The organism is Amycolatopsis sp. TRM77291, assembly GCF_054166285.1.
Window position 1 is genome coordinate 2593082 of sequence record NZ_JBSZHF010000001.1, and the last position, 105478, is coordinate 2698559.

Genomic DNA, 105478 nt, shown 5'->3' on the forward strand with positions numbered 1-105478 from the left:
GTTCGCCCGGGTGCACGAGGCTGGTCGGGACATGGTGCACCGCGCGGTCACCGGCGCCCGCGCGGCGTTGCACAACGGCTGGGCGGACACCCCGGTGCGAGAGCGGACCGCGTTGCTGCGCCGGGCGGCAGACCGGATCGAGGCCCGGTTCGAGGAGTTCGTCGCGGCCGAGGTCGCGGACACAGGGAAGCCCGTCACTCAGGCCCGCGAACTGGACGTGGCCCGCGCGGTGGCGAACTTCCGCACGTTCGCCGACGTGATCGCGGCCGCCGGCCAGGAATCGTTCGTCACCGATCTGCCCGGCGGGGCGCAGGCGCTGAACTACGCGGTGCGCAAACCGCTCGGCGTGGTCGCGGTGATCGTGCCGTGGAACCTGCCGCTGCTGTTGCTGACCTGGAAGGTCGCGCCCGCGCTCGGCTGCGGCAACGCGGTCGTGGTCAAGCCGAGCGACCAGACTCCGTCCACCGCGACCCTGTTGGCCGAAGTGCTGGCCGAAGTCGGCCTGCCCGCAGGCGCCTACAACGTGGTGCACGGGTTCGGCGGCGACTCGGCGGGGCAGTACCTCACGGAACATCCCGGTATCGACGGCGTGACGTTCACCGGCTCGTCGGCCACCGGAACCCAGGTGATGCGCACGGTCGCGCCCCGGGTCCGGCCGGTGTCGTTCGAACTCGGCGGGAAGAACGCCGCCATCGTGTTCGAGGACGCTGATCTCGACGAGACACTCGCCGGCCTGACCCGGTCCGTGTTCGCGAACACCGGGCAGGTGTGTCTGTGCACCGAACGGGTGTACGTGCAGCGTTCGGTGTTCGACGAGGTGGCTGCCGGTCTGGTGGAGCAAGCGCGCGGGCTGCGGCTCGGCGACCCGTCGGCGGAGCGGACGACCACGGGCCCGCTGATCTCGCCGGAGCACCGGCGCAAGGTGCTGGACTACCTCGCGCTGGCCGAGGAGACCGGCGCCGAAACCCTGACCGGCGGCGGGATTCCCGAGCTCGGTCCGGAACTCGACGGCGGCTCGTGGCTGGAGCCGACCCTGTGGACCGGCCTGACCAACAAGGACCGGCCGGTGCGCGAGGAGATCTTCGGCCCGGTGGCCGCGCTGATCCCGTTCGACACCGAGGACGAGGCGATCGCGTTGGCCAACGACACCGAATACGGGCTGGCTTCCTCGGTGTGGACCCAGGACCTGCGCCGGGGGCACCGCGTCGCGCAGGCCATGCACGTCGGCATGTCCTGGGTGAACACCTGGTTCCTGCGCGACCTGCGCTCGCCGTTCGGCGGGATGGGGCTTTCCGGGATCGGCCGGGAAGGCGGCGCGTCTTCGCTGCACTTCTACACCGAGCCGACGAATGTGTGCGTGCGGCTGTGACCGCGGCGATCGAGGCGGCCGCCGCCCGGCTGGCGACGGCGGCGAGCACCGCGAGCCCCTGTCCGCCGGTGCGGGAATTCCTCGGCGCGGAAGACGTCGACGCGGCCTACGCGGTACAGCGAAGGCTGCGTGACCAGCGGGTCGAGGCAGGCGCCAGGGTGGCCGGGGCGAAGATCGGGCTGACCGCGCCGTCGGTGCAGCGTCAGTTCGGCGTGTACCAGCCGGACTTCGGTGTGCTCTTCGACGACATGCTGTACGCGCACACCGAACCCGTTCCGTACCGGCGGTTCCTGCAACCCCGTGCGGAGGGCGAGATCGCGTTCGTGCTCGGCCGCGATCTGGACGTGCCGGGCGCATCGGTCGCGGACGTGCTGCGGGCGACGGAGTTCGTGCTCCCCGCGATCGAGATCGTCGACTCGCGCATCGGCGCCTGGGATCTCTCCATTGTGGACACTGTGGCGGACAACGCGTCCAGCGGCGCGGTGGTACTGGGCTGCACCCCGTTCTCGCTGACCGGCCGGGATCTCGCCGCGACCGGGATGACGTTGGAGCTGGACGGTGAGCCGGTGTCGTTCGGCGCGGGGCACGCCTGCCTCGGCTCGCCGGTGGCCGCGGTCGCCTGGCTGGCCCGGGAGCTGGCCGCTCGCGAGCAGCCGTTGCGCGCGGGCGACGTGGTGATGTCCGGGGCGCTCGGCCCCATGGTGCCGGTCACGGGAGCGGGCCGGTTCCGGCTGCGGCTGGACGGACTCGGCGAGGTCGACGCGGTGATCGAGGAGGAGATTCAGTGACAGCAACGGTTCCGGTCGCCGTCATCGGCTCCGGCAACATCGGCACCGATCTGATGATCAAGGTGCTGCGGTTGTCGAAGACGCTGCGGATGGCCGCGATGGCGGGTATCGACCCGGCGTCGGACGGGCTGGACAGGGCGGCCAGGCTCAAGGTGGCCACCACCCACGGCGGTATCGACGGCCTCGCCGCGCTGCCGGAGTTCGCCGATGTGCGGGTGATCTTCGACGCGACGTCGGCAGGTGCGCACCGCCGGCACGCCGAGGTAGCGGAGGCGCACGGCAAGCTGATGATCGACCTGACCCCGGCCGCGCTCGGCCCGTTCGTGGTGCCGCCGGTGAACCTGGACGAGCACCTCGCCGCACCGAACGTGAACATGGTGACCTGCGGCGGACAGGCCACCATCCCGGTCGTGGCCGCGGTGTCCTCGGTCGCCCCGGTCGCGTACGCGGAGATCGTCGCGTCGATCTCGTCCCGCTCGGCGGGGCCGGGCACCAGGGCGAACATCGACGAGTTCACCGAGACCACCGCGGCCGCGATCCGCGAGGTCGGCGGCGCGGCGATGGGCAAGGCGATCATCGTGCTGAACCCGGCCGACCCGCCGATCGTCATGCGGGACACGGTGTACTGCCTGGTCGAGGGTGAGCCGGACCGGGAGAAGATCGCGGCGTCGGTCGGGCAAATGGCCGAGCGGGTGAGCGAGTACGTGCCGGGCTACAAGCTGAAACAGGAAGTGCAGTTCGACGCGGTGTCCCGGCAGTGGGTGCCCGAGCTCGGCCGGGAGATCTCCGGGCTCAAGGTCTCGGTGTTCCTCGAAGTGCTCGGCGCGGCCCACTATCTGCCGGATTACGCGGGAAATCTCGACATCATGACCTCCGCGGCGCTGCGCACGGCCGAGCGGATCGCCGAATTGAGGGGGTGGCTCGGATGAAGGTCTACCTCCAGGACGTGACCTTGCGCGACGGCATGCACGCGATGGGGCACGCGTACACAGTGGACCAGGTCCGGCGGATCGTGTCCGCTGTGGACAAAGCCGGGGTGGCGGCGATCGAGGTCGCCCATGGCGACGGGATCGGCGGCTCCAGCGCGACCTACGGATTCGGCGCGCACACCGACGAAGAGTGGATCTCCGCGGCCGCGGAGGTGATCGAGAACGCCACGCTGACCACGTTGCTGCTGCCCGGTATCGGCACGATCGGACAGCTGCGCCGCGTCCGCGACCTCGGGGTGCGCAGCGTGCGGATCGCCACCCACTGCACCGAGGCCGACGTGGCCGCGCAGCACATCGCCTGGGCTCGCGAGCACGGCATGGACGTCTCCGGATTCCTGATGATGAGCCACCTCTCCACGCCTGCCGCGCTCGCCGAACAGGCCAGACTGATGGAGTCCTACGGCGCGCATTGCGTGTACGTCACCGATTCCGGTGGCCGGTTGACGATGAACGGGGTCGCCGAGCGGATCGACGCGTACCGGCAGGTGCTCGACGAGCGGACCGAGATCGGCATCCACGCGCACGAAAACCTGTCTCTCTCGGTGGCGAACAGCGTGACCGCGGTCGAGCACGGCGCCTATCGGGTGGACGTCGCGCTGGCCGGGCAGGGCGCGGGAGCGGGCAACTGCCCGGCCGAACCGTTCGTCGCGGTCGCCGACCTCCTCGGCTGGGAGCACGGGGCGGACCTGTTCGCGCTACAGGACGCGGCGGACGACCTGGTCCGCCCGCTGCGGGAGCGGCCGGTCCAGGTGGACCGGGAGACGCTGACCCTCGGTTACGCCGGGGTCTACTCGAGCTTCCTGCTGCACGCCGAGCGCGCGGCCGCCCGCTACGGACTGGACACCCGGCGGATTCTCACCGAGGTCGGCAGGCGGAAGCTGGTCGGCGGGCAGGAGGACATGATCGTGGACATCGCACTCGACCTGGTACGGAGCGGCACATGATGGCCATCGCGGAGATCTCGGCGCTCGCCGATCGGCTGGACACCGCGCAGACGTCGCGCGTGGACACGCCGAGCCTCGCCGACGATCACCAGTTCGACATCGCCGACGCGTACGCGATCCAGGCCGAGCTGGTGGCCCGCCGGGAGGCGCGTGGTGAGCGGGTGCTCGGGGTGAAGCTGGGGCTGACCAGCAAGGCGAAAATGGCGCAGATGGGCGTGTCCGAGGTGATCGCCGGCAGGCTCACCGACGCGATGCGGGTCGCCGACGGCGGCGAGGTCTCGCTGGCGGGCTTCATCCATCCCAAGGTGGAGCCGGAGGTCGCGTACCGGCTGGCCCGCGACATCGATCTCGCCGACCCGGCGTTCGACGTGGAGTCCACGGTGGAAGCGATGGCCCCGGCGATCGAGATCATCGACTCCCGGTACCGGGATTTCCGGTTCACCCACACCGATGTGGTCGCGGACAACACTTCGGCCGCTGGGTTCGTGCTCGGCCCGTGGTGCGCGTTCGGCGAGGCGGCGAACCGGGCGGTGCGGCTGCGCTCCGGGGACCGCGAGGTGATCGGCTCGACGTCGGCGATCCTCGGCGATCCGGTCCGCGCGCTGCACGCGCTGGTCGAGCTGTGCCGGAAACGGGACATCCCGTTGCGGGCCGGGCAGGTGGTGCTGGCCGGGGCGGCGACCGAAGCGGTGCCGTTCGCGCCCGGCGTCGCCGAGGCGGACATCGCCGGGCTCGGCCGGGTCTCGGTGCGGGGGCTGGCATGAGCGGGCGGGTCATCTCCGGGCTGGCCAAGCCGAGGGGCCGGTTCCCGCATGTGAAGGTCGCGGGAGACCTGGTCTTCGTGTCCGGCACCAGCTCCCGACGTCCGGACAACACGTTCGCCGGGGTCGAGGTGGACGAGCTCGGCACCACGAACCTGGACATCCGGGCGCAGACCCGCGCGGTGATCGAGAACATCCGCGGGATCCTGCACGAGGTCGGCGCCGACCTCTCCGACATCACACAGATCACCACGTTCCTGGTTTCGATGAACGATTTCGGCGGCTACAACGAGATCTACGGCGAGTACTTCGACGAAACGGGCCCCGCCCGCACCACGGTCGCCGTGCATCAGCTGCCGCATCCGCATCTGCTGATCGAAATCCAGGCGATCGCCCAGCTACCGAAAGACACGGAGGTTCCGCGATGACCGGCATTCCCGAGGTCGTCAATTTCCAGGCCTGGATCGCCGAGCACGAGCATCTGCTCAAGCCGCCGGTGAACAACCGGACCATGGCGCTGGGCAAGGATTTCATCGTGCAGATCGTCGGTGGGCCGAACCAGCGCACCGACTTCCACGTCGACCCCTACGAGGAATGGTTCTACCAGCTCAAGGGCAACATGCACGTGAACGTCATGACCGACGAAGGCCAGAAGACCGTCCGGATCTCCGAGGGCGACACCTGGCTGCTGCCGGGCGACATCCCGCACTCGCCGCAGCGTCCCGAAGCCGACTCGATCGGCCTGGTCATCGAGCGGGTCCGCGAGGAGGGCACGCTGGAGAAGTTCCAGTGGTACTGCCTCGAATGCAACGCGCTGGTGCACGAGGTGGAACTCCAGGTGCGTGACATCGTCGAGGACCTGCCGCCGGTCTTCACCGCGTTCTACGGCGACGAACAGGCCCGCACCTGCGGTGGCTGCGGCGCCCTCCACCCCGGGAAGGGCTGAGATGACCGGCCTGATCGACATCCACACGCATTACGTGCCGAACGGCTGGCCGGATCTGCGCGCGGACGCCGGGCCGGACGCGCCGTGGCTGCGTGCGGAGACCGAGTCCGAGGCGATGATCATGATGGGGGAGAAGGAGTTCCGCCGGATCGGCGCGGACTGCTGGAACGCGGGGACCCGGCTGCTGGACATGGACGCCGACGGCGTGCGCACCCAGGTGGTCTCCCCGACGCCCGCCTTCTTCAACTACGGCCGGACCGCCGAGCAGGCGGGCCGGATCGCCCGGATCTTCAACGATCTGGCGCTGGAGATCGTCGCGCCGGCACCGGACCGGCTGATCCCGTTCTGCCAGGTCCCGTTGCAGGACACCGACGCGGCGTGCCGCGAACTGGAACGCTGCCTGGCCGCGGGGCATCGCGGGGTGGAGATCGGTAACCACGTCGGCGACCAGGACCTGGACAGCGCCGGGGTGGAGACCTTCCTGCAGCACTGCGCGTCGCTCGGGGTTCCGGTGTTCGTGCACCCGTGGGACATGGCCGATTCGCCCCGGCTGGACCGGTGGATGGCGCGGTGGCTGACCGCGATGCCCGCCGAAACACATCTGTCGATCCTGGCGCTGGTGCTCGGCGGCGTCTTCGACCGGATAGACCCGGGTCTCAAGATCTGCTTCGCCCACGGCGGCGGGTCGTTCGCGTTCTGGCTCGGCCGGATGGAGAACGCCTGGCATCGGCGGAACGACGTGATCGGCACCTCGGAGTTCCCGCCGTCGCACTACCTCGACCGGTTCCACGTCGACTCGGTGGTCTTCGACGAGCGGGCGCTGCGGCTGCTCGTGGACACGCTCGGCGCCGAGCGGGTGATGGTCGGCAGCGACTACCCGTACCCGCTCGGCGAGCGGCCGGTCGGCGAGGTGGTGCGCAAGAGCGCCTTCCTGAGCGAGACCGAGCGGCAGCTGATCACCAGTGGGAACGCCGAACGCTTCCTGTCCCTTTCGTGACCGTCCTAATGCGACATCCCGGTGGCGACGTCGGTCAGGCTGCGGATCAGCGCGTCCACCGACGGGCTGAGCGTGCGCTGGGCGGGCAGGGTGAGCCCGACGCTGTGCCCGATGGGCTCCAGCGCCAGCGAGACCCTGGTGATCCTCGGATCGTCCTTGGTGATCAGGCTGGGCAGCGCGGCGATCACGTCGGTCTCCAGCAGCAACTGCCGCACGGTCAGGAACGAAGTGGTCTCCACCCGGTTCGCGGGCAGCGGGAAGCCGTTGCGGGTGAACAACTGCTCCAGCTCGCGGCGCAACGCGGTCTCCGCGCCGGGCAGGATCCACGGATACTCCGCGAGATCGGCCAGTTCGACGCCGGTCGCGCCCGCCAGCGGATGCGCGTTGCGCACCACCAGATCCACCGACTCGTCGTACAGCTTGCGCCGCTCGATCCGCTCGTCCGAAGGTGCTGTCAGCCTGCCGATGATCAGGTCGACCCGGCCCGCCTCCAGCTCGACCAGCAGGGCTTCGGGAGAACCCTCCCGGACCACGATGGTCAGGTACGGGCGTTCGGTCTTGATCGCCGCGATCGCGCGCGGCAGCAGCATGTTCGACCCCGCGAGGTGGGTGCCGACCACCACCGTGCCGCGTTCGGCGTCGGCCAGCTCGGCGACGTGCCGCCCGGCCTGTTCGAGCTGGGCGAGCACCGCGCGGGCATGCCCGGTGAACGCCTCGCCGAACACGGTCGGGGTGATGCCGCGCGGGCCACGTTCGAACAACCGCACGTCGAGGATCTCTTCGAGTTCGTGCAGACTTCGGGTCGCCACCGGCTGCGTCACGTGCAACTCGGCGGCGGCCCCGACCACGGTGCCCTGCCTTGCCAGCGCGTCGAGCAGGACGAGGTGGCGGAACTTCAGTCGGCCGTCCAGCAGGCGAGGCAAGATCACCAGCCGATCCTACCCGCGAGGTGTGTATGACCACGATTGTCCGAACCGGACCGATCCGCTATGCCACAGCGGCACGGTTCGCCCTGCCGGCCGCCGTTTCGGAGCGGACGTCGTCGAGCGGTGAGATCAGCCCGCAACCACCGTCCCGGCTGGACCGCGTGATGGGGCCGCCGCGCGATCGGCTCCCGCAGGGCGAGGACTGTCTCAACCTGACGGTCGCCACTCCGGGCCTGGACGACGGACGCAGGCCGGTGTTGGTGTGGCTGCACGGAGGCGGTTTCTCCAGCGGTGGCGGGTTGCTCGACTGGTACGACGGCGGCGCGCTGGCGGCCGAAGGCGACGTGGTGGTGGTCGGCGTCAACTACCGGCTCGGCGCGCTGGGCTACCTGTACCTGGACGGCGTCAGCCCCGGCAACCTAGGGCTGGCCGACCAGCTCGAAGCGCTGCGCTGGGTGCGGGCCAACATCGCGGCCTACGGCGGTGACCCGGACAACGTGACGGTCGCCGGGCAGTCGGCGGGCGGCATCTCCATCCGGCTCCTGATGGACCTGCCCGAGGCTCACGGCCTGTTCCGGCGGGCGATCCTGCAGAGCGCGCCGCTCGGCCTCGCCACCCGGCAGCCCGAGCACGCGGCGAAACTCGGCCAGGTGTTCGCCGACGCGCTCGGCACCGACCCGCGCACCGCCGGGATCCCGGAGATCCTGGCCGCGCAGAAGGAAACCGCGCTGACCAACCTGCGGCTCACCGGCGACCCGATGGAACCCGCGTTCGTTCCCGTGGACACGCTGGACAAGGCGTCCTTCGCGGACAACGTGCGCGACCTCGACGTGCTGTACGGCTGGAACGCCGACGACATGACCGCGTTCCCCGGCGCCGCGGGCACCGACGAGATCTACGTCGAACCGCTGGCCGCTTTCGGCGACCGCCTGCGCTCGGCCGGCGCCGACGTCTGGTCGTACCGGCTCGACTGGCGGCCCGAAGGGGCGGAGTTCGGCGCCACCCACTGCCTGGAACTGCCGCTGCTGCTCGGCACCGAGCAGGCCTGGCAGGACAGTCCGATGCTCGGCAAGGTCCCGTGGCCCGACGTCGACGCCTTCGGCGCCGCCCTCCGCGCCGTCTGGGCGACCTTCGCCCGTACCGGCACCCTCGACCCCACTCCGGTCGCGGACCGTCCCATCAGCTTCAACCCCGAACACGCGTGATTAAGCGCGTAACTCGCGTGATTGGAGGCGTAACTCGGGCTCCAGGGGTCATACGGCCCGAAACACGCGAGTTACGCCTCCAATCACGCGAGTTACGGCGCCACGCACACGCACGGGCCTGGTGAAAAGGCCCTGACAGTAGAGGTGGGAGCGCGCCCGGTCAAGACGTTGTGCTGACCGGGCGCGCGGTCCTATCGTGTCCATCGAAGCGCTTCGACAGTTCGGGTCACCGCGGATTCCGAAGGAGGCCACGATGGCCGGCGGGTATCACCGACTTCTCTGGAGGGACCTCTGATGTCGAAGCGAGTACTGGCCGCCGCGATGGTCGCGATCCTGGCCGTCGCGGGCTGCGGGTCCGGATCCGGCAGCGGTGACCCGAAAACCCTGAAGTTGTGGCACTACGAGGCGCCGGACAGCGCGATGGGCGTGGCCTGGGCCGAGGCGATCAAACAGTTCGAAGCGAGCCATCCCGGCGTCAAGGTCGCCTTCGAGGAGAAGGGGTTCGAGCAGATCCAGAAGACGGCGCCGATGGTGCTCAATTCGGGCGACGCGCCGGACATCCTGGAGTACAACAAGGGGAACGCCACCGCGGGGCTGCTGTCCAAGCAGGGACTGCTGACCGACATCAGCGAAGAGGTCACCGAACGCGGCTGGGACAAGCAGCTCACCCCGGCGCTCCAGACCACCGCCCGTTACGACGAGAACGGCGTGATGGGAACCGGCAACTGGTACGGCGTCCCGAACTACGCCGAGTACTTGAAGGTCTTCTACAACAAGGACATGTTCGCGCAGCATGGGCTCGACGAGCCGAGGACCATCGAGCAGCTGACCGCGGCTATGGACAAGTTCACCGCCGCCGGGATCACCCCGCTGGCCGTCGGTGGGTCGGAGTACCCGGCACACCAGATCCTGTACCAGCTCGCCCTCACCAAGGCCGACCGCGGCTGGGTGGACCGCTACCAGCGCTACACCGGCAAGGTGGATTTCCACGACACCGCGTGGACCTACGGCGCGACGACCTTCGCCGACTGGGTGAAGAAGGGGTACATCAGCAAGGATTCGGCCGGGGCGGACACCGAGGGCATGGGCACGTCGTTCATGCAGGGCAAGTACCCGATCATGATCAGCGGCAGCTGGTGGTACGGCAGGCTGGTGCAGAGCATCAAGAACTTCCAGTGGGGTTCGGTCCCGTGGCCGGGGATGACCGCGGGTTCCGCGGGCAACATGTGGGTCATCCCCAAGGGAGCGAAGAACCGGGACCTCGCGCTCGACTTCATCGCGATCACGATGTCCCAGCCGATTCAGGACAAGCTGCGGGAGGCCGGTGGGGTCCCGGTGGTGAACAGTCCCACGCCGCCCGCCGATCCGCGGCTGAAGGATCTGGTCGAGGACTTCACCGCTCTGTCCGCACAGGACAAGCTCGCGTTCTATCCCGATTGGCCGGCTCCCGGGTACTACGACGTCCATGTTTCGGCGACGCAGAAGCTCATCACCTCGAGCGCCTCGCCGTCACAGGTGCTCGACGAGCTCGCCAAGCCCTACGAGGAGAATCTGGCGAACGTCGGCAAATGACCAGGGGACGGGGCAACTACCTGCTCTTCCTGATCCCTGGCGCGCTGCTGCTGATCGCGGTGATCCTGGTGCCGTTCGCGATGAACATCGGTATCAGCTTCACCCAGTGGTCCGGCGCCGGCGATCCGAAGTGGACAGGACTGGACAATTACCGGCGGTTGTTCGCGGACGACGTCTTCTGGGCGTCGTTCCGCCACAACCTCGGGCTGGTGGTGGCGATGGCCATCGTGCCGACCGTGGCGGGACTGGTGATCGCGGCCACGTTGTTCGATTTCGTGGCCAAGCGCTTCGGGACGCGGGCGGCGAGTGTGCTGCGAGCCTGCGTCTACCTGCCGCAGGTGCTGCCGATCGCGGTCGCCGGCATCGTGTGGAGCTGGATCCTTGCCCCCGAGGGCGCGGTCAACGAGCTCCTCTCCGCCGTCGGGCTCGGCTCGCTCGCCCAGAACTGGCTGGGCGACCCGGATCTCGCGCTGTGGAGCGTGATGGGCGTGATGGTGTGGATCCAGGTCGGCTATCCGGTGGTCATCTTCATGGCCGGGATGCAGCGGGCTGACCCCTCACTGCACGAGGCGGCGGAACTGGACGGCGCGTCGTGGTGGGGCCGGTTCTGGCATGTGACCGTGCCACAGCTGCGCCCCGAGGTCTTCGTGGTCCTGCTGACCTGCACGATCGCCGCGCTGAAGGTGTTCGGGCCGATCTACGTGCTGACCAGGGGAGGCCCGGGAGGGTCCACCAACGTGCCGTCGTACTACTCGTTCCAGAACTTCTTCGAGAAGACGCAGGTCGGCTACGGCGCGGCGATCGCGACCGTGCTCACGGTGCTGATCCTCGTGCTCACCACGGTGTTCCTCCGTGTCCAGAAGCGGGGTGAGCACGCGTGAAACGGCACATGACGCTCTGGTCGTTGATCGTTCTCGCGGTCGTGATGCTGGCGCCGTTCCTGGTCGTGGCGTTGAACGCGCTGAAATCCCCGGCCGAATACGCGGCGGACGGCCCGTTGTCCTTTCCGGACGGGGTGTACCTGCAGGGACTGATCGACTTCTGGGTCCGGGTCGGGTTCGGGCAGAAACTGCTCAACAGCGTGGTGATCAGCGGGTCGGTCGCGGTGCTCGCGGTGGTGATCTCGGTGCTGAACGCCTACGCGCTGGGCATCGGCCGGGTGCGCGGCCGGACGTGGATCCTGGTCGCCTTCCTCGTCGCGAACACGCTGCCGCAGGAAGCGCTCGCGTACCCGCTGTACTTCCTCGCCAACGAGACCGGTCTCTACGACACACAGCTCGGCGTGATCATCATCTTCACGATCATCCAGGCCGCGTTCGGCACCTATCTGCTGTCTTCGACATTCGTCGGATTCCCGCACGAGCTGCTCGAGGCCGCCTATCTCGACGGCGCGAACAAATGGCAGACCCTGGTGCGCGTCGTGGTGCCGATCAGCAGGCCGACCCTCGGCGTGCTGTTCGTGTTCTTCTTCATCTGGACGTGGAACGAGTTCTTCCTGCCGCTGATCCTGCTCATCTCCAACGACACCCAGACCGTCCCGGTCACGCTGGGTGTGCTGCAGGGCCAGCGGATGATGGACGCGACCATGACCAGTGCCTCGGCGTTGCTCGGGGTCATCCCGGCGATCGCCTTCTTCCTGATCTTCCAGCGGACGTTGACACGTGGCATCACGGCAGGGGCGGTCAAATGAAGTTCAGCAACGGCTATTGGCTGCTGCGCGACGGGGTACAGGCGGCGCATCCGGTGGAGGTGTACGACCTCACCGCGGAGGACGGCCGGATCGTGGTGCACGCGCCGACCCATCCCGTCCGCCACCGTGGAGACCTGTTGAAGGGGCCGGTGGTGACGGTCGGGTTCTCCTCGCCGATGCCGGACGTGATCGGGGTGAGCGTCACGCATTTCGAGGGCGGCCTGCCGCGAGAACCCCGCTTCGAGCTGTCGACCGTCGACGAGGAGGCGAAGATCTCCGAGGACGGGCACACGCTCACGGCGGGCGCGTTGTCGGCGCGGCTCCACCGCGGTGAGGGGTGGAAGGTCGACTTCGTCGCGGACGGCAAGGTGCTCACCACCAGCGGCGCCAAGGGCATGGGCTTCATGAGCCTCGACGGCGAGCATCATGTCCGCGACCAGCTGGACCTCGGGGTGGGGACCCAGGTCTACGGGCTCGGCGAGCGGTTCGGGCCCTTGGTGCGCAACGGGCAGGTCGTCGACATCTGGAACGCCGACGCCGGCACGAGCAGCGAACAAGCCTACAAGAACGTCCCGTTCTACCTGACCAACGCCGGTTACGGCGTGTTCGTCGACCATCCGGGGCACGTGTCCTTCGAGGTCGCCTCGGAAGCGGTGTCGCGGGTGCAGTTCAGCGTCGTGGGCCAGTCCCTGGAGTACTACGTGATCTACGGGCCGAGCCCGAAGGAGATCCTGCGCAAGTACACGGCGCTGACCGGCAGACCGGCGCTTCCGCCCGCGTGGTCCTTCGGGCTGTGGCTGTCGACGTCGTTCACCACCTCCTACGACGAGGAGACCGTCTCGAGGTTCGTCGACGGCATGATCGAACGCGACCTGCCGCTGAGCGTGTTCCATTTCGACTGCTTCTGGATGCGCGAATTCAACTGGTGCGACTTCGAATGGGATCCGAGGACCTTCCCGGACCCCGTCGGCATGCTGGAGCGGCTGAAGGCGCGGGACCTGCGGATCTCGGTGTGGATCAACCCGTACGTGGCGCAACGGTCGCCGCTGTTCGCCGAGGGCGTCGCGGGCGGGTATCTGCTGCGGAAACCGAACGGTGACGTGTGGCAGTGGGATCTCTGGCAGCCGGGAATGGCGCTGGTCGATTTCACCAATCCCGCGGCGCGTGCGTGGTACGCGTCCAAATTGGACGCTCTGCTCGAACAAGGCGTGGACTGTTTCAAGACCGACTTCGGCGAGCGGGTGCCGACGGACGTCGTCTACTTCGACGGATCAGACCCCGAACGCATGCACAACTACTACACCTATCTCTACAACAAGACGGTGTTCGACGTGCTCCGCGAACGGCGCGGGGAGGGCGAAGTCGTCGTGTTCGCGCGCTCGGCGACCGCCGGGTCGCAGCAGTTCCCGGTGCATTGGGGCGGCGATTGCGAGTCGACGTACGAGTCGATGGCCGAGAGCCTGCGTGGCGGCCTTTCCCTGGGCCTGTCCGGTTTCGGGTACTGGAGCCACGACATCGGCGGCTTCGAGGGCACTCCGGATCCGGCGCTGTTCAAACGCTGGATCGCGTTCGGGATGCTGTCCTCGCACAGCAGGTTGCACGGCAGTTCGTCCTACCGCGTGCCCTGGCTGTTCGACGAAGAGGCCGTCGACGTCCTGCGGGTGTTCTCCAAGCTCAAGGCACGGCTGATGCCGTACCTGTGGCAAGCGGCGGAACAGGCGGCGGCCGAGGGCACTCCGATGATGCGGGCGATGGCGCTGGAGTTCCCCGCCGATCCGGCGTGCGCCCACCTGGAGCGGCAGTACATGCTCGGCGACTCGCTCCTGGTGGCACCGGTGTTCTCGGACGAGGGCGAAGTGACCTACTACGTCCCGGACGGGGTGTGGACCGACTTCTTCACCGGCGACGAGATCCAGGGGCCGCGGTGGGTGACCACGGTCTGCGACATGCTCACCGTCCCGTTGCTCGTGCGTCCCAACACCGTTCTGCCGCTGGGTGCCGTCGACGACCGGCCGGATTACGACTACGCCGACGGCGTCACGTTGCGGATCTACCGGCTCGAAGACGGCGCCAGGATCACCACCACCGTCGGCGGCTCGACGTTCCGCACGCGCCGGGAGGGCGACAGCGTCCACATCGACGTCGACTCCGCGCCCGAGGGATGGCAGGTGGCCTTTCCATCGGGTGACGAGACGATCGTCGCGCCAGGGAGCGCGTTGACGATTCGCGGTGCGGTCTCCCCGGCGGAAGGCCGCGCTGGGTCATCTGGGGCGCCCGCCTGAGTGTCGCGAAAGCCACTTTCGGGACACCAGACGTCCCGAAAGTGGCTTTCGCGACACNCGCGAAAGCCACTTTCGCAACCTTCAACGTTGCGAAAGTGGCTTTCGCAACGTCCGCAACCTCAGCTCCGCGCCGCCACAGGGCCCGGATGTCGCGAAAGCCACTTTCGGGACACCAGACGTCCCGAAAGTGGCTTTCGCGACCCACACCGTCTCCGGCAGGGCGCGAAGGGGCCCATCGCCGCATGAGACGTAGCGAAAGCCCCTTCGAGCCAGCTGACTAGCACGCCACCTGGGTTACCCCTCAATGAGAAGGTGCCGGGCCCGTGCTGCCCCGTTCGGTCAGGCGCGGTGACAGCAGCCGGACCTCGGCCTGGCCTCCGTCGTCGAGGCGGCGCATCGCCATCTCGACGGCGAGGCTGCCGAGTTCCGCGGCGGGGATGGCGATCGACGTGAGCTGAATCGACTGTGCCTCGGCCATGTCCTCCGGGCAGACGGCAAGTACCGAAATGTCCCGCGGAACCTGCTTGCCGCGGCGGTTCAGCTCGGAGAGCAACGGGCCGAGGATGGCCTCGTTGTGCACGACCAGCCCGGTGACGCCGGGATGTTGGGCGAACACGTCGTCGAGGCAGGCGCGCAGCGCGTCGTAGGAAGGCGCGCACGGGAACGAACCGGCGCGCACCTTGCGTTTCGTGGCCGTCTGGCGGAAGCCGCGCAGGAAGCGTCCCGCGTAGCTCGTGCCGCGTTTGTAGACCGCCGGGGAGGGACCGATCAGCGCGATCTCGCGATGGCCGAGGTCGGCCAGATGCGTGACGCTCGCGGAGCCGGCGGCGGTGAAGTCGAGATCGACGCAGGTCAGGTCACCGGGGTCGGAGGGGACACCGATCAGCACCACCGGCCGGTGCAAGGATCTCAGCACCGGCAAGCGGGGCTCGGAGGTTTCGACGTCCATCACGATCAGCGCGTCCGCGATGGCGGACGCGGCGATCCGGCGCAGGCCGTCCGGGCCTTCGTTCTTGGTCAGCAGGAGTACGTCGTGGTCGTACGTGCGTGCCTCGGTGACGGTGGCCGCGACGAACTGCATGACCACCGGGACGTTCAGGTCCGTCCGCAGCGGGACGACGAGCGCCAGCACGTTGGTGCGGCTGCTGGCCAGCGCGCGGGCGCCCGCGTTCGGGTGGTAGCCGAGCTCGGTGATGCTGTGCTGGACCCGGCGGCGGGTGTCCTCCGAGATCGATCGCCGCCCGGACAGCACGTAGGACACGGTGCTGGGGGAGACCCCGGCCGCCCGGGCGACGTCTGCGATGGTGACCATCAGCCGATGATAGTGCGAGTCGAATCGATTCGACGGGGTCAGCCCTTGCTCAGTTCGATCAACTGCGGCAAGGCGTCGGTGGGCAGCTCGACACCTCGATAGGCCATGAGTTTGGTGAACTGGCGCATCGGCATCGAGGCGACCATACGCATCCAGTCCGCGCTGTCGCGGGCCTGTTTGCTCTGACCGTCGGTCAGATTCGCGGCGAGCAGTTGACCGAGCTCCGGACCCACGATCGGGTGACCGAACCACTCCTCGACCGTCGAGTCGATCGACAGGACCGGGATGATGACGTCGCCTGCCAGCGTGATGGGCGCTTCGGCGACGATCCGCGCGGCGCTCTGGCCGATTTGGACGGTGTAGTCGCCGGGTGAGACCACCCAACGGCTCAGCCCGATGTCGTACCAGGCGAAAGCGCGGCGATCGAGGGTGAGTTCGACCCGCCGGGTCTCACCCGGTTCGAGGGAGATCTTGGTGAACGCGCGGAGCTCTCGTGCGGGGCTGCGAACGGGAGCGGCGTCGGTGGCGACGTAGACCTGGACGACGTGTTTGCCGACGCGGGTTCCGGTGTTGGTGACGCTCACCGCGACCGTGGCGGAATCGTCGCCCGTCGGCGTGACCGTCAGGCCGGCGGTCTCGAAGGTCGTGTAGGACAGGCCGTGGCCGAACGGGTAGCGGACCGCGACTTCGGCGGTTTCGTAGTAGCGATAGCCGACCATGACCCCTTCGCCGTACCGGACGTGGCCCGACTCGCCGGGGAAGTTGAGATAGCTGGGGTTGTCCTGCAAACGCAACGGAACGCTCTCGGCGAGATGCCCCGACGGGCTGGTGACCCCGAAGAGGAGATCGGCGAGCGCGCTGCCGCCTGCCTGTCCCAGGAGCCAGCCGTCGAGAATGGCGTCGACGTCGTCGTGCCAGCCCTCCAGTGACACCACGCCGCCGTGGGAGAGGACGACCACGGTGCGCCTGCTCGCCGCCGCGACCGCCTTGATGAGCTCGACCTGCGCCGCGGGGAGATCGATGGTGTCCCGGTCGAAGCCCTCGGATTCGTCCTTTTCGCCCAGGCCCGCGAAGACCACCGCGACGTCGGCCTCACGGGCGATCTCGACGGCGTTGCCGTCCAGGCCGCTCGCGTAGGTCACGGATCCCCCGAGTGCCCGGATCGCGTCGAGCGCGGTGTCGACCCGGGTCGGATTGACGTGGGAGCTGCCGCCGCCCTGGAAGCGGGGATTCGCGGCGAACTCGCCGATGACCGCCACCGCCGACCGCGTGGTCAGGGGCAACGTGTCGCGGTCGTTCTTCAGCAGGACGGCACAGTCGGCGGCGACCTCTTTCGCCAGCCGGTGTTGCTCGCCGGGATCGACGTCGCCACCCGCGGGCACCACCCGGTCGATGAGGGCGAGAAGGCGGCGGACACTCCGGTCTACGAGGCCTTCGTCCAGTTCCCCGCGCCGGACGGCCGCCACGATCTCGGCGTCGCCGCTGCCGCCGGTGCCCGGCATCTCCAGGTCCAGCCCGGCCGCGAGCGCGGCGACCCGGTCGTTCACCGCTCCCCAGTCCGACACGACGGCACCGTCGAAACCCCATTCGTCGCGCAGGACGTCGGTGAGCAACCGTCGGTTCTGGGCGGCGTAGACGCCGTTGACCCGGTTGTACGAACACATCACCGTCGCCGGGTGTGCTTCGGTCACGACCCGCTCGAACGCCGGGAAGTAGATCTCGCGCAGGGTCCGTTCGTCGACCTCCGCGCTGACCCGCATCCGGTCGGTCTCCTGGTTGTTGGCCGCGAAGTGCTTCAGCGACGCGCCCACGCCTTCGGCCTGCATCGCCCGCACGTAGGCGCTGGCGAGCACCCCGCTCAGCAACGGGTCTTCGGAGTAGTACTCGAAGTTGCGGCCGCACAACGGCGACCGCTTGATGTTCACGCCGGGGCCGAGCACCACCGACACCCCGGCCGCGCGGGCTTCCCGGCCGATCGCCGCACCGATCCGCGCGGCGACGTCGGGATCCCAGCTGCAACCCACCGCGACCGACGGCGGAAAGCAGGTGGCGGACACGCTGTCGTGCACGCCGAGATTGTCGGCCTCGCTGTCCTGCCGCCGCAGGCCGTGCGGGCCGTCGGAGAGCATGATCGACGGGACCCCCGCGGCCTCGATCGCCTCGGTGTGCCAGAAGTCGCGGCCGGACAGCAGCGACGCCTTCTGTTCGAGGGTGAGGCCGGTGGGTTCGTTCTGCGAGGTCAACGGGATTCCTTCCGCTGGGAACTGTCCACTGTGTTCGAGACTGCCAGACGGACGAGGACATTGTCTCGCCGTGTCCTGTCCGCTAACATCGCCGTAACCCGACTGTCGAATCGTTTCGACAATCGAATCTCTCGCTCGATCACCACCGCTCGAAAACTCGCCGAATATCGCCGCCCGTTTCGTCGAAGCGCTTCGATTACTCGCGATGGGAGTCTTCATGAGCAGAGCCGCTCGCCTCGTCCGCCCACGCCGGCTGGGCATGTTCACCATGACGGTCGCCCTGGTGCTGGGCCTCGCCTCACCCGCGGTCGCGGTCGCGGACGAGCTGAACGCCCTTCCGTTCCGAGATCCCGGCCTTCCACTGAACACGCGGGTGGACGACCTGGTGCGGAGGCTGACCCTCCCGGAGAAGCTGTCGTTGCTGCACCAGTTCCAGCCGGCGATCCCGCGGCTGGGCATCCCCGAATTCAAGACGGGAACCGAGGCGCTCCACGGCCTCGGCTGGACGACGGAGCGCACGAACGGCGCCGTGGTGACCGCGAACGCGACGGTCTTCCCCCAGGCGATCGGGCTCGCTTCGACCTGGAACCCGACGCTGATCGAACAGGTCGGCTCGGTCGTCGGTGACGAGGCACGGGGCTACCACTCGCAGGAACCCGGATTCTGGGGGCTCCAGCTGTGGGCGCCGGTGGTGAACCTGCTGCGTGATCCGCGATGGGGGCGCAACGAGGAGGGCTACTCCGAAGATCCCCTGCTGACCGGGGCCATTTCGACGGCGTACGGCAAGGGGATGAGCGGCGATCATCCTCAGTACCTCAAGACCGCTCCGGTGCTGAAGCACTACCTGGCCAACAACAACGAGATCCGCCGCGACACCACGTCTTCCAACCTGCGTCCGCGAGTGCTGCGCGAATACGACGAGCAGGCGTTCCAATCGGCCATCGCGGCCGACGCGGCGACCGGCGTGATGGGGTCGTACAACCTCGTCAACGGGCGGCCCGCGACGGTGAACCCCGACCTGAACGACGTCGTGCGGAGCTGGACCGGCAAGACGCTCTACAACGTCAGCGACGCCTCCGCACCGTACAACCTGACAGGCTCGGAGAAGTACTACGCGACCAACGAGGAAGGCTTCGCGGCCACCCTCAAAGCCGGTCTCGACGGCTTCACCGTCGACAACCAGAACCCCGGCCCGACCATCAAGATCATCACGTCCGCACTGGCGAAGGGGTTGCTCGCCGAGGCCGACATCGACAGGGCGGTGAAGCACGTCCTGAGCGTCCGCTTCCGGCTCGGCGACTTCGACCCGGACGGCGGGCCGTACGCCAAGATCGGCAAGGACGTGGTCAACAGCCCGGCGCATCGGCAGCTCGCCCGCAAGACGGCCGGCGAAGCCATGGTGCTGCTGAAGAACGACCGCGGCACCCTGCCGCTGGACCCGAAGCGCGGAGTGGCGGTCATCGGACCGCTGGGCAAGACCCTGTACACCGACTGGTACTCCGGCGGACTGCCGTACAAGGTCACGCCGGCGGACGGGATCCGCGCGCGGCTCGGCGGCGGGGCACAGGTCACCGACACCGAGGCCGTGGACCGGATCGCCTTGCGCGATGCCGCCACCGGCAAGTACCTCAGCGGCGGCGCGGGCGATGCGGGCGCGGTGCTCAAGACGGGCGTCACCAGTGCCGGGGCCACGGAGCAGTTCGACGCCTTCGAGTGGGGTGACGGAGTGCTGACCTTGCGCAGCTTCGCCAACGGGAAGTACGTCGAGCGGCAGAACCTCGCCGACGCCACCAGCCCCTTCCTCAACCAGGCACCGCAGCCGCGGGACTGGTTCGTCCATCAGCAGTTCAAGCTGGAGGACGCCGGCGACGGCACGGTCGTGATCAGGTACGCAGGCTACGAACTCCCGAACGACTGGGACGGGCCGAACAGCTACCTCACCGTCGCCGCCGACGGCACGCTGACCCTGGGTTCGCCGAACGCGGCGGGGGCGACGAAGTTCCACAAGGAGCGGATCACGTCGGGGATCGACAGCGCGGTGAAGGCGGCACGATCGGCCGAAACAGCGGTCGTGGTCGTGGGCAGCATGCCGTTCATCAACGGCAGGGAAGACCACGATCGCACCTCGACGGCGCTGGCGGGGAGCCAGAGCGAGCTGATCAAAGCCGTGCGCGCGGCGAATCCGAACACCGTCGTGGTGGTCGAGAACAGCTATCCCACGACCTTGAACTGGGAACAGGAGAACATCCCGGCGATCGTGTGGACCTCACACGCCGGTCAGGAGACCGGCAACGCGCTGGCCGACGTGCTGTACGGCGACGTGAACCCGGCGGGCCGTCTCACCCAGACGTGGTACCGCTCGGACGCCGAGCTCCCGGACATCCTCGACTACGACATCATGAAACGCGGCAGCACCTACCAGTACTTCACCGGGGATCCGCTCTACGCCTTCGGTCACGGCCTGTCGTACACGAACTTCCGCTACAGCGATCTGCGGCTCGGCAAGCCGGGTCCACAAGGGACGTTCGAAGCGACGGTGAAGGTGACCAACACCGGGAAACGTGCCGGGGACGAGGTGGTGCAGCTCTACACCCATCAGCTCGTCTCCCGCGACAAGCAGCCGAATCAGCGGCTCCGCGACTTCGAACGGGTGCGCCTGGAGCCCGGGCAGACCAAGACGGTGCGCCTGTCGGTGCCCGACCTCCGGCATTGGGACGTCACCCGGGGCAAATGGGTGCTGGAATCGTCCGTCCACGAGGTGATGGTCGGCGCGTCCGCCGGCGACATCCGGCTGCGCTCGGCGCTGCCCGTGCGTGGCGAGCAGATCCCGCCGCGCGATCTGTCCCGGGAGACCAGGGCGATCGACTTCGACGACTACTCGGGTGTCGAACTGGTCGACGAGAGCAAGGTCCGCGGGGATGCGGTCGGTGCCGGCGCGGGAGACTGGCTGCGCTTCGGCGATGTGGACTTCCGGTCCGGAGCGAGGACGTTCACCGCCAGAACGGCTCGTGCCGAACCCGGAACGTCCACGGTGGAGATCCGGCTCGGCGGTCCGCGAGGCAGGCTCGTCGGAACCGCGCGGATCGCCAGTACCGGCGACAAGTACACGTACTCGACCACCAGCGCGACGGTGTCCGGACCGAGCGGGCGGCACGACGTCTACCTCGTCTTCACCTCCGATTCGAGAATCAGCACGTTTTCTCTGCGGTAGCGGTCCATTGGTGAAAAGACACGGAAGGAACCCGGCTATGCGTAGGCAAGCACGATCCTTGATGGGCGGTGTCGTCATGGCGTTGGTCGCCGTCCTGGCGGTGGGAGGGACGGCGCAGGCCGCCACCTGGAGCTCTTCGGACAAGTGGGGGAGCTGGTCGAACGGCGGCTACACCGTCCGCAACAACGTCTGGGGCGGCGGCGCGGGCCCGCAGTCGATCTGGGCGAACTCCTACAGCAACTTCGGTGTCTGGGCGGACCACCCGAACACCGGTGGGGTGAAGTCGTATCCGCATTCGGCGAGGAACGTCGGCCGCCAGTTGAGCGGGCTGCGGAGCCTGTCCAGCAGCTTCAACGTCTCCCGGCCGGGTGGCGGTGCCTACGCGACGGCATACGACATCTGGGCGAACAACAACGCCTACGAGATCATGCTGTGGATGAACAAGCAGGGTGCCGTGGGCGCGATCGGTTCGAAGGAGACCACGGTGTCGGTCGGCGGCCACACCTGGGACGTCTATCGGGGGAGCAACGGTGCCAACGCGGTGTTCTCGTTCCTGCGTACCTCCAACACGAACGCGGGTACGGTCGACGTGCTCGCCGTGCTGAACTGGATCAAGAATCGCGGGTGGTACGGCGATGTGACGGTCGGTGAGGTGCAGTTCGGTTTCGAGATCACGTCGTCGAGCGGGGGGATGAACTTCTCGGCGAACAGTTATTCGGTTTCGGCTTCCTGACCGGTTGCCCGGTGACGGCGTGTTCGTCCGGCCCGGTGGCCTTCGGGACATACCCGGCAGCGCGGCGAGCGCGATGGACCGGACGATCATGCCCGCAGCCTGGCGAGACGATCACGGTACCCCTGCCGCCATGTCCTGAAGGTGCCCTTGAAGACGTTCATCGTCTTCAAGGGCACCTTCAGGACATGCGGTTCCAGGGTCCGCCCATCACTTCGGGAGCCATTGAGCCTCGTTCACCTCTCCCACACCGGGTTCGAGAGCAGGCCCAGGGCACGGGGGCCNCCCTTGAAGACGTTCATCGTCTTCAAGGGCACCTTCAGGACATGCGGTTCCAGGGTCCGCCCATCACTTCGGGAGCCATTGAGCCTCGTTCACCTCTCCCACACCGGGTTCGAGAGCAGGCCCAGGGCACGGGGGCCCGGCCGGCCGGCTCGCGGCGTACCGGTCGGGGCCGATTCCGGCGGCCACGATCGCCCGGTTGAGTGCGGCGTAGCGCGCCGCGTCGGCCAGCTGTCCTTTGTGACGACGTACAGCAGCCGGTCGGTCATTGCGTTGTGGTGGCGGCGGTAGCCGTGCTCAGCGAGGGCGTCTTCGTGCCGTTCGACGGCGCCGAGGTCTTCGGCCGCGGCCATCAGGTCGATCACCGGTTTGGCGGCCAGACCGGGAACCGATGTGCTCGATGGCCGCGAAGACACCGGGCAGCGCGCTCGCCGGCTCCGCGATCCCCCGATCTTACTGCTCCGACTTGCGGGTGCGGTGCCGTCGTGTCACCAATGGACACGTTCGGAAAGCCGCGGACGCGAGAGGACACGTGCCGGTGAACCTGACTCTCGTCGCCGTGCTCGGCGTCGTCATCATCGTGGTGGTGGCCGCGTTCTCCGAACGGCTGAACCTGGCCGCTCCGCTGAGCCTCGTGGTGGCCGGGATCGGGCTGAGCTTCCTGCCGGGTGTCCCGCATCCGGAGGTCGAACCCGAGCTGATCCTCGCCGGGGTGCTCCCGCCGCTGCTGTATTCGGCGGCGGTGAACATGCCGATGGTCGACTTCCGGCGGAACATCCGGCCGATCACCGGCCTCGCGGTCCTGCTCGTGGTGGGGACGACGCTGGGGGCGGGCTGGCTGTTCCACTGGCTGGTGCCGGGGATCGGGTGGCCTGCCGCGTTCGCGCTCGGCGCGGTCATCAGCCCCACCGACGCCGTCGCGGCGACGTCCGTGGGACGGAGGCTCGGTCTGCCACCGCGGCTGCTGACCGTGCTCGAAGGTGAAGGGCTGGTCAACGACGCCTCGGCGCTCGTGCTGCTGCGGTCGGCCGTAGCCGCGGTCGCCGGGTCGGTGTCGGTCTGGGGTGTCGTGGGCGAGTTCGCCTTCTCGGTCGTCGTGGCGGTCGGGATCGGGATCCTGGTCGGGATCGTCAACGTCCGGGCGCGCGCCTTGCTGGGCAACGCCGTGCTCAACACCGCCATCTCGTTCGTGGTCCCGTTCATCGCCTTCCTGCCCGCGGAGGAGGCCGGTGCCTCGGGCGTGCTCGCCGTCGTCGTCGCCGGGTTGGTGACCGGTCATCTCGCCCCGCGGCATCTGCGCGCGACGGACCGCCTCGCCGAGACCGTCAACTGGCGAACCGCGGCTTTCCTGCTGGAGAGCGGGATGTTCCTGCTCATGGGGCTCAGCGTGAAAACCCTCATCGACGAAGCGCACGAGGATGGTTCGAGCGTCTGGCGCGCGCTCGTCATCGGCCTGGCCGCGTCGGCGCTCGTCATCGTCGCGCGCGTCGTCTTCGTCGGGCCGCTGGTCGCCGGCCTGTACCGCGAGCAGCGGAAAGCCGCACGCTTCAAGCCACGGCTGGAAACGACACAGGCGGTGCTGCGGGGCGACGAGTCGAATCCCGCCGTCACCGAGCGACTGGACAAGGCGTCACCGAGACGGGTGGCGCATTTCCGGAAACGGCTCGATCGCGCCGCCGCCGACGTCGAGTTCCGGCTCACCGAGACACTGGGCTGGCGCGGCGGCGTGGTGCTCGGCTGGGCGGGGATGCGCGGCGCCATCACCCTCGCGGCGGCGCAGACCCTTCCGCAGGACACCCCGGATCGTGCCCTGCTGGTCTTGATCGCCTACGTGGTGGCGACCACGACGCTGCTGGTGCAGGGAATGACGCTCCCGGCGGTCATCCGTGCGGCGCGGGTGCCCGCGGAGGATCCGGACCGGGCGCGTCAGGAGTACGTCCGGCTCATGACCGAGCTCGCCGACGCGGCGAAGTCCGTTTTGGACGATCCGGCCGAGGGGCCGTTCAGTGAGACTGTCCTGGACCGGGTGCGTTCGGACCTGCGTGTTCCGGGCAAGGCGCCGGCCGGCCGCTCGGCTTCGGACGTCCAGCAATACCTGCGGCTGCGCCTGCGCGTCCTCACCGAGCAGTCCGAACGGCTTCAGCGGGCCCGGTCGAGTGGCGGGTACAGCTCGGAGACGTTGAGCCGGGCGCAAACCGCCCTCGACGTGGAGATGGCCCGCCTCGAGCAGTTGGCGGACAAACCGGCTTCCTGAGCCTGCCTCCTGTCGGACGCCCTGCGCGGTCATCTTCGCGAGCTGTCGCCGATGGCCGTGCCGGTCCCGCCGGTCAGCAGGCCCGGCGACACAGATGTCGTGCCGGCAGATGCTCTGGACCCGGACCTCCCGGCCGCCGCTGTTGCAGGTGCCGTAGCTGAGCAGCGCTTCCCGGGCGTTTCATCGAAATTTAATGACCCGCCGATAGCGTCCGTCGAAGATCGAAGTCTCTTTTTGCGGGGATCATGCGTGGCCCCAACGGGAATTCGTCCGAACGCACTAGTTCGTTTCGACCGTTCGATCGTACTTCTTTCGTCCACGCTTCACCGCTCGATCCCCTGCGAGACAGGGATTGCCGGGTCCAAGTAACCGAATTCGCTGATCCAGAGGGGGTCGGGGGCATGTCTGCCTTCGTGTGGGCTCGTCCGGTTCGTCATCGCCACAAGGCCGTGGTGGTGCTGTTGTTCCTGGCTTTGGTGGCGATGATGGTCCCGAGTGCGGGCCCGCCCGCCTCGATGCGTGTGGCGGGGCAGGCGTCAGGTGCGGATGGGGCGGTGGCCGCGCCGGAGCATCCCGAGGGGACGGCGTTCGATCCGAATCAGATCAAGGACATCAAAGCCGCCGATCCGGGGGCCGGGGTAAACCTGATCGCGCCACCGTCGGCGAACAGCTCCGGCGATGCGCGGATGTCCTACCCGATCGAGGTGCCCAAGGGACGGGCGGGCCTGGAGCCGAAGCTGGCGGTGGCGTACAGCTCCGCAGGCGCGAACGGCTGGCTGGGTGTCGGGTGGGATGTCGCCATGCCGGCGATCACGGTCGACACCCGCTGGGGAGTACCGCGGTTCGACGCGGCTCTGGAGACCGAGACCTATCTCCTGAACGGTGAGCAGCTCACGCCGGTCGCCCATCGGGGCGAGTTGCAGAAGAGGTCGGCGGAGAAGGTGTTCCACGCCCGCGTGGAGAGCCGGTTCGACCGGATCGTGCGCCACGGGGACAATCCAGCCGGTTACTGGTGGGAGGTCACCGACAAGGCGGGCACGCGCACGGTGTTCGGCGGGGCCGAGAACACCACGCTGACCGATGCCGCGGGACACGTGGCGACGTGGGCGGCACGCGAGGTCCGCGACACCAACGACAACGTGATGCGCTACCACTACGCCCGGGTGGAAGACGGCGGCACCGAGAAGTCGACGGTGCCGGGCAGTGCCCTGTATCCGCGGCGGATCACCTACACCGGACATGGCGACGCCGAGGGCCGGTATTCGGTGACGTTCCTGCGCGACCGGGACCGGGGTGAGCCACGCCGCGGCGACGTGCAGATCGACGCTCGTGGCGGGTTCAAGAAGGTGACCGCCGATCTGCTGCGGCGGGTGGAGGTCAAGCTGGATGACCAGCTGATCCGTGCGTACGAACTGAACTACCGAACCGGTGCCTACGCGAAATCCCTCCTCGCCTCGGTGTCGCAATTCGGTGAGGACAACAAGCTGTTCAACACGCACTCGTTCGACTATTTCGACGAGGTGCGTGACCAGGCGGGCAACTACACCGGGTTCGCCGGCGCCGCCGGTTGGTCTGTCCCGGACGACGACCTCGGCGTGAACATCCGTGAAGGTGAGGCGAGTGCGATCTCGGCGAACACCTCCGTCGGATTCGGCGCGCACTTGTTCGCCGGCTACAACGTGCAGGGGCTACCGGTCAAGCAGGGTGGCGTCGGGTTGAAGGTCGGGTTCAACGCCGGCCAGTCCGATGGCCTGTCGGCGCTGGTGGACGTGAACGGCGACAACCTGCCGGACAAGGTTTTCCGCAAGAACAACGAAGTGCACTTCCGCCCCAATCTGAGCACCCCGGGGGGTGAGCCGAAGTTCGGTGACACGCCGATCAGGTTGCGCGACCTCCCGGGGATCTCCTCCGAGCGGACGTTGTCGGGCACGATCGGTGTCGAGGCGTTCGTCCTCACTGTCGCCGCGCAGCTGGACTTCATCGGGACCACGACCACGTCGGACCGGTTCTTCAGCGACGTCAACGGTGACGGCCTCACTGACCTGGTCAACAACGGCGGTGTGCTGTTCGGCTATCTGGACGCCAACGGGCAGCCCGCCTACACCGCCGATTCCACCCGCACCCCGGTGCCGGTCGGCGGTGGGGCGGTGACCGGCGAGATCGTCGGTGACCAGACAGCGCAGTTCAACCAGCAGGTCGACAACTCGCCGCTGCTGGACTCGGTACGCCGCTGGGTCGCGCCGTTCGACGGCACCGTCCGCGTCGACGGCCGGGTGCAGCTGACCGTGGACCCGTCGCCCGCGCGCGCCGCGTACACCAAGGCCGACGGTGTGCGGGTCACCATCCAGGCCAAGGACACCGAACTCTGGGCGCAGCGAATCGGCCCGGACGACCACACGGAGTTCACCCCGGCCAATGTGTCGGCGGTCGCGGTGAAGAAAGGCGACGCGCTGTACTTCCGCACACAGTCCATTCTGGACGGAAAGTACGACACGGTGGCCTGGGATCCGACGATCACCTACACCGACCTGGCGGCCGGTACGGACGTGAACGGGATGGCGAATACCGTGTTCCGTGCGTCCGCGGACTTCACGCTCGGCGGCCGCTCGTCGCAGGTGATGGTGCCGGTGACCGGCAAGCTCCGGCTGACCGGCGACGTGGTCAAGAGCAAGGTGACCTCGGACGACGTGGCCGTGGTGATCACGAAGGGCAACGGGGTACACGCTCCGGCGGAGGTGTTTCGGAAGGTCCTGCCTGCCGGGTCGACCGGGACCACCACGATCGACATGAGCCTACCGGTGAGCCAGTTCGAGAAGATGTCATGGCATATCAAGACCGACTCCCCGATCGACGTTTCCGCGGTGTCCTGGGTACCGAAGGCGCACTACACGGAGGCGCCGGGGGTGGAGTCGCTGGTCGACGACAAGGGTCAGCCGAGCCTGGTGATCAGCCCGCCGTACGACGTGGACATGTATCCCGCCGATACCCTCAAGGCGCCGCAGCAGACCTACAAGGTGACCAAGACCGGCAAGCTGCGGGTCCGGCCGGGTGTGAAGCTCAACTTCGGCTTTCCCGGAGCGACCAAGATCGCGTTCACCGTCAAGAAGCGCGGCGGGCAGCTGCTGGGGAAGCGGGTCGTCGACATCGTCAACGGGCAGTACGGCTCGCCCGGCCAGGATCTGGACGTGGTCGTCCCGGTCACCGAGGGCGACGAGCTGTATTTCGACCACGCCACGACGGATCCCTACCTGTTCGGCTTGATCGCCGAACAGTCCGCGAAGGTCACCTACGACCTCTCGTCCCCATGGCCGACGTTCAGCCCGGCGCCGAGCGCGGCACACGGCTCCGCTCAGCAGGGTGCGTTCCCGCAGCCTTACCGCGGCTGGGGTGTGATCGGCTACCAGGCCAACCGCGACCGCGCCACCCAGCCCATCAAGCAGGCCGAACTCGCGATCGACCAGAGCTTCAAGGACGCCCTTCCCCGGGAACCCAAGGAAGCCGACGTCGCGGGTTTCGCCGCGAACCCCCGGATCACCATGCCCCGGCTGGCGATCTTCGCTCCGAACCCGGCCAAAGGCGGTTGGGCCGCCCAGGACGAGTCGTCCTGGTTCACCTCCACCATGGCGACCAGTTCCCGGCTCGGCGCGGACACCATCGACGTGGTCACCGATGCCGATGTCGCCGGTGACCGCACCGTGATGCGTCGCGGCGTGACCGGTCAGGTGTCCGGCACGCTGTCCGCCGGCCCGTTCGGGGGTACGGTCGTCGGTGGGATCACCGCGGGTTCCGTCGACTACGTCGACCTCAACGGTGACCGCTTTCCCGATGTCGTCGGCGCCAAGGAGATCCAGTTCACCGACATGAACGGCGGGCTCGGCGCTCGACGTGGCACGCTCGGTGGCAACGTCCGCGAGTCCGACACCTTGTCCGGCAACGTGTCCTACTCCGCAGGCAGTGAGGCAGCGACACTGGCCAGTGCGCAGGGCCTGGCCGCTCCGGAGGCAGGCAGCAGCAACAACACCGCCACCTCCGGCCCGGTCCAACCGGCGCTCGGGATCGGAGGCAGCCTCGGCGGCGGCGAGTCCGACACCCGCGTCGACCTCGTCGACATCAACGGCGACGGTCTGCCGGACAAGGTCTTCGCCAACGGCGACGCCCAGCTCAACCTCGGCTACAGCTTCGCCGCCAGGGAACCCTGGTCAGCGGGACCGATCAACGACGCCTCCACCCGCAACCTCGGCGTCAACCTCGGTTTCAACGTCGACAACTACGGCTTCGCCGGGGGACTGTCCGCCGAACTGGGCACTTCTTTCACCAACGCGAGCATGCTCGACGTCAACGGCGACGGTCTCACCGACCGCGTCTTCACCGATGGCGCCAATCCGATCAAGGTGGCCGTCAACACCGGCACCGGCTTCACCGCGCCCACTCCGTTCCGCGGCGGCTTCACCGACATCGCCGTCGACAAGAACGCCACCCTCGGTGCGGGTGTCTACTTCACGTTCCCAGTCCCCACCCCGGTCGGCACCTTCGTGTTCAACCCCGGCGTCAACGCCTCCACGAGCATCAGCCGTGCCGAGATCGGCCTGCGTGACATCAACGGCGACGGCCTGGCCGACCATGTCAAATCCACCCGGGACAACGAGCTGCTGGTCGCGGTGAACAAAACCGGCCGCACGAACCTGCTCCGCACGGTGACGCGGCCGTTGGGCGGGAAGATCGATCTGGACTACACCCGTACCGGTAACACGCAGGCGACGCCAGAGTCCCGCTGGGTGCTGTCCCGCACCAGCGTGTCCGACGGTCATCGCGGTGACGGAGCCGATACCCAGCTCACCACCTATCGCTACGAACAAGGGAAGTACGACCGGCTCGAACGCGAGTTCCACGGCTTCGGCAGGGTCGTCACCGAACAGCGTGACCCTGGCGCTGCCGAAGCGCTCTATCGCTCGACCACTGACGAGTACCGCACTGACGGTCCGTATACCCGCGGATTGCTCGCTCGCACCCTCGGCACCGACGGTGCGGGACGGCCGTTCACCGAAACCGTCAACACCTATCAGCTACGCGACACCGCACCGGGCAGCGTGTTCGCAGCTCTGTCCCGGGTGGACAAACGCTTTTACGAAGGTGCCGAGAACCCTGGCAAGTCCACCTACACCGAAATGTCGTACGACGACTTCGGCAACTTGATCCGCTCGTTCGACGCCGCCGACGAAGGCGTCGCCGACGACGTGGAGACCACCTACGGCTACACCGCGTCCGACCCGGCCTGCCGGGCGCGCAACCTGGTCGGTACCGCGAATCTGCTCGAACAGCGCGGCGGCGCCGACCTGTCGCGACACAGGGAATCCACAGTGGATTGCGTGACCGGTGCGGTACGGCAGGTCCGCGCGTACCTCACCTGCACCACATCGGCCGACACCGACCTGGAGTATTACCCGGACGGGAACCTCAAAGCGGTCACCAAACCGGCAGGCAAGTCCGGTCAGCGGTACCGCCTGGAGTACGGCTACGACACGCTCGTCGGCGTCCACATCGAGTCTATTGTGGACAGCTTCGGGCTGCGGTCGGGCGCGACGCACAACCTCAAGTACGGGCAACCGGACCGCACCACCGACCAGAACGGCCAACAGGTGCTGCGCGCCTACGACAGCGTGGGCCGGTTGGACACCGTCACCGGTCCGTACGAGATCGGGTCGGGCAAGGTCACGATCGACTTCGACTATCACCCCGAAGCCATCGTTCCGTATGCCACCACGCGTCACCTCGACCGTGATGCCACGGGTGTCCGTGAGGACACCATCGACACCGTCACCTTCACCGACGGTCTCAAACGCGTTCTCCAGACCAAGAAGGACGCGTCGGTCGCGAACAATCCCGGTGACACCCCCGACCAGGTCATGACCGTCTCCGGCCGAACCAAGGTCGATTTCGCCGGCCGCGTGGTGGAGCAGTATCACCCCGTGACCGAGCCCAAGGGTGACGGCAACACCACGTTCAATGCCGCCTTCGACACCGTGGCGCCTACCCGCACCTCGTTCGACGTGCTGGACCGGCCGGTCAAGACGGTCGCGCCGGACGCGGTCACGACCGACATGGCCTATGGATTCGGACCCGACCGCGCCGGTGTCACCCGGTTCGAAACCATCGCGACGGACGGCAACGGCAAACAGAAGCGCAACTACGCCGACCTGCGCGAGAAGACCACCGCGGTCAAGGAGTTCAACCCGGCCGGTGGACAACCGGTGATCTGGACCAGCTACGGCTACGACGCGCTCGGGCAGATCACCACCGTGGTGGACGACAAGAACAACACCACCCGCTCCGAGTACGACACCCTCGGCCGCCGGACGGTGCTCGACAGCCCCGATGCGGGCCGCACCGAGACGCGCTTCGACCTGGCGGGCAACCCGACGGCGAAGATCACCGCCGGCGGCAAGCAGATCGAGTACGACTACGACCACAGCCGCATCACCGCGGTTCGTTACCCGACCTTCCCGGCCAACAACGTCACCTACACCTATGGCGCATCTGGCGCGCCGGACAACGGCGCCGGGCGGATCACCGAGATCCGCGATGCGGCCGGGACCCTCACTCGTGGTTATGGCCCGTTGGGCGAGACCACCCGGGAGACCCGCACCATCAAGATCGCCGGGCAGGCGGACCGCGGCTACACCACCGGGTGGCGCTTCGACGCCTTCAACCGTGTGCTGCAGATGACCTATCCGGACGGCGAGCTGCTCCGCTACGACTACGACACCGGCGGCCAGGTCACCCGCGCCACCGGAACCAAGAACGGAACCGACTACGTCTATCTTGGTCGCCTCGACTACGACAAGTTCGGCCAGAAGGTGCTGCAGCAAGCCGGTAACGGAGTACGTACCACCTACACCTACGACCAGGCCGACCGCAGGCTCGCCACTCTGAAGTCGAAGACGCCGGGTGCCACCGAGTTCCAGAACCTCGGCTACACCTACGACAACGTCGGCAACATCACGCAGCTGACCAACAGCACGCCACAGAACCCGACGATCGGTGGTCCGAGCAGCCAGACCTTCGGCTACGACGACCTGTACCAGCTCACCTCCGCCAGCGGCCAGTACACGACCAAGAGCAACCAGCAGGACAAGTACACCCTGGCGTTGAGCTACGACTCCATCCACAACACCACCGGCAAGACCCAGCACCACGAGATCACCGGCACGACCACTCAGGCGGCGGCGCTGAACCGCGGGTCCAGTCCTGTGTCGCCGGTCGGTGGCGGCGGAGGGAGCCCGGCGTCGCTAGGCCCGCTGTCCACCGGGCCGATCGAGGCTGCTGGGAGCTACGACTACAAATACGACTACGGGAGCGGAAAACCCCACGCACCGAGCAAGGTCGGCCCGATCACTCATGCCTACGACACGAGCGGAAACCTCACCGACACGGTGAACACCGCCTCGGACGGCAAACGACGCCAGTACGTTTGGGACGAGGAGAACCGGCTCGCCTGCAACCAGGACACCACCACGGCGACAGTCCCTCAAACTCCGGGAGGCTGCCAGGACGCCACCGTCGCCTACACCTACGACGCGGCCGGCGAACGCGTCATCAAACAGGGCGACAGCCTGTCGCTCTATCCCAACCGTGGCTACAGCGAACGTAACGGGACCGGCTTCAAACACATCTTCATCGGCGACAGCCGCCTCACCACCAAGACCGTCGCGGCCGGCGACCCCGAAGACACCCAGTCCTACTTCCACGCCGACCACCTCGGCTCCTCCGGGTACGTCACCGACAGGCAAGGCAACGTCACCGAACATCTCGAGTACATGCCGTTCGGGGAAACCTGGGTGGAGGAGCAGGCAGGCCAGAGCGATACGCCGTACAAGTTCACCGGCAAGGAACTCGACGAAGAGACCGGCCTCTATTACCACGGTGCTCGCTACTACAACCCGAGAACGCAACTCTGGGCGAGCGCGGATCCGGCGCTGCCTGAGTACCTGGACTCCGACGTCGCGGGTGGCATCACCAACCCCCGCAACCTCGCCACCCACACCTACGTGCACAACAACCCGGTCATCCTGACAGACCCCACCGGGAAGAGTCCTTCCGAGCGCACCCCGGGAGTCGGGCAACTGGACGACACTGAGATGGCGCGAATCAATCACCAGTTCAGGGAAGAATTTCCGCTACTTAACGGGCCGCCGAAGACGACATACTACAAAATCCCGGTTACCGTTGCGGAAAAGGCCTTGCTTGAAGGGCTGTCCAACGAAAAGAAGGGCAGATATGTTGAGATCTACTTTGAGGCCATAAACACTACGAAGGCACTTTTCGGAGAATCGTATGACTATGGCAATGGTGAAGATGCGACGCAGGACGGGGCCATCGGCAACGCGTTTCAGCATGCGTACTGGAGCGCCCTGCTGACGGTATACTTCGGTGAGGCGGATGCGAAGAAGTTCACCGACGCTCACGAGATGGAGGAGGGCAACGCCGATAATCGGGGACTGATGGACTTGCACAACAACTGGATAGGCCGGACCATCGGCAAGGGATTCAGTCACGAGCAGTTCGTCAAAATAGTCCCCGGTGGTAGAGGTGTCTATACGGATTACTCGGCTCTCAGCGGTGCGGTCAAGGCTGCGGTCGAAATGGGACGAACGATCATGATGATCGATCCAGAAAATGGAAACAGTCCACTCGTATGGACGGGGCCAAAGGCTTAGTCATCGACTTCGGCCAGGGTGGTGCGCCCATCAACGGGGTGCACCAGCCTGGCCCTTTGGCCTACTCGGGCATCGGCAGGCGACGCCCCCGGCGATACGTTCGCGGCCACCAGCGGTCGGTTGTCCGATCCCCGTCAGGTCATCCGCGCCACCATTCCTGTCAAGGCGATCCCGTGGTCGATCGTGGCACCTGATGGTGGCTGCACGCCCATGACACGGCTGGAAATCACCGACTGGTCCACACCCGGCGCCATAGGTAGCTCTGCGGGCGGGACCGAAGCATCGGGGTGACGGATTCAGTTGAACGTTGACGAGGACACCCACGAACCCGACGGCGGCGCGGACCTGCTCGTCGAGGTCACCTACCTGCTCTGGGCGTTGGTGTACCGGTCTCACACGACGCGACTCGCCGTAGCCGGGTCTCGGTCCGGGGAGGAGCCCGCTCAGGTGGACCACGCTGGTCCCCTTGAGCAACTGAACCTCCACGTCGAGCGTGAATATGCCACTTCGGCTATATTACTGTCATGGCATCTACCTTCGCCGTGCTGGCGGATCCGAGTCGCCGCGAGATCCTCGACCTGCTGCGTGAACGCGAGCAGCCGGTCGGCGACCTCGTCGACCGGCTGACGCTGACCCAGCCGACCGTGTCGAAGCACCTCAAGGTGCTGCGCGAGGCCGGCCTGGTCGAGGTGCGCACGGACGCCCAACGCCGCTGGTACCGCGTCAACCCGCGCCCGCTGGCGGAGGTCGAGGCCTGGCTCGCGCCCTATCGCGCGATGTGGGAGAAGAGCCTGGACGCGCTCGAACGCCGACTCGACGAGATCGAAGGGGACTGACCCGTGGACGCGGAACTGCAGATGATCGAGGGCAAGCCCGTGCTGCGCTTCGAGCGCCGGTTGCGGCACTCGCCGGAGAAGGTCTGGCGGGTGGTCACCGAACCGGCCGAGATGAAGCACTGGTTCCCGGCCGAGGTCACGATCGACGGCCGCACCCTGCGGTTCACCTTCCCGGACGCCGCCCTGGTCGACGCCGACGGCGGCGAGGGCGAACTGCTCGAGTCCGACCCGCCGAAGGTCTTCGCCTTCCGCTGGGCGAACGACGTGTTGCGCTTCGAGATTCTCCCGCAGGCCGACGGCTGCCTGCTGGTGTTCACCGCCGTGGTGTCGTCGAAGCTCTCCGCCGGCCGCGACGTCCCCGGCTGGATCACCTGCCTGGACGCCCTGGTCGCCCACGCCGACGGCACCGAGTTCAAGCCACCCACCGAATGGCTCTCGCGCATCGAGCACTACATCGCGAAGTTCGGCCTCGACGAGGGCACCGACAACCCGGATGGCATCCACTTCGCCCGCGACCTCGTCTGGACCCCGCTCGACGACGTCTGGACCCTCCTCACCGAAGGCGCCACCGACACCGTTCCCACCCGCGCCGCCCACCCCGGCATCACCCCGGGCAGGCTCACCCGCTCCGAAGCACCCCACCTGCTGGAGTACGAGTGGCTCCAGGACGGCGTTCCACAAGGCGTCGTGCGCTGGGAGTTCAAACACGAACACCTGCAGGGCACCACCGTGACCCTCTTCCAAGAGAACGCACACGGCCCCGAAGCCCTCGCCGCCTGGCACGTGCACATGGAACTCTTCTTCGCCGCCACCCAAGGCGACATCCGCTGCCCCTGGCCCACCGCCCGAGAGGAGGAGCTCGCCAAGCGCTACGCCGAGCAGTGACCACGCCGACACCGCTGATCAGCATCCGCTCCTTCCGGCTGCCGACCGTTTCCGGACGATGTGGTGACGGCACCCGCCGCATGTCTGTCCAATATGGACATTTTGCACGGGCCGTGCGCTCCGTGGGCCTCGGCTGAAACCATTCGGCGGTGGTCAGTCGCCCTTGGCCAGCCGGTCGTTGATCCGGCGGGCGAGATCACCGGTGAAGCCCGCGGCCGGCATGGTGTGGCCGAGAGCGGTGACGATCGTGTCGAGATGGGTGTCCACGGTGCCTTCGATCAACGTGGTGAGTGTCGCGGTGGTGGATCGGGCCCGGCTCCACCCCACCGCGATGGTGCCGATTCCGGCCAGCGCCGCGGGAAACCAATGGATCCCTAGGCCGAGGTACAGCACGCCCCAGCCGACGAGCCTGGTGGCCGACCTGAACTGGGATTCGGCCGCCTGCACCGGAGTGCGGACCGTTTCCGGGACCAGTAACCACAAGCGCGGCCACACCAAACCCAGATCGAGTCCGTGGTACTGCCCGGCGATCCGGGCGTTCAGCAGCCGGAACCGCTCGCCGATCCAGGCCGGATGCCGTGGACGGTAGGCGGCTACCGGGTCCACCCCCGCCCTGGCCGCCGCTCGATCGAAGAGCCTGCCGCGTACGGCCACCAACCCCCGTGCGAGCCAGGCAGCAGGCCCGCGCCACGGTCTGGTCCAGACCGCCTCGGCCAGGCTGCCGACCGCCTGCGCGGCCATGGCCGTCGCCGTGGCACCGGCCAGCACGAAGACCGCCGTCGCCGCGACCGGCACGCGCGGCGCCTCCCGCACGATCCAGCCGGTCACCGAGACAAGGTCGAACGCGGAACGGTGGCCCAGCCGGACCGCGCACACCGCCGCGGCGATGAACAGCGCCCCCGGCAGCACGAGGGTCGCGACCCATCGCTCGGCGAGCTTGCCGCTCAGAGACGATAAGAAGGGGTTCATGGCGTCGCGCCGGTCGGAAGCATCGGCTCGTTGTCGAACAAGGCGCAGACGGGCGGGTGCCCGTTGTCGTCCCGATGGTCGTGGCGCATGCACAACCCGCGCGGGCAGCTGTACTCGCCGCGTCCGGTCCGTGGCAGGTGGGTGCTCCGCGTACTGGGATATACGGGCATGCGGTCGGGAGTGCCCGCGTTCCTGGTCGGCTCCGCCGACTCGGCATCGAGCAGGTCGAACTGCCGGCACGCGTCCAACGCCGAACCTCCCGCGCGCACGCGGGAGGCGGTGCGTTCCAGCCGGTCGGTCCACCGGCCGGCGATGGCGGCCTGGCGCAGATCCGGCATGGCGGTGCACCACAGAACGAGCGCTTGTCCCTCGTCGAATGCCGCCACTTCGCCCCTCCCTTGTGCCATCCTGAATCGTCTACCGCACCGTAGTGGGTGGCGAGGGGAGGAGTGAGCATCTCGCTCTTGGAACGCATCCGACGTTGCCTGGAAACAAACGAATCCGACGAGGTCACCACACCCGAGGCCGTGGCAGACGCCGCTCGCTTGGTCGTGCCCGCCATCGGTACCAGCTTGCCTCCCGAGATGCTTCGAGAACTCGGAATGCTGCACTGGCTGCGGCATTGCGCCCTGCCGCCCGGCGGTATCGGGCCTGATATCCAGATCTGTACGGAACTGTTCGCCCCGCTTGCCGAATCCTTCCCCGGTGTGGTGCCACCACCGGTGCTCAGCTGGCTTCAGGAAAACCGCTATCCGGGTTTGACGCCCGCGGAACTCGGTCCGTTCTACGCGTCAGTGATCACCGACGCCGCTTTGACGGCCGCGGATCCCGGCTTGACAGAACTGGGGATAGCCGCGTGTCGAGCCGCCGTCGACGCCGGCGGTGGGGTCGACCGTCCGGCGCACCTGTTCAACCTGATGACGCTGCTGAACCAGCGCTTCGAATGGACGGCCGCCGAGGCGGATCTGGACGATGCCGTGGCGGCGGGCCGCGCGGCACTCGAGTCGGCCGAGCACCCGATCGCTTCGGCGGTCCGGTTTCCCCTCGGGCTCGCTCTGCTCACCCGGTTCGGCATCCGAGGGCGGGAACGGGACCTCACCGACAGCACGGTGCTCCTGCGCGATGTGGCGTCGTCTCTGCCGTCCGGTGACCCGGACCGCGTGGCCTGTCTGTCGCAGCTCGCCTTGGCATTGGAGACCCATTGCAATATCGGCGGTCCGCTCGCCGTGGTCGAGGAGTACGTCGAGGTGACCCGGGAAGTCCTCGCAAGCTGCGCTTCGGACGACCCGGCATTCGGTGAAGCACTCCTGTTGCGAGGCAGTGCCCTGCGGGTCAGGTTCGTCCGTACGGGCGATGCCACCGACATCGCGGAAAGTGTCCGGTACCTGCGGGAGGCGCTGGGGAACCTCCCCGAGGGCTGTGAGTCGCATGTCCCCGCGCTGCTCAACCTCGCAAGCTCGCTCCAGACCCGGTTCTCGTATGCCTCGGTGTTCAGCACACCTGACGGTCCCGACAAGGCCGATCTGGCCGAAGCCATCGCCCTGGCCAGGGAGGCCGACGCGGCCGTTGGAGAAGGCCACCCGTTGAGGTGGGCGGTCGAGGCCACGCTGACGACCGTGCTCCGAGCCGATGACGCGGGCCATGCCGAGGTGACACGGGCGGCAAGAGCGGCCTTGGCGGCTCTGCCCGCGGACAGCCCGCTTCGGGGGACTGCGCTGCTGTCCCTCGGTGAGGCACTTCGCCGCCAGTACCGGGCCTCCGGTGGTGAGGAGTTCCTCCGGGAAGCCGTGGACGTCCTTCGTGAGGCGAAGACGGCCGGCGCAGGCGGTCCGCTCGGCCGGACGCCGATGCTCACGGCCCTCTCGATGGTGCTGTACGAGGCGGTCAAGCTGGCGGACGCCGACGGCGAGATCGATGACGGTGAGCTCGACGAAGCCATCGAGACAACGAGAGCGGCCGCGCAGGACATCCCCGATGACACGGTGATCCGCGGCCAGCAGCTCTGGCAGCTGGCGGAACTGCTGCGGTGGCGCTTCCTGCGCACCGGCCAGGCCACTAATCTCGACGAACGGATCGAGACGCTGCGGGCGACGGTGCCGCTGGCCCCCGACGCCTCCGCGTTGACGCAGTGTTTGTCCGCGCTCGCGGACGCACTCAGCCTCCGGTACAGCCGGAATCCGGACCCCGCCGACCTCGACGAGTCCGTCGCCGCGTTGTGCCGGGCCGTCGAGTCCCTGCCCGCGGACGACCCCCGACTGCCCGACCTGCGGGCGGACGCCGCGTTGGCGCATCTGCAACGCTTCGACGCCAGGGGCGAGCCTGCCGACAGCGAGACGGCGACCCGGCTGATCCGCTCGGCGCTCGCCGCTACCGGCTCCGGCGGCTCAAGTCGCTATCGAATACTCGGCGTTCTTGCCGCGATCCTCAGCTCGACAGCCACCTCCGAGCGCGACCCCGAGAAGCTGACCGAAGCCATAGAAGCCTGCCACGCGGCGACACCACCCGGCGCGGTTCCGAAGGTGTCAGTCACCCTCACCCTGGGCAACGCGCTCATAGCCCGCTACGAGAACACCGGTGCCGAAGCGGACCTGGAGGCGGCGGCCACGACCTTGCGGTCCGCTTTGGCGCACGCGACCGGGTTGAACCGGCTCATGCTCGTGAACAACCTCGTCCAGGTGCTTCGCATCCGCTTTTTCCGCCACGGCGACAAAAGCGCACTGACCGAGGCGATCGACAGGGGGAAGGCAGCCCTGCGGGAAAACCCCGACGCGTTGCTGCTGGCGGGTAATGTCGCGGCCGCACAGACCGACCGGTACGAATGGGCCCGCGACTCCGCCGATCTCACCGAGGCCGTCGACGCACTGCGGTCGGTGTTCGGCCGGGCCCGGCCGGACAGTCCGGATCTGCCGACGCTCCGGTTCTATCTCGGCTATGCCCTCCGGGCCCGTTTCCAGGCCACGGCCTCGATCGCGGATCTGGACGAGGCGATCGCGGTGCTGCGGCCGAGCCTCGCGTCGGCCAGATCGCGCGACCAGAAGGTTCAAGCCGGCATGATGCTGGGAATCGCGCTGTCGCTTCACGGGCAGTGGTCGAACGACCAGGTCGCGCTCGCCGAGGCGAGCGAATTGCTGCGGGTCGCGGCTGACGGGCTACCCGTGGCGAGCCCGGGCCGGAACACGGCCGGGATCTTCTTGGCGAGCACGCTGCGCCTGCGTTTTCTCAACTCCGGAGAGGAGATTCTGCTCGCCGAAGCGATCGAGATCGGCAGGGAGATCGTCCCGCGCACCCAGGACGAGGAGACCAACCGGGCGTACGCACTGATCACGCTGGGCACCCTGCTGGCCCTGCGGTTCGAGCGGACCGGCGACGTCGGGGTGCTGACCGAGTCGATCGAGGTGCTGCGTCGCGGGGTGGCCGCCGCGGGCACGAACAACGCGATAACGGCGAACGCGTTGTCCGAGCTGGCGCACGCACTGCGTGGCCGGTACAGCATCCTGGCGGAGTCCGCCGATCTGGACGAGGCCATCGAGGCCGCGGAGCGCGCCACGACCCTGCCGGGCACGACACCGGCCGAACGGAGTGCCCAGTTCACCGCACTGGCCGTCGGCCTGCTGACCAGATCGCTGGCCACCGGCGATCTCGACGACCTCGACGCAGCCGTCGACCTGGGGCGCGAGGCGGCCCGCGCGCCCAACTGGCACGTCGCTTCGGCGGTCAACCTGATGACGCTGGGACTGGCACTGTGGTCCCGATTCGATCGGACCGGAACGGTTTCCGACCTCAACGCCGCCATCGACGCGTTGTTCGAGGCGGCGGAGGACGCCCATCCCGGGCACATCATGCGGCCCATCATGCTGACCAACCTGTCCAACGCGCTTCGGACGCGGGCGGGTCTGCTCGGCTCGGCCGCAGACCTCGACGCAGCCGTGGACGCCGGGCGATCGGCCGTCGCGACCGCGCCTTCGGACCATCCGGCGGTGTCGATATGCCTGATGAACCTCGGGACCGCGCTGCACATCCGGTACCTGGAAAAGCAGGACACCGCGGACCTCGACGCCGCGGTCGCGGCCTTGAACGAGGCGGTGGACCGCAGCACGCCCCAGAGCCCGAACCGGAGAGAGATCCTGCTGAACCTGGCGGGGCTGCTGCGCACCCGCCGTGACCGGCGTCCGAGCCGGGACGCACTGGACCGGGCCGTCGCACTCGTCCGGGAGGCCATCGCGATCACCGACGTCACGCACTCGATGTACCCGGTGTGCGTCCTCAGCCTCTCGACCGTGCTGCACACCCGGTACGACCGCGGTGGGGACGACGCGGACGCGGCCGAATCGATCGAGTCGGCCAGACGGGCGATAGACAGGATGACCACCGGTGACCCGCGAGTCGCGGTGGCCTGGGTGACGCTGGGAAGGCTGCACGAGCGCAGGCGCGTCGAAGGCCGGCGCGACGCCGACGCCGCGGTCGCCGCCTACCGAACGGCGGTCGAATCTTCCGCTGCCGCACCGACGTATCGGGCGGCCGCGGCCAGATTGTGGGCCGAGTCGGCCGTCCGGCACCGCGATTGGACCTCCGCGACGGAGGCCTTCGGCGTCGCTGTCGCGCTGCTGCCCCATGTGGCCTGGCACGGCATCGAACGCGACGCGCGTGAGCGCAGGCTGACGATGTGGGAAGGCCTGGCTAGATCGGCCGCCGCCGCGGCACTGGAGGCCGGTGACCCCGGCCGTGCTGTGGAACTGCTCGAGCAGGGCCGCTCCGTGTTGTGGTCGCAGGCACTGCAGACCAAGGACGACCTGTCGATGCTGCGGGAACGTGACCTCGCGTTGCACGATCGCCTGCGCGCCGTGGCGACGAAGCTGGCGGCCACGACCGCGCCCGACATTCCGGAGCCCGCCGCCACGACCGATCCGTGGAGCGACCCGAGCCAGCGTATGCAGTCCGACCGGATCAAGCTGGCCGAGGACTGGGACCGGTTACTTGCCGAAGCACGCGCCTTGCCCGGACTGGAATACCTACTGCGGATCCCGCCGCTGGCCACCCTCCGCGAGGGCCTGCCCGACGGTCCCATAGTCCTGCTCAACGTCGACGAAGCCCGATGTGACGCCTTGATCGTGCACCGGGACCGCGACGTCGAGCACGTCCCGCTGCCTGATCTGTCGTACCTGGAGGCCGGACGACGGGCAGAGGGATACCTGCGGGCGTTGAAGCTGCTGGAAAACCCCGGCGGACCCGGCGGCCTCGCCACCACCGGCGCCAAACAAACGGTGCACGCGACCCTGGAATGGTTGTGGGACACCGTCGCCGATCCGGTGCTGACCCGGTTGGGCCACACCGGGCACGATGAGCCGTTGCCACGACTGTGGTGGTGCCCGACCGGATCACTGACCCTCCTCCCGCTGCACGCCGCCGGTTACCACGACCCGGCCGACACCCCCGCCGGACGCACGGTGATCGACCGCGCTGTGTCGTCCTACACACCGACACTGCGCGCGCTGGCGAAGGCGAACACCGCGAGCGCTAGCGAGCCCGCCGACCGACATATCCTCGTGGTCAGCATGCCGGAGACCCCGCCGGTTCCCGGTAGTCCGGACATGTGCCCTCTGCCCGGCGCCCGGGCCGAAGCCGAGTTCATTTCTCGTGCGCCCTCCCTCAACAGCACGTTGCGTGTCGCCGACGCCGCCACCCACGTCGCGACAACCGCCGACCTGCGCACCCATGCCTACGCACATTTCGCCTGCCACGGCGGGCAAAACCTGCGGCAACCGTCAACCGGCAGCCTCTACCTGTGGGATAAACCGCTGACCGTGCTCGAGGTCGCCGAACTGGATCTCGAGCACGCCGAACTGGCCTACCTGTCGGCCTGCAGCACGGCGATCGGTGGCACGAATCTGCCCGACGAGGCCATCCACCTCGCCGCGGCGCTCCAGCTCGCGGGTTACCGGCAGGTGATCGCGACCCTGTGGACCATCACGGACCGGACCGCGGCCGAGGTGACCGAGATGATGTACACCGGACTGCTCGGACCTTCGGGTCTGCGTCTCGACGACACCGCCCACCTGCTCCACCGCACCGTGCGCGCCTTGCGCGACTCGGCCCCCCGCAACCCGGCCATCTGGGCGCCGTATGTCCACTTCGGACCGTGACGGAACTGGTTCTGACCAGCACAAAACGCCTGCGCGGCAGAGGGGGCGTTCAAAGCTCGCACGTGAGCCTGAACGCCCCCTCGTGAGCTGGCCGCTCAGGACTGCCGGGGCTGCTCGCGCCACCAGCGCTGACCGGCTTCGGGCAGCGTCGAGATCGGGTCGTAGTAGGGGTAGCGGCGCTGTAAGGCTTCGGGGTCCTCGTGCTCGATCCCGGTGCGGTAGTTCTTGGTCCAGTAGGAGATCCCGAGCTCGCGGTCGTACTCGGCGAGCTGGTGCACCCAGCGCTTCCCGACGTAGGGCACGTCGCACACGATGCGCGGCGTCGCGTAACCCGGCAGGTAGCCCATGATCGCGTGCTGCAGTTCCTGTGCCTCGTGCACGGAAACCCGCCAGTGCTCGGCGTTCGGGATCATGTCGCACATGTAGAAGTAGTACGGCAGGATGTTCGCCTCGCCCTGCAGCGCGAAGCACAGGTCCAGCAGTTCGGCGGGGGTCGCGTTGACGCCCTTCATCAGCACGCCCTGGTTGCGCACGTCGCGGACGCCGACGTCCAGCGCGGTCCTGGCGGCCTCGGCGACGAGCGGGGTCACCGACTGGGCGTGGTTGACGTGGGTGTGGATCGCGAGGTTGACGCCGCGGCGCTGCGCGGTGCCGGCGACGCGTTCGAGGCCTTCGACGACCTTCGGCTGGATCCAGTGCTGCGGCAGGGCGGCGAGCGCCTTGGTCGCGAGCCGGATGTCGCGGACGGTGTCGATGTCCATCAGCCGCATGAGGAACGACTCCAGCTGCGGCCACGGCACGTTGGCGACGTCGCCGCCGGAGACCACGACGTCACGCACGCCCGGGGTCTTCTTCAGGTACTCGATCATCGCGTCCTGGCGGTCGACCGGTTTGAGCGAGAGCTTGTGCTTCTCGATCTGTTCGGTGGAGTTGCCGACCAGGTCCATCCGGGTGCAGTGCCCGCAGTACTGGGGGCAGGTCGAGATCATCTCGGCGAGGACCTTGGTGGGGTAGCGGTGCGTCAGCCCCTCCACCACCCACATCTCGGCCTCGTGCAGGGAGTCCCGTTCGGAGTGCGGGTGGCTCGGCCACTCGGTGTCGCGGTCGCTGCGCACCGGAAGCATGTAGCGGCGGATCGGGTCGGCGTACCAGGCCTCGGTCACCTTCGCCGGGTCGGTGCCCGCGTTGGGCGCCATCGTGTTGATCATCTGCGGAGGCAGCAGCATCGACATCGTGGCCATCTCGCGCTGGTCGGCGAGCATGTCCTCGTAGAAGCGCTCCTCGAGCTGGTCGCCCATCAGGGCGCGCAGTTGCTTGGCGTTGCGGATGCAGTGCACTCGCTGCCACTGCGCGTCACGCCACTCTGCCTCGGTCACGTCGTGCCAGCCGGGGAAGCGGCGCCAGTCGGGTTCGATCAGCTCGACCCGGGTGTAGTCGTAGGGCTGATCGTAGGCGGCCACCGGCGAGGTCGGTTCCTGGATCGCAGTCACTTGTACTCCTCGTCGTCGGAAACGCGTGAAAATATCCTGTCACATCGTTCGGAAGACGTAAATATTCCTGTCTTGCGTGGTGTGTCGAAATCTCGCCGACCCGCTGGTCGCGCGGTCGCGCGCACGCTGCAAACTCGGGAGCGTGACGAACGCGCGAACCACGCTCCTGCTCGGCGGGCGTATCTACAGCCCCTCGGCCCCCGACGCCACCGCGATGGCGATCACGGGCGGCACCGTCGTCTGGGTGGGGCAGGACGGCCCGGCCAAGGCCCTGCATCCCGATGCCGAGGTGGTCGACCTCGACGGTGCCTTCGTCGCGCCCGCGTTCGTCGACGCGCACGTCCACGCCACCGCGACCGGCCTCCACCTCACCGGGCTGAACCTCGCGAACGTCCGCGGCGCCGGCGAGCTACTCGCCGCGGTCCGCGATGCCGTCCGCCCCGGCCAGGTGCTCGTCGCGCACGGGTGGGACGAATCCCGCTGGACCGACGGCAGGCTACCCAGCCGAGCGGAGATCGATGAGGCCTCGAACGGGGCGCCGGTGTACCTGAGCCGGGTCGACGTCCACTCGGCGCTCGTCTCCAGCGCACTCGTCGCGCTCGCCTCGGGTGTGCGCGAGGCGCCGGGCTGGTCGGCCGACGGCCCGCTGACCCGTGATGCCCACCATCTCGTGCGTGCGGCGATGCGCGAGGCGATCACTCCGCAGCAGCGCCGCGGCGCCCAGCGTGCCTTCCTCGCCGAAGCCGCCGCGCGCGGAGTCGTCAGCGTCCACGAATGCGCGGGCCCGGACATCTCCGGCGCCGAGGACCTCACCGACCTGCTCGCGCTCGCCGCCGAACCCGGACTGCCGGAGGTCGTCGGCTACTGGGGCGAACGCGGCGGCATCGACACCGCCCGGGCGCTCGGTGCCAGGGGAGTCGCGGGCGACCTGTTCGTCGACGGCGCGCTCGGCTCCCGCACCGCCGCCCTGCACGAGCCGTACACCGATGCCCACGGCACCTCCGGAACGCTCTACCTCGACGCCCCCGCCATCGCCGAGCACATCAGCGCCTGCACCGAGGCAGAGCTCCAGGCCGGTTTCCACGTCATCGGCGACGCCGCCGTCGCGGAGGTCGTCGAAGGGTTCCGGCTCGCGGAGAAGACCGTCGGACGCCGGGCGCTGGCCGCCCGTCACCACCGGCTCGAACACGTCGAGATGATCGACGCCGACCAGGCGAAGGCGCTGGCCGGCTGGGGTGTCGTCGCATCGGTCCAGCCGCAGTTCGACGCGGAATGGGGCGGCGCGCACGGCATGTACACCGACCGCCTCGGCGCGGAACGGGCCGCGAAGCTCAATCCCTTCGCCGCTATGGCCGCCGAAGGGCTCCTGCTCGCCTTCGGTTCCGACGCCCCTGTCACGCCGGTCGACCCGTGGGCCACCGTCCGCGCCGGGACCTATCACCGCACGCCGGGCTCGGGCCTGTCCGCCCGCGCGTCCTTCACCGCCCACACCCGCGCGGGACACCGCGCCGCCGGGGTCAACGACGGCGTCACCGGCAGCCTGGTCCCGGGCGCCCCCGCGCACTACGCGATCTGGGACGCCGAAGACCTCGTCGTCGCGACACCGGACTCGCGCGTGCAGCGCTGGTCGACCGACCCGCGCGCGGGTGTGCCCCCGCTGCCGAACCTCGCGGAGGGGGCGACGCTGCCCCGGTGTCTGCGCACGGTCCGCGGCGGACAGGTCATCCACGATCTGTTCACCCGCACGGCCTAGGGTTCAGTAGTGTCCACGACCGTGACCGACCCGGACCCCGAAGCGGCACCCCGGAAGCGCTTCTCCCGCGCCTGGCTTGTGCGTTTCCTCGTCGCCGCGGCGTCGGGATTCACGCTGTACCTCAGTTTCGCTCCGCGTCCGCTGTGGTGGCTCGCGCCGCTGGCGTTCACCGGCTTCGCCCTGGTGGTGCACGGACGGAGGTTCCGGGGTGCGTTCGGTTACGGGTTCGTGTTCGGGATGGGATTCTTCCTCCCGTTGCTGACGTGGCTGCTGGACTTCCTCGGGCCGGGCTTCGGGCCGTGGCCGTGGCTCGGGCTGGCGATGGCACTGTCGGTGTACCTGGGTTTCGGCGGGGCTTTCGCCACCGTGGTGTGGAGGCTGCCGCTCGGACCGCTGTGGGCGGCACTGGTGATCATCGCGCTGGAGACACCGCGCACCTGGTTCCCCTTCGGTGGCTTCCCGTGGGGTCGCGTCGCGTTCAGCCAGCCTGAAGGCGCCTTCGTTTCGCTGGCCTCGATCGGCGGCGCGCCGCTGGTCGGTCTCGCCGTCGTGGCGACCGGGTTCGGCCTCGCGGCACTGTGCCTGCGGCTGAAGGGCGCGGACCCCCGGCGTTCCCTGGTGGCGGCGTCGGCGCTGACCTTGGTGCCGGTGGTGGCGGGCCTCGCGGTGTGGCCGACGATCGGCACCGAAGCCCAGGACGGCGAACTCACCGTCGCCACCGTGCAGGGCAACGCCCCGGACATCGGCCTCGCTCTAGAAGGCCGCCGCGACGAACTCCGGAACAACCACCTCGCCGAGAGCGCCCGCCTGCTGGACAAGCTCAAGGCGAGCAACACCAAGGTCGACCTGCTCGTCTGGCCCGAGACCGCGATGGCCATGCGCACCGGCGACGCCGGCGTCGATCAGATGGTCCGCGACTACGGCACACAGGCGATCATCGGCGCGCTGGTCCGGCTGCCCGACGGAAGCGCGCAGAACTCGGCGCTCGTCTGGGATCCGGTCACGGGGCCTGGGCAGCGCTACGCCAAGCAGCAGCTCGTCCCGTTCGGTGAATACGTCCCGGCCCGTGAGCTCGCGAAGCTGGTGACACCGTTCGTCGACAGCGTGGCGAACATGACACCGGGTGACGGCGCCAACGCCGCCCTGTCGGTCGCGGGCACCAAGGTCGGCGTCTTCATCTGCTACGAGACCGCGTTCGACTACCCGGCCCGCGAATCGGTCGCCGACGGCGCCGAACTGCTCGTCGTGCCCACCAACAACGCCTGGTACGGGCCGGGGGAGATGAGCTACCAGCAGCTGGCGATGTCGCGGCTGCGGGCGGTCGAGCACGGGCGCGCGGTGATCGTTTCCGCCACCAGCGGGGTCAGCGCGATCGTCGCGCCGGACGGTTCGATCACGGCCTCCACCAGCCTGTTCACCGCAGACTCCCTGGTGGGGCGCGTACCGCTGAGGCAGCAGACTACGCTGTCGGATCTACTCGGTGTGACGACGGAGTACGGGCTGCTCGCCCTGGCGATCGCCGGGGTTACCGGCGGGTACGTGCTGCGTTTCCGCACCCGGCGCGCGAGCGCCGCCAAGGCAACGAGGGAAGCGGCGGGCTGACCCGCCGGAACACGGAGGAAAAGCGGATGGCGCAGGCGCCACGGGGGGCCCAGGGAATCGACCCGGTGCTGGTGGTGGTCCCGACGTACAACGAGCGGGAGAACATCGGCCCGATCCTGGAACGCCTGCTCGAAGCACTCCCGGAGGTCAACGCCCTCGTCGTGGACGACGGCAGCCCGGACGGGACCGGCGACGTCGCCGACGAGCTCGCGAAGGCCGACGAGCGGATCCACGTCATGCACCGGACCGAGAAGGCCGGCTTGGGCGCCGCGTACGTCGCCGGTTTTCGCTGGGGTCTCGCTCGCGACTACGCCACCATCGTCGAGATGGACGCCGACGGCTCGCACGCGCCGGAAGACCTGCCGCGGGTACTGGCCGCGCTCGAGGACGCGGATCTGTCCATCGGCTCCCGGTACGTTCCCGGCGGCAGCACGGTGAACTGGCCGTTCCAGCGCAAGGCGCTGTCCTGGGTGGCGAACCTCTACGCGAGGATCGCGCTCGGCACGAAGATCAAGGACATCACCGCGGGTTTCCGCGCGTACCGCCGCACGGTGCTGGAGAAGCTCCCGCTCGACGAGATCGCCTCGCGCGGCTACTGCTTCCAGATCGACCTGGCGTTCCGCACGGCGCTCGCCGGGTTCGAGGTGGTCGAGGTGCCGATCACCTTCACCGAGCGCGAGGTCGGCCAGTCGAAGATGAGCGGTTCGGTCGTGCGCGAGGCGATCGTCCTGGTCGGTCTGTGGGGGCTCAAGCGTCGCTGGCAGCAGCTTCGCGGGCTGGCCAAGAAGGGCTGACCCCCAGCACGCTCACGCCGAGCTTCCCCAGCTCCTTCACCGTCGGCTCGTCCGGGGCCGCGTCGGTGATCACACCCGCGACGTCGGACAGGGGGAGCACGGTGAACGGCGAGGCCGCGCCGATCTTCTCCGAACTGGCCAGCACGTAGGTGTCGGCGGCCCGTTTGGCGAGGGTGCGTTTCATCGCGGCCTCGTCGGAGTCGCCGGTGGTGAGCCCGGTCTCGGGATGCACGCCGGTGACGCCGAGGAAGAACAGGTCGGCGTTGATGCCCTCGGCCGCCTCGGCCGCGGCCGCCCCGCAGGTGACGGCGGAGTGCTTGAAGAGCCGTCCGCCGATGAGGAACACCTCGACCTTCGGATGCGTGACGAGTGCGGCCGCGACCGTGGGGCTGTGCGTGACGATCGTCGCTTCGAGGTCGACGGGGAGCGCCTTCGCCAGCGCGAGCGCGGTCGTGCCGCCGTCGAGGATGACCGTCGATCCCAGGTGGATCAACGCTGCTGCACGTTTCGCGATCCTCTCCTTGCCCGCGACGCTGACCGCCATGCGCGTCGCATAGTCCGCGGTGGCCGGGGAGACCGGCAAGGCTCCGCCGTAAACCCGCTGACAGAGCCCGGCGTCCGCGAGTTCTCGCAGGTCACGGCGGATGCTGTCCTCCGATATGCCGAGCTCGGCGGCGAGATCCTTGGCCACGATGCGGCCTTCGGTCTTCAGTCGTTCCAACAGCAGGTCTCGTCGTTGCGCAGCCAACATGTGCACGTTCCTCCTTGTTCCTGCCGATTGTTGCACACTATGCTCCGCCGCATGAGCAAACCTTTGATGATCCTCATCGCCGGACCGTTCCGCTCGGGCACCGGCGACGACCCCGAACTCCTCGCCCGCAATCTCGCCCGGCTCGAAGAGGCCGCCTGGCCGATCTTCCGCAGCGGGCACGTGCCGATGATCGGCGAGTGGGTCGCGCTCCCGGTACTGCGCGGCGCCGGCGGGAAGACCGTCGCCGACCCGATCGCGAAGGAGATCATGTATCCGACGGCCGATCGCCTGCTGCACCACTGCGACGCCGTTCTGCGGCTGCCGGGTGATTCCGCCGGGGCCGATCAGGACGTCGCCATCGCGCTCTCCCGTGGGCTCGCGGTCTATCACCGCGTCGAAGACATCCCGGGCTATCAAGCCGCGTAATGCGTACTACTGTTCGCCGGGGCCGCCCGCACTCCGGCGTTCCTCGCCTCCGACGGCGCCATGGGCATCACCGGGACCTTCGTCCACGTGACCAGCATGTTCCTTAGCTGACCGGAGTTCGGCGAGGACCGCGCGGATCGCCGGGCTCGCCTCGGCGCTGCGGCGCCACGCCGCGTGCACCTCGCGCGTCGGCGGGCGCCGCAACGGCCGGACGACGAGCCCCTCGGCCAGGGGCGGGCGCGCCAGCCGCGGGATCAACGCGAGGACCTCGCCCGAGGCGACCAGCGACAACTGCGTGGAGAAGTCGTCCACCAGATGCCGGACGTCGGGCTCCTCGGGCAGCCCGGCGAACAGGCGCCGGAACCACTGGTGGCAGACCGTGCCAGGCGGACTGGTGACCCACGCGTGCCCGGCCAGGTCGGCGCCGTCGAGCGGCGGCTCCGTTCGTTCCAGCGGATGGGTCCCGGCCATGACGACGTCGCCGAGGTCGGTGTGCACCAGGCGTCGGGACAGGGCGGTGGAGAGCGGGACGGGCAGGCCGTCGGCGTCGTGCAGGAGAGCGAGGTCCGCGGTTCCGGCGTCGACGCTGTGCAACGCCTGGTCGGGGTCCTGCTCCGTGATGTGCAGCCGGAGGTCGGGATAACGCTCCAGCAACCGCGGGTGAACCGGGGCGAGGAGACCGCGGATACCCGTCGAGAACGCGGCCACTCGCAGAACGCCGCGAGGCGCGCCCTCCGCCACCGACTGGGCGGCCTCCGCACAGCGTTCGAGCGCCTGGAACACCTCCAGAGAGGAGTCGACCACGGCCTGACCTGCCGGAGTGAGCACGACTCCACGCCCAGCCGGAGCGAGTACGGGCATCCCGATCTGGCGCTCCAGCCGTTTGATCTGCTGCGACACCGCCGACGCCGTGAATCCCAGCTCGTCCGCCGCCCGAGCCAACGTCCCCAGCGCGGCCACCGACCGCAGTGCCCGCAGCGCTCCGACCTCGATCATGAAGCCAGGCTACGCAATACCGGTCAAAAACCATCGCTGGACCGCAGGTATCGGGCGCCGACAGGATCGACCGCATGACCGAGACCCTCTTCGGCTCCAACCTCGTCGCCATGGTCACCCCGATGGAACCCGGCGGCGCACTCAGCGAACCCGGCCTCACCAGCCTGGTCGACCACCTGCTGGACACCGGTTGCGACGGCATCGTCGTCGGCGGGACCACCGGCGAAGCCCCAACCCTGACCGACACCGAAACCGCCCGGCTCGTCCGCACCGTGGCGACCCACGCCGGGAACCGGGCACGCGTGATCGCCGGCGTCGGCACCTATGACACCGTCACCTGCATCCGGCGCGCGAAGGAAGCCGAGGCGGCCGGCGCCGACGCGCTCCTGCTCGTCTGCCCCTACTACTCCAGGCCGACGCAAGCCGGGATCGTGGCGCACTGCCTTGCCGTGGCCGACGCCACCGAGCTGCCCGTGATGCTCTACGACGTCCCTGCCCGCACCGGGACGGCCATGGACGCGGCGACCCTGATCGAGCTCGCCCGCCACCCCAGGATCCGCGCCGTGAAGGACGCCAAAGGCGACCTGTTCGAGGCGATGTCCGTCATGGCGCGCACACAGCTGGCCTACTACTGCGGCATCGACGAACTCAACCTGCCGTACCTCGCCTCGGGCGCCACCGGCCTGGTCAGCGTCGTGGGCAACGCCTACGCCGACCGGAACGCGGAACTCATCGCCGCCGTCCGTAGGGGAGACCTCGACACCGCGCGAACGGTCAACGCCGCGCTGCTTCCCTTGGCCGACGCGGTCATGCGCACTTCGCAGGGAGCGATCATGGCCAAGGCGGCACTGGTCGAGCTCGGTGTCATCCCGCATGCGACGGTCCGGCTCCCTCTGCTCGAATCACCGCCAGAACACTTGCGGCGGCTTCGCGTCGCCATGGCGCCTGCGCTGAGTCGGTCAGGTCTCGTGAGTGGTTAGGACGGTTCTAACCACTCACGAGATCCCCGAGACACGGCGAAGCCCCCGCGGAGGGAGGTCGCGGGGGCTTCGCCGGTTCGTGGTGGGGCTAGCTACTTGTGCCGTGCGTCAGGCGGACCGGGTGGTCCTGCGTCCCTTCAGCTCGGCGAGACGTTCGTTGAGCAGATCTTCGAGCTCCGGGATCGAACGGCGCTCCAGGAGCATGTCCCAGTGCGTCCTCGGGGGCTTGACCTTCTTCTGCTCCGGCTGCCCGCCGTCCACGATCTCGGACTCGCTGCCGTGCAGCCTGCACTCCCACACCGAAGGGATCTCGGCGTCGTCGGAGAAGGGCACCTCGAACTCGTGGTTCTTGGGGCAGGCGTAGCGCACGGTGCGCCGAGGCGCGAGGTCGTGGTTGCGGTCGGTCTCGTAGCTGACCGCTCCCAGCCGGCTTCCACGGAGAACACGGTCGGCCATGATGGGGGTCCTTTCAGTCAGCTCCGGGTGGAGCCAGGGTGATGCTCACCCTATGCAACGACGATGAGGGCCAGAGGATTCCCTGGACAGCATGTCCTTGCTCACGATGAGCTGTGTCACCCGGTGGCAACAGCTTCTCCTAGTAGGAGTGGTTTCGCGCTCTGGCGTGACGTCAATACGGCCATCTTGGTGCGGATATCCCCCAGATGGGCTAGTAGTACGCCTGTCACGTCAACCGTAACTGACCGTGTTGGGCCGAGGTGGGGCCCAGGTCGCCCAGTCGAAAGTGGCGACGGCACAATACCTGATAACGGACCGTGTTCGGTTCGCCCTCAGAACGTGATGTCGATGAAGATTCAACGAACATTTGTTCGGTATCCGCCACCACCACGGTGTCCCCGGCACGCAGCACCTCACCATCGGACACCCGCGCGTTGAACCGCCCCGTCTGCCCGCACCAGCACAGCACCTCGACCTGAACCGGTTGCAGCTCGTCCGCCAGCTCGAACAACCGCGCCGCACCGGGGAACAACATGCTCCGGAAATCCGTCGCGATCCCGAAGCAGTACACGTCGATCTGGACGTCATCGGCCAGTTCGGCCAGCTGATCCACCTGATCGGGCGACAGGAACTGCGCCTCGTCGACGATCAGGTAGTCCACATGCCGCCCGGCCGCCCACTGCTCACGCACCAGCAACCGCAGGTCGGTCTCGTTCCCCACCTCGGTCGCCTTGCGCGTCAACCCGATCCGGCTCGTGATCTGCGGCTCACCGGACCGGTCATGCCGCACCAGCACCATCCCGCGACGACCCTGCCGCGCGTGGTTGTGGTCGATCTGCAACGCCAGCGTCGACTTCCCGCAGTCCATCGGCCCGTAACAGAACTTCAGCTTCCCGACGACCGGCACACCCCGCCGTGAACCCGCCACCGGCACCGACGACAACGCGTCCGTGGGATCCGGGCCACTCTCCTTCAGTACGGTCACGACGCCCGACCCTATCGGCACGCTCCGCCCTCACAGCACCGCCGGTGGTCGGTTACCCGCCGCCTCGATCGCCCGGCGCACCGGCACCAGCCACACGAACACGAAACCGAGCACGAAGAAGATCACCAGCGCGATGATCGCGTACCGGAACGAGCCGGTGATCTGCCCGACCGCCGCGAACAGCAGCGGACCGAGCCACGACGTCCCCCGCTCGCCGACCACGTACAGCGAGAAGTACTGCGCGTCCTTCCCCTCCGGGATCATCTGCCCGAACAACGACCGCGACAACGCGTTCGTCCCGCCGAGCACCAGCCCGATCCCGACCGCCACCGCGTAGAACTGCAACGGCTGACCGGCCTCGATGAAGAACGCGAAGCACAACACGGCCACCCAGGCCACCAGACTGCCCAGAATCGTCTTCTTCGCCCCGATGCGCGCCGCGATCGCACCGTGGATCATCGCCCCGGCGTACGCCAGGAACTGGATCACCAGGATCGTGACGATGAGCACCTGGGTGCTGTACTTCAGCTCGTCCTTGCCGTACTGCGCCGACACCGCCACCACCGTCGTGATCCCGTCGGTGAAGACCAGGTAGCTCCCGAGGAACGCCAGCGTCAGGGGATAGGCCCTCGCGTCCTTGATCGTCCGCTTCAGCTCCTTGAACCCGGCCGTCAACACCGACAGGCCCCGCTCACCCGACTTCGGCACATGAGTCTGGGGGAGCGCCCGCACCGCCGGGATGGTGAACACCGCCCACCAGATCCCCGACGTCAGGAAGCAGATCCGGACGGCGAGCGACTCGCTCACCCCGAAAGCCTCGTGCCCGAGGAAGAACCCGAGCTGCAGCGCCAGCGCCAGACCACCGCCGAGATACCCGAAAGCCCACCCCCTCGACGACACCGCGTCCCGCTCGTCAGGCTCCGCGATGTCCACCAGGAACGAGTAGTAGACGACCAGCGCACCGCCGTAACCGATGTTGGCCAGGATGAACGTCCATACCCCGACCTCCCAGTTCGTCCCCGCGATGAAGAACATCAGCGCCGACGCCACCGCGCCCAGGAACGCGAACCCACCGAGGATCCGCCGCTTGTGCCTGCTCCGGTCCGCGATCGCGCCGGCGATCGGCAGCACCAGCACCTGCGTCACCGTCGCGATCGACAGCAGATACCCCCACAGCGAACCCGCGGGGAACTGGAGCCCGAACAAAGAGACATCGCAGTTCTGAAGCGTGCTCGAGGCTCCACTCGAATCGGTGCACGCCCTGTCCCCGTTAAGGGTGAAATTCGCCTTCGCGTCCGCGGACGCGATCTCGCTCAAATAGAGCGCTCCGAAGACGGTGATCACCGACGAATAGAACGGCGAATTGGCCCAGTCGTAGAGGTACCAAGCCCGCCACACCCGCTTGCGTTCACGGGTCACGGCCACCGTCATGCACTGCTCCTGAAGTCGAGAACATCGAGGTCAGCGGGAGACTACTGGTGATCACACCCACGTGTCCGGCACGAGTCCGGACCGTGTTCGTTTCGACGCGGGACGAACCCTTGCCGGACACCTTTCCGGCCATCGTCGGCGTGTCGCTGCCACGATCCGCGTGTGTTTCGTGTGAGGCTGGTGAGCGATTTGTGACTCTTGTGAAGCACGGGACTGATACTTACTGTTCCGCTCATGAGGACCCATCGCCTTCGCACAGCACACCGCGTAGTGGCGAGAACGCTCCTGCTCGCCCTCGCCGTGACGGGCCTGCAGATCGCCACCACCGGATCCGCCGCCGCGGATCCCCACGGCTCCCACTGGGCCAAGCTCCGCATGTGTGAATCGAGCGGGCGCTACAACATCAACACCGGCAACGGCTACTACGGCGCCTACCAGTTCGACCTGCCCACCTGGCGCAGCGTCGGCGGCCAAGGGCGCCCCGACCAGGCCACCCCCCGCGAGCAGGACTACCGGGCCCTCTACCTCTACCGCATGCGCGGCTGGCAACCCTGGGAATGCGCCGGCAAGCTCGGCTTCCGCAACGACAGTGACGGCCGCAGCAAACGCGTCCCGTCCTATGCCGACTCCGCCTACATCGGCGGGGGAGGACAACCCGCCCCGCCGCCTCCGCCCAAGCCGAAGCCCACCCCGCCCGCACCGCCCGGCGGACCCAAACCCGCCTGGCCCGGCGTCGTCTACGCCTACGGCGACTGCGCCGCACCACTGAAGCAGTTCCAGCTCCGGATGAACGCCTTCGGCTACGGCTTCACCGGAACAGGCTGCTACTACGACAAAACCCGCGAAGCCGTCCTCGCCCTCCAACGGGCCAACGGCATCAACGACTCAGGACGGCTCGGACCCAAGACCTGGGACGCCGCCTGGAATGGCAAAGCACCCCGCTGACCCCCGCGTTTAGTCCTCTGAATGCGCTCGCAACGCATTCAGAGGACTAAACGCGGATCAGGAAGGCCAAGCGCCGCGTTCCCGAAGCACCTCACGCAGCAGATCCGGCCGGTCCGTCACGATCCCGTGCACCCCCAGATCCAGCAACAGCCGCATCTCCGCCGGATCGTCCACCGTCCACGTGTGCACCTCGAAACCCCCACGCGTCGCCTGCCGCAGGAACGCCCGGTCCACCACCTTCAACCGCCCCTGCCGCACCGGCACCTGCGCCATCGCACCCCGCGACAACGCCCGCAACGACACCAGCGGGAAGAACCCGTTCGCCCACATCACCGCCACCGCACGCGGCCCCATCGCGGTCACCAGCTTCGGCCCCGCCAGCTTCCGGATCCGCGCCAGCCGCGCGTCGGAGAACGACGCCGCGGCCACCCGGTCGTACGCACCGGTCCGCTCGATCGCCCGCACGAACGGCGCCACCGCCTCGTTCGACTTCACATCGATGTTGAACCGCGCCTCCGGCAACTCCTCGAGCACGTCCTCCAGCCGCGACAACGGCACACGGCCACCCACCTTGACCGTCCGCAGCTGGGCCCACGTCTGCCGGGAGATCAACCCCGCGCCGTCCGTCGTCCGATCCAACGACGCGTCGTGATGAACCACCACCACACCATCCGACGTCGCGTGCACGTCCGTCTCCAGATAGCGATAACCCTCCGCCACCGCCTGCTGGAATGCGGGCAGCGAATTCTCCAGTCCTTCCAGGTCACCGAGGTGCCAGCCCCGATGGGCGAAGGCACGCGGTAGCGGGTCGGCGAGGTACGGGAACAGTGTCGGCACCCCACTAGTGTGCACTTCGGTCGTGGCCCCGGCATGATCGCCGGATGGCCAGCTAGGGTCTGACCCGTGAGGGAAGTGGCCGAACACCCGAAGACGCCCGCCGAAGAGGTGTCCGAGCTACGCCGCGCCGGCGCACCCAAACACTGCGGATGGTGCGGCCGACGGCTCGAACAGGGCGGCAACGTCGGCAGGCGCCGCCGCTACTGCGGGCAATCCTGCCGCCAGCGCGCCTACGAACGCCGCACCGCCCTCCAGCGCAGCGGCCTCCCCGAAGACGCGGTCGTCCTCTCCGACACCGAGATCGCCACCCTGCAGGACCGGCTCTTCCAACTCCGCTGCGCCGCCGAAGACGTCGTCACCGCGGCCGACGACGGCGCTTCCGTCGCCGAACTCCGTGGACTCGCGGGCGAAATCGCCCAGGCCGCCAAGGACCTCGAACAACTCCGCTGAGCTACACGATCCCGTCCAGCGCGCGGTACGTCCGGTTGCTCGCGGCCGCCGCACGCTGCTCACGTCCCGTCGCCTCGATGTAGTTCTGACTGGTCGCGAGGCTCGCGTGCCCCAGCAGGGCCATGATCTCCGACGCCGTCGCGCCGTCCTCCGCCAGCCGTGTCGCGAAGGTGTGCCGCAACGCGTGGAGGTTCGCCCCGACCGGCACACGGTCGTGCAAGCCTGCCCACCGGTAACAGGATTTGACGAGGTACTCCAGCGCGCCGCGGCCGATCGGCTCACCCGCACGATCCCGGAGGAGGGGAGTGGAGGGCCCGAACCGCTGCTGCGGAAACCGGCGGCGACAGGAGGCCAGGTACTCCTCGATGATCTTCTCCATGATCGGCTGCACCGGGATCGACCGGTCGCGGCTTCCCTTGCCATGGACGTGCAACCGCATCTCGCCCTGACGGCCGACCAGCGAACGCGCGGTCAGCGCCCGCATCTCCGCGGCACGCAGCCCGGCGACCAGTCCCAGCGCGATCACCAGGACGTCCCGCTCTGGCCACGGATCCCTCGTACGACGTGAGCCGTCGGCGGCGGCCGCGAGCAACTGCTCCGGGGTTTCCTCACCCCGCAACGGTTTCGGCGTCAGCGGAGGCGCCTTCGGCCGGGCGACCGCGCCCATCGGATTGCCCGCGAGCAGCCCGTCGGACACGCAGAAGGTGAGGAACTGATTCCAGGTCGACCAGGCACGGAGCACCGAACTCTTGGCGTGAGTGTCCGCGAAGGCACCGAAGGCGTTGCGGAGCGCCTGGGCGGTGAGCATCTCGACAGTGAGTTCGTCAGGGGAGCGGCCCAGCTCGCGGAGCAGGAGAGCGGTGATGCCGGCGAGGTCGCGGCGGTAGGCGTCGGTGGTGTGAGGCGAATCCTTACGGGGACGACGTGCGGCGAAAAAGGCTTGCTGTGCCTCGGAAACCCTCATGAACATCTTGTACCGCATGGCACCGACAGTCTTACACTCGGTTATATTCAGTTTCATGCATAATAGTGATTATGCATGAAACGGAGTGATGGGTCCGGAAACCCCTTGCGGGGGATCCTGGTTCACTCGCCGCTCCGGGCGCCATAACCGGTTCGCTCTTGACGCCCTGAATGACTCGTTGCATGACGCCCCTGGCGACCGCCTCGAACCCGAGCCATCACCAGCGAGGCCGGCTGGCTCGAAGTGATCTATCCGCGCCGGACGCCTCCGTTGATCGTCTGCGGCCTCCGAGGTCCCTATCGATTCGTCACAGTGACGTATTAAGGCTGGGTGATCGGACATCCGTTTCGCGTCCCCGGGGGCGCCTTGGGTCGTCACGGGAGACCTGCTTGGGGGCCCCGGAAGCCGAAGGAAGCCATGTCCGCATCTGACGCGACGAAGGACGCCTTCACTGCATGACATGCGACGAAGGACGCTTTCAGTCCACCTCGGGACCCCTCTCGACCATCGTTATCCAGGTCGGCCAAAGTGCCGATAATGTACATTATGTCAAGTAAGGTGCTGCGGCGCCTCCTCGCCTGCGGCGATAGGTCGTGTTCCGACCTCCTCAAGCTCTCGCCTGATTCATGAACCGGATTTACGCCCGGCGCCCCACGGGTGCTCGGTCGGATCCGCCCCACCGCCCGATTGAGATGCGCAGACCCGCAAACGGTCATGCCGGCTTGGGCACGGCAGATGGAATCCCTCGTCTCCCGCCGTTGCCACCGAAGCTCCGTAAGCCTAGACTTACGGTTCGTGGGCACTTACCGAATATCCGACGCCACGTGGAGCGCGTTCGGGGATCCGAGTCGGCGCGCGATCATCGAGCGTTTGGCCGAGCGGCCGCAGTCCGTCCGAGAACTCGCCGACCAGCTGCCGATCAGCCGGCCGGCGGTCTCCCAGCACCTCAAGGCCCTCAAAGTCGCGGGGTTGGTCACCGATCACCCTTTCGGAACGAAGCGCATCTACCAGCTCAACGCGACTGCCGTGGGCGCGTTGCGCGATCAGCTCGACACCTACTGGAGCCGCGCGCTGTCCGCTTACAAGGACGCCGTCGAACAGCCCGAAGGAGATAAGCGATGACCCAGGCAACGAACCCGGCGGTGCACAAGGAGATCGTCGTGAACGCCCCGCCCGAACGGGCGTTCATCGTTTTCACCGAGCGTTTCGGCGACTTCAAGCCTCCCGAGCACAATCTCCTTCAGGTCGAGATCGTCGAGACCGTGTTCGAACCCCGCGTGGGTGGCCACATCTTCGACCGCGGGGTGGACGGCAGCGAGTGCCGGTGGGCTCGAATACTCACCTACGATCCCCCACATCGCGTCGTCTTCAGCTGGGACATCAGCCCTCAATGGCAGATTGAAAGCGACCACGAGCACACGAGCGAGGTCGAGGTCCGCTTCATCGCCGAAGCCGCGCAGCGCACGCGGGTGGAACTCGAACACCGCAAGCTGGATCGCCACGGACCGGGCTGGAACGCCGTCAGCGACGGCGTGGGAGGCGACGCCGGCTGGCCGCTGTACCTGGCCCGCTATGCCCAACTGCTGACCGGGGGCCGCTGATGACGGCCCCGACCGTAGACACGATGCCACCCCCTCGGAATCCCTTGCAACGCAAGAGCGATGTGCTCGAGTTGCTGTGTTCGGAAACCACCGCTTGGTTGGCCACGGGTGATACCGGCGGCCCGCATCTGGTCCCGCTCCTGTTTCACCACAACGGCGAAGTGCTCACCTTCGCGACCTTCGCGAACAGCCGAACGGTGTCCAATGTGGCCGCGACCGCGCGAGCACGAGCAGCCGTCGGCCGGCACTACGACGTGGTCATGATCGACGGCTCGATCGAAATCATCGAGCCCGACGCGATCGACCCCGCCATCGCCGACCCGTTCGCTTCACTGCTGCGCGGTGGTCCTGACCCTCGGCATACCCCCGGATTCGTCTACCTCCAGCTCACTCCGACTCGGTTGCAAGCATGGCGCTCGTTCGCCGAGCTCCGCGGCAGGACCCTGATGCAGTCCGGTCAGTGGCTGGTCTGACCGCGGATGCGCGGCCTGGTGTGGTTCGATGCCGTGGTGGTTCCTACCGAAGCCGAACTCGCCGACGCGTTGACCGCGGCTGCTCGTGCGGCCATCACGGACCTGTTCCGCGACAACCCCGGTCACACGTTCTATTACGTCACGCTCACCACGCCTGGTGAGGCGTTCGGCCCGGCTCTGTCGGCGTGGTCGCAGGAGGCTCTGGCTCAGCGAGCGGACGCTGACGACGTCCGCTACTCCTACGCCGATTCCCCGTTTTCGATCGTGGGCGAGGAACACCTGAAGCCCGTCCGCGAGATGTTCGCCTCCCGGCCGGAGGTGTTCGACCTCGCCGACGACGACGCGTCCGAGGCGGAGTTCGATCTTCGGTTGCGCGCGATGGAGACCGCGTTGCGCAGGCTGGCCGACGAAGGGCTGTTCGGTGTCGGTGAGGCTCGCGCGAACGTGCTGGTTCTGGTCGAGGTCGTTCCTGACGACGATGACAACGTGGTCCGGGCTCGTTGGCTGAACCCGCCGGGACCGGCGCTGGATGCTTGGCTGGCCTACTGGGGCTGATTCCTGTCGCGAATACCCGACAGAGGATGTCGTGTATTCGGTGGAATGCTCGCGATCCACCTATACGAAGGGAAAGCGAATTCAGATGGGGTCTCGACTCAACCCGTACATCAGGTACGACGGGAACGCACGGGAGGCGATGGAGTTCTACCAGCAGGTGCTCGGCGGGAAGCTGGAGATCGGCACCATCGCGGATTTCGGTTCACCGGGCGCCCCTGGCGCCGACAAGGTCATGCATGCCGAGCTCGTCACTGCGCACGGATACACGCTGATGGCGTGTGACGTCGATGGCCAGATCGAGGACGTGCCGCACTCCCCTGGCAACAACGTCGCGGTCTACCTCGGTGGTGACGGCGAGCTTCGTGGCCATTTCGAGAAGTTGTCCGTCGGCGGCACCGTGACCATGCCTCTGGAGAAGCAGGTGTGGGGCGATGAGGCCGGCGCGCTCGTGGACAGGTTCGGGATCACCTGGATGGTCAACATCAACGCTGCTCCTCGTCGGGAGGGACCAGACGCCGGGTGATCCGGTCGAACAGTTCCACCAGTGGCTCGCTCACGTCGCGGCCGAACTCTGTAAGACCGTAGGTGACCTGTGGTGGCGTCGTGGGTTCGACCTGTCGCCAGATCAGGCCGTCCTGGACGAGGGCGCGCAGGGACTGGGCGAGCATCTTCTCGCTGATCCCCTGGATGCTCTCGCGTAGTTCGTAGAAGCGGAGATCGTTGCGCTGCAACGAGATCAGCACCCAGATCCCCCATCGGCTGGTGACGTGGCCGACCACGCCACTGGCGGCGCAGTCGGTGTGAAACACCTCATACCGCGGCTCCGTGTCGGCCGGTTTGAACTGCGCGCCTCCTGCCATGGGAGGAGCTTACCTCCGGGTATGTACTTACGAAAAGTAAGCCGCACTCCTTAGCGTCGCCACGTCGAGATCGAACGAAGGAGCTGTTCATGATCGTGGTGACCGGAGCGACCGGGAACATCGGCCGGCCGTTGACCCAGGCGTTGGCCGAGGCAGGCGAACAGGTGACTGCGGTGTCGCGGCATGTCGCGGCGGCACCGCCGGGTGGGCGGCATGTGGTGGCCGATCTGGCCGAGCCTGCCGGGCTCGACCAGGCGCTGACCGGCGCGAAGGCGTTGTTCCTGCTGCTTTCCGGCGATCTGCATGCTGTCGGGGCGAACCCGGCCGACATCATCGGCCGGGCGGCGGCCGCCGGGGTGAGCCGGGTCGTGCTGCTCTCTTCCCTGGGTGTGGCGACGCGACCGTTCGGTACGACGCGGATCGCGATGCGCGCGCTGGAGGACGTCGTGCGGGAGTCCGGTTTGGAGTGGGCCGTCCTGCGGCCGGGTGGTTTCGCCTCGAATGCCTTGTGGTGGGCGGAGTCGGTCCGTTCGCGGCAGGTCGTCGCGGCGCCGTTCGGTGACACCGGGGTGCCGATCGTCGATCCGGCGGATATCGCGGAGGTCGCGGCCGCTTGTCTTCTGGACGAGCGGTATCTCGGTGAGTTCTACGAGCTGACCGGTCCGGAGGTGATCACGCCGCGCCAGCAGGCCGAGGTTCTCGCCGCCGTGCTGGGTTCGCCGGTGCGGTTCCAGGAGCTCACCCGTGCCGAGGCGAAGGCGGGTATGGCGCTGAGCATGCCGGCGGAGCTCGCGGACGACACGTTGGACATCCTCAGTTCTCCGACGCCGGCGGAACTGCGCGTGAGCCCGGATGTGCACCGGGTTCTCGGCCGTGCGCCGCGGTCGTTCGCCGATTGGGCAGCGAGGAATGTCGCCGCGTTCCGCTGAGGGGTTCGCGCTAGGGTCATCCTCCGGAAACGAACCTGGGGGTTGCCGAAATGCGTGTCGATCCGTCCAACGAGCGGATGTTGCAGGCGTGGGACGGTGACGACGGCGCTCTGTGGGCGAAGCGCGCGCAGCGTTTCAACGACGGTGTCGCCGCTTATCGCGACACGTTCTTCGACGCGGCCGGCATCCGGCCGGCGGACGACGTCCTCGACGTCGGTTGCGGTGCGGGTCAGACGACGCGGGACGCGGCGCGGTTCGCCAGCGGCGGTTCCGTGCTCGGTGTCGACCTCTCCGGGGAGATGCTCGCTCTCGCTCGTCGCCTCGCCGACGAGGAACGCGTTCCCAATGTCTCTTTCGAGCAGGTGGATGCGCAGATCCATCCGTTCGGCGAGGCGCGGTTCGATGTGGTGATCAGCAGGCACGGTTCGATGTTCTTCGGTACTCCCCTGGCGGCGTTCGCCAACCTGGCCAGGGCGACCCGGCCTGGTGGCCGTCTGGTGCTGCTGACGTGGCGACCGTTGCGGCTCAACGAGTGGATCTCCACGTTCCGGACGATCTTCGCGGCCGGTCGTGCGGTGCCGTCGTCGGATCTCGCGCTGAGCGACCCGGCCGAGACCGAAGGGTTGCTGGTCTCGGCCGGGTACTCCGAGGTCCGGTGCACCGCGGTGGACAAGCCGATGTACTTCGGCCGGGACGTGGACGATGCGGCCGACTTCATCGTCGAGCAGCATGGCGGCCGGTTGAACGACCTGGACGAGGCCACGCGTGCCGCGGCCGTGGCCGCCTTGCGGGCTGACCTTGCCGAGCACCAGACCGATCGAGGCGTTTTCTACGGCTCGGCGGCCTGGCTTGTCGAGGCCCGGCGTCCTTGAGCTACTGCTTGCGGGCGATCAGGTAGGCCTGTTGCGTGCTTTCGAAGTCCTCCGACGGTTCGCGGACGAGGGTGGAGAGCACGCTGAACTTCGCCTCCCCCAGCTGCTCGGTGATCTTCTCGGGCGACAGGCGGTAGGCGTCGCAGGAGATGTCGTGCCCGTACGCGTGCTCGATGTGGCGTACTTCGTCGCCGACCTGGAAGGCCACGAGCAGGTGGCCGCCGGGGGCGAGGACGCGGTGGAAGTCGGTGAAGATCTCCGGCAGCCGCTCGCGTGGCGTGTGGATGATCGAGTACCACGCGACGACGCCGGCCAAGGCGCCGTCCTCAATGGACAATCCGGGCATCTCCCCGACCTGGAAGTCCAGGTGCGGGTACCACTTGCGGGCGACGGCGACCATTTCCGGCGAGAGGTCGACGCCGTGGATGTCGAGCCCCAGCCGGTGGAGGTGTTCGGTGATGCGGCCGGGGCCGCAGCCGATTTCGGCGACGCGGCCGCCGCCGGCGGCCTGGACGAGTTCGGTGTAGGCACCGAGCACGGCGCGGTCCCAGGTGGATCCGGCGAGGTGGTCGCGGAGGAGTTCGGCGTAGTCGGCCGCGACCGTGTCGTAGGCGGTGCGGGTGGTTTGGAGGTAGTCGGTCACGGCGGCGACCCTATCCCCTGGCACCGACGACAATCGTCGCGTACAGGTCGTCGTCGGTGATCACTTCGGGGGTCAATCCGTTGTGTGCCATGGCTTCCGCGGTCCAGGCGGCTTGACTTTCGCCGGTTTCGATCAGCAGGTGCCCGCCCGGTGCGAGCCACTGTGCGGCCTCGGCGGCGACGCGGCGGTGGACGTCGACACCGTCCTGTCCGCCGTCGAGGGCGACGCGGGGTTCGTGGTCGCGTGCTTCGGGCGGCATCATCGCGATGGCGTCGCTCGGGACGTACGGCGCGTTGACGACCAGGATGTCGACGCGGCCTCGTAGCGTCGCGGGAAGCGGTGTGTAGAGGTCGCCCTCGAAGACCTCTCCCCTGGCCTCGGCGACGTTGATGCGGGCGCAGCGGACGGCGGCGGGCTCGATGTCGGCCGCGTAGAGCCGGATGTCGCCGAGTTCGGCGGCGATGGCCGCGCCGAGCGCGCCGGTGCCGCAGCAGAGGTCGAGGACGACCGCTCCTGGGCCGGCGAGGGTGGTGGCGTGGCGGACGAGGAGTTCGGAGCGTTGCCGTGGCACGAAGACGCCGGGTTCGACGGTGATGCGCAGTCCGTGGAATTCCGCCCAGCCGAGGATGACTTCGAGTGGTTCGCCGTCGACACGGCGCTGGATCATGGTGTCGAGTTCGCCGGGTGTGCGGGCTTCGGCGGTGATCAGGCGGGCCTCGTCTTCGGCGAAGACGCATCCGGCGGCCCGGAGCCGGTCGATGACGGTCACTCGTCTCGCAGTCTGGTGAGGATTCCGTCGAGTGCGTGGCGGACGGTGTCGGGGACGCCGTTGGTGCGCAGGTCGGTGAGGAATTGTTCGTTCAGCCCACCGGGGGTCATGTGCTTGCCGGTGAGGGTTTCGAGGGAGCCGCTCTGCTGGACGAGGGCGTGTCCGAGCTGGCCGAAGATGTGCCGGGTGAAGGCGGTCGCTGTGGTGTCCTCGATGCCCTGGTCGGTCATCCAGGCGGCGATGGTGCCGAGGTAGTCGAGGTGGGCGGCGAAGGTGGCCGTGGCGCCGCTGAAGACGTCGAGGTCCTTCTCCGCGGCGGGGACGACGCTGCCGCCGATGCTGTCGAAGAGGGCTCGGGCTTCGGGGTTGTCGGGGTACATCGCGGTGAGGCTTTGGCGGCGGGCGGCCGGGGGCAGCGGGATGCTCCGGACGACTTCGCGGGCGGGGGCGGCCCAGTCGCGCAGCCGGTCGAGGGGGACGCCGGCGAGGGCGCTGATCAGGACGTGGTCGGGCCGGAAGGTGAGGTCTCGGAGGACTTCTTCGGCGATCGGCGGGCGGACGGCGAGGATGATCGTCGTGGCGCTGTCGAGGACGGCTTGGTTGCTGTCGCGGACTTCGACGTTGGCGAAGCGTGCCGAGAGTTCTTGGCCGACGCTGCGGCTGCGGGGTGAGAGGAAGATCGAGGGCGGGTTGGTGATGTCCTTGCTGAGGCCTTCGACGATGGCGGCGGTGATCTCTCCCGCGCCGACGAATCCGTAGTCCATGGTCAGGCTCCCGTGTGGCCGTCGACGCGTTCGCGGATGAGGTCGGCGTGGCCGTTGTGGCGGGCGTATTCGCCGATCATGTGGAGGTACAGCATGCGCAGCGAGAACGGGTTCCCGCCGAGGTCGAAGGTGTCGTCGAGGGATCCTTCGGCGGCGGCTTCGTCGGCGAGGCGGATCTCTTCGAGGAGGATGTCGTACGCCTCTTCGGCTTTGGCGGCGTCGAGGACTTCGAAGTCGTGGTCCTTGCCGAGGGCGGGGTCGTAGAGGGGTTCGATGTCCTGTGCGGCGTAGCGCAGGCGGAACCAGAAGCGTTCGACCTTGGCGAGGTGCCGGATGAGGCCGAGGAGGGTCATGTTCGACGGCGGGACCGACGCCGTGGCGAGTTGTTCTCCGGTGAGGCCGGCGAGTTTGTGGAGGAACGTGCCGCGGTGCCAGGCCAGCAGGGAGGGCAGGAGGGTCCGCTCGTCGGCGGCGGTGTCGCCGGACGGCCGGGTGACCTCGGGGGCGGTCCATGTCATAGCGGCGATCATGCCATCGGGTGACGTGGGGTTCGTGGTGTGCCCGCGGGGGTGAGCGGGGTCACGTGGAGGGCGCTGAATCCTTTCGCGAGGGTCGTGGCTCTTGTAGGGGCCGGGACAAGCCCGGCGCAGGAGGAGGTTGTCGTGGAGGCCGAGTGGCCGAGGGAGTCGTTGATCGTGGCGGCGCAGGGCGGGGACGCGTCCGCCATCGCCGCTTTGGTCTCAGGTTCCCATCCGCATGTCCAGCGGTTCGCGCGGTCGCTGTGTGCTTCGCCGGAGGACGCGGAGGATTCGGCGCAGGAGGCGCTGATCATCCTGTACCGGAAGATCGGCACGTTGCGGGCCACGGGTGCGCTCGCGTCGTGGATGTTCCGGATCGTGCGGAATGAATGCCTTCGGCGGGCCCGCCGGGTGGTGCGTGGCGGGGCTCCGGCGGAGTCCGTCGCGATGGTCTCGGCCGAGGAAGACGCGCTGGACCGGCTGGAGGCGCAGCGGGTGGCGGCGGCGATCGCCGAGTTGCCCGCGGACCAGCGTCGCGTCTTGATCATGCGTGACATCCAGGGCCATTCGGGCCGGGTGGTCGCGGACGCGCTCGGTTTGAGCACGGCCGCGATGAAGTCCCGGTTGCACCGTGCGCGGGCGACGGTCCGTGCGCTTCTCGACAACCCCGCTTCCTGACCTTCCGTTGAGGAGTTTTCATGCTCGAAATCGGTTCCACGGTCCCTGACGTCGCGCTGGAGGACACGACAGGGCAGGTCGTGCGGCTTTCGGAGTTCCGCGGTGCGGCAAGCGTGCTGATCTATTTCATGCGCTCGACCACGTGTCCTGTGTGCACCGGCCATGTGAAGGACCTTGCGGCGCGGTCCGGGGAGCTGGCGGCCGCCGGTGTGCGGGTGCTGGTGGCGGTTCCCGAGGGCCGGGCGGAGGCCAAGGCGTGGCGGGCGAAGCGCGGGTTGTCGCTTCAGGTGGTCTCTGGCCGGGACGGCACGCCGCATGAGGCGTTCGGGCTGGCGAAGAAGATGCTGCAGCAGTCGGGCAGTGTGCTGATCGACCGGGACGGGATGGTCCGGCATGCCCATGCGGCGACCATGCCGACGAGTGCCTACGACAAGAAGGGCATCGCCAAGGCGGTGGAGGAGCTCGCCAGGGTGCGTTGACTGAAGGTGTGAATCAGTGCTTCACTTCTTGGGTGCCGTATCGCCGTACACCAAAGGTCCAGGAGCGTCTGGACGCGCAGCGCGACGCCGTCCTCGCCGCCGCCATGGAGCAGTTGGCCGAACGCGGGTACGCGGGCTGCTCGGTGTCGGCGGTCGCCGAGCGGGCCGGGGTGGCGGTCGGGAGCGTGTACCGCCACTACCCCACCAAGGCCGACCTGGTCGTGGAGTTGTTCCGCAAGGTCGTCACGCGTGAGGTCGAGGCGGTGCGCGAGGTGTCGGAGCGGCCCGGCACGCCTGCCGAGCGGGTCGTGGCGGTCTTCGACACCTTCGCGAGCCGGGCACTGAAGACACCGCGGATGGCGTACGCGCTGCTGGCCGAGCCCGTCGACGCGCCCATCGAGGCCGAGCGGCTCGTGTTCCGGCGTGCCTTCCGTGACGTCGTGGCCCAGCACGTGGCCGACGGCGTCCGCTCCGGGGTGCTGCCGGCCCAGGACGCGGACGTCACGGCGGCGGCGCTCGTCGGGGCGGCCGCCGAGGTGCTGATCGGCCCGTTGACCACCGGCAGCGCGGACGAGGTGTCCGGGCTGCGCACTTTCGTCCTGCGTTCCTTGGGAGGTTCCGATGCCGAGCACTCATGAGGTCACCAATCAGGTCCCGCCGCTGGCGGAGTACGACGCCGCCGCCGATCCGGCCTTGCTGGAGGGGCTGGAACGGGCGGGCGCGGGCTGGGCGGTGGCCGAGGTGCACGCCCTCGGCAGGCTGGCCGGGAGCGAACAGGCCCAGGAGTGGGGCAGGCTGGTCAACGAGAACGAGCCGGTGCTGCGGACGCACGACCGGGTCGGGAACCGGATCGACGAGGTCGAGTTCCATCCGTACTGGCACGAGCTGATGGACGTCGCGGTGTCCTATGGGCTGCACGCGGCGCCGTGGCGGGATTCCCGGCCGGGCGCGCACGCGGCGCGGGCGGCGAAGATGTACGTCTGGGGCCAGGTCGACGCGGGACACACGTGCCCGATTTCGATGACGTACGCGGCGGTTCCGGCGTTGCGGTTCAATCCGGAGCTGTCCGCGCGGTACGAGCCGTTGCTGGCGGCGACGGAGTACGACTTCGGGTTGCGTGAGCCGAGTTCGAAGCGCGGGCTCATCGCCGGGATGTCGATGACGGAGAAGCAGGGCGGTTCCGACGTCCGGTCGAACACGACCACGGCACGTCCGCTCGGGGACGGCAGCTATGTGATCGTCGGGCACAAGTGGTTCACCTCGGCGCCGATGTCGGACATGTTCCTGACGCTGGCCCAAGCACCGGGCGGACTGTCGTGTTTCCTGCTCCCCCGGGTCCTGCCGGACGGCACGCGCAACGGGATCCGGTTGCAGCGACTGAAGGACAAGCTGGGCAACCGGTCCAACGCGTCGTCGGAGATCGAGTACGACGACGCGATCGGCTGGCTGATCGGCGAGGAAGGCCGCGGGGTGCGCACCATCATCGAGATGGTGAACAACACCCGGCTGGACTGCGCGGTCGGGAGCGCGTCGGGCATGCGGTACGGCGCCGTGCGGGCGGTCCACCACGCGCGGCATCGTCGGGCGTTCGGGGCGAAGCTGGTGGATCAGCCGCTGATGGGCAACGTGCTGGCGGACCTCGTCGTGGAATCCGAGGCGGCGACGACGGTCGGGATGCGGCTCGCGTCGGCGACCGACCGGCCGGAGGACGAGCAGGAACAGGCGTTCCGGCGCCTGGGGCTGGCGGTGACGAAGTACTGGGTGTGCAAACGCGGCCCGTCGCACGCGGTGGAGGCGCTGGAATGCCTCGGCGGGAACGGGTACGTCGAGGAGTCGGGGATGCCGCGGCTCTACCGCGAGGCTCCGCTGATGTCGATCTGGGAGGGTTCGGGCAACGTCGCGGCGCTCGACGCGTTGCGGGCGATGGCGAAGCAGCCGGAGTCGGTGGCGGCGTATTTCACGGAGGTCGAGCAGGCGGCCGGCGCCGACGCGCGGCTGGACGACGCGGTGGGCAGGCTGCGCAAGGAACTGTCGGATCTGTCGGACATCGAGTACCGGGCGCGGCGGCTGGTCGAGTCGATGGCGCTCGTGCTCCAGGGTTCGTTGCTGGTGCGGCACGGGACGCCGGCGGTGGCCGACGCGTTCTGCGCGTCGCGGCTCGGCGGCGACTGGGGTGTCGCGTTCGGGACGCTTCCGTCCGGAGTGGACACGCGGGCGATCATCGCCCGCGCGGAGGTCTGAGCGACGCGGAGTGCCGGCCTTCCACGACGACGCCTCAGGGCTGGTGACCGCGCCCCGATCATGAGTTCAGATGTCCGTGAAGGCCTCCTTCCCTACCTTCAGGGTAGGCAAGGAGGCCTTCACGGACATCTGAAGTTCGGGGCGCGGTGGAGGCCTGTGAGTCCTTGCCGAAGTCGGCGGTTTCACCGTCGCTTTCGTGCTTTTCGGACTCTCGGTGCCCGCCTGACCACGTGCTGCGGCGAACAGCCGCAGGATTGCGGAATTCGGGTGCATGCAAGGGCTCGCGCTTCGGCTACGTTCGTCGGTCATGGTCGATCGCCGAAGATGCCTGGCCCTGGTCCCCTTGGCGCTGTTCGCCGCCGGCTGCGCGGCGGCCGAGCCGACGCCGATCTTCGCCGCGGCGAGTTCGACGCCTGCCGCGGAGAGTGTGCCGATGATGGACGCGGCGGCCCCGTCCGGCGCGCCGTTCGTGGCGGCGGACGGACGGGACCTGAGGGCCTGCGCGGACGGCGAGTGCGAGGTGCTGGTGCGCACCGGCGACCAGGTTCCCAACGACGGCGGCGCCGGCCCGCTCGCGGTCACGGTCCAGGCCGGGAAGGTGGGCCTCGCCCCGGCCTCCGGCGGGATGGGCGGGGCGATGTCCGGCCCGGCGGGAGCGATCCACCAGATCAACCGGCAGGTGATCGTCGTCGTCGCGGTACAGGGCAGCGAAGGGATCATCCGGCTCAACCGGAAGTAGCGGGTTCCTGTACCTACTAGTATGTACGGCATGCATGCGATGCAGTACGAGATCACCCTCCCCGCCGACTACGACATGGGCGTCATCCGCGAGCGCGTCGCCACGCGCGGGCATCTGCTCGACGACTTCGGCGGCCTGGGGCTGAAGGTCTACGGGATCCGCGAGCGCGGCGTCGACGGCTCGACGCTGAACCAGTACTCGCCCTTCTACCTGTGGCACGACGACGCCGGGATGAACGCCTTCCTGTTCGGCGGCCCCTTCAGCGGCATCGTCGAATCCTTCGGGCGTCCCGCCGTGCAGCACTGGACCGTGCTCGGGTTCGAGGAGGGACCCGCGTTCGGCTCAGCCCCGGTCGCGGCGGGAAAGCACGTCTTGCGGATCCCCGACGAGACCGACCCGGTCGCCTTCCTCGGCGAGGCTCTCGACGGATTGCGCGAGCACCTGCGGCGGGACGGCGCGCATTCGGGCGCGCTGGCCGTCGATCCGCGGACGTGGCAGGTCGTCCGCTACAGCCTGTGGACCGGGGAGGCGCCGGAGTCGGACGAGATCCGGTACCAGATCCTCCACCTGTCCTCGCCGCACCTGGATCAGCTGCGGCGAGGAAGGCAGTGGGATCAGCCGAGCAACGCGGCGAACAACGCACCGGGATCGGCTTCGGGCGGACCGGCGGGCCACTGATCCCGGTACGGGTACCAGAGCCCGTCCTTGCCCAGCCGCACCTGCACGCCGGTTCCGTGGACGGTGCAGTGGTTCCGTTCGACGTGCAGTCCCTCGCCCGGGTCGTCCACGACCTCGGCGAAGGCGGCTCGTGCCCGGCCCATCGCCTGCGGCGGCGGGGTCCAGGTGGTCTCCAGGACGTCGAGACCGGTGCGGCCACCGTGCCGCCACGCGAGCACCGCGCGGTCGAAGTCCTCACCGCTCTCGGCCGGGCGCAGCCTGTCGGCGGCCTCCGGTCGGGTGGCGGCCAGACGGACGGCGTCCTGCTTACGGGTGAGCTTCGGCTGCGACGCGAGCAGCGCACCGGCCGTCTGGCTCGCGTTGGCGATCAGCAGGGCGAAGGTCTCGGCCGGGATATCGGGCGCGCCCGGCACGGCCGGGCCTCCGGTGGGCGCGAACCCGTCGAGATCCGGCAACGGACCCGGCTCGTCGGCGTACGCGCGCTCGGCGTCGATGCCGTCGTCCCCCGTCCGCACGAATCGCGGGGCGTTGCGCCGCTGCAATTCGTCGAGCAGTTCCCGCTCCCCCTTGCCGCGCATCAGCAGCAACACGAAGGGATCCGCGTCGAGCAGCCACGAGGCCTGGAACGACAGCGCCGCGGCATGGCGGCACGGCAGCTCCCAGCCGGGGCAGTCGCAGTCCGGATCGAGGTCACCGATCCCGGGCAGTAGATGCACCCCGGCGTCGTCGGCGGCCTCGACGAGGTCGTGCGGCATGTCCCGGTCCAGCAACGCGGCGAGATGCCCGGCACGCGAGGCGACCCGGTCGAGGAACCGGTCCCATTCGTCGGCGGTCAGCTCCGCGAGACGGACCTCCGTGCGGTACTGGCCCTCCTGGTCGTCGACCACGGCAGCGATCCGCCCCGGGCTGACCGTGATCGGACCGACCCGGCCCGCCGCGGCGTACTTGCGGCCCTGTTTGAGCTGACGCAGATCCAGCGCGGTGTCCTCCATCGCGCTGATCCACGCGCGGCCCCACCACGAGCGGGCGAACTGGCCACGCCCACCTTGGGCGCCGAAGGCGGGGAAACCGCGGACGCGGTCGTCTGACGTGCTCATCGGCGGCTCCTCAGCTCGACCAGATCGGCCAGCTCGGCGTCGGTCAGTTCGGTCAGCGCGGCCTCGCCGCCGGCGAGCACCGCGTCGGCGAGCGCGCGTTTCTCCCGCAGCATCGCCGCGATCCGGTCCTCGACCGTGCCCTCGGCGATGAGCCGGTGCACCTGCACCGGCCTGGTCTGCCCGATCCGGTACGCGCGGTCGGTCGCCTGGTCTTCCACCGCGGGGTTCCACCAGCGGTCGTAGTGCACGACGTGATCGGCACGGGTCAGGTTGAGCCCGGTCCCCGCCGCCTTGAGCGACAACAGGAACACCGGCACCTCACCGGCCTGGAACCGGCGCACGAGCTCCTCGCGTTTGGGTACCGGGGTGCCGCCGTGCAACAGCTGCGTGCCGATGCCGCGCTGCGCGAGATGGCGTTCCAGCAGCCGCGCCATGGCGACGTACTGGGTGAACACCAGCACCGCTCCGTCCTCGGCGAGGATGGTGCCCAGGAGTTCGTCGAGCAGTTCGAGTTTGCCCGAACGGCCGTCCAGTACCGCTTCCGACGGCTCCTTGAGGTACTGCGCGGGATGGTTGCAGATCTGTTTGAGCCCGGTGAGCAGCTTGACGATCCGGCCGCGGCGCGCGATGCCCTCGCTGCCGGCGATCTCGGCCATCAGCTCGCGCACCGTCGCCTCGTACAGGGCCGCCTGCTCAGCGGTGAGGGTCACCGGCCGGTCGGTCTCGGTCTTGGGCGGTAGCTCCGGCGCGATCCCCGGATCGGATTTGCGGCGCCGCAACAGGAACGGGCGGACCAGCCGGGACAGGCTCTCCGCGGCCTCCGGATCTTTACCGGACTCGACCGGTTTCGCCCACACCCGGCGGAAGTCGGCCATGGTCCCGAGCAGTCCCGGTGTCGTCCAGTCCAGGATCGCCCACAGCTCGGCGAGGTTGTTCTCCACCGGGGTGCCCGTCAGCGCCACCCGCGCCGACGACGTCAGCGTCCGCAACGCCTTCGCCGTGCCGGAGCGGTGGTTCTTGACGTGCTGCGCCTCGTCGGCGACCAGCAGTCCCCAGTTCACCGCGCCCAGCGGTTCCGGGTCGGCGCGCAGGGTGCCGTACGTCGTGAGCACGAAGCCGCCGCCGAGTTCGTGGAGCGAGCGTTCGGTGCCGTGGAACCGGCGCACCGGGACGCCGGGGGCGAACTTGGTGATCTCGCGTTCCCAGTTCCCCAGCAGCGAGGCCGGGCAGACGACCAGCGTGGGCCCGTCCGCACGATGTAGATGCAGCGAGATCAGCGTGATCGTCTTGCCGAGACCCATGTCGTCGGCGAGGCAGCCGCCGAGCCCGATCGAGGTCATGGCGGTGAGCCACTGCAGGCCCCGCATCTGATAGTCGCGCAAGGTCGCGGCCAGCCCGGGCGGCGGTGCCTGCGGTTCCGGTGGGGCGAGAAGCCGTTCCCGCAGCGCGGCGAGCCAGCCGTCGGTGAGGACGTCGACGCGTTCACCGTCGACCTCGGCCGTCCCGCTCAAGGCGGCGCCGAGGGCGTCGATCGGCGTGAGCGGCTTCAGCGCGCGATCCCGCGCCTTCGCCGCCAGCGCCGGGTCGACGAGCACCCACTGATCACGCAACCGAACGACAGGGCGGTGCGCCTCGGCCAGCGCGTCCATCTCGGCCGCGGTGAGCGGTGCGCCACCGAGCGCCAGCTGCCAGTCGAACTGCAGCAGCGTGCCGCCGGCGAAGAACGACGGGAGGTCGGCGGGCGGCGCGTCACCGCCGCCGACGACGGCCTTCGCGCTCAGGTCACGGACGAGGTCGGCGGGCCAGTGCACGTCGATGCCCGCCGTGGCCAGCAGGGGCGCGGCGGTGGTGAGCAGTTCGGTGATGTCGGCGTCACCGAGCCCGACCTCGTCGGGCACCGCGGCGCTGAGGAGGGGTTCCAGCGGTGGCCACAGGTGCGCCGCGCGGCGCAGAGCCAGCATGACGTCGATCCGCGCTCGCGGGCCGAACCGGTCGTCGCCCGCCCAGAGCGCGGCGGCGTCGATCAGGACGCCGGGGTCGGCGAGACTGTGCACCTGGACGACCCCGCTGAACCGACCGCTCGTGAAGTCGTCGCCCGGTGCCTCGATCCGCACCGAGACCCGGACCCCGGAGTCCAGCCCTGCAGCGACCTCGGCCGCCCAGTCCCGTAACTGCGGGACACGATGCGCGGGCGCGGCGGCGAAGGCCTTGACGCCCGCCGCCTGCGCGGCCGCGGGCGTGCGGGGAAGGGTGTCGGCCACCGCATCGAGGAACGCGCGCAGCAACGGATACCGCGCGGGGAGCAGGTTTCCCTCGTCCGGGATCGCCCTCGCCCTGGCAGGCATCGCCTCGGACAACTCGCGCAGCCAAGCGGCGTCGGCGGGTTCCAGCGGGCCCGCGCGCCAAGCGTCCACATCGGACTCCGTGAGACCAGGCAACAGCCTGCCCGCCTCAGCGAGCTTCAACGCGGCCGTGGCCGCGGTGCTCCAGAACCGCGCGGAGGGATCGTCGCTCTCACGAAGCCGTAGCAGCGCGGGAAGCGCTTCGACCATCGGGAGCCGTACGCACGGCACCGTGACGATCTCGGGCAGGGCGACTGTCACCTCCCCGGCGCCCGGCGTGTTCCCGTCCGCGTTCCAGAAGACGAATCCGCTGGTCCGAGGGGGATTCTTCGGTTCGAAAACGACACTGCCGAAACCGTCGTGAGACGCCACTCAACCCCAATCTCTGTACGGTGTACAGTTCAGGATAACACAACTCTGTACACCGTAGAGAGAACGTGATGACTGACGCGGACCACACCGGCACGGGCGATCCACGGCGGACCATCGAACTGCTCTGGGGCGTACGCGACAAGCCCCGTCGCGGCCCCAAGCCGAAGCTCACCGTCGAGGAGATCGTCACCGCCTCGATCGAGCTGGCCGACACCGAGGGCATCACCGCGCTGTCGGTGCGCCGGGGCGCGGAGAAGCTCGGTGTCTCCCCCATGACGATCTACACCTACATCCCCGGCCGAGCCGAACTGCTCGACCTGATGATCGACCGGGTCCACGGCGAACTGACCGATCCGCCGGAGAGTCACGACTGGCGGGTCACGATGACGATCCTCGCCGAGGACGCGTGGGAGATGTACCACCGGCATCCGTGGATGCTCCAGCTCACCACCGGCCGCCTCCCCCTCGGCCCGCACACCTTCGCCAAACACGAACGCGAGCTGAAGGCCGTCGACGCGATCGGCCTCACCGACCTGGAGATGGACGCCGTCGTGGCGATGGTCAACGGATTCGTCCAGGGCATCGCACGCGGCTCGGTCGAATCGGCCAGTCTCGTTCGGCGGTCCGGGATGACGGACATGGAGTGGTGGACGGCCAGCGCGCCCGTGCTCGCGGAGATCCCCGAAGCCGACGCCGGCCTGTTCCCGCTCGCGGCGCGCATAGGGCAGGCCGCCGGGGAGACGCACGGTGCGGCGAGCGCGCCGCTGCACACCTTCCGGTTCGGCCTGGCGCGGATCCTGGACGGGGTCGAGCAGCTGGTGAACGGCGACTCCGGTGCCTCGGGGATCGAGCTGCCGTCGTGAGCGATGCCGGCGGTCGGTGGCGGGGTGAAAGCTCCCTTCGCCGCGTCTAATGCGGTGAACGGAGCCTTCACCCACCGACCACCGGCACCACTCACGACGCGAAAGCCACTTTCGCGACGCCTGATGTCCCGAAAGTGGCTTTCGCGACACGTATGCCCCCAGCGGCGACCCCGGGAAGACAGGCATTTCACCGCACGAGAGTGTCCCTTGTGGACCCTCGCGGGTACAGCCGTCACTTCCCGCGTCGTCGCAGCACGCGGTAGACCAGCCACAGCGCCAGCGCGACCGGCGTCAGGACCGCCGTGAACAGGATTCCCCCGAACATCCCGTAGCCGTGCGGATCGAAGGACAAGCCGGTCGCGCTGAGCACCACGCGGGCGACGAGCAGCACGATCACCGCGGCGACGCAGACGAACGCGCCGAGCACGACGCGTCGTAACACCGTCCGCGATGTGCTCTCCATATCGGTCACTCCGGGTCGGGCGTGCAGACGGTCAAGAACGACTTCCGGTTCTCCCGCTCGACGCCCGCCGCGTCGAGCCAGCCGCTCCGGCCGAACAGGTAGGTCCCGGCCGGATGCTGGGCCGACTCCCGCAGCACCTGGGCGACGTCGGCCTTGGCGCCATTCGCTTTCGGGCCGTCGACGGCGACATTGATCGAACTCGCCTTGGTCCAGTCGTAAGCCGCGGGCAGCGGTGTCTGCACCTGGAGCGGGCTCTCGGTGTCCGGAAAGGACACCCCGAGCAGGTCAAGGCGCTCGACCCGCACCCCCGGCTGGGGCGCGGCCCACACCTGCTCGGTGCTCGCCTGGGTGCCGGAGTCGAACGTCAGCCGCAGGCCTGTGACGCCCTCGCACGGAGTGCCGGTCCACAGTTTCAGGACGCCGTCGTCCACGCGGAACCCGGCCTCCGGTGGCAGCGACGGCGCGAACTGCGCCTTGGTGTCGCACGCCGCGGTCACCGCCAGCACGAGCACGGCGGCGCAGGCGACGCGCGACGCCCTAGTGGTATCCGCCATCAGTGAGTCCCGCGTCTTCCTCGGTTTCGTTGCCGCCGGTGACCTGCTCCCACGCGTAGGAGGCGAGGAAGCCGGCATAACCTTCGCGCGCCCATTGCTGGGAATGGCGCTCCTCGTGGTGCAGCAACCTGTCCAGGTCGAGCGAACCCTGGGACGCGCCTTTGTCGTCCTCGTACCAGGCGTGCCCCGACTTGACGACCTCCCGCAGTTGCTGCGCCGGATCCTTCGCGTCGTCGATGTTCAGCATGAACGTGTCGCCCCAGGCGGTTCCGCCCTGCTGGCTGAACTGGTCCTGGATGAGGTTCCCGCCGAGGCCCATCATCATGCCGTTCGGGGTGGTCACCAGCCGCCCGCCGTTGCCGTGCACGAAGCCGACGTCGTCGTCGTAGCTCCAGGAGTTCTCCCGCTGCCGCTCGGTGATCCGCCGCAGCTCCTCGGATCCGTACGGCGTCGGCGCGAAGTCGGTCTTCTCGCCTTCGGTTCCGTAGTCGGTGCCCGCGTTCATGATGTAGGTCATCCGGACGGCCTTGGCGGCGTCGTCCCCGCTGATGTCGGTCGGCATCAGGAAGTACGACTTGAAGGTCCCGTCGCCGTCTTCGTCCTCGCGGATCTCTTCCATGCCGTCGAGGACCTTGAAGTCCTCGGGCGTGATGTCGTGTTCGTCGGCGATCTTCTTGATGGTGTCGATCGATACGCCCCGGCGTACGGCGTTCTCGAGCCACTGCCGGTAGTGCCCGGACGCGGGTGGCCCGGTCAGCAGCCCCGCTTCGCGCAGGGACTGCTCCATCTCGATCACCTTGGCGTCGATCTCCCCGCTCTTCTTCGCTTCCGCGAGGGTGGTCGCTCCGTCGTCGCTGACCTTGCCGTCCTGCGCGAGTTGCATCACGCGGGCGAGGGCGACGTCGATGTTGTTCGCCGCCGTGAGGATCGCCTTGGTTTCCTGCTCCAGCTGCTTCCTGATGGTTTCGCGGTGCCGCCGGGACTCGGCGTACTCTTCGGCCTCGAACCGCGATTTCGGGGGCGGGTCGGCAGGCTTGTCGTCCACGAGCGCCCCGTCCGCGGCGATGCGGAACTGGTAGGTGTGGGCGAGGGAGTCGTTGTTGGCGACCCTGCTCTTGAGGGTGGTCACCTCGTCCGACGCGTTCTGCAGGGCGGTTTCGACGGCGGACAGTTCCGCGACCAGCACCTCGGCCTTGTTCCGCGTGTCGCCCAGCGAACCACGGGCGCTCTCGCCGGCCGGGCCGCGCCAGTCGGGCAGTTTCCGGGCGTCGTCGAGTTCGTCCTGCAACCCGATGAGCTTGTCCCGCCGCCCAGCCAGGTTGGTGGCCGTCGTGTCGAGCGCCTCGGCGTCCCATTTGCGGACGTCGTCGTAACCGATCGTCATCCTCCGAAAGCCTCCTTCGCGGAGTTCTCGTTTTCGGAGTAGGTGTTCGCGGCCTTCGTGATCGAGTCGCTCCAGCCGTTGATCTCGCCGGCCCACCCCTTCGCGCGTTCGGTGAACGTCGACGCCAGCGTGGGCGCGTTCTTCGCGGCCTCACCGCCGGGCAGCGCTGTCGCTATCGCGTCCAGGCCATTGCCCGGTTCCACGGCCCTGGCCTGGTCCGCGGCGGATCCCGCCGCCTTGGCCGCGTTCCGCAGCTGACCGATCTCGACCTCGTACCCGCTCACAGCCGCTGGACTCTACTTGAGCTCGGGGGCCTCCACAGGCGATTTGGGCGATTCTTCGACGACCGGAGGGCGGGCGAGCTCGGCCAGCTGCCGGACGACGTCGTCGTACCGCGCCTGATCCGCGACGGCGCGGGCCTGCGCCCGCTCCAGTTCTTCGGCCAGCGCCGCCGCCCGGGCTTCGGCGAGGCTCCTGGCCGTGTGTTCTTCCGCAAGTGACGCGCGGACGCGGTCGAGCTCGCCCCGGAGCCCGGCCGATTCCTCCCGCGCGGCGGCACAGTCCTTTTCGGACACAGTCGCCCTGGCCTTCGCTTCGTCGAGCCGGTCCAGCAGTGCTTCGAGCTCGGCGACCGCACGGGCTAGTGCCGTGTCGCGCTCGCCCAGCTCCGCCGCCAGCCGGGTCTTCTCCTCCCGGACGGCGGCGAAGTCCTCGCGCAGCGTCCGGAGGTCGGCGACCAGCGCGTCGCGCGCGCGTTCGGCCGCCACGGTGGCGGCTTCCGCGGCGCCCCGGGCCCGTTCGTGGGCGGCGACTTCGGCCCACGAACGCTGGCGGGTCTCCTCCGCGTCCTTCAGTGCCTGCTCGGCGGTGCGTTCCGCTTTGGCCTTGGCCATCTTGTCGTCGCGGGACGCGGCCAGCGCGGTCGCGCGGGCGGTGTCGGCTTTGGCCGCGGCCTGCTGCGCGTCTTCGGCTTCGCGCCGGGCCGCGGCCGCGTCGGTTTCGGCTTCGGTGACCCGTCCCAGCGCGGCTTCGGCGGCGTTGTCGAATCGCGAACGCATGGCGTCCAGCAATTCCACCAGCGACGCCGCGGCCGGGGTGAACTCGTCGGCGATCCGGCGGACCTCCAGCAGCGGATCGGCCACGCTCGCCACGGCGGCCGCCCGCCGGGCGCGCGACGCGGCGTCGGCGTGGGTCTTGCTGCAGTAGGCCGAGGGCCTGCCGCCCTTGCGTTTCCCGTCGGCGTCCACCGCGGGCGGGGGCAAGGGATTCTCGCAGCCTTCCAGCGCGCACAGCCGGACCTCGTCGGCGTCCGTATCGATCACCGCAGCAGGGTAGCGCTGCCCGCCCGCGCGAAAAGCGAGGCAACGCCGGTAAGACCGCCGATAGGGTCGATCGCATGCGTGTCCTGTTCACCTTCGCCGGCGGCAACGGTCACTTCCGGCCGCTGCTCCCCCTCGCCCACGCGCTCGCCGACGCGGGCCACCGGATCGTGTTCACCGGCGAGCCGTTCATGGTCCCGATCGTCGAAGCGACGGGATTCACCGCGTTCCCGTCAGGGCCCAATCTCGGCAGTGACGGCCGCCGTCGGCCGTTGCTGCCCGTCGACAGGGACCGCGAGGACGCCGACCTCCGTGATGGGTTCGTCCGTCGCACCGCACCCTTGCGCGCGAACGACGTCTTGGCGCTCTGCGAGGACTGGACACCGGATCTGCTGGTCTGCGACGAAGCCGATCACGGCGCGATGATCGCGGCCGAGAAGCTCGGTCTCCCCCACGCGACCGTCCTGGTCATGGCGGCGGGCGTCCTCATCCGGCCCGGACTCGTCGACGACGCGCTCAACGAGGTCCGCGCCGCCCACGGGCTTGCCCCGCAGCGGGATCTCGAAATGGCCTACCGCCATCTCGTGCTCTCACCGTTCCCCGCGAGCTTCCGCGATCCACGGTTCCCGCTGCCGCCGACCTCGCAGCTGTTCCACGATCCCGTTCCCGGCCGTGGGCCGGTGCCGTACTGGTACGTCGAGGGCCGCAAGACGGTCTATTTCACCCTCGGCACGATCTTCAACACCGAATCCGGTGACCTGTTCGCCCGGGCGCTGGCCGGGCTGAAGGACGTCGACGCGACCTGTGTGGTGACCGTCGGGAATCTCATCGACCCCGCCGAGTTCGGCCCGCAACCGGAGCACATCCAACTCACGAGATACCTGCCGCAGGACGACGTCCTCCCGTACTGCGACGCGGCCCTCACCCACGGCGGTTCGGGCAGCCTTCTGGGCGCGATCGCCCACGGGCTGCCGATGGTGCTGCTCCCGATGGGCGCCGACCAGCCCCACAACGGCGACCGGGTCACCGAACTCGGGCTCGGCACCGTCCTCGACGTCCTCGAAGCCACGCCGGAAGACATCCGCGACGCCGTGACCACGGTGCTGAGGGAACCGTCCTACCGGGAGGCGGCCGCGCGGTTGCGCGACGAAGTCACCGCGTACCCGCCGCCGGAGAAGGTCGTGCCGCTCCTGGAGGGTCTGCTCCGGTGACGACCGAACTCGACGCCGCGATCACCCGGGCGTTCCGCGAGGAGTCGGGACAGGTGATCGCCACCCTGATCCGGATCACCGGCGACTGGGACCTGGCCGAGGAATGCGTCCAGGAGGCGTTCGCGCTCGCGTTGCGGACCTGGCCCCGCGACGGCGTCCCGGCCAAACCCGGCGCCTGGCTGACCACGGCGGCCCGCAACCGGGCCACCGACCGGATCCGGCGAGAGGCGGTCGGCGCGGCGAAACTGCGGGAAGCGGCCGCGCTGGACGTCCCCGCCGAACCGGATCAGGACGAGAGCGGTGTCCACGACGACAGGCTCCGGCTGATCTTCACCTGCTGCCACCCCGCACTGTCACTGGAAGGCCAGGTCGCGCTCGCGCTGCGGACCTTGGCCGGGCTCACCACCGCCGAGATCGCCCGCGCGTTCCTCGTCTCCGAGGCGACGATGTCTCAGCGGCTGGTCCGGGTGAAACGGAAGATCCGCACCGCGGGCATCCCGTACCGGGTGCCACCGGCGGAGCTGCTGCCCGAACGCACGGCCGCGGTACTGGGCATGCTGTACCTGCTGTTCAACGAGGGCTACTCGGCCAGCGCCGGCACCGATCTGCTCCGGCCCGACCTGTCCGCGGAAGCCATCCGGCTCGCCCGGATCCTCGCGGACCTGATGCCCGGCGAACCGGAGGTCCTCGGACTGCTGGCCTTGCTGCTCCTGCACGACGCCCGCCGTTCCACGCGCGTCGACGACGAAGGCACCCTCGTCTCGCTCGAAGACCAGGACCGCGGCCGCTGGAACACCGCCGAGATCACCGAAGGCACCGAACTGCTGGAGTCCGCGCTCCGCCGCGGCGTCCCCGGGCAGTACCAGATCCAGGCCGCCATCGCCGCCTGCCACGCGACCGCGGCCCACGCGGCCGAGACCGACTGGGCCCAGATCGCCGCCCTCTACGGGGAGCTGCTGCGTTTCGTGCCCTCGCCGGTCGTCGAGCTGAACCGCGCGGTCGCCGTCGCCATGGCCGAAGGCCCCGACGCCGGGCTCGTGCTGGTCGACAAGCTCGCCGGCAGTCTTCCGGGCTACCACCTGCTACCCGCGACCCGTGCGGACCTGCTGCGGCGCCTCGGCCGCATCGAGGAAGCCGCCGGCGCCTACCGCGAGGCGCTGGCACTCGCCGGTACCGACGTCGAGCGCGCCTACCTGTCGGGAAAACTCGCCGAAATCTCCTGACGCCGGGTGTCTGTCTCCGGTGTCGCCGTTCGTCGGTCGGGTGACAAGTCCCGACAGAGGAAGGGGTCATCCGATGGCCGTTCTCGACGTTCCCGGCGCCCGGCTGCACCACACCGTCACCGGCAGTGGTCCGGCGCTGCTGTGCATCCCCGGTGGTGCGGCCGATTCCGGTATGTTCGCGCCGATCGCGGGCCTGCTCGCGGAGCACTACACGGTGATCACCTACGACCCGCGCGGGATCTCCCGCAGCACCCTCGACGATCCCGGCGAGGAGCAGCGGATCGAGGTCCACGCCGACGACGCGCTCCGCCTGCTCGACAGCGTGAGCCCCGAACCCGCGGTGATCTTCGCGTCCAGCGGTGGTTGCATGCAGGCTTTCGAGCTCGTCGTCCGCCATCCCGGTCGGGTGCGGACGCTCTTCGCGCACGAACCGCCGCTGACGAGCCTGCTGGACGAGCAGCCCGACGTTGATCCCGACGAGCTACTGCGCATCCACCGCGAGCACGGCATCGAGGCGGCGATGGCGAAGTTCATGGCGGAGGCCGGTTTCGAGGCGGGCGAGGGTGCTCTCCCACCGGAGATGCGGAAGAACATGGAGTTCTTCGTCGTGCACCTGATGACGATGATCGGGAACTACACCCCGGACTACGCGGCCCTGAAGGCGTCGGGGACCCGGATCGTCATCGGAGCCGGCAAGGAGTCGGCAGGCCAGCCCGCCCACGAGGCCGCGGTGCTCGCCGCCGGCCGCCTCGGGGTGGAGCCTGCCTACTTCCCCGGAGACCACGGAGGTTTCGCCGCCGAGGCCGCCGCGTTCGCACCGCAGCTGCTGGAGATTCTCCGCACCTGACCCCGGTCAGGCGCGGACGTGCGCGATCAGCCCGCCCACCAGAGCGCCGAAGCCGCCGATCGCGGCCAAGGTCCGGATCAGGTTCCACCGTTCCCAAACACCCTCGAACTTCGCCCGCAGCGCCTCGAAGTCGGTGTCGTCACCGGCGAAACCGGCTTCGAGCGCGTTGTTCAACGGCACGTTGACCGCCATCGTCACGATCAGCATCACCAGCAGCAGGACGAACCCCGCGATGATCCACGGCAGAGCGGACCGCAGCTCCGACCGGAAGTGCAGCGCCGCGGCCGCCGCGGCGAGCAACGGCGCGCCGCCGAAGCCGATCGCGAACCAGCCGTTGAGGATGGCGATGTTGATCTCCCGCATCCCGGTCACATAGGTCCGGGCGTCGGCCCGGCCCAGTCCCGGCATGACCGAGCAGGTGTAGGCGTAGAACAAACCCGCGATCAACCCCGCCGTGATGACGGCCGCGATCAGGACGATCTCGCTCAGCGTCGCCATTCCTGTCGCCTCCCTTCCGATTCCCGTTCGTTTCACTGATTCCAGACCCCGGTGGCCGCGGCCTTCGCGGCGTACTCGGAGAAGTCCCTCGCGGGCCTGCCCAGCACCTTCTCGACGTCACCGGTTAGGGATTCGTTCCGGCCGTCGAGGACCCGGGTGAACAGGTCGGTCAGGCCCTCGATCTCTTCCTCCGGCACACCCTGTTCGGCCGCTCCCGCGGCGAACTCCGCCGGGGAAACCGGAACGTACTGGATCTCCCGCCCCGAAGCCTTGCCGATTTCCGCCGCCGCGTCCGCGAAACCCAGCAACCGGGGCCCGGTCAGCTCGTACACCTCGCCGTCGTGCCCGTCGGTGGTCAGCGCGGTCACCACGACGTCGACGATGTCCTCGACGTCGATGAACGGCTCGGTCACCTGCCCGGCCGGCAGCACGATCTGCCCGGCGAGCACCGGTTCCAGCAGGAAGTGCTCGCTGAAGTTCTGCGCGAACCAGCTGGCCCGCACGACCGTCCACTCGGCACCGGAGTCCCGCATCCCCTGTTCGCTGACCACGGCCTCCTCCTCGCCGCGGCCGGACAGCAGGACCAGACGCCGGACGCCATGTTCGACGGCCAGCTTCGAGAAGTCGCGGATCGCTTCGGCCGCACCGGGGAAGGCGAGATCGGGGTAGTAGGTCAGGTAAGCCGCGCTGATCCCGGTGACCGCCGCCGTCCAGGTCGACCGGTCGTTCCAGTCGAACCCGGGACGCGACGCCTTGCGGACCTCGATGCCCCGTTCGGTCAGGCGTTGCGCCACGCGGCTCCCCGTCTTGCCGGTAGCGCCGAGGACCAGGACCGTCTCGTTGTTCTTCGTCTCTGTCATGCCCCTAGTCAAGCGTCTCCGAATGAGACGGAACATAGCTCAAAGGCTCTTTTCCATGTTTCATCGTCTACACTTGGTCGGTATGGATCCCCTCGCCGGTCTGCTCGACGGACCCCGCGCCCGTGGCGCGTTCCTGCTGAAGTCGGTCATGACCCCGCCGTGGTCGCTGCGGATCGAGGACGAGGCACCGCTGACGGTGATGGCGCAGGTCCGCGGGGAGTCCTGGGTCGTGCCCGAGCACGGGGACGCGGTCCGCCTCGGCACCGGCGACATCGCCATCGCGCGCGGCCCGGACCCGTACCTCGTCGCGGACGACCCGGCCACGCCTCCGCAGGCGATGATCCTGCCGGGACAGGAATGCCTGACCCCGGACGGCCGGCACCTCACCGAGCTGTCCGATCTCGGCGTCCGCACCTGGGGCAGTGATCCGGACGGCCCCGTCGTCCTGCTCACCGGCACCTATCCCCTGGAAGGTGAGATCAGCAAACGGCTCCTCAACGCGCTGCCGTCACTGCTGGTCGTGCGGGACGACGAGTGGGACAACCCGCTCGTGGCGCTGCTGGCCGGGGAGATCGTCAAGGACACGCCCGGCCAGGAAGCCGTCTTGGACCGGGTGCTCGATCTGCTCCTGGTCGCCGCGCTGCGGACCTGGTTCGACCGGCCCGGCGCCGAAGCTCCCGCCTGGTATCGCGCGCACAGCGACCCGGTCGTCGGACGGGCACTGAAACTGTTGCAGCACAAGCCGTCCGAACCGTGGACCGTGGCGAGTCTCGCGGCCGACACCGGAGTCTCCCGCGCCGCGTTCGCCCGCCGGTTCACCGCCGCGGTGGGCGAACCGCCGATGGCGTACCTCGCGAGCTGGCGGATCGCGCTCGCCGCGGATCTCCTGCGCCAGCATCCCGACGTCACGATCGGCGCGGTCGCCCGCCAGGTCGGCTACGGCAGCTCGTTCGCGCTCAGCACCGCGTTCAAACGCGAACACGGCGTCAGCCCGCAGGGTTACCGCGCCGGCGTCGCGTAACGCTCGACCAGTTCCGCGCCGATCCGCGCGAGTTCCGCCTGGACCGACGGCGGCCCCAGTACTTCGATCATCGAGCCCCAGCCCGCGAGCTGCTGGGCGATCATCCACGCCACCGGCGCCGACACCGTCACCCGCACGCGACCGTCGTCGAGCGTCTCCTCCACAGTGGACTGGCGTCCGAAGTGGTCCTGGAGGATCGGCAGATGCCGTTGTGAGATGAGCACGGTCGCGTCCAGCCCCGAGCGGCGTTCCTCGACGCGGTCCACCACCTGCTCCCACGCCCTCGCCAGCTCGAAGTCGTCCGGGCGACCGGCCGGCAGGTCGCTGACCTCGGCGTCGGACATGCGGTCGACCCGGAAGGTGCGCTGGCCCTTCTCGGTGCCCGCGATGAGGTACCAGATGTCGTCCTTGTCCACGAGTCCCCACGGATCCACGACCCGCTCCACCGGTTCCGCACCCTTTTTCGCGTAGCCGAAGCGGACCTTGCGGCGCCGGACGATCCCGGACTGCAGCACGTCGAGCAGCTCGGGCCGTTCCTTCTCGCGCTCGCCCCAGCGCGACGGGTCGATGACGACCGCGTCCGCGGCGGCCTGCGCGTCGGCGCGGAAGGTGTCGGGCAGGGCCCGGACCAGCTTCCGCAGCGCGGATTTGACCTCGGGCGAGATCGACGCGGCCGGGCCCGCGAGCAGGAACAGCGCCTGGGCCTCCGACGCCGACAGTCCACTGAGGTCGGTCCGCGCGCCGCCGACCAGCGACCATCCACCGCCGCGACCGGGCTGCGGGTACACCGGCACACCCGCGGCGGACAACGCCTCCAGGTCGCGCCGGGCGGTGGCGACCGAGATCTCGAGTTCCCCGGCCAGTTCGGCAGCCGTGACGCGGCCACGAGCCTGCATCAGCAGGAGGGTGGCCACCAGGCGATCGGCACGCATGCGCCCAGTCTCGCAGGAAAACCGCTCACCCGGTGAACACTTTGCCGCCCGGGCTTGACCTTCACATCGATGTCAGGCCCTACGGTCACCGCACACCCCACCCGGAAGGAGAAGCCCATGGCAGGCGCAGTGATCATCGGTGCGGGACCGGGTATCGGCCGCTCGGTCGCGCACCGGTTCGCCCGGGAAGGACTGCCGATCACCGTGGTGACCCGCAGCGCTGCGACGCTGGAGCCGCTGGCCGCCGAGCTCGGGACCGTGCTGGCACTCACCGCCGACGTCACCGACGAAAAGTCCCTTAGATCCGCTCTCGACACTGCCGCGCGCGAGCACGGCGAACCCGACGTCGTGGTCTACAACGCGGCGATCATCCAGGCCGACGCCCCCGGAGAGCTTTCCGTCGAACGGCATCTCGCGGCGTGGTCGGTCAACGTCGTCGGAGCCATCACCACCGCGGCCCACGTCGCGCCGGGGATGGCCGAACGCGGTTCGGGCACCATCATCGTCACCGGCGGGATGCCCGAAGCCGTGCCCGCGTACACGAGCCTCTCACTCGGCAAGGCCGGTGTGCGGACGCTGGTTTCACTGCTGGACACACAGTTCGGCCCTTCGGGAGTGCACGTCGCCACGGTGACCGTCGCCGGCCCGGTCGCGAAAGGGACCGCGTTCGACCCCGACGACATCGCCGAGCACTATTGGCGGCTGCACATCCAGCCACGGGACGCCTGGCAGCAGGAGATCGTCCACAAAGGATAGAACGGCTACCAGTGCGCCGGGTGGGCGAGCGACTCCGGCAGCTTCGTCGTCGCGTCGCCCTTCGCCGCGTCCAGTTGCGACTGGATGAGGAAGAGCGCGTCGCGGAAGTCCGTGCCGCGGACGTCGGCGTCCCGGAGGTCCGCCCCGGTGACGTCGGCCTGCCGGAGATCGGCTGCCCGCAGGTCCGCCCCGATCAGCAAGGCACCGCGCAGCAGCGCGCCGCGCAGGTTCGCCCCCTTGAGCTTCGCGCCGATGAGGTCCGCGCCGCGCCGGTCCTTCTTCTTGCCCGGCACCTCGGCGCGGGCGAGTTCGCTGGCACGCACCAGCAGCCCGTTCACCGCGGCCCGATGCGTGGGGACGTCCAGCTTCCTCAGCACACCGGGCGTGTCCAGCGTCATCCGCTCGGTCCGGTCGATCATCTCGGCGAGATCGTCGCGGATCGGGGCGGAGGTCGGCAGTGACACGGCCTCGGTGAGGTAGTAGAGCAGTTCCTGCAGATCCCGCATGACCGGGAAGACCGCGAACATCGACTTCGCCGTCTTCGGCGTCTTCCGCCAGTCCTCGCCGTCGAAGGTGACCTGGGAGACCTTCTGGCCCGCGCCGAAGCAGTCATAGACCGTGCAGCCGGTGAAGCCCTTCTTGCGGAGCTTGTCGTGGATGCCGCACCGGGAATCCTCGCGCAGGTTCGGGCACGCCTGACCGGCCGGTTTAGTGATCGCGAAATCGGCCGACGCCGCGAAGGCCGGGACGACACAGCACAGGCCGAAGCAGTTCTCGCAGTCGGCTCGCAGGCTGGAAAGGGCTGGCACGGTGGTTCGGGCTCCAGATGATCGGCGAGGTGTTCCAGCCACAGGGTACGGAGAGCACTTTCCGTGCAGGGCACCCGCCGCCAATGGCCGCCAGACGAAGGTCGGGTGCTGCCCCGTTCAGTCGATATCGGACGTCCCGGCCGCTCAATAGCCTCGATTTTCGTGGGATCCGGCAGGTGCCGTCCCATGCGGTCGTGCCGGACCGCTTTCCGCCGCTGTGGTCCTGACCGGCCGGTCCCCTGCGAACGACAGGACGAACACATGCGAGAGACGAGACAAGCGCGTTGGCTGTCGCGTGCCGGAATGGTGAGCGCGGTCGCGGTGGCGATCAGCGTGACCGCCGCTCCCGCCCAAGCCGCCGAAGGACGGATCCTCGCCGCCGGATCCGCCGAAGCGATCCCGAACAGCTACATCGTCACGCTGAAGGACACCGGCGTCGTGGGCGCGCTGGCGAACCGCTTCGGCGCGAAGATCGAGCAGGTCTACAGCAGCTCGCTCAAGGGCTTCTCCGCGACGCTGTCGGAGCGGCAGGCCAAGCGGCTCGCCGCCGACCCGTCGGTGGCGTCCGTCGAGCAGAACCAGGTGGTCCGCGCGGACGCGACCCAGACCAACCCGCCGTCCTGGGGACTCGACCGCGTCGACCAGCGCAACCTGCCGCTGGACAAGAAGTACAGCTACACCAGCACCGGCGCGGGCGTGAACGTCTACGTCATCGACACGGGCTTGCGGATCAGCCACCAGACCTTCGGCGGCCGCGCCCGCAACGGCTACGACTTCGTCGACAACGACGCCGTCGCCCAGGACGGCAACGGCCACGGCACCCACGTCGCCGGCACCATCGCCGGATCGCAGTACGGCATCGCCAAGGGCGCGACGGTCTACGGCGTCCGCGTGCTCAACAACTCCGGCAGCGGCACCACCGCCGGGGTCATCGCCGGTATCGACTGGGTCACCAAGAACCACGTCAAACCGGCCGCGGCCAACATGAGCCTCGGCGGCGGCGCATCCAGCACGCTCGACGACGCCGTCCGCCGGTCGATCGCCGCGGGCGTCACCTACGGCGTGGCCGCCGGGAATTCCAACTCGAACGCCTCGGGCTTCTCCCCCGCCCGCGTGACCCAGGCGATCACCGTCGGCTCGGCCACCGAGACCGACGCGCGCTCCAGCTTCTCCAACTACGGCAGCGTCGTGGACATCTTCGCCCCGGGCACGAACATCACCTCGGCGTGGAACACCAACGACACCGCGACGAGGACCATCAGCGGCACCTCGATGGCGACCCCGCACGTGGTCGGCGTCGCGGCCCGGTTCCTGCAGAACAACAAGAGCGCCACACCCGCGCAGGTGGCCACCGCGCTGATCAACGCGGCGACGCCCGGCAAGGTGACCAACCCTGGCTCCGGTTCCCCGAACCGGCTCCTGTACTGGGCGCCGACCGCCTGATCACCTCGTGACCTGACCGCCTGAAGTACGTGAAGGCCTCCTTCCCTACCCTCAAGGTAGGCAAGGAGGCCTTCACGGACTCGCAGCCAGCGCACGAACACCCGCGAGGTGTTGCGCTACAGCACTTTCCGGATGCTCGGCACCACGGCGGCGAGCCCGGCCGCGTTCGGGTGCAGCGGGGCGAAGCTGTTGTTCACCACCGAAGGGATCAGTCCCTCGATCCACTTGACGCCGATCGGCTGGCAGGCGTCGTGACCGATGCTCGGCGTGCGGATGTCGACGTACTTCGCGCCGTGCGTGGCGGACTGCTCGGCCATCCGCGCGTTGAGCCGGTCGATGTTGGCCTGGATGTAGTCGGCGTCCTGCGGCAGCACCGGGACGAGCGGCCAGCACCCACCCGGCTTGATCCCGGTCGGGTAGCCCACCATCACGATCTCCGCCTGCGGGGCGCGCCGGCGGATCTGCTCGATGACCGTGCCGTAGGTCGCGGCGAAGGCGTCGATCCTGGTGGCGTACTTGTCCACCCCGCCGGCGGTGTTGGCCGCCTTGCACGAGGCGCCCACCGGCAGCAGGTTCACGCACGACGTCGCGAGCCCGACCAGGCCGACGTCGTTACCGCCGATCCCGACGGTCACCAGTGTCGTGTCGGCCGAGAGCGCGTCGTACTGCGGCGGGTTGGTGCCGGAGACGATGCCCTTCTGCGGGTTGCTGAAGTGCGTAGTGGTGGCGGCACCGCAGGTGACGTCGCGCAGTTCGTCGACGTCGAGCTGCTTCGCGAGCAGTCCGGCGTAGTTGATCGCCGACCGGGCGCACGTGAGCAGATCGGACTGCGGCAGGACCACCGAGCCTGCCGAGAACGAGTCGCCCATCGCGACATACACCTGCCGTTCCGCCGTGGCGAGGGCCGGTGTCCCGAGTCCGACGAGGGTCAGTGCGGTGCCCGCCACCGCGGCGATCCGGGCGAGTCTTCCCCAGCGTGTCACTGCCGCCTCCTGCATGCGTCGTCGAATGCCGCGGTAAGCGTCCGCCGAGCCGGAGAGAACCACTAGAACGGAGGCGCGCGTTCTTGATCGGGGTTTTGTAGGTTCCCTCTATGACGAAGGCGTCGCCGCAGCCCTGGCGCAGGCTGGACGCGTCGGTGCTGACACGGCTGGAGCCGGACACCGACGCGATCGCGTCCGCCGCGATGGACCAGGTCCGCGCCGGCCTGCGGACCCCGCTGGACGGCCGGACGGCCGCGAACCTCCAGGCCACCCTCGACGTCGCCCTGCACGCCTTCTTCAGCGAGATCGGTCATCCCGGCATCACCACCGACCGGGAGGTCTACCGGGCGCAGGGGCGAGCCCAGCACACCGCCGGCCGCAGCCTTGAGGAGATGCTCGGCTTCTACCAATCGGCGGCGCTGGGTGTCTGGCGGCAGCTCACTTCGGCGGCGCCGGCGGTGGACCTGCCGACCAAGGCGATCGTCGAACTCGGTGAAGCGCTGTTCGCCTTCATCGCGGAACTCTCCGCGGCGGCCGCCGACGGATACGCCGAAGCACGGTCGCAAGCGGCGCGGGCCGGGCAGGCACGGCGAGACCGGCTCCTCGGTCTCCTGCTCGCCGAACCGGCCGCCGGCCGCGACCAGCTCGACGACGCGGCGAACCAGGCCGCGTGGGTACTGCCCGGCCGGCTCGTCATCGCCGTCACCAGCGCCGATGCCGCGCCGCAGCTGCTCGGCCGGATGCCGGGCCGGGTGCTGATCGGCCGTCACCACGACCTGACCGCGGTGGTCATGCCCGCCGACCGGCTCGAGTGGTACCTCGGCCGCTTGCGGGACCTGCTCGGGGACGACCAGGCCGGGGTCGGCCCGGTCGTGCCGCTTCGCTCGGCCGCGCTCAGCGCGCACCGGGCGAGCGCGTTGTGGCGGTTGACCCGCACCGGCGCGCTCGGCGACAGTCCGCTGGTCCACACCGTCGACCACCGCATCGATCTGCTGCTGACCGCCGATCCCGAACTCGCCACCGAGTTCGCGAAGGACGTCCTCGCGCCGTTGGCCGGTCTGCCGGAACCGGCGAGGCAACGGCTCACCACGACCCTCGCGGCGTGGCTCGCGCGGCCGGACCAGCCGCAGGCGATCGGTGTCGAACTGCACGTCCACGTCCAGACCGTCCGCTACCGGATCCGGCAGCTGCGGACGCTCTTCGGCGGCACGATCGACGATCCCGCCGGTCGGTTCGCGCTGGCGATCGCACTGAGAATCGATCCGCTGGTATCGAGGGAACCTACAAAACGGTCAGAGCGGGGCGTCCATCCGCTGCGTCCCGATGACGGACAGCAGGCGTAACGCGTCCTCCGACGGCGTTCCGGGGTCGGCGGTGTAGATCACGACCTGCTGGTCGCGGTCGGTGATGTCGAGGACGTCGCAGTTCACGCTGACCGGGCCGACCACCGGATGCCGGAAGGTCTTGCACGGGGCGGGCGAGGCGCACACGTCGTGCGCGGCCCACAGCCGGGCGAATTCCTCGCTGCCGTCGAGTAGTTCCCGGATCAGCCCGGCGACCTCGGGATCGTCGGGATAGCGGCCCGCGGCGGCCCGGAGATTGCGGACCGCGCTCGCGGAGAACTCGTCCACATCGGACGCCCCGTAAAGCCGCTTCCCGAGGAAGGCACGGCGCACCAGGTTGCGGTCCCGTGGTGGCAGGGCGGAGAAGTCCTCCATCAACGCGGCGGCGAGGTCGTTCCAGGCGAGTACGTCGTAGGTCGCCGAGAGCACGATCGCCGCCGCCTGCGGAAGCCGGTGCAGCAGCGCGAGAATGCTCGGCCGGACCTCTCGGGACGGGCCGGGTGGTGGTCCCGGCGGCGCACCGGCGAGGTGGTGCAGGTGATCGCGTTCCACATCGGACAACCGGAGGGCCCTGGTCAGCCCGGCGAGCACTTCACGAGAGGGCCGCGGGCCACGGGCCTGTTCCAGCCGGGTGTAGTACTCGGTCGAGATGAACGCCAGCTGCGCCACTTCCTCACGCCGCAGCCCGGGGGTGCGGCGGCGGTGCCCGGCCGGGAGGCCGACGTCCGCGGGAGTGATCCGCTCGCGCCTGGTGCGCAGGAAGTCCGCGAGTTGTCGTCTGTCCACCACTCCAGTGTGGACGATGCCGGGACGTCAGCCAGGTACCGCCGGTGCCTGGATACGCGCCTGCGGCGAAGGAACTCTCGATGCCATGACCACTACAACGACTGTTCCGGGCCTGCTCGACGGCAAGGTCGCCTTCATCACCGGTGCCGGCCGCGGTATCGGCGCCGCCGCCGCACGGCTGTTCGCCAGGGAAGGCGCCCGCGTCGTCCTCGCCGCCCGCACCGAGTCCCAGCTGAAGACCGTGGCCGAAGAGATCCGCGAGGACGGCGGCGTCGCGGACCACGTGGTGTGCGACCTCGGCGACGCGTCGAGCGTCCGCGCGGCCGTCTCCCGTGCCGTGGACCTGCACGGCAGGCTCGACGTCGCGTTCAACAACGGCGCGACGAACGTGCCGCCCGGCCCGATGGACCAGGTGACCGAGGCCGACTTCGACCACATCTACGCGGTGAACCTCAAGGGCCCGTGGCTGGCGATGGTCGCCGAGATCGAGGCGATCCGGGCCACGGCGAAGACCGGGGCCATCGTCAACAACACCAGCGTGGGCAGCCTGATGTCCAACCCGGAACTTCCCGCGTACGGGGCGATGAAACGGGGCGTCAACAGCCTCACCGCCTCGGCGGCCACCACCTACGGCCCGGAAGGCATCCGCATCAACGCCGTCGCGCCCGGCACGACGCTGACCGAGATGTTCAACGAGTGGGTCGAGAGCTCGCCGGGCATCCTCGAGCAGCTCAACGCGCGTACCCCGCTGGGCCGGGTGGCCGAACCCCGGGAAGTCGCGGAGGCGGCCGCATGGCTGCTGAGTGACCGCGCCTCCTACGTGACCGGCACGGTCCTGCGGGTGGACGGCGGCATGCTGGCCTGACCGGTGGCGGGGTGGGTGATGCGCGGGAACCGGCGTCCACCTGGCGGCGTCTGAACGCGCACGACCCACCCTGACCAGGGGTTGCCCGAGGAGAAGCCGATGCCGTTCCTGGATCCCGAACCGCTCTACGCCAAGCTGACCTCGGGCGACGCGGCAGGTATCGCCGAGGTCGGCGCCACCATCGCCGACACCAAGGCGTCGTTGCAGACCGTCGCGGACGGGATCTCCGACGGCGCGCTGCGGGCGGCACGGTCCTGGCGTGGCACGGCGGCCGCCGAGTTCGTCGGCAAGGCGAAAGCGTCCTCGCGGGCCGTCGCCGAGGTGTACGGCGAACTCCAGACCGCTGAGGCGGCCGTCAAGGGTGCCGCCAAGGCGTACTCCGCGCTACGGGAGTCGGCCGACGCCGCCATCGGGCCGTGGCGGAAGCTCGGCCTGAGCGACCTCCTCGAAGCGCCGGAAATCGCGATGAAGACCATCCGGGCGCTGACCGTGGCCCAGCAGACCTACGAAAGCAGGCTCACCGCGCTGGCGGCCACGACCGAGAGCGGCGAGGGCTGGGACGGCGAGGGCTGGGACGGCGAGGGCAACGCCGACATCAGCGGCGTCGATCCCGGGGAGCCGTGGACCTCCCAGGGCTTGGCCTACGACGGCGAGAACCTGCTCGTGGGCTCGTACCACGACGGCGACGGGGACGGCTCCGGCGACAGCCCGATCGGACCAGGGCTGACTCCGAGCAGGCTCACCTACGTCGACTACGAGACCGGAGTGGAGACGGGGAACGTCTACCTGAACGGCAACGGTGACGTCGGCGCGCCCACCCACACCGGTGGTGTCGCGACGGACGGCGAGCACGTGTGGGTGTCGTCCAACGGATACGTGTACGTCTACGACAAGGCTGAACTCGACGCCGCTCAGGACAGCGGCAAACCGGTCGACGCCGTCGACGTGGTCCCGACGCCCGCCCACAGCTACGTCACCTACGCCCAGGGCAAGCTCTTCGTAGGCGACTACGGGAACAACCGCCTCTACGAAGTCCCGCTCGGCCCGGACAACGCATTTGACCGGTCGCACGAGCGCCGAGAATCTGTCCGTTTCGCCCGTTAGCGCGATACGCGTAACCGGTTTCGCGCCACTAACGCGCGAAATCAAATTAAGAATGATACCCCGTGATAATGCCCCTTATGACTGAGTGCCCGGAAGAGAGCGCGAAATACGCCGTCCGGAGACCGCAGAAGGCCGGGGCGAAGACACCAGACGGCCCGGATTAGGCGCCCAGCGGCGATCTGAGAGCGTTTTGCCTGGTCAGGACCTTGGTAGAACGACGACCTTGCCCCGAATGTCACCCGCTTCGCTTCTGCGGTGCAGGGAGGCGAGCTCGGTGAGCCGGTGCCGTTCGGCGACCTCGACGGTGATCGCGCCGCTGTCGACCAAGGCCACCAGTTCGGCGAGCTGGGCGGAGTCGTTACGGGCGACGACACGCTCGGCGATCGGCGTCTCGAACTCGTTGGTGACCGAGACGATGCGGCCACCGGGCCGGACGAGCGCGGCCAACGCCGCGCTCCGCGGCTCGTCGAGACCGACAAGGTTCAGGACGACATCGACCTGACCCTCGAGCGAGGTGGTGGTGTAGTCGACGATCAGGTCCGCGCCGTACCGCAGGACCGCTTGCCTGCTGCGCGGACTGGCGGTGGCGACCACGTGTGCGCCGGCGCGTTTCGCGAGTTGGACGACGAAGCCGCCGATGCCGCCACCCGCGCCGTTGACCAGAAGCCGTTCGCCCGGGACGAGGCGTGCGCGCTCGACCGCCTGCCACGCTGTCAACCCGGCGAGCGGCAGGGCGGCCGCGTCGGCGAGAGGAATGGTGGTGGGCGCGGTGACCAGTGTCGCGGCGTCGGCCACCGCGAACTCCGCGGCTGCGCCGTCGATCCAGCCGGTGACCTGGTCCCCGACCACGTGCGTGCGCACACCTTCACCGAGTTCGACGATCGTGCCGGCGACATCCCAGCCCAGGGTGAGCGGCAGGGTCACGGGCACCAGGTCGCGGAGTGCGCCGGAGCGCAGGGCCACCTCGGTGGGGTTGAAGGAGGTGGCGGCGACCTGGATCAGTACCTCGCCCGCCGCGGGGACGGGCCGTGCGATCTCCTGGATGCGGATGACGGTCGCGTCTCCGTGCTGATGAATCCGTGCGGCTTTCATGTTCTCGACCGTAGGGACGCCGGGCGAGACGAACCATGTGCCAAACCCGCCTATTTCCTTCGCGATCGTCTTCGGCCGCGTAGGGTCGCCTCCGTGGACGTGCTGAGCGACGTGCTGTCGGTGGTGCGCGCCGGCCGTCCGAGGTCGGCTCTCGTGTCGTGGCAAGGTTCCTGGGCGCAGGAGTTCTCACCGGTGCCCGGCGCCGTCGGCTTTCGTGTGGTGGTGCGGGGCGGTTGCGTTCTCGTCCCGGCCGGTGCCGAGCCGGTGCGGCTCGTCGCGGGTGACGTCGTGCTCCTGCCGCACGGACGAGGGCACGTGCTGGCCGACAGCCCGGCCACGCCGCCGACCGGGCGGGCCTGCGATCCGCCCGCCGAGGACCGCCCGCTCGCGCTCGCTGACCCGCCGGAATCCGCGACTGTCACCCTGTGCGGCGCGTACGAACTCGCCCCCGAGGGTCGGCACCCGCTGCTGCGGGACCTGCCCGAGGTGATCCACCTCGACACCCGCGCCGACGGCCTCTCCGGGCTCAGGACCATCGTGGATCTGCTCGGCGCCGAAGCGGCGCGGCCGCGGCTCGGCACGGACGCCGCCATTCCCGCACTTCTGGACATGCTGCTGCTCTACGCCCTGCGCGCCTGGTTCGACGACGGCCGGACCGGCTCCGGCACCGGTTGGGCGAGGGCGTTGCGGGATCCGGCCGTCGCGGCCGCGCTGCACGCCATCCACCGGAAACCGGCGCATCCCTGGACGGTCGCGTCGCTCGCCGCGCTCGCGGGGCTGTCCCGGGCCCCGTTCGCCAGAAGGTTCACCGGACTGGTCGGCCTGCCACCGATGCGCTACCTGACCTGGTGGCGGATGACCACGGCGGCCCGGCTGCTGCGCGAGTCCGACGCGCCGCTCAGCTCCATCGCCGATGCCGTCGGCTATCAGTCGGAGTTCGCGCTCGCCGTGGCGTTCAAGCGCCAGTACGAGGCCCCGCCCGGCAGGTACCGGCGGTCGGCGGCCGTTTCCTCTAGGGCTGGACTGGCTTAAACGGCTTCGAGGACGAAGAACAGGAAGCTCAAGAAGGCGGTCTTGCCCGCGAGTTCGTCGGGGAAGCGCTCATGCGCGCCCGGCGCCGGCGGGGGCTCGCTGACGACCGCGGTCCGGAAGCCCGCCGCGGTGAACGCGTCGGTCATCGCGTGCAGCGGCCGGTGCCAGTAGGTCAGCACGGCTTTCCGGCCGTCGAAGGTGTACTCGTCGGACCACTTGGCGGTCTGGAAGTAGTCGGCGCCGGGATGGACCAGTTTGAAGATGAGCGGGTGGTTGACGGCCATGATCAGCCTGCCGCCGGGTTTCAGGACGCGCCGGATCTCGGCCAGCGGCGCGGTCCAGTCTTCGAGGTAGTGCAGGACGAGGCACGCGATGACGTCATCGAACGCGCCGTCGGGAAAGGGCAGCGGGGCGCCGATGTCGGCGACCTGAAGGGCCGCGTCGTCCCCGAGCCGCCGACGGGCCAGCTCCAGCATCTTGGCGCTGGAGTCGAAGCCGGTCATGATCGCGCCCCGCTCGCGCAGTGCCTCGAACAGCGGGCCGGCGCCGCAGCCGGCGTCGAGGATCCGCCTGCCGGTCACGTCTCCCGCGAGGTCCAGGATCGCGGGTCGCGTGTAGTAGGCGTTGAGCAGGCTGTTCTCGGTCTCGGCCGCGTATGCCTCGGCGAAGGCGTCGTAATCGTTCTCCATCACGGGGCCGATCCGGAACTCTTGCGGTGACTGGCGTTGAATCGAGCCTTCTTCTGGCGGTTTCCGCATGTGTTCATGTCACACCATCGGCGGGTGCGGCTTTGGCTGGCGTCGAAGAAGGCTGCCCGGCAGGTCGGCGACGCGCACAAGGCGAATCGTCCGTCACGTTCACCCGCGATGAGGCTGATCGCGTCGGCGGCGATCACGCTGAGGGCGTCTTCCACGCGGGAAACCCGCCATCGCCGCTCCCCCGTGGGCGTCAGGACGGCCACCGGCCGTCCCCGGGCGCTGTGCTCGTTGATGACCCGGACGGCAGGCGCCGGGAGGGCTTCCTGGAGCGCGGTCGCTGTCGCGGCGGCGTGGATCGCTTCCCTCAGTTCCCTGGCGAGGTCCAGCTCGGCGGTGGTGCAGGTCTCCACGTCGAGGCCGCTCACGGCCAGCCAGTCGACGAGCCGTTGCGGCGTGGGTATGCGCTCCACGGCGTCGCCATGACGCTCCGTCAGCGTGGCCGTGAAGCTGGTCGCCAGCACGCTACCGAGGCGGAAGTCGGGAAACCCAGGGGGCATGGAACCACCTTAGCCGGTACGGTTAGAACCGTCTTAGCCGGTTCCGCGATGGCAGGAGGTCTCATGACCAACGAGGTGCGAGCATTCGAAACCCGCGCGACGGAGGCCGAACTCGAGGAGTTGCGTGCGCGATTGGCCGCGGCGCGGCTACCGGAAGCCGAGACGGTGCCCCGCTGGGGACAGGGCGTCCCGCTCGCCGACCTCGTCGAGGTCGTGGACCACTGGCGCACGGGGTACGACTGGCGGTCGTTCGAAGAGCGCCTCGACCGGATCGGCCAGTTCCGCACGGTCGTCGACGGTCTGGGGATCCACTTCCTGCACCGCCGGTCCGCGCGCGCGGCCGCCCCACCCCTGATCGTGACGCACGGTTGGCCGGGCAGTGTCGCCGAGTTCGTCGACATGATCGAAGAGCTCGCGGATCCGAAGGACGCGCACGCGCCGGCGTTCCACGTCGTGNCCCCCGCGGGGCCGCGCGCGCGCACGCCACTCCCCTGATCGTGACGCACGGTTGGCCGGGCAGTGTCGCCGAGTTCGTCGACATGATCGAAGAGCTCGCGGATCCGAAGGACGCGCACGCGCCGGCGTTCCACGTCGTGGCGCCGTCGTTGCCGGGATTCGGGTACAGCGACAGGCCGGCCACCACGGGGTGGGGCACCGAAAAGATCGCGGCCGCGTGGGTGGAGCTGATGGGAAGGCTCGGCTACGAAAGGTTCCTGGCCCACGGCGGCGACTGGGGAGGCAATATCACCACGGTTCTCGGCGGCAGGTTCCCGGCGCACGTACTCGGCATCCACACGACGTTCGCGCAGGGCCCGCCGGGGTCGTCCCTGGACGGGCTGACCGCGGTCGAGCGCGAGTGGGCCGAGCAGACCCGCGATTTCTGGGGCCGTCGCGCGGCATACGCGAAACAGCAGGCGACGCGGCCCCAGACCATCGGCTACTCACTCGTCGATTCACCGGTCGGGCTGCTCGCCTGGATCCTCGACAAGTTCGCCGAGTGGTCGGACACCGAGGACAGTCCTTTCGAGACGATCTCCCGGGACCGCGTCCTCGACGACGTGACCCTCTATTGGCTGACCCGGACCGGCGCGTCGGCGGCCCGCATCTACTACGAAAGCCACGACTCGCTGGACCCCGGACTCCGGGTCGACGTCCCGTCGGCGATCACCATGTATCCCCGCGACATCGAGAAATGCCCGCGCCCTTGGGCGCAGGAGCGGTACCGGCGGATCGTCCGGTGGAACTCTCCCGGATCCGGCGGCCATTTCCCGTCGCTGGAGGTTCCCGGATATTTCGTCGACGACCTGCGGGAAGGCCTCGCGGCGGTACTGGCCGCAGGGGACCGATGAAGTTCAGGGAACGAAGCGTTCGCCGTCGAAGCTCATCTCGAGCGGTGGCCGTCTCGTGGCGGGCTGCCAGCCGGCGCGAAAGGCGTCGTGAATGGCGCGACGGACCTGCGTCCGCGTGGGCAGGAACGCGTGGTGATAGGGGTCGAGAACGAGTATCTGCCCCTCGGCGCCGTCTTCCTTGACGCGGATCGCGCGCGTCGTCGTTTCCCAGTCGGCATCGAGGTGCCAGAGGAACGACTGGCCGTTCCGCAGCGAGACTCGACGGGTGTCCTTCTCAGGCCAGGTCATCCCAGCGTGCTGCCGAGGAGGGCGAGCAGTCGTTCCCAGTGGCGCCGAGATCCGGCTTCATCGAAGGCCTCGGTGTCGGACATGGTGAAGCCGTGGACGGTGCCGGCGTAGATCTCGCAGCTGTAGCCGACGCCGGCCGCGTCGAACGCCTGGCTGATCTCGGTGATCGCTTCGGGTGTCATGTCGTTCTCGGCGAGCCCGAGGTGGACTTTCGCGGTGAGGCCGGGGATCTGCCGGTGCGGGCTGTCGGGTTCGCCGGTGACCAGGGCGCCGGGGTGGAAACCGGCGACGGCGGCGACGCGATCAGGGTGGGCGGTCGCGGTGCGCATCGCGAGGACGGCGCCCAGGCAGTAGCCGATCGTGGCGACCGGCCCGCCGCTGACCTCGCGCTGGGAGGTGAGGAAGTCGAGGTACGCGGCGGCGTCGCTCAGGGCGCGTTCGGTGGTGTGCGCTTCGATGAGCGGCATGATCTGCTCGAAGAGCGCTGGACGGTTCTCGGTGGTGATGTGCTCGGGCAGATCGAACACGGGTGCCGGGCGGTGCCGGTGGAAGACGTTCGGGACGAGCACGTAGTAGCCGTGTCCGGCCAGTTCTCGGGCCATGTCCCACAGGGCGGGGCGTGGCCCGAACGCGTCCGGGTACATGAGGACACCCGGACGCGTTCCGCCGCCGTCGGGGAAGGCGGCGAAGGCGTCGGACGCGCCGTCCGGGGTGGGGATGCTCAGCGTGGTGGCGGGAATGGCGGTGCTCCTCGTCTCGTCGGTGTGCTCCCGAACGTAGACGATCAAGCTCAGCTCAGCCGCAGCCGATCGGCCAGTCCGGCCGCGGTGAACGCGGCGACCAGGTCGTCGCGGCCTTCGGTGAAGTGGTCCCAGCTGTCGATGTGCACGGGGACGACCGTGCGGGCGCCGAGGATCCGCGTCGCCTCCGCGGCCAGCGCGCTGTCGAGGACGAGCAGGGCACCGTCGAAGACCGGCTTAAGCCGCGGAGCCCCGGCGAAGAGCACGGCGGTGTCGACCGGGCCGAACCGGTCGGCGACCTGCCGGACGGCGTCGAGCGACGCGTTGTCGCCGCTGACGTAGACCGTCGGCAGGCCCTGGCCGGTGAGTACGAAGCCGACGACGTCGCCGGTGATCTTCTCCGAGCCTTCCGGACCGTGGAGCGCGGGCGCGCCGGTCACGGTCACGGTTCCCCCGCCGGGCCGGTCGAGCTCGATCGTTTCCCAGGTCGCCAGTCCTTTCGCGGTGCCGCCGAGCCTGCCCGCTCCGCTGGGCGTGGTGAGCGTCAGGGGCACGTCCGCCAGCAGCTTCCGGCCGGAGTGGTCGAGGTTGTCGGGATGCTCGTCGTGGGAGAGCAGGACGGCGTCGATGCGCCCGAGGTCCGCGGGGCTGATCGAGGCGGGCGCGGTCTTGGTGAGGCCGGGTCTCCCGTCGGGCCGCCCGTAGTGGCCGGGTTCGTCGAAGGTCGGGTCGGTCAGGAATCGCAGGCCGCCGTAGTCGATCACCGCGGTGGGCCCGCCGGAGACCTGGACCGAGAGCTGGTCGCCGAGCTGATGCATCATTTCTCCTCACGGATGATGTTTTCATCTTCCGTGAGAACACTAGCCAGTTCTCACGGAAGAGTGCAACTACTTCCGTGAGGACTTACCATGGGCACGTGGACGACACCGCTGCCCTTCCCCCTGCTCCGGGTGCCGAGCAGTACGTCGCGCTGGCGCTCGCGAACACCACGATCGCGCTGCCCGGCGGCCAGTTCACCGATTTGCTCGGCACTCCGGCTGCCGCGACGAAGTGGCTCGCCGACCAGGGGCTCGCTCCGGTCGACGCCGGTCTGCAGGAGATGTGCGCAGGCTTGGTCCGGTCGTTGCGTGAGCAGGTGCGGGTGCTGCTCGCGTCGAGGTCGTGCTCGGATCCGGCTCCGCAAAGCGCTCTCAACGCCGTCAACGAAGCGCTGAGCAAGGCGCCCACCGCGGAGCTTCTGCGCTGGGATCCGGCGCGCGGGCTGTACCGCACCGCGTCGCATCCGATCACTCAGATCGTCGAGCACGCGTTGGCGACGCTCGCCGCCAACGCCGCGGATCTGCTGACCGGGCCGGACGCGGAGCGGATCGCCGCCTGCGGTTCGCCGCCGTGCACGCGGTTCTTCCTGCGCAATGGGCGGCGCCAGTGGTGTTCGGTGCGTTGCGGCGACCGGGCTCGTGCCGCCCGCGCCTATGCCAGGCGCGCGCAGCCGGCGGGTCAGCGGTAGGACGCGAACTGGTCCAGCAAGGGCTTCGGGGAGTCTTCGGCGAAGCAGACGGCGAGACTTTCGGCGGATTCGGCCGCCGATGCCTCGCTGCGTGGGAACAGCGCCGCCTCGTACGTGCTGAGGGCGGCTTCGACGTCGCCGGGGTTCGCGGCGAGCGCGAGGCCGAGTTCGGCGCCGTCGAGCATCGCGAGGTTGGCGCCCTCTCCGGCGAACGGTGACATCAGGTGGGCGGCGTCCCCGAGCAGGGCGACGCCGGGGACCCGGTCCCAGCGGTGACCGATCGGCAGCGCGTGGATCGGCCGCGGGGTCAGCTCGCCGTCGGCGTCGGTGATCAGCTTCCGCAGTCCCGCGTCCCACCCGTCGAAGTGGTCCAGGACGGCCGTTTTGGCGGCGGCGGTGTCGGTGAAGTCGAGGGTGGAGATCCAGTTTTCGGCGGTCTTCAGCGCGACGTAGACGTGGAGGCTGCCGGTCGTGTCGTGATGCGCCAGGAACCCTTTGCCCGCACCGAGTGCGAAGAACATGCCGCCGCCGACGAGTGCCGCGCTCGCCGGATGGCGGTGCTCGGCGTCGTTCAGATGCACTTCGACGAAGGAGACGCCCTCGTAGGCCGGTTCAGCGGCGGACACCAGTGGCCGGACCTTGGACCACGCGCCGTCGGCACCGATCAGCAGGTCCGTGGTGAACGCCGTCCCGTCGGCCAGGACGACTTCGTGCCTGCCGCCGCCGAGCGCGCGTGCGCCGGTGACCTTGGCGCCCCAGCGCACGGTGTCTTCGGGCAGGGATCCGAGCAGCAGGTCACGCAGATCGCCTCGGGCCACTTCCGGCCGTCCGCCGTCGCCTTCGTCGGACTCCTCGTGGTGCACCACCGCGTGCCGGTCGAGGATGCGCAGGGCCTCGCCGCCGGGATGCACGATCGCCCGGAATTCGTCGTGGAGTCCGGCGGCCCGCAGCGCCGCCTGCCCGGATTCCACGTGGATGTCGAGCATTCCGCCCTGCGTACGCGCGGACGGCGAGGCGTCCAGATCGAATACCGCCGCCTCGACGCCGTTCACGTGCAGGACCCGGGCCAGGGTGAGTCCGCCGAGTCCGGCGCCGATGATCGCGATGGGGTGATGTGTGGTCATGCGGGGTTCCTTTCGGCGGGGAGGCCGGTGTGGGTGATTCCGGTGATCAGCACCTGCAGTCCCCAGGACATCCGCTGCGCGGGAGCTCCGGTGAGCAGGTCGGCCGCGTGGGCGGCGATCTGGGGGTGGGTCGTCTCGTCCGCGTCCCGCACGGCGCGGGCCAGCGCGTCCCATTCCTCCGGTGACTTCTCGTCGGCATGCTCGGCCGCGGTCGCCGTCGCGTGCTGCAGGAGGATGTCGATCCCCCAGGCGCGCCGTTCGGGCGCCACGTCACCCTCGGCGAGGAGGGCGAGCAGGTTTTCGCACAGCGCGAGGTAGTTCTCGCCGCTCGGGCGGGCCACCAGCGCGGACAGGGCCAGGCCGGGGTATTCGAGCAGCGTCGCGGTGTAGGCCGTGAGCAGCCGTTCGAGCCGGTCACGCCAGTCGCCGTCGGACGGCGGAGGGCTGATCGTGCCGAGGAGTTCGTCCAGAATCGCCGCGTGCAGCTCGGCGGTGTTGCGGACGTAGACGTAGAGCGAGGCCGCGCCGGTGTCGAGTTCCTGCGCCAGACGGCGCATGGTGACCTTCCGGAGGCCTTCCTCGCGCAGGATCGCGACCGCGGCGGCGACGATTCCGTCGCGGGTCAACGCGGGTTTGGCCGGCCGTTCCCGGCGGCTCTTCTCGGGTGCCATACGACCATCGTACCGAACATGTTCGTTACGAACATGTTCGTGATGCCGGAAACGACAGTGGCAGGGAGATCGACTCTCCCTGCCACTTCCAACGTATAGCGCACCCGGGGGCTTGCGGCAAGACCCCGGTGATGCCGCAGAATCCTCCGCCGTACCGGCTCCAGCTCGACAAACGGGGGAACTCTTGATCGACGTGATCATCGCCGGCGGCGGACCGACCGGCATGATGCTCGGCGCCGAACTGCGGCTGCACGGGGTCCGTGTGGTCGTCTTGGAGAAGGATCGGGAGCCGACCAAGGTCGTCCGCTCCATGGGCTTGCACGCGCGCAGTATCGAGGTGATGGACCAGCGTGGCCTGTTGGAGCGCTTCCTCGAGAACGGGACGAAGTACCCGCTCGGCGGCTCGTTCGCGGGCATCGTCAAACCACCGCCGTCGCTGGACGGCGCGCACGCCTACATCCTCGGCATCCCGCAGACCGTCACCGACCGGCTGCTGGCCGAGCACGCCGCCGAGGTGGGCGTCGAGATCCGGCGTGGCCACGAACTGGCCGGCCTGAGCCAGGACGACGACGGCGTGGACGTCGAACTGGCCGACGGCACGAGGTTGCGCTCGCGGTATCTCGTCGGCTGCGACGGCGGCCGCAGCACGGTGCGCAAGCTCCTCGGGATCGGCTTTCCCGGGGAGCCCGCCACCGCCGAGACCCTGCTGGGCGAAATGGAAGTGACCGAGGACTGGGAAACGGTGCTCGCGGTGATGACCGAGGTCCGCAAGACCCAGCTGCGGTTCGGTCTCTCCCCCATCGGCGACGGGGTGTACCGGGTCGGCGTGCCCGCCGAGGGCCTGGCCGAGGACCCGCGGGTCCCGCCGACCTTCGACGAGATCAAACGACAGCTCAAGGCCGTCGCGGGCAGCGATTTCGGTGTGCACTCACCACGCTGGCTTTCCCGCTTCGGCGACGCCACCCGCCTGGCCGAGCACTACCGGGTCGGACGCGCCTTCCTGGCGGGCGACGCGGCGCACATCCATCCGCCGGTCGGCGGGCAGGGGCTCAACCTCGGCGTCCAGGACGCCTTCAACCTCGGCTGGAAACTGGCGGCCGCGGTCAACGGCTGGGCACCGGAGGACCTGCTGGACACCTACCACACCGAACGGCATCCGGTGGCCGCCGCGGTGCTGGACAACACCCGCGCGCAGATGCAGCTCATGTCGCTCGATCCGGGCTCACAGGCGGTCCGTCGGCTGCTGGCGGAACTGATGGAGTTCGAGAACGTGAGCCGGTTCCTGACCGAAAAGATCACCGCGACCGCGATCCGCTACGACTTCGGCGAAGGACACGAGCTCCTCGGCCGCCGGATGCCGGACCTGGAACTCGGGCAGGGACATCTCTACGGGCTGACCCGCGGCGGCCGCGGTCTTCTGCTCGACCGAACCGGCGCGCTGTCGGTGCGGGGCTGGCCGGGTCGGGTCGACCATGTCGTCGACGACAGCAAGGAACTGGACGTGCCGGCCGTGCTGCTGCGGCCGGACGGTCACGTCGCGTGGGTGGGCGAAGACCAGCAAGAGCTCGTCGGTGCCGTGCGCCGGTGGTTCGGAGAGGGCGAAGTCCTCTAACGGGCCGGGAACGGCGGTCATTGCCGGCCGGACCGCGTGAGCCCGCAGGGCCCGTGACCGGTGTGGTCACGGGCCCTGCGGACCCCGGTACGGCAGCGTCTGGTTGTAAACGATGTTGGTGTTCGTGCTCCCGAAGAGCGCGAGCTCGTTGACGATCTCCTCCAGCCGTCCCGTCGACGGGGCCGCGATCTTCAGCGAATAGCAGTCGTCACCGGTCGTTCGGAGACATTCGAGGATCTCGGTCCGCTCGGCCAGGAGCTTGTGCAACGGCGCGTGTTTGCTGCCCGGGTACTTCAGCCGCACCACCGCGAGCACCACGTACCCGGCCTTCTCCAGATCGACCTGGGCGCGATAACCGGTGATCACCCCGGCCGACTCCAGCCGCTTGACCCGTTCCGTGGTCGCCGACGCGCTCAAGCTGACCCGCTTCCCCAGCTCGGTGAGGGGCAGGCGCCCGTCCTTCTGGAGCTCGACCAGGATCGCCCAGTCCGTCGCGTCGAGAGTCTCGGCCATCCGGCGAGAATACCGGCAGATCCACGGCGGAACCGGGCATATGCCGGGAATGATCCCTTCCCGGTATTCGGCCCCCGCCGATAGCCTTGACCTGTGCGAATAGGTGTCAATGTCCCGAATTTCGGACCGGGGACCGACCCCGGGATCCTCCGCGGCTGGGCCACGACGGTCGAAGGCCTCGGCTACGACCTGCTCATGGTGTCCGACCACGTCGTCGTCACCCCCGATGTCGCCGAGCAGTACCCGGCCCCGTTCTACGAACCGTTCACGACGCTGTCGTGGCTCGCCGGCGTGACGAACCGGATCCGGCTGGGCACCACCGTGCTCATCGTCCCGTACCGGCATCCGCTGCTCATCGCCCGCATGGCGGCGAACCTGAACCAGCTCAGCGGTGGGCGGCTCGTGCTCGGCGTCGCCTCCGGCTGGGCCCGGCAGGAGTTCGAAGCACTCGACGTCCCGTTCGAGCAACGGGGACGGCTGACCGACGGCCACCTCGACGCCGTCCGGAAGGCGTGGGCCGACGACGCCGACTACCGCGCCGGCGACATCCCGATCTGGGTCGGCGGCAACAGTGACGCCGGGATCCGCCGCGCCGTCCGGGTCGGGGACGCCTGGCATCCGCTGCGGGCCACCCTCCCCTGGCTCACCGAAGCGCTCACCAGGGTCAAGACCATCGCCGACGCCCAGGACCGGCCGGTCCCCGCGTTCGCGCCGCGGATCCTGCTCAACCTCACCGAACGCCCGGTCACCGGGCCCGATCGTGCGGCTGGGGAAGGCACGATCGAGCAGATCGTCGAGGACCTCGAGCGCCTTCGGCACCTCGGCGCCGAGACGGTCGTGCTCGACCCGTTCTCCGGCGATCCCGACGAGACCCTCCGCCCGGAAGCCGCCTGGCAGGCATTGGCGACCGTGGCCGCACACTGGGAACTTGGCCACTACCGAACCGAACAGGACCGACGATGACCGAAGAAGACGAGAAGTTCCTCCGCCGCGCCATCGAACTGGCCGCGAAGTCCCGTAAGGACGGTGACCCGCCCTTCGGTTCGCTGCTCGTCGGCTCCGACGGCACGGTGCTGGCCGAAGACCACAACACCACGGTGTCGCAATCGGACATCAGCCTGCATCCGGAGCTGAAGCTCGCCGTATGGGCCGCCCGCGAACTCGAACCCGCCGTCGCCGCGGCGACCACCATGTACACCAGCTGCCAGCCGTGCGGAATGTGCCAGGGCGCCATCGAACGCTCCGGCCTCGGCCGCGTCGTGTTCGCCCTCTCCGGCGAACAGGTCACCGCCCTGAAGCCGCCCGCCGCCGCACCGCCCGTCCGGCTGGAGGGACCGGCGCTGTACGACGAGGCCCGGGTCCCGGTGGAGGGCTACTACACCTCGTGAGTGGCGGTTCGGGTTCTAGCCGAGGGTGTCCTAGGTACCAACTGGCTTCCGGCCGTCGTTGACTTCCTGGCCCGGTCTGTCGGGGCCTGGGGGCTGGAGCCGGTGTGGGGGGGGGGGGGGGGGGGGGG

97 protein-coding genes and 1 pseudogene (1 of these 98 only partly in view) are annotated in these 105478 nt (G+C 68.9%); 57 read left to right on the forward strand and 41 right to left on the reverse strand.

Going from position 1 to position 105478, the window contains the following annotated elements; all coding sequences use genetic code 11:
• The 8 genes in view from ACXIZN_RS12240 to ACXIZN_RS12275 are tightly spaced (at most 1 nt apart) and all read left to right on the forward strand, a layout consistent with a single transcriptional unit that may run on beyond the window.
• On the forward strand, positions 1 to 1369 hold the 3' portion of the coding sequence (locus tag ACXIZN_RS12240) for a 2-hydroxymuconic semialdehyde dehydrogenase (RefSeq protein ID WP_457954413.1). The gene continues 101 nt to the left of window position 1, outside the view; only the last 1369 of its 1470 coding nucleotides appear in the window; its start codon lies off the left edge, out of view; its stop codon occupies positions 1367 to 1369.
• Positions 1366 to 2157, forward strand: a complete 792-nt coding sequence (locus tag ACXIZN_RS12245) for a 2-keto-4-pentenoate hydratase (protein WP_126733031.1) — start codon at positions 1366 to 1368, stop codon at positions 2155 to 2157. Before ACXIZN_RS12240 ends, ACXIZN_RS12245 begins: the two co-directional genes overlap by 4 nt.
• Positions 2154 to 3086 (forward strand): acetaldehyde dehydrogenase (acetylating), encoded by a 933-nt coding sequence (locus tag ACXIZN_RS12250; RefSeq protein WP_457954415.1) that lies wholly within the window; start codon positions 2154 to 2156, stop codon positions 3084 to 3086. Before ACXIZN_RS12245 ends, ACXIZN_RS12250 begins: the two co-directional genes overlap by 4 nt.
• Positions 3083 to 4090 carry a 4-hydroxy-2-oxovalerate aldolase gene (gene dmpG / locus ACXIZN_RS12255; protein ID WP_034317469.1) on the forward strand — a complete coding sequence of 336 codons (1008 nt, stop codon included), beginning with the start codon at positions 3083 to 3085 and terminating at the stop codon, positions 4088 to 4090. Before ACXIZN_RS12250 ends, dmpG begins: the two co-directional genes overlap by 4 nt.
• On the forward strand, positions 4087 to 4854 hold the full coding sequence (locus tag ACXIZN_RS12260; protein ID WP_457954416.1) for a 2-keto-4-pentenoate hydratase: 768 nt from the start codon (positions 4087 to 4089) through the stop codon (positions 4852 to 4854). The genes dmpG and ACXIZN_RS12260 overlap by 4 nt, the downstream gene beginning before the upstream one ends.
• Entirely contained in the window at positions 4851 to 5279 is a 429-nt protein-coding gene (locus tag ACXIZN_RS12265; RefSeq protein ID WP_457954418.1) for a RidA family protein, read from the forward strand. The genes ACXIZN_RS12260 and ACXIZN_RS12265 overlap by 4 nt, the downstream gene beginning before the upstream one ends.
• Complete coding sequence (locus ACXIZN_RS12270; protein ID WP_457954419.1) at positions 5276 to 5797, forward strand: 3-hydroxyanthranilate 3,4-dioxygenase; 522 nt, start codon at positions 5276 to 5278, stop codon at positions 5795 to 5797. The genes ACXIZN_RS12265 and ACXIZN_RS12270 overlap by 4 nt, the downstream gene beginning before the upstream one ends.
• A gap of 1 nt (position 5798) precedes the next feature.
• The gene (locus ACXIZN_RS12275) at positions 5799 to 6794 is read left to right on the forward strand and encodes an amidohydrolase family protein (protein ID WP_457954420.1); all 996 of its coding nucleotides are present in this window, start codon (positions 5799 to 5801) and stop codon (positions 6792 to 6794) included.
• A gap of 5 nt (positions 6795 to 6799) precedes the next feature.
• Here ACXIZN_RS12275 and ACXIZN_RS12280 read toward each other — a convergent pair whose 3' ends face one another.
• Positions 6800 to 7723 carry a LysR substrate-binding domain-containing protein gene (locus ACXIZN_RS12280; RefSeq protein WP_126733025.1) on the reverse strand — a complete coding sequence of 308 codons (924 nt, stop codon included), beginning with the start codon at positions 7721 to 7723 and terminating at the stop codon, positions 6800 to 6802.
• Between the two features lie 26 nt (positions 7724 to 7749).
• Between ACXIZN_RS12280 and ACXIZN_RS12285 the strand changes: the two genes are divergently transcribed.
• The 5 genes from ACXIZN_RS12285 to yicI all read left to right on the forward strand — a co-directional run bounded on the left by ACXIZN_RS12285 (position 7750) and on the right by yicI (position 14469).
• The gene (locus tag ACXIZN_RS12285; RefSeq protein ID WP_457954421.1) at positions 7750 to 8925 is read left to right on the forward strand and encodes a carboxylesterase family protein; all 1176 of its coding nucleotides are present in this window, start codon (positions 7750 to 7752) and stop codon (positions 8923 to 8925) included.
• Positions 8926 to 9219: 294 nt separating this feature from the next.
• Positions 9220 to 10497 (forward strand): ABC transporter substrate-binding protein, encoded by a 1278-nt coding sequence (locus ACXIZN_RS12290; RefSeq protein WP_457954422.1) that lies wholly within the window; start codon positions 9220 to 9222, stop codon positions 10495 to 10497.
• A complete protein-coding gene (locus tag ACXIZN_RS12295) occupies positions 10494 to 11378 on the forward strand; it encodes a carbohydrate ABC transporter permease (protein ID WP_457954423.1) in 885 nt (294 codons plus the stop codon). Before ACXIZN_RS12290 ends, ACXIZN_RS12295 begins: the two co-directional genes overlap by 4 nt.
• A complete protein-coding gene (locus ACXIZN_RS12300) occupies positions 11375 to 12187 on the forward strand; it encodes a carbohydrate ABC transporter permease (protein WP_457954424.1) in 813 nt (270 codons plus the stop codon). The genes ACXIZN_RS12295 and ACXIZN_RS12300 overlap by 4 nt, the downstream gene beginning before the upstream one ends.
• Positions 12184 to 14469 carry an alpha-xylosidase gene (gene yicI / locus ACXIZN_RS12305; RefSeq protein WP_457954425.1) on the forward strand — a complete coding sequence of 762 codons (2286 nt, stop codon included), beginning with the start codon at positions 12184 to 12186 and terminating at the stop codon, positions 14467 to 14469. The genes ACXIZN_RS12300 and yicI overlap by 4 nt, the downstream gene beginning before the upstream one ends.
• A 301-nt stretch (positions 14470 to 14770) precedes the next feature.
• Here yicI and ACXIZN_RS12310 read toward each other — a convergent pair whose 3' ends face one another.
• Both ACXIZN_RS12310 and ACXIZN_RS12315 read right to left on the reverse strand, forming a co-directional pair.
• Positions 14771 to 15781 (reverse strand): LacI family DNA-binding transcriptional regulator, encoded by a 1011-nt coding sequence (locus ACXIZN_RS12310; RefSeq protein ID WP_457954426.1) that lies wholly within the window; start codon positions 15779 to 15781, stop codon positions 14771 to 14773.
• Between the two features lie 38 nt (positions 15782 to 15819).
• On the reverse strand, positions 15820 to 18024 hold the full coding sequence (locus tag ACXIZN_RS12315; protein WP_457954427.1) for a glycoside hydrolase family 3 C-terminal domain-containing protein: 2205 nt from the start codon (positions 18022 to 18024) through the stop codon (positions 15820 to 15822).
• 217 nt (positions 18025 to 18241) lie between these two features.
• Here ACXIZN_RS12315 and ACXIZN_RS12320 point away from each other — a divergent pair, with 217 nt between their 5' ends.
• Both ACXIZN_RS12320 and ACXIZN_RS12325 read left to right on the forward strand, forming a co-directional pair.
• A complete protein-coding gene (locus ACXIZN_RS12320; protein WP_457954428.1) occupies positions 18242 to 21235 on the forward strand; it encodes a glycoside hydrolase family 3 C-terminal domain-containing protein in 2994 nt (997 codons plus the stop codon).
• A 37-nt stretch (positions 21236 to 21272) separates the two neighbouring features.
• Positions 21273 to 21968 carry a glycoside hydrolase family 12 protein gene (locus ACXIZN_RS12325; protein WP_457954429.1) on the forward strand — a complete coding sequence of 232 codons (696 nt, stop codon included), beginning with the start codon at positions 21273 to 21275 and terminating at the stop codon, positions 21966 to 21968.
• 371 nt (positions 21969 to 22339) lie between these two features.
• Here the strand turns inward: ACXIZN_RS12325 and ACXIZN_RS12330 are convergent, their stop codons facing one another.
• On the reverse strand, positions 22340 to 22663 hold the full coding sequence (locus ACXIZN_RS12330; RefSeq protein WP_457954430.1) for a GrpB family protein: 324 nt from the start codon (positions 22661 to 22663) through the stop codon (positions 22340 to 22342).
• Positions 22664 to 22785: 122 nt separating this feature from the next.
• On the opposite strand from ACXIZN_RS12330, the gene ACXIZN_RS12335 reads away from it, so the two are divergent.
• The 4 genes from ACXIZN_RS12335 to ACXIZN_RS12350 all read left to right on the forward strand — a co-directional run bounded on the left by ACXIZN_RS12335 (position 22786) and on the right by ACXIZN_RS12350 (position 34936).
• A complete protein-coding gene (locus ACXIZN_RS12335; RefSeq protein WP_457954432.1) occupies positions 22786 to 24501 on the forward strand; it encodes a cation:proton antiporter in 1716 nt (571 codons plus the stop codon).
• Positions 24502 to 24902: 401 nt separating this feature from the next.
• A complete protein-coding gene (locus tag ACXIZN_RS12340; protein WP_457954433.1) occupies positions 24903 to 33215 on the forward strand; it encodes a SpvB/TcaC N-terminal domain-containing protein in 8313 nt (2770 codons plus the stop codon).
• 524 nt (positions 33216 to 33739) lie between these two features.
• On the forward strand, positions 33740 to 34051 hold the full coding sequence (locus ACXIZN_RS12345) for an ArsR/SmtB family transcription factor (RefSeq protein WP_065917074.1): 312 nt from the start codon (positions 33740 to 33742) through the stop codon (positions 34049 to 34051).
• Between the two features lie 3 nt (positions 34052 to 34054).
• Positions 34055 to 34936 carry an SRPBCC domain-containing protein gene (locus tag ACXIZN_RS12350; protein ID WP_457954435.1) on the forward strand — a complete coding sequence of 294 codons (882 nt, stop codon included), beginning with the start codon at positions 34055 to 34057 and terminating at the stop codon, positions 34934 to 34936.
• A gap of 153 nt (positions 34937 to 35089) precedes the next feature.
• Here the strand turns inward: ACXIZN_RS12350 and ACXIZN_RS12355 are convergent, their stop codons facing one another.
• Positions 35090 to 35905, reverse strand: a complete 816-nt coding sequence (locus ACXIZN_RS12355; RefSeq protein WP_457954437.1) for a hypothetical protein — start codon at positions 35903 to 35905, stop codon at positions 35090 to 35092.
• Positions 35902 to 36291 carry a hypothetical protein gene (locus tag ACXIZN_RS12360; RefSeq protein WP_457954438.1) on the reverse strand — a complete coding sequence of 130 codons (390 nt, stop codon included), beginning with the start codon at positions 36289 to 36291 and terminating at the stop codon, positions 35902 to 35904. Before ACXIZN_RS12360 ends, ACXIZN_RS12355 begins: the two co-directional genes overlap by 4 nt.
• Positions 36292 to 36489: 198 nt before the next feature.
• Between ACXIZN_RS12360 and ACXIZN_RS12365 the strand changes: the two genes are divergently transcribed.
• Positions 36490 to 42045: a CHAT domain-containing protein gene (locus tag ACXIZN_RS12365; protein WP_457954439.1), complete on the forward strand. Its 5556-nt coding sequence runs from the start codon at positions 36490 to 36492 to the stop codon at positions 42043 to 42045.
• A 95-nt stretch (positions 42046 to 42140) separates the two neighbouring features.
• Here the strand turns inward: ACXIZN_RS12365 and ACXIZN_RS12370 are convergent, their stop codons facing one another.
• Positions 42141 to 43535 (reverse strand): KamA family radical SAM protein, encoded by a 1395-nt coding sequence (locus tag ACXIZN_RS12370; RefSeq protein ID WP_457954440.1) that lies wholly within the window; start codon positions 43533 to 43535, stop codon positions 42141 to 42143.
• Positions 43536 to 43677: 142 nt separating this feature from the next.
• Between ACXIZN_RS12370 and ACXIZN_RS12375 the strand changes: the two genes are divergently transcribed.
• From ACXIZN_RS12375 to ACXIZN_RS12385, 3 genes are read left to right on the forward strand one after another with little or no spacing between them, the layout of a single operon-like run.
• Positions 43678 to 45288 (forward strand): amidohydrolase, encoded by a 1611-nt coding sequence (locus tag ACXIZN_RS12375; protein WP_457954444.1) that lies wholly within the window; start codon positions 43678 to 43680, stop codon positions 45286 to 45288.
• Between the two features lie 9 nt (positions 45289 to 45297).
• Entirely contained in the window at positions 45298 to 46890 is a 1593-nt protein-coding gene (gene lnt, locus ACXIZN_RS12380) for an apolipoprotein N-acyltransferase (protein WP_457954446.1), read from the forward strand.
• 26 nt (positions 46891 to 46916) lie between these two features.
• Entirely contained in the window at positions 46917 to 47684 is a 768-nt protein-coding gene (locus ACXIZN_RS12385; protein ID WP_457954448.1) for a polyprenol monophosphomannose synthase, read from the forward strand.
• Here ACXIZN_RS12385 and ACXIZN_RS12390 read toward each other — a convergent pair.
• The gene (locus tag ACXIZN_RS12390) at positions 47638 to 48435 is read right to left on the reverse strand and encodes a DeoR/GlpR family DNA-binding transcription regulator (protein WP_034320699.1); all 798 of its coding nucleotides are present in this window, start codon (positions 48433 to 48435) and stop codon (positions 47638 to 47640) included. The two genes, ACXIZN_RS12385 and ACXIZN_RS12390, sit on opposite strands and share 47 nt — an antisense overlap.
• 51 nt (positions 48436 to 48486) lie before the next feature.
• On the opposite strand from ACXIZN_RS12390, the gene ACXIZN_RS12395 reads away from it, so the two are divergent.
• The gene (locus ACXIZN_RS12395; protein WP_241783993.1) at positions 48487 to 48861 is read left to right on the forward strand and encodes a DUF4406 domain-containing protein; all 375 of its coding nucleotides are present in this window, start codon (positions 48487 to 48489) and stop codon (positions 48859 to 48861) included.
• 6 nt (positions 48862 to 48867) lie between these two features.
• Here the strand turns inward: ACXIZN_RS12395 and ACXIZN_RS12400 are convergent, their stop codons facing one another.
• A complete protein-coding gene (locus ACXIZN_RS12400; protein WP_457954449.1) occupies positions 48868 to 49857 on the reverse strand; it encodes a LysR family transcriptional regulator in 990 nt (329 codons plus the stop codon).
• A 74-nt stretch (positions 49858 to 49931) separates the two neighbouring features.
• Here ACXIZN_RS12400 and dapA point away from each other — a divergent pair, with 74 nt between their 5' ends.
• Positions 49932 to 50837, forward strand: a complete 906-nt coding sequence (gene dapA, locus ACXIZN_RS12405; RefSeq protein ID WP_457954450.1) for a 4-hydroxy-tetrahydrodipicolinate synthase — start codon at positions 49932 to 49934, stop codon at positions 50835 to 50837.
• 108 nt (positions 50838 to 50945) lie between these two features.
• Here the strand turns inward: dapA and ACXIZN_RS12410 are convergent, their stop codons facing one another.
• From ACXIZN_RS12410 to ACXIZN_RS12420, 3 genes are all read right to left on the reverse strand, one after another.
• Positions 50946 to 51293: an RNA polymerase-binding protein RbpA gene (locus ACXIZN_RS12410; protein ID WP_005151365.1), complete on the reverse strand. Its 348-nt coding sequence runs from the start codon at positions 51291 to 51293 to the stop codon at positions 50946 to 50948.
• A gap of 226 nt (positions 51294 to 51519) precedes the next feature.
• Positions 51520 to 52278, reverse strand: a complete 759-nt coding sequence (locus ACXIZN_RS12415; RefSeq protein ID WP_457954451.1) for a thymidine kinase — start codon at positions 52276 to 52278, stop codon at positions 51520 to 51522.
• 30 nt (positions 52279 to 52308) lie between these two features.
• Positions 52309 to 53709 (reverse strand): MFS transporter, encoded by a 1401-nt coding sequence (locus tag ACXIZN_RS12420; protein ID WP_457954453.1) that lies wholly within the window; start codon positions 53707 to 53709, stop codon positions 52309 to 52311.
• Between the two features lie 270 nt (positions 53710 to 53979).
• Between ACXIZN_RS12420 and ACXIZN_RS12425 the strand changes: the two genes are divergently transcribed.
• Positions 53980 to 54654, forward strand: a complete 675-nt coding sequence (locus ACXIZN_RS12425) for a transglycosylase family protein (RefSeq protein ID WP_457954455.1) — start codon at positions 53980 to 53982, stop codon at positions 54652 to 54654.
• A 57-nt stretch (positions 54655 to 54711) separates the two neighbouring features.
• Here ACXIZN_RS12425 and ACXIZN_RS12430 read toward each other — a convergent pair whose 3' ends face one another.
• The gene (locus tag ACXIZN_RS12430) at positions 54712 to 55491 is read right to left on the reverse strand and encodes a glycerophosphodiester phosphodiesterase (protein WP_457954457.1); all 780 of its coding nucleotides are present in this window, start codon (positions 55489 to 55491) and stop codon (positions 54712 to 54714) included.
• Between the two features lie 66 nt (positions 55492 to 55557).
• Between ACXIZN_RS12430 and ACXIZN_RS12435 the strand changes: the two genes are divergently transcribed.
• A complete protein-coding gene (locus tag ACXIZN_RS12435; protein ID WP_457954458.1) occupies positions 55558 to 55941 on the forward strand; it encodes a hypothetical protein in 384 nt (127 codons plus the stop codon).
• A 1-nt stretch (position 55942) separates the two neighbouring features.
• Here ACXIZN_RS12435 and ACXIZN_RS12440 read toward each other — a convergent pair whose 3' ends face one another.
• On the reverse strand, positions 55943 to 56923 hold the full coding sequence (locus tag ACXIZN_RS12440; RefSeq protein WP_034320667.1) for a tyrosine-type recombinase/integrase: 981 nt from the start codon (positions 56921 to 56923) through the stop codon (positions 55943 to 55945).
• Positions 56924 to 57700: 777 nt separating this feature from the next.
• Between ACXIZN_RS12440 and ACXIZN_RS12445 the strand changes: the two genes are divergently transcribed.
• From ACXIZN_RS12445 to ACXIZN_RS12465, 5 genes are all read left to right on the forward strand, one after another.
• Positions 57701 to 58027 carry an ArsR/SmtB family transcription factor gene (locus tag ACXIZN_RS12445; protein ID WP_457954459.1) on the forward strand — a complete coding sequence of 109 codons (327 nt, stop codon included), beginning with the start codon at positions 57701 to 57703 and terminating at the stop codon, positions 58025 to 58027.
• Positions 58024 to 58506, forward strand: a complete 483-nt coding sequence (locus ACXIZN_RS12450; RefSeq protein WP_457954460.1) for an SRPBCC family protein — start codon at positions 58024 to 58026, stop codon at positions 58504 to 58506. The genes ACXIZN_RS12445 and ACXIZN_RS12450 overlap by 4 nt, the downstream gene beginning before the upstream one ends.
• 23 nt (positions 58507 to 58529) lie before the next feature.
• Positions 58530 to 58979, forward strand: coding sequence for a pyridoxamine 5'-phosphate oxidase family protein (locus ACXIZN_RS12455; protein ID WP_457954462.1), 450 nt, complete (start codon positions 58530 to 58532; stop codon positions 58977 to 58979).
• A gap of 36 nt (positions 58980 to 59015) precedes the next feature.
• Complete coding sequence (locus tag ACXIZN_RS12460; RefSeq protein ID WP_457954463.1) at positions 59016 to 59534, forward strand: DUF4303 domain-containing protein; 519 nt, start codon at positions 59016 to 59018, stop codon at positions 59532 to 59534.
• Between the two features lie 85 nt (positions 59535 to 59619).
• A complete protein-coding gene (locus ACXIZN_RS12465; RefSeq protein ID WP_457954465.1) occupies positions 59620 to 60057 on the forward strand; it encodes a VOC family protein in 438 nt (145 codons plus the stop codon).
• Here ACXIZN_RS12465 and ACXIZN_RS12470 read toward each other — a convergent pair.
• Entirely contained in the window at positions 60017 to 60394 is a 378-nt protein-coding gene (locus ACXIZN_RS12470) for a winged helix-turn-helix transcriptional regulator (protein ID WP_457954466.1), read from the reverse strand. The genes ACXIZN_RS12465 and ACXIZN_RS12470 overlap by 41 nt on opposite strands.
• A gap of 89 nt (positions 60395 to 60483) precedes the next feature.
• On the opposite strand from ACXIZN_RS12470, the gene ACXIZN_RS12475 reads away from it, so the two are divergent.
• Both ACXIZN_RS12475 and ACXIZN_RS12480 read left to right on the forward strand, forming a co-directional pair.
• Positions 60484 to 61323 (forward strand): SDR family oxidoreductase, encoded by an 840-nt coding sequence (locus ACXIZN_RS12475; protein ID WP_457954467.1) that lies wholly within the window; start codon positions 60484 to 60486, stop codon positions 61321 to 61323.
• A gap of 50 nt (positions 61324 to 61373) precedes the next feature.
• On the forward strand, positions 61374 to 62195 hold the full coding sequence (locus ACXIZN_RS12480) for a class I SAM-dependent methyltransferase (protein WP_457954468.1): 822 nt from the start codon (positions 61374 to 61376) through the stop codon (positions 62193 to 62195).
• A 1-nt stretch (position 62196) separates the two neighbouring features.
• On the opposite strand, the gene ACXIZN_RS12485 is transcribed toward ACXIZN_RS12480, so the two are convergent.
• Genes ACXIZN_RS12485 through ACXIZN_RS12500 form a run of 4 tightly spaced genes read right to left on the reverse strand, consistent with a single transcriptional unit; the run spans position 62197 to position 64889 of the window.
• On the reverse strand, positions 62197 to 62838 hold the full coding sequence (locus ACXIZN_RS12485) for a class I SAM-dependent DNA methyltransferase (protein ID WP_457954470.1): 642 nt from the start codon (positions 62836 to 62838) through the stop codon (positions 62197 to 62199).
• Between the two features lie 10 nt (positions 62839 to 62848).
• Positions 62849 to 63607: a putative protein N(5)-glutamine methyltransferase gene (locus ACXIZN_RS12490; protein ID WP_457954471.1), complete on the reverse strand. Its 759-nt coding sequence runs from the start codon at positions 63605 to 63607 to the stop codon at positions 62849 to 62851.
• Positions 63604 to 64371 carry an NAD(P)-binding domain-containing protein gene (locus ACXIZN_RS12495; RefSeq protein ID WP_457954473.1) on the reverse strand — a complete coding sequence of 256 codons (768 nt, stop codon included), beginning with the start codon at positions 64369 to 64371 and terminating at the stop codon, positions 63604 to 63606. The genes ACXIZN_RS12490 and ACXIZN_RS12495 overlap by 4 nt, the downstream gene beginning before the upstream one ends.
• Before the next feature lie 2 nt (positions 64372 to 64373).
• A complete protein-coding gene (locus tag ACXIZN_RS12500) occupies positions 64374 to 64889 on the reverse strand; it encodes a DinB family protein (protein ID WP_457954474.1) in 516 nt (171 codons plus the stop codon).
• A gap of 144 nt (positions 64890 to 65033) precedes the next feature.
• Here ACXIZN_RS12500 and ACXIZN_RS12505 point away from each other — a divergent pair, with 144 nt between their 5' ends.
• The 6 genes from ACXIZN_RS12505 to ACXIZN_RS12530 all read left to right on the forward strand — a co-directional run bounded on the left by ACXIZN_RS12505 (position 65034) and on the right by ACXIZN_RS12530 (position 69704).
• A complete protein-coding gene (locus ACXIZN_RS12505; RefSeq protein ID WP_457954476.1) occupies positions 65034 to 65567 on the forward strand; it encodes an RNA polymerase sigma factor in 534 nt (177 codons plus the stop codon).
• Between the two features lie 20 nt (positions 65568 to 65587).
• Entirely contained in the window at positions 65588 to 66046 is a 459-nt protein-coding gene (locus ACXIZN_RS12510; protein ID WP_457954478.1) for a peroxiredoxin family protein, read from the forward strand.
• 32 nt (positions 66047 to 66078) lie between these two features.
• Complete coding sequence (locus tag ACXIZN_RS12515; protein WP_457954480.1) at positions 66079 to 66684, forward strand: TetR/AcrR family transcriptional regulator; 606 nt, start codon at positions 66079 to 66081, stop codon at positions 66682 to 66684.
• The gene (locus ACXIZN_RS12520; protein WP_457954482.1) at positions 66668 to 68287 is read left to right on the forward strand and encodes an acyl-CoA dehydrogenase family protein; all 1620 of its coding nucleotides are present in this window, start codon (positions 66668 to 66670) and stop codon (positions 68285 to 68287) included. The genes ACXIZN_RS12515 and ACXIZN_RS12520 overlap by 17 nt, the downstream gene beginning before the upstream one ends.
• A 307-nt stretch (positions 68288 to 68594) precedes the next feature.
• Complete coding sequence (locus ACXIZN_RS12525; protein ID WP_457954484.1) at positions 68595 to 69026, forward strand: hypothetical protein; 432 nt, start codon at positions 68595 to 68597, stop codon at positions 69024 to 69026.
• Positions 69027 to 69056: 30 nt separating this feature from the next.
• Positions 69057 to 69704, forward strand: coding sequence for a DUF4865 family protein (locus tag ACXIZN_RS12530; RefSeq protein WP_457954486.1), 648 nt, complete (start codon positions 69057 to 69059; stop codon positions 69702 to 69704).
• Here the strand turns inward: ACXIZN_RS12530 and ACXIZN_RS12535 are convergent.
• Together ACXIZN_RS12535 and ACXIZN_RS12540 are read right to left on the reverse strand one after the other, a co-directional pair.
• Positions 69641 to 70801, reverse strand: a complete 1161-nt coding sequence (locus tag ACXIZN_RS12535) for an SWIM zinc finger family protein (protein WP_457954488.1) — start codon at positions 70799 to 70801, stop codon at positions 69641 to 69643. The two genes, ACXIZN_RS12530 and ACXIZN_RS12535, sit on opposite strands and share 64 nt — an antisense overlap.
• A complete protein-coding gene (locus tag ACXIZN_RS12540) occupies positions 70798 to 73515 on the reverse strand; it encodes a DEAD/DEAH box helicase (protein ID WP_457954490.1) in 2718 nt (905 codons plus the stop codon). The genes ACXIZN_RS12535 and ACXIZN_RS12540 overlap by 4 nt, the downstream gene beginning before the upstream one ends.
• A 68-nt stretch (positions 73516 to 73583) precedes the next feature.
• On the opposite strand from ACXIZN_RS12540, the gene ACXIZN_RS12545 reads away from it, so the two are divergent.
• Entirely contained in the window at positions 73584 to 74378 is a 795-nt protein-coding gene (locus ACXIZN_RS12545; RefSeq protein ID WP_457954492.1) for a TetR/AcrR family transcriptional regulator, read from the forward strand.
• A 232-nt stretch (positions 74379 to 74610) separates the two neighbouring features.
• Here the strand turns inward: ACXIZN_RS12545 and ACXIZN_RS12550 are convergent, their stop codons facing one another.
• Genes ACXIZN_RS12550 through ACXIZN_RS12570 form a run of 5 tightly spaced genes read right to left on the reverse strand, consistent with a single transcriptional unit; the run spans position 74611 to position 78101 of the window.
• Entirely contained in the window at positions 74611 to 74841 is a 231-nt protein-coding gene (locus ACXIZN_RS12550) for a hypothetical protein (RefSeq protein WP_457954494.1), read from the reverse strand.
• Positions 74842 to 74846: 5 nt separating this feature from the next.
• On the reverse strand, positions 74847 to 75395 hold the full coding sequence (locus ACXIZN_RS12555) for a hypothetical protein (RefSeq protein ID WP_457954496.1): 549 nt from the start codon (positions 75393 to 75395) through the stop codon (positions 74847 to 74849).
• Entirely contained in the window at positions 75379 to 76779 is a 1401-nt protein-coding gene (locus ACXIZN_RS12560; protein ID WP_457954497.1) for a hypothetical protein, read from the reverse strand. Before ACXIZN_RS12560 ends, ACXIZN_RS12555 begins: the two co-directional genes overlap by 17 nt.
• Positions 76776 to 77063, reverse strand: a complete 288-nt coding sequence (locus ACXIZN_RS12565) for a hypothetical protein (protein WP_457954498.1) — start codon at positions 77061 to 77063, stop codon at positions 76776 to 76778. Before ACXIZN_RS12565 ends, ACXIZN_RS12560 begins: the two co-directional genes overlap by 4 nt.
• Positions 77064 to 77075: 12 nt before the next feature.
• Entirely contained in the window at positions 77076 to 78101 is a 1026-nt protein-coding gene (locus ACXIZN_RS12570; RefSeq protein ID WP_457954499.1) for a hypothetical protein, read from the reverse strand.
• A 74-nt stretch (positions 78102 to 78175) separates the two neighbouring features.
• On the opposite strand from ACXIZN_RS12570, the gene ACXIZN_RS12575 reads away from it, so the two are divergent.
• The 3 genes from ACXIZN_RS12575 (at position 78176) to ACXIZN_RS12585 (ending at position 81379) form a co-directional block, all read left to right on the forward strand.
• Positions 78176 to 79309 (forward strand): glycosyltransferase, encoded by a 1134-nt coding sequence (locus tag ACXIZN_RS12575; RefSeq protein ID WP_457954500.1) that lies wholly within the window; start codon positions 78176 to 78178, stop codon positions 79307 to 79309.
• Entirely contained in the window at positions 79306 to 80532 is a 1227-nt protein-coding gene (locus tag ACXIZN_RS12580) for an RNA polymerase sigma factor (RefSeq protein WP_457954502.1), read from the forward strand. The genes ACXIZN_RS12575 and ACXIZN_RS12580 overlap by 4 nt, the downstream gene beginning before the upstream one ends.
• A 73-nt stretch (positions 80533 to 80605) precedes the next feature.
• Complete coding sequence (locus tag ACXIZN_RS12585; RefSeq protein WP_457954503.1) at positions 80606 to 81379, forward strand: alpha/beta fold hydrolase; 774 nt, start codon at positions 80606 to 80608, stop codon at positions 81377 to 81379.
• A 6-nt stretch (positions 81380 to 81385) separates the two neighbouring features.
• On the opposite strand, the gene ACXIZN_RS12590 is transcribed toward ACXIZN_RS12585, so the two are convergent.
• Both ACXIZN_RS12590 and ACXIZN_RS12595 read right to left on the reverse strand, forming a co-directional pair.
• Positions 81386 to 81877 (reverse strand): anthrone oxygenase family protein, encoded by a 492-nt coding sequence (locus ACXIZN_RS12590; protein WP_457954505.1) that lies wholly within the window; start codon positions 81875 to 81877, stop codon positions 81386 to 81388.
• A 32-nt stretch (positions 81878 to 81909) separates the two neighbouring features.
• Positions 81910 to 82737, reverse strand: a complete 828-nt coding sequence (locus ACXIZN_RS12595; protein ID WP_457954506.1) for an NmrA family transcriptional regulator — start codon at positions 82735 to 82737, stop codon at positions 81910 to 81912.
• An 82-nt stretch (positions 82738 to 82819) separates the two neighbouring features.
• On the opposite strand from ACXIZN_RS12595, the gene ACXIZN_RS12600 reads away from it, so the two are divergent.
• Positions 82820 to 83758, forward strand: coding sequence for an AraC family transcriptional regulator (locus tag ACXIZN_RS12600; RefSeq protein WP_457954508.1), 939 nt, complete (start codon positions 82820 to 82822; stop codon positions 83756 to 83758).
• Here ACXIZN_RS12600 and ACXIZN_RS12605 read toward each other — a convergent pair.
• Entirely contained in the window at positions 83737 to 84690 is a 954-nt protein-coding gene (locus ACXIZN_RS12605; RefSeq protein WP_457954510.1) for a helix-turn-helix transcriptional regulator, read from the reverse strand. The genes ACXIZN_RS12600 and ACXIZN_RS12605 overlap by 22 nt on opposite strands.
• A 117-nt stretch (positions 84691 to 84807) precedes the next feature.
• On the opposite strand from ACXIZN_RS12605, the gene ACXIZN_RS12610 reads away from it, so the two are divergent.
• The gene (locus ACXIZN_RS12610) at positions 84808 to 85446 is read left to right on the forward strand and encodes an SDR family NAD(P)-dependent oxidoreductase (RefSeq protein ID WP_457954511.1); all 639 of its coding nucleotides are present in this window, start codon (positions 84808 to 84810) and stop codon (positions 85444 to 85446) included.
• A 5-nt stretch (positions 85447 to 85451) separates the two neighbouring features.
• Here ACXIZN_RS12610 and ACXIZN_RS12615 read toward each other — a convergent pair whose 3' ends face one another.
• On the reverse strand, positions 85452 to 86255 hold the full coding sequence (locus ACXIZN_RS12615; RefSeq protein ID WP_457954512.1) for a pentapeptide repeat-containing protein: 804 nt from the start codon (positions 86253 to 86255) through the stop codon (positions 85452 to 85454).
• Between the two features lie 261 nt (positions 86256 to 86516).
• Here ACXIZN_RS12615 and ACXIZN_RS12620 point away from each other — a divergent pair, with 261 nt between their 5' ends.
• A complete protein-coding gene (locus tag ACXIZN_RS12620) occupies positions 86517 to 87698 on the forward strand; it encodes a S8 family peptidase (protein ID WP_457954514.1) in 1182 nt (393 codons plus the stop codon).
• Between the two features lie 116 nt (positions 87699 to 87814).
• On the opposite strand, the gene ACXIZN_RS12625 is transcribed toward ACXIZN_RS12620, so the two are convergent.
• Positions 87815 to 88681, reverse strand: a complete 867-nt coding sequence (locus tag ACXIZN_RS12625) for an SGNH/GDSL hydrolase family protein (protein ID WP_457954516.1) — start codon at positions 88679 to 88681, stop codon at positions 87815 to 87817.
• Positions 88682 to 88791: 110 nt separating this feature from the next.
• On the opposite strand from ACXIZN_RS12625, the gene ACXIZN_RS12630 reads away from it, so the two are divergent.
• Positions 88792 to 90024, forward strand: coding sequence for a PucR family transcriptional regulator (locus ACXIZN_RS12630; protein ID WP_457954518.1), 1233 nt, complete (start codon positions 88792 to 88794; stop codon positions 90022 to 90024).
• On the opposite strand, the gene ACXIZN_RS12635 is transcribed toward ACXIZN_RS12630, so the two are convergent.
• Positions 89974 to 90810, reverse strand: a complete 837-nt coding sequence (locus ACXIZN_RS12635; RefSeq protein ID WP_457954520.1) for a helix-turn-helix transcriptional regulator — start codon at positions 90808 to 90810, stop codon at positions 89974 to 89976. The genes ACXIZN_RS12630 and ACXIZN_RS12635 overlap by 51 nt on opposite strands.
• Positions 90811 to 90895: 85 nt before the next feature.
• On the opposite strand from ACXIZN_RS12635, the gene ACXIZN_RS12640 reads away from it, so the two are divergent.
• Complete coding sequence (locus tag ACXIZN_RS12640) at positions 90896 to 91675, forward strand: SDR family NAD(P)-dependent oxidoreductase (protein ID WP_457954521.1); 780 nt, start codon at positions 90896 to 90898, stop codon at positions 91673 to 91675.
• A 99-nt stretch (positions 91676 to 91774) separates the two neighbouring features.
• The gene (locus ACXIZN_RS12645; protein WP_457954523.1) at positions 91775 to 92779 is read left to right on the forward strand and encodes a hypothetical protein; all 1005 of its coding nucleotides are present in this window, start codon (positions 91775 to 91777) and stop codon (positions 92777 to 92779) included.
• 198 nt (positions 92780 to 92977) lie between these two features.
• Here ACXIZN_RS12645 and ACXIZN_RS12650 read toward each other — a convergent pair whose 3' ends face one another.
• Positions 92978 to 93871 (reverse strand): NADP-dependent oxidoreductase, encoded by an 894-nt coding sequence (locus tag ACXIZN_RS12650; RefSeq protein ID WP_457954524.1) that lies wholly within the window; start codon positions 93869 to 93871, stop codon positions 92978 to 92980.
• A 93-nt stretch (positions 93872 to 93964) separates the two neighbouring features.
• On the opposite strand from ACXIZN_RS12650, the gene ACXIZN_RS12655 reads away from it, so the two are divergent.
• Entirely contained in the window at positions 93965 to 94903 is a 939-nt protein-coding gene (locus ACXIZN_RS12655; protein WP_457954525.1) for an AraC family transcriptional regulator, read from the forward strand.
• Here the strand turns inward: ACXIZN_RS12655 and ACXIZN_RS12660 are convergent.
• Entirely contained in the window at positions 94900 to 95592 is a 693-nt protein-coding gene (locus ACXIZN_RS12660; protein ID WP_457960501.1) for a class I SAM-dependent methyltransferase, read from the reverse strand. The genes ACXIZN_RS12655 and ACXIZN_RS12660 overlap by 4 nt on opposite strands.
• Positions 95592 to 96158, reverse strand: coding sequence for a CGNR zinc finger domain-containing protein (locus ACXIZN_RS12665; protein ID WP_457954526.1), 567 nt, complete (start codon positions 96156 to 96158; stop codon positions 95592 to 95594). Before ACXIZN_RS12665 ends, ACXIZN_RS12660 begins: the two co-directional genes overlap by 1 nt.
• A 63-nt stretch (positions 96159 to 96221) precedes the next feature.
• Between ACXIZN_RS12665 and ACXIZN_RS12670 the strand changes: the two genes are divergently transcribed.
• Together ACXIZN_RS12670 and ACXIZN_RS12675 are read left to right on the forward strand one after the other, a co-directional pair.
• Positions 96222 to 96653, forward strand: coding sequence for an epoxide hydrolase N-terminal domain-containing protein (locus ACXIZN_RS12670; RefSeq protein WP_457954528.1), 432 nt, complete (start codon positions 96222 to 96224; stop codon positions 96651 to 96653).
• A pseudogene (locus ACXIZN_RS12675) lies at positions 96626 to 97507 on the forward strand (alpha/beta hydrolase); the annotation flags it as partial. The gene ACXIZN_RS12670 and the pseudogene ACXIZN_RS12675, both read left to right, overlap by 28 nt.
• Before the next feature lie 3 nt (positions 97508 to 97510).
• Here ACXIZN_RS12675 and ACXIZN_RS12680 read toward each other — a convergent pair.
• From ACXIZN_RS12680 to ACXIZN_RS12690, 3 genes are read right to left on the reverse strand one after another with little or no spacing between them, the layout of a single operon-like run.
• Positions 97511 to 97795 (reverse strand): hypothetical protein, encoded by a 285-nt coding sequence (locus tag ACXIZN_RS12680; protein WP_457954530.1) that lies wholly within the window; start codon positions 97793 to 97795, stop codon positions 97511 to 97513.
• Positions 97792 to 98583, reverse strand: a complete 792-nt coding sequence (locus ACXIZN_RS12685) for a dienelactone hydrolase family protein (RefSeq protein WP_457954531.1) — start codon at positions 98581 to 98583, stop codon at positions 97792 to 97794. The genes ACXIZN_RS12680 and ACXIZN_RS12685 overlap by 4 nt, the downstream gene beginning before the upstream one ends.
• Before the next feature lie 2 nt (positions 98584 to 98585).
• The gene (locus ACXIZN_RS12690; RefSeq protein ID WP_457960502.1) at positions 98586 to 99353 is read right to left on the reverse strand and encodes an MBL fold metallo-hydrolase; all 768 of its coding nucleotides are present in this window, start codon (positions 99351 to 99353) and stop codon (positions 98586 to 98588) included.
• Between the two features lie 98 nt (positions 99354 to 99451).
• Between ACXIZN_RS12690 and ACXIZN_RS12695 the strand changes: the two genes are divergently transcribed.
• Entirely contained in the window at positions 99452 to 100042 is a 591-nt protein-coding gene (locus ACXIZN_RS12695; RefSeq protein WP_457954533.1) for a CGNR zinc finger domain-containing protein, read from the forward strand.
• On the opposite strand, the gene ACXIZN_RS12700 is transcribed toward ACXIZN_RS12695, so the two are convergent.
• Both ACXIZN_RS12700 and ACXIZN_RS12705 read right to left on the reverse strand, forming a co-directional pair.
• Complete coding sequence (locus ACXIZN_RS12700) at positions 100033 to 101166, reverse strand: FAD-dependent oxidoreductase (protein ID WP_457954534.1); 1134 nt, start codon at positions 101164 to 101166, stop codon at positions 100033 to 100035. The genes ACXIZN_RS12695 and ACXIZN_RS12700 overlap by 10 nt on opposite strands.
• A complete protein-coding gene (locus ACXIZN_RS12705; RefSeq protein ID WP_457954536.1) occupies positions 101163 to 101837 on the reverse strand; it encodes a TetR/AcrR family transcriptional regulator in 675 nt (224 codons plus the stop codon). The genes ACXIZN_RS12700 and ACXIZN_RS12705 overlap by 4 nt, the downstream gene beginning before the upstream one ends.
• Before the next feature lie 184 nt (positions 101838 to 102021).
• Between ACXIZN_RS12705 and rox the strand changes: the two genes are divergently transcribed.
• Positions 102022 to 103449, forward strand: coding sequence for a rifampin monooxygenase (rox, locus tag ACXIZN_RS12710; protein ID WP_457954538.1), 1428 nt, complete (start codon positions 102022 to 102024; stop codon positions 103447 to 103449).
• Positions 103450 to 103515: 66 nt separating this feature from the next.
• Here rox and ACXIZN_RS12715 read toward each other — a convergent pair whose 3' ends face one another.
• On the reverse strand, positions 103516 to 103962 hold the full coding sequence (locus tag ACXIZN_RS12715; protein WP_457954539.1) for an Lrp/AsnC family transcriptional regulator: 447 nt from the start codon (positions 103960 to 103962) through the stop codon (positions 103516 to 103518).
• A gap of 93 nt (positions 103963 to 104055) precedes the next feature.
• Here ACXIZN_RS12715 and ACXIZN_RS12720 point away from each other — a divergent pair, with 93 nt between their 5' ends.
• Together ACXIZN_RS12720 and ACXIZN_RS12725 are read left to right on the forward strand one after the other, a co-directional pair.
• On the forward strand, positions 104056 to 104925 hold the full coding sequence (locus ACXIZN_RS12720) for an LLM class flavin-dependent oxidoreductase (RefSeq protein WP_457954540.1): 870 nt from the start codon (positions 104056 to 104058) through the stop codon (positions 104923 to 104925).
• Entirely contained in the window at positions 104922 to 105350 is a 429-nt protein-coding gene (locus ACXIZN_RS12725; RefSeq protein ID WP_126732953.1) for a nucleoside deaminase, read from the forward strand. Before ACXIZN_RS12720 ends, ACXIZN_RS12725 begins: the two co-directional genes overlap by 4 nt.
• The last annotated feature ends 128 nt before the right edge of the window (positions 105351 to 105478 follow it).

Excerpts from the sequence above, each read along its gene's own strand:
- ACXIZN_RS12465 (WP_457954465.1), top strand. The coding sequence starts at position 59,620 with ATGGGGTCTCGACTCAACCCGTACATCAGGTACGACGGGAACGCACGG.
- ACXIZN_RS12585 (WP_457954503.1), top strand. The coding sequence starts at position 80,606 with ATGGCCGTTCTCGACGTTCCCGGCGCCCGGCTGCACCACACCGTCACC.
- ACXIZN_RS12355 (WP_457954437.1), bottom strand. The coding sequence starts at position 35,905 with ATGAACCCCTTCTTATCGTCTCTGAGCGGCAAGCTCGCCGAGCGATGG.
- ACXIZN_RS12420 (WP_457954453.1), bottom strand. The coding sequence starts at position 53,709 with ATGACGGTGGCCGTGACCCGTGAACGCAAGCGGGTGTGGCGGGCTTGG.
- ACXIZN_RS12450 (WP_457954460.1), top strand. The coding sequence starts at position 58,024 with ATGACCCAGGCAACGAACCCGGCGGTGCACAAGGAGATCGTCGTGAAC.
- ACXIZN_RS12310 (WP_457954426.1), bottom strand. The coding sequence starts at position 15,781 with ATGGTCACCATCGCAGACGTCGCCCGGGCGGCCGGGGTCTCCCCCAGC.
- ACXIZN_RS12385 (WP_457954448.1), top strand. The coding sequence starts at position 46,917 with ATGGCGCAGGCGCCACGGGGGGCCCAGGGAATCGACCCGGTGCTGGTG.
- ACXIZN_RS12590 (WP_457954505.1), bottom strand. The coding sequence starts at position 81,877 with ATGGCGACGCTGAGCGAGATCGTCCTGATCGCGGCCGTCATCACGGCG.
- ACXIZN_RS12715 (WP_457954539.1), bottom strand. The coding sequence starts at position 103,962 with ATGGCCGAGACTCTCGACGCGACGGACTGGGCGATCCTGGTCGAGCTC.
- ACXIZN_RS12440 (WP_034320667.1), bottom strand. The coding sequence starts at position 56,923 with ATGCGGTACAAGATGTTCATGAGGGTTTCCGAGGCACAGCAAGCCTTT.
- ACXIZN_RS12480 (WP_457954468.1), top strand. The coding sequence starts at position 61,374 with ATGCGTGTCGATCCGTCCAACGAGCGGATGTTGCAGGCGTGGGACGGT.
- ACXIZN_RS12495 (WP_457954473.1), bottom strand. The coding sequence starts at position 64,371 with ATGGACTACGGATTCGTCGGCGCGGGAGAGATCACCGCCGCCATCGTC.
- ACXIZN_RS12560 (WP_457954497.1), bottom strand. The coding sequence starts at position 76,779 with ATGACGATCGGTTACGACGACGTCCGCAAATGGGACGCCGAGGCGCTC.
- ACXIZN_RS12610 (WP_457954511.1), top strand. The coding sequence starts at position 84,808 with ATGGCAGGCGCAGTGATCATCGGTGCGGGACCGGGTATCGGCCGCTCG.
- ACXIZN_RS12475 (WP_457954467.1), top strand. The coding sequence starts at position 60,484 with ATGATCGTGGTGACCGGAGCGACCGGGAACATCGGCCGGCCGTTGACC.
- ACXIZN_RS12340 (WP_457954433.1), top strand. The coding sequence starts at position 24,903 with ATGTCTGCCTTCGTGTGGGCTCGTCCGGTTCGTCATCGCCACAAGGCC.
- ACXIZN_RS12275 (WP_457954420.1), top strand. The coding sequence starts at position 5,799 with ATGACCGGCCTGATCGACATCCACACGCATTACGTGCCGAACGGCTGG.
- ACXIZN_RS12285 (WP_457954421.1), top strand. The coding sequence starts at position 7,750 with ATGACCACGATTGTCCGAACCGGACCGATCCGCTATGCCACAGCGGCA.
- yicI (WP_457954425.1), top strand. The coding sequence starts at position 12,184 with ATGAAGTTCAGCAACGGCTATTGGCTGCTGCGCGACGGGGTACAGGCG.
- ACXIZN_RS12640 (WP_457954521.1), top strand. The coding sequence starts at position 90,896 with ATGACCACTACAACGACTGTTCCGGGCCTGCTCGACGGCAAGGTCGCC.
- ACXIZN_RS12645 (WP_457954523.1), top strand. The coding sequence starts at position 91,775 with ATGCCGTTCCTGGATCCCGAACCGCTCTACGCCAAGCTGACCTCGGGC.
- ACXIZN_RS12525 (WP_457954484.1), top strand. The coding sequence starts at position 68,595 with ATGGTCGATCGCCGAAGATGCCTGGCCCTGGTCCCCTTGGCGCTGTTC.
- ACXIZN_RS12650 (WP_457954524.1), bottom strand. The coding sequence starts at position 93,871 with ATGAAAGCCGCACGGATTCATCAGCACGGAGACGCGACCGTCATCCGC.
- ACXIZN_RS12725 (WP_126732953.1), top strand. The coding sequence starts at position 104,922 with ATGACCGAAGAAGACGAGAAGTTCCTCCGCCGCGCCATCGAACTGGCC.
- ACXIZN_RS12605 (WP_457954510.1), bottom strand. The coding sequence starts at position 84,690 with ATGCGTGCCGATCGCCTGGTGGCCACCCTCCTGCTGATGCAGGCTCGT.
- ACXIZN_RS12660 (WP_457960501.1), bottom strand. The coding sequence starts at position 95,592 with ATGGAGAACGATTACGACGCCTTCGCCGAGGCATACGCGGCCGAGACC.
- ACXIZN_RS12620 (WP_457954514.1), top strand. The coding sequence starts at position 86,517 with ATGCGAGAGACGAGACAAGCGCGTTGGCTGTCGCGTGCCGGAATGGTG.
- ACXIZN_RS12690 (WP_457960502.1), bottom strand. The coding sequence starts at position 99,353 with ATGCATCAGCTCGGCGACCAGCTCTCGGTCCAGGTCTCCGGCGGGCCC.
- ACXIZN_RS12665 (WP_457954526.1), bottom strand. The coding sequence starts at position 96,158 with ATGCCCCCTGGGTTTCCCGACTTCCGCCTCGGTAGCGTGCTGGCGACC.
- ACXIZN_RS12630 (WP_457954518.1), top strand. The coding sequence starts at position 88,792 with ATGACGAAGGCGTCGCCGCAGCCCTGGCGCAGGCTGGACGCGTCGGTG.
- ACXIZN_RS12345 (WP_065917074.1), top strand. The coding sequence starts at position 33,740 with ATGGCATCTACCTTCGCCGTGCTGGCGGATCCGAGTCGCCGCGAGATC.
- ACXIZN_RS12295 (WP_457954423.1), top strand. The coding sequence starts at position 10,494 with ATGACCAGGGGACGGGGCAACTACCTGCTCTTCCTGATCCCTGGCGCG.
- ACXIZN_RS12270 (WP_457954419.1), top strand. The coding sequence starts at position 5,276 with ATGACCGGCATTCCCGAGGTCGTCAATTTCCAGGCCTGGATCGCCGAG.
- ACXIZN_RS12520 (WP_457954482.1), top strand. The coding sequence starts at position 66,668 with ATGCCGAGCACTCATGAGGTCACCAATCAGGTCCCGCCGCTGGCGGAG.
- ACXIZN_RS12325 (WP_457954429.1), top strand. The coding sequence starts at position 21,273 with ATGCGTAGGCAAGCACGATCCTTGATGGGCGGTGTCGTCATGGCGTTG.
- ACXIZN_RS12700 (WP_457954534.1), bottom strand. The coding sequence starts at position 101,166 with ATGACCACACATCACCCCATCGCGATCATCGGCGCCGGACTCGGCGGA.
- ACXIZN_RS12390 (WP_034320699.1), bottom strand. The coding sequence starts at position 48,435 with ATGTTGGCTGCGCAACGACGAGACCTGCTGTTGGAACGACTGAAGACC.
- ACXIZN_RS12575 (WP_457954500.1), top strand. The coding sequence starts at position 78,176 with ATGCGTGTCCTGTTCACCTTCGCCGGCGGCAACGGTCACTTCCGGCCG.
- ACXIZN_RS12555 (WP_457954496.1), bottom strand. The coding sequence starts at position 75,395 with ATGGCGGATACCACTAGGGCGTCGCGCGTCGCCTGCGCCGCCGTGCTC.
- ACXIZN_RS12535 (WP_457954488.1), bottom strand. The coding sequence starts at position 70,801 with ATGAGCACGTCAGACGACCGCGTCCGCGGTTTCCCCGCCTTCGGCGCC.
- dmpG (WP_034317469.1), top strand. The coding sequence starts at position 3,083 with ATGAAGGTCTACCTCCAGGACGTGACCTTGCGCGACGGCATGCACGCG.
- ACXIZN_RS12265 (WP_457954418.1), top strand. The coding sequence starts at position 4,851 with ATGAGCGGGCGGGTCATCTCCGGGCTGGCCAAGCCGAGGGGCCGGTTC.
- ACXIZN_RS12365 (WP_457954439.1), top strand. The coding sequence starts at position 36,490 with ATGCTTCGAGAACTCGGAATGCTGCACTGGCTGCGGCATTGCGCCCTG.
- ACXIZN_RS12600 (WP_457954508.1), top strand. The coding sequence starts at position 82,820 with ATGGATCCCCTCGCCGGTCTGCTCGACGGACCCCGCGCCCGTGGCGCG.
- ACXIZN_RS12260 (WP_457954416.1), top strand. The coding sequence starts at position 4,087 with ATGATGGCCATCGCGGAGATCTCGGCGCTCGCCGATCGGCTGGACACC.
- ACXIZN_RS12395 (WP_241783993.1), top strand. The coding sequence starts at position 48,487 with ATGAGCAAACCTTTGATGATCCTCATCGCCGGACCGTTCCGCTCGGGC.
- ACXIZN_RS12550 (WP_457954494.1), bottom strand. The coding sequence starts at position 74,841 with ATGGAGAGCACATCGCGGACGGTGTTACGACGCGTCGTGCTCGGCGCG.
- ACXIZN_RS12470 (WP_457954466.1), bottom strand. The coding sequence starts at position 60,394 with ATGGCAGGAGGCGCGCAGTTCAAACCGGCCGACACGGAGCCGCGGTAT.
- ACXIZN_RS12320 (WP_457954428.1), top strand. The coding sequence starts at position 18,242 with ATGAGCAGAGCCGCTCGCCTCGTCCGCCCACGCCGGCTGGGCATGTTC.
- ACXIZN_RS12290 (WP_457954422.1), top strand. The coding sequence starts at position 9,220 with ATGTCGAAGCGAGTACTGGCCGCCGCGATGGTCGCGATCCTGGCCGTC.
- ACXIZN_RS12680 (WP_457954530.1), bottom strand. The coding sequence starts at position 97,795 with ATGACCTGGCCTGAGAAGGACACCCGTCGAGTCTCGCTGCGGAACGGC.
- ACXIZN_RS12455 (WP_457954462.1), top strand. The coding sequence starts at position 58,530 with ATGCCACCCCCTCGGAATCCCTTGCAACGCAAGAGCGATGTGCTCGAG.
- ACXIZN_RS12530 (WP_457954486.1), top strand. The coding sequence starts at position 69,057 with ATGCATGCGATGCAGTACGAGATCACCCTCCCCGCCGACTACGACATG.
- ACXIZN_RS12400 (WP_457954449.1), bottom strand. The coding sequence starts at position 49,857 with ATGATCGAGGTCGGAGCGCTGCGGGCACTGCGGTCGGTGGCCGCGCTG.
- ACXIZN_RS12705 (WP_457954536.1), bottom strand. The coding sequence starts at position 101,837 with ATGGCACCCGAGAAGAGCCGCCGGGAACGGCCGGCCAAACCCGCGTTG.
- ACXIZN_RS12410 (WP_005151365.1), bottom strand. The coding sequence starts at position 51,293 with ATGGCCGACCGTGTTCTCCGTGGAAGCCGGCTGGGAGCGGTCAGCTAC.
- ACXIZN_RS12595 (WP_457954506.1), bottom strand. The coding sequence starts at position 82,737 with ATGACAGAGACGAAGAACAACGAGACGGTCCTGGTCCTCGGCGCTACC.
- ACXIZN_RS12500 (WP_457954474.1), bottom strand. The coding sequence starts at position 64,889 with ATGACATGGACCGCCCCCGAGGTCACCCGGCCGTCCGGCGACACCGCC.
- dapA (WP_457954450.1), top strand. The coding sequence starts at position 49,932 with ATGACCGAGACCCTCTTCGGCTCCAACCTCGTCGCCATGGTCACCCCG.
- ACXIZN_RS12510 (WP_457954478.1), top strand. The coding sequence starts at position 65,588 with ATGCTCGAAATCGGTTCCACGGTCCCTGACGTCGCGCTGGAGGACACG.
- ACXIZN_RS12545 (WP_457954492.1), top strand. The coding sequence starts at position 73,584 with ATGACTGACGCGGACCACACCGGCACGGGCGATCCACGGCGGACCATC.